The organism is Enterobacter cloacae complex sp., assembly GCF_900322725.1.
In the GTDB taxonomy this organism is placed as follows: domain Bacteria; phylum Pseudomonadota; class Gammaproteobacteria; order Enterobacterales; family Enterobacteriaceae; genus Enterobacter; species Enterobacter quasihormaechei.
Genome location: NZ_LT991957.1, coordinates 3,139,940 through 3,253,865 on the forward strand (window position 1 = coordinate 3,139,940; position 113,926 = coordinate 3,253,865).

Genomic DNA, 113,926 nt, shown 5'->3' on the forward strand with positions numbered 1-113,926 from the left:
CCCCAAAGACAATACCTACGCGCTGCTTTGCCATCTCACTCTCTTCCAGTCTGACGAAAAGCCAATAACATACCACGATGCCCGGCGGGTTTCGCGGCCTTCTGCCATAATGTTTTAAGGGATGTTGAAGGGGGGCGCGTGAGAGGAAAAGGTCTGCTTATTCTTATCGTTATTGCCGGGATCGCCGCGGTGGGCTACCGCTGGTTGCCGCCGCATTACAATCCTTTCGTGCCGCTTACGCTTGACGATCCGCCCGGAAAAATAACCCAGTTTAAACTTCGGCGCTTAACGCCGCAGGCGTGCGAAAATCTGTTAGCGCAGGCGAATCAACGCCAGCTTATCCGTACTCAGGCTGTTGCTGACAGCGCCGGGGAGTGCCCGCTGAGTAACGTGGTGCGCGTGCGCGATTTTGGACCCGTCAGCCTGAACGGCAGCTTTCTTGCCAGTTGCCCGCTGGCGCTAAGCTCGGCGCTGTTTGTCAGCCAGCAGGCCCGACCGCTCACCAAAACCTGGACGGGAAGCGAGCTTACGCGCATTGAACATCTGGGCAGCTTTGCCTGCCGCAATATCTATAGCCGCCCGGATGCGCGGCGCAGTGAACATGCCACGGCGGATGCGCTGGACATCAGCGCCTTCCGGCTGGCAAACGGACAGCGCGTTACCATTCTCAATGGCTGGAAAGCGGAAAAGACGCAGCCCTGGCTACAGGCGCTGCTGTCGGCAAGCTGCGGCTATTACGGTAACGGTCTGGGGCCGAACTATAATGCCGCCCATGCCAACCATTTCCATTTAGGGATGCGCGGATACGGATTATGTCGATGAAGCATAATCTTCCACCGAAAAGTGGATAAATTGTGACTTATTTCACAAATATGATGACTGGGAAGATAAAACACCAAAGTCTGCAAGGCCGCACCTCTGGCGCTATGCCATCGCGCGTAACTTGCTAATCTGTCGGCGAATTCGCCTAAAAATGAAGACTATTTCTGTTATGGAATCCTGGAAAGTTAACCTCATCTCAGTCTGGTTCTGCTGTTTTTTCACCGGACTGGCTATCAGCCAGATATTGCCCTTCCTGCCGCTGTACGTGTCGCAGTTGGGGGTCACTTCCCATGAAGCGCTCTCCATGTGGTCCGGCCTGACGTTCAGCGTGACGTTTCTGGTATCTGCCATAGTGTCACCGATGTGGGGAAGTCTGGCGGACCGTAAGGGGCGCAAGCTGATGTTGCTCCGCGCCTCGCTGGGGATGGCGATAGCCATTTTGCTCCAGGCCTTTGCCACCAACGTCTGGCAGCTGTTTATTCTGCGGGCGATTATGGGGCTGACTTCCGGGTACATTCCGAACGCCATGGCGCTGGTGGCCTCGCAGGTACCGCGCGAGCGGAGCGGCTGGGCGCTCAGCACGCTTTCCACGGCACAGATCAGCGGGGTGATTGGCGGCCCGCTGCTCGGCGGCTTCCTGGCTGACCATGTCGGGCTGCGTGCGGTCTTTATCATTACCGCCATCCTGCTGACAATCAGCTTTATGGTCACCCTTTTTCTGATCAAAGAGGGCGGGCGGCCTGCTGTAAGTAAATCCGAACGACTGAGCGGAAAGGCGGTTTTCGCCTCGCTGCCTTATCCTGGCCTGATGATCAGCCTCTTTGTCACCACGATGGTGATCCAGCTCTGCAACGGCTCGGTGGGGCCGATTCTGGCGCTGTTTATCAAGTCGATGGCGCCGGACAGCAGCAACATTGCTTTTCTGAGCGGGATGATTGCCGCTGTGCCGGGCGTGTCGGCGCTGATGTCCGCGCCGCGTCTGGGAAAACTGGGTGACAGGATCGGTACGGCGCGCATTCTGATGGCAACGCTCATCATCGCCGTGATCCTCTTCTTTGCCATGTCGTTCGTCACCACACCGCTTCAGCTCGGCGTGCTGCGCTTCCTGCTTGGTTTTGCGGATGGCGCCATGCTGCCTGCGGTTCAGACGCTGCTGGTGAAATATTCCAGTGACCAGGTAACAGGCCGCATTTTTGGCTACAACCAGTCGTTCATGTATTTAGGCAACGTAGCGGGCCCGCTGATTGGCGCATCGGTTTCGGCGATGGCGGGTTTCCGCTGGGTATTTGCCGCAACGGCGGTGGTGGTACTTATTAATATTATTCAACTGGCCTTTGCCTTACGCCGTCGCAGGCAAATCGCTGAGGCAAAGTCAGCCCGGTAAACACGATAATATATTATTTATTCTTATGAACGCCGCATTTTTATATAACGAAATGCGGCGCGTTTCTTTTAGAAAAACGTTTCGCTCCCGGTTCGGAATATCTTTTTTGGCAGCGATGTCACTTTTGCATAAGAGAAAATCAATCCATGCTTTGCATTATTCAATGAGGGTGTTAATTTCAGGGGGAATCACAAAAGGAAATAGCACCATGAAAAATCTCATTGCTGAGTTGTTGGTTAAGCTTGCCCAAAAGGAAGAAGAGTCGAAAGAGCTGGTAGCCCAGGTCGAGGCGCTGGAAATTGTCGTTACGGCACTGTTGCGACAGATGGCAAAACCGGAGCAGGAAGCGTTGATAGACAACGTTGAAGGCGCGCTGGAGAACGCTCGCCCTGATTCACAGGTGCCCGCAGAAGATGCGGAGCTGCTTCAACAATACGTAAAGAAGCTTTTAAGGCATCCTCGCAGCTAACCTGCCAGAGGTGAAAATGACGTGTCACATAATTGTCATGCAGGATGCCTGGCGTCGCGCTGTTTTTATTTTTACCCACTTGTCATGGGGTTATTAAATTGAAGCAGAGCACACTTTTCACCGCATTATTTACGTTATTAATGACTTTTGTCCTTCCGGCATAACCGGGTAATGATAATCGCACCGCGACGGAACTGAAATAACCGGTAAGCCCGGCGAAAATCATGGTTGCAGGGTGGTTTTTTTCCCGTAACGAACCAGACTTAACGTGGAACTTCACATAAAGGATGGTGCAATGAAAACAACAATACTGGTTACCCTGCTCTCTGGCCTGTGCCTGATGGCCTCAGCACACGCGGAAGAGAAAACGTTAACGCCCCAGCAGCAGCGCATGACGACCTGTAACCAACAGGCCACATCACAAAGTCTGAAAGGGGATGCCCGTAAAACGTATATGAGCGACTGCCTTAAGAAGGGTGCGACCAAACCGGGTGAAAAAAGCCTGACCCCGCAGCAGCAAAAAATGCGCGAGTGTAATGCTCAGGCGACGCAGCAGATGCTAAAAGGCGACGATCGCAGCAAGTTCATGAGCGCGTGCCTGAAGAAACAGGCGTAGTGCTAAGGGTGAGCCACGATAGTGGCTCACCCAAAATTTCATACTTTCGCTGTCATTCTCTCACTATAGCTGGGGAAATGGTTTCATAATTTTCCCAAGAAAGATGAGCGATGAATGTTATGAAATCACGAGCACATTCGGGAAGCGGGCACCAGCAGCTTTTACTGGATGACTCATACCGTTCCGGCGGCGTTACTCATCAGGACTTACTCAGCTTCTCTGATTTTTCCATGCATTTTTGCATCGCCTCGATCACGGCGGAGCGGAAGCCACGATCTTCCAGCACGCGCACGGCTTCAATGGTCGTGCCGCCCGGCGAGCACACCATATCTTTCAGTTCGCCCGGATGTTTACCCGTTTCCAGCACCATTTTGGCCGAGCCCATTACCGCCTGCGCCGCAAATTTGTAAGCCTGCGCGCGCGGCATGCCGCCCAGCACGGCGGCATCCGCCATGGCTTCGATAAACATAAAGACATACGCCGGCGCCGAGCCGCTCACGCCAACTACCGGGTGGATCATCGCTTCGGCAATCACTTCCGCTTCGCCGAAGCAGCGGAAAATATTCAGTACATCCGCCACGTCTTCAGACGTCACCAGGGCGTTCGGGGTCACGGAGGTCATGCCGGCATTCACCAGCGACGGGGTGTTTGGCATGGCGCGAACAATCTTACGGTCGTGGCCCAGCGCGCGGGCGAGCTGATCGAGGGTCACGCCTGCGGCAATCGACACCACCAGGGTATCTTTATTCAGGCTGGAGGTGATCTCGCTCAGGACTTTAATCATGATATTCGGCTTAACGGCGCCAAAGACAATGTCCGCTACCTGAGCCACTTCCTGCGCGCTTTCTGCGGCGTTGATACCATACTCATCACGCAGCGCCGCGACTTTATCCGGTGACGGGGTATAGACCCAAATCTGCCCCGGCAGCACCTGGCCGCTGGCAATCAGTCCACCGAGGATAGCTTTACCCATGTTCCCGCAGCCGATAAACCCGATTTTCTTATCCATCACGTCTCTCCGTTATTATGCGTTGTTATCTCTCACTGATAGCTTAACAACGAAATGCAGGCGACAATAGTCGCCAGAATCATATTGGGGAGAGACTATGGCGATTTGGGTTGATGCGGACGCGTGTCCGAACGTGATCAAAGAGATTTTATTTCGCGCTGCCGAGCGCGTGCAGATGCCGCTGACGCTGGTGGCGAACCAGAATATCCGCGTGCCGCCCTCCAGATACATTCGTTCTCTGCGCGTTCCGGCCGGGTTCGACGTGGCGGATAACGAGATAGTACGCCTGTGCAGCGCGGGGGATTTGGTGATCACCGCAGATATCCCGCTGGCGGCCGATGTTCTGGCGAAAGGGGCGGCGGCGCTGAACCCGCGTGGAGAACGTTATTCTCCGGCAACGATCCGCGAGAAACTTACCATGCGTGATTTTATGGATACGCTGCGTTCCAGCGGCGTGCAGACCGGTGGGCCAGATAGCCTGTCGCAGCGCGATCGCCAGCAGTTTGCCGCCGAGCTGGATAAATGGCTGCTGGAAGTGAAACGCCGCCCGGCGTAGACATCCTCCGGGCTGTTTTGTGGTACAGTGTGGCTTCCACAGGCTTGTCATTCCGTACCGCTTTGCAGTAAAGTTAGCGCAACATCTTCTGCAATCATTTCTTTACAGCCTTCAGTTATCCGGCATCAAGGGGAACACCTGGTTATGAACCCACCCATCTTTTTAGTTGGCCCTCGCGGCTGTGGGAAAACGACCGTTGGTCTGGAGCTGGCGCGTTTGTGCCAGAGTCAGTTCGTCGATACTGACCACTGGCTCCAGGAGAATGCCGGTCAGACCATCGCCGATATCGTGGAGAATGAGGGGTGGGAGAGCTTTCGCGCGCGCGAAACGGCTACGCTGGAAGCGGTGACCGCACCGTCAACCGTGATTGCAACTGGTGGGGGCATTATTCTGGCACCGTACAATCGTCAGTTTATGCGCGAAAAAGGTGTCGTGATCTACCTCTGTGCCCCGGTGTCGACGCTGGTGGGGCGGCTGGAAGCGTTTCCGGAAGAGGGGCAGCGCCCGGCGCTGACCGCGAAACCGCTGAGTGAAGAGGTCAGCGACGTGCTCGCCGAACGCGATGCGCTATACCGCGAGGCGGCACACCATGTTGTGGATGCCTCGGCGTCACCCGAAAAAGTTGCGATTCAGATTATTACCGCCCTGCGTTTGGCTTGCGCCAGCTAACAGCCGTCTATACTCATAGCTCAGACATAAAAAAAGGATGAGCTATGCCAACCAGACCTCCCTATCCACGTGAAGCCCGCATCGTTACCGTTGAAAAAGGTAATGGCGATGAGACCGTCACCTGGTATCAGCTGCGTGCCGATCACCCCAAACCGGATTCGCTGATCAGCGAACATGAAACCGAACAGGAAGCGCGGGATGCGAAACGGCGCTATGAGGATCCAGAGAAGTCCTGATAAAAGTCCGAATTCGTTACAACCGTGCCTGCATCACACTTTTAACTTATCGCCAATGTTAAGTAGCAGTTAATATTTAGTTATTACAGGTGGATTCGGAAAGGCCAGTCGATCTTTACACTACGGTGTAGAGATCCCCTGCTACGCTTGGTGCTGTTTTGTTGAATAAATGAACGGTGCAGCGTAGTGAGCCTGTACCTGTGTGGCAGTTGTGGTAGTAACGAAAGGCGATCAAAATGAAGGCGACGTTGGCGATCCTCACAATCGGTGTGGTCCCTGTAAGCGAAGTATTACCGCTCCTCACGGAGCATATCTCTGAACAACAGATTAAGCATCTTAGCCTGTTAGGGAAGATGAGTCGGGAAGAGGTCATGGAAGACTACGCTGTCGAGGCGGGGGATGAGCCCCTGGCAACGTTATTAAGCGACGGTAAACTGGCGCATGTGTCGCGCCAGAAAATTGAGCGCGCGCTACAGGGCGTGATCGAAGTGCTCGATAATCAAGACTATGACGTCATTTTGCTGATGAGCACGGCACCGATTAAAGGGCTTAGCGCGCGTAACGCCATTCTGCTCGAACCGATGCGGATCATTCCGCCACTGGTGGCGTCAATTGTGGATGGTCACCAGGTTGGGGTCATCGTTCCCGTTGAAGAACTGCTGGATAACCAGACGGTGAAGTGGGCCGCGCTTGAGCACACTCCGCTGTACGCGCTGGCAAATCCGTTCTGGGACAGCGAAGCGAAACTGATTGCGGCTGGACAGGAGTTGATCGACAGAGGGGCGGATGTCCTGATGCTGGACTGCCTGGGGTTCCATCAGCGGCATCGTGATTTACTGCAAAAGGCGCTGGATGTTCCGGTGTTGCTCTCTAACGTCCTGATGGCGCGCCTGGCGTCGGAATTACTGGTGTAATGAATTTTGCGTGACAGGTCATGAGCATGGCCCCTATAGTGGATTTTTCTCTATAAATATAAGGGCCAGTTCATGCTTCAAAGTAACGAATACTTTTCCGGTAAAGTGAAATCCATTGGTTTTACCAGCAGCAGCACTGGCCGCGCCAGTGTCGGCGTAATGGCAGAAGGGGAATACACCTTTGGCACCGCAGAAGCGGAAGAGATGACGGTGGTCAGCGGCGCGCTGAACGTCTTACTGCCGGGTGAAACGGAGTGGAAAGTCTTTAGCGCCGGGCAGGTATTCAACGTGCCGGGCCACAGCGAGTTCCATTTACAGGTTGCAGAGCCAACCTCTTATCTGTGCCGCTATCTGAAGTGATGTTTTTTCCCTCTCCCCGTTGGGGAGAGGGTGATGGAGAATTACCTCTGCGCTTCGCCGCCGAGGCCTTCCACCAGATTCTGGATCAGCGCCGCCAGCTCGCCGGTCATCAGGATAAAGTCTGCGTCAAAGCGCTGGGCATAATCTTCGCGGTCGATATCTTCGTTCTGATCGCGCAGTTCATCGCAGAATTTCAGACGCTTCACCGAGCCGTCATCACACATCACAAACTGAATGCGCTGCTGCCAGTCGAGCGCCAGTTTGGTCACCACTTTGCCCGCTTCAATGTGCACGGCGATTTCGTCGCTCACCAGATCCTGTTTCTTCGCGCGGATCACGCCGCCGTCTTCCAGCAGCGCTTTCAGCTCTGCTTCATCAAGGATCTGGAAGCCCTGAGCGGCCGTCCCGCTGCGCACCCACTCCGTCAGGGTCAGCTCAATCGGCGTTTCCAGCGCCAGCGGAACCACCGGCAATGAGCCAAGGCTCTTACGCAGCAGCGCCAGCGTATCTTCCGCTTTTTTGGCGCTGGCGCAGTCCACCATGATCAGCCCGTTAACGGTATCGATCCACATCATGGTCTGGCTAAAGCGGCTAAAGGCGCGCGGCAGCAGCGAGTGCAGCACTTCATCCTTCAGCGAATCTTTTTCGGTTTTTTTAAGCTTACGGCCCTGTTCAGCTTCCAGCTTGAAGATCTTCGCTTCGAGCGCCTGCTTAACCACGGGCGTTGGCAGGATCTTCTCTTCTTTACGGGCGCAAACGATGATTTGCCCCGTGCTGCTGGCGTGGGTCAGCGCATCGCTTTGAGAACCCATTGGCGGAACCCAGCCGGTTTTTGCCATATCCTGGCTACCGCAAGGGGTAAAGGAGTAAGCGGCTAACTGTTTTTCCATCTCTTCTGCACGCAGCGAAACGTCGCGGCTGAGACGGTAAACCATCAAATTTTTGAACCACAGCATGATAATTTCCACGGCCTTGTCGTTAAATCAGCGGGCATGATAACGAATTGTCGCATCGCTTGCATTGCTAATCGGGAAGCAGGCTTCTACTCTGTTGATAATCAAAATAATGAGGAGTGTCTTGTGCGTATTGGGATTGATTTGGGCGGCACCAAAACAGAAGTTATTGCGCTGAGCGAGCAGGGAGAGCAACTGTTTCGCCACCGTCTGCCTACGCCGCGCGATGATTATCACCAGACCCTCGAAACGATTGCCCGCCTGGTCGATATGGCAGAGCAGGCAACGGGCGAGACGGGGACGGTGGGGATTGGGATCCCCGGCTCCATATCGCCCTATACTGGCGTGGTGAAAAATGCCAACTCCACCTGGCTCAACGGTCAGCCGTTTGATAAAGACGTAAGTCAACGTCTGAACCGGGAAGTGCGTCTGGCAAATGACGCCAACTGCCTGGCGGTGTCCGAGGCCGTCGATGGCGCCGCGGCAGGCGCGCAGACCGTTTTTGCGGTCATCATCGGCACCGGCTGCGGGGCGGGCGTAGCTATCAGCGGACGCTCGCATATTGGCGGCAACGGCACCGCGGGCGAGTGGGGACACAACCCGCTGCCGTGGATGGACGAAGATGAACTCAAATACCGCGCCGAAGTACCGTGCTATTGCGGCAAGCAGGGCTGTATTGAGACCTTTATTTCCGGGACGGGGTTTGCCACCGATTATCATCGTCTGAGCGGCCAGCCGCTGAAAGGTAACGAGATTATGCGTCTGGTTGAGGAGCAGGATCCGGTGGCTGAACTGGCGCTCAGCCGCTACGAAATGCGGCTGGCAAAATCCCTGGCGCATGTGATCAATATTCTCGATCCCGACGTGATTGTGCTGGGCGGCGGCATGAGCAACGTCGACCGGCTGTACGCGACGGTGCCCACGCTGATAAAACAGTGGGTATTTGGCGGCGAGTGCGAAACGCCGATCCGCAAAGCCGTCCACGGTGATTCCAGCGGCGTGCGCGGCGCAGCGTGGTTGTGGCCGGAATAAACGCAAAACAGCAACGCAAGTTTTTGTACCCTCTCCCACGGGGAGAGGGCCAGGGTGAGGGCACCAGACCGCAGCGCCCTATCATTTAACCCACCGCAAACTCCCTGTCCAGCCTGCTGTATCCCAGTCCGTTGATCTTCTTCACTTTGATCTGCACCGGAATACGATCTTTCATTGCCTCGACGTGACTGATCACGCCGATGGTTTTCCCGGTGGCGTTCAGCGCGTCGAGCGCATCCAGCGCGGTATCCAGCGTTTCGCTGTCGAGCGTGCCGAACCCTTCATCCAGGAACAGCGAGTCAATCCGCGTTTTGTGACTGACCAGATCGGAAAGCGCTAAGGCCAGCGCCAGGCTGACCAGGAAACTCTCCCCGCCGGAAAGGGTGCGCGTATCGCGTACCGCATCGGCCTGCCAGGTGTCGACCACCTCCAGCTCCAGCGCGTCGCTCGCTTTACGCTGGAGCAGGTAGCGGCCGTGCAGACGGTTGAGCTGCTGGTTGGCAAGCCACACCAGGTTATCCAGCGTCAGCCCCTGGGCAAATTTACGGAATTTATCGCCGGTGCTGGAGCCTATCAGCGCATTGAGATAGCCCCAGTCGTCGGCCTGACGCGCCGCTTCCTCAATCTGCTGCATTAACGCCTGCTGGTGCAGACGGTTATCGCTGTCCTGTTTGAGCTGCTGGCGGATCTCCCCCTGATGCGTGGTGTTGTCCCGAAGCTGCTGCGCCAGCTGCTGTATCCGTGCCTGAAGGGTTGCGAGATCGGTTTCCAGCCCCTCCGGGCGTTGTGTCTGGTGCGCCTGAAGCTGCTGGCTTGCCTGTACCGAGAGCGCCATGGCCTGCTGAAGCTGGTTCTCGAGCGTCTGCTTTTGCTGTTCAAGCTGGCGGATCGACGCATCATCCAGCAGGGCGGCGAGAAATGCCTCGCGATCGGCGAAGCAGCTCGCGGTCAGCGCGGCGCTGAACTGAGCCTGCGATTGCTGAAGCCGTTCACGCTCCAGGGTCTCCTGCTGCTGTAGGGTGGCGAGCTGGCTTTGCAGCGACACGCATTCGTCGTGGATCGCACGCCAGTTTTCAGGGATCACCGCGTCGGCTTCTGCATTATCAGAAACCGGCAGCGTATCCAGAATGGGCATCAGGGCGTTAATACGCTCCTGAATCGTACCGTGCTGGGCCTGTTTTTCCTGCCACCGGGCGTATTCGTTTTCGCGCGCGCTGAGCCAGGCGTTTTCAGCACCCTCATCGGGCTCGCAAAGCGACAGCGACCGTAACGAGGCCGCCAGCGCCTGACGCGTCGCCGCCAGCTGCTGCTGGTGCTGGCGCGCCTGTCCTTCCTGTTCATTGAGCTGGTATTGCAGCGTCAGACGCTGGCTTAGCTGATAAAGCTGGCGTTCGTACTGCTCCTGTTCGCTCATCCAGGGGGCGATATCATCCTGAATATTCAGCGCTATGTTCAGGGAAGTGCAGACCTCCAGCCACTCTTTAGTGAGTGCTTGCTCTTCCTGAGAGAGGGACTGGGCTTCCGCTGTCTCGCGCTGGATCTGCTGGGTCAGCGCATTGACCTGCCCGAGCACCAGCAACCCTTCCTCTTTCAGCGCGGCAACCTCTTTTTCGAGGGCATCGCGGCGGCGCTGATTGTCTGTCAGTTCGAGTGCCTGATACTGCACCACGGCCGGATGTTCGCATGAGCCGCAGAGCGGGCAAGGCTTACCGGCTTCCAGCTGAGCACGATAATTCTCAAGATCTTTGATTGTCGCTTCACGCTCACAGAGCGCCTTAAGATCGACAAAGTGCTGATTTTTCTCTTTATACTGCTGACGGCGCAGGGTCAGGGTGTCGTTGAGCGTGACCTGCTCAGCCTGTGCTTTCTTCACGCTTTCCGCATTCTGGCGCAGCCGTTTTTGCAGCGGCTGATAGCGAGCGTGAAGCGCGGTCAGGCGCTGGCGAAGCGCCCGCGTGTGTGCCTGTTGCTCCATTGCGGTTGTGATGGCCTCAGCCGTCAGCGTCAGCGTACTTTCCGGCATCCCGGCCAGCTTCTGGCGGAGCTCAGCAATGCGCGCCGACTGGGCCGCGAGCTGATTTTTATCGCGACTCAGCTGCGTAAAATGCGCCCGCCAGCCGGCAATTTCCTGTCCCCACTGACGGAAACGATCGTGTTCGGTCAGCCACTGCGTCAGCGCCGTGTGCTCTGTCTGCAACTGTTCACGGTTGCGCAGCGCACCGTTGCGGATACGCGCGCGCTGTGCCGCTCTGTCGCGTAAGCGAGTATTTACTTCAGCAATTCGCTCTGTGGTCTGCGACAGGCGGGCGGTCTGCTCCTGCTGGTGCTCCCACAGGGGGCGCAGCTGGGCGGCGGGCTGGGCCAGCTGAAGCTTCGCCAGTTGGGGAGCGGCGTCCGTCAGAGCCTGTTGCGCCTGCTGCTGCGAAACGGCTGCGCGCTGCTGTTCACGTATTAGCTCGTCGTTACGCGTAAGCCACTGAAAATCTTTCTGTTGGCTCTGCTGCCGGGCCAGCAGGATCTTTTCTTCGTCAGTGAGTGCCTGCAAACTTTGCTGCAAGTGCTGCTGCTGTTCCTCGCTCAGCAGCACAACGCCTGCGGCCTGCGCTTCACACATCTCCAGCGCGCTGCGTGCCGCTTTATGTTTTTCGAAGACCATGGCGGAAATCTGGCCGTAAATTTCCGTGCCGGTCAGTTCTTCCAGCAGCTCAGCGCGATCGCTCGGTTTCGCATTCAGGAAAGCGGCAAACTGCCCCTGAGAGAGCAGCATCGAGCGGGTAAAGCGTCCATAGTCCAGCCCGGTCAGTGCGGCGGTTTGTTCCAGCTTATCCGTGACTTTGTCGGCCAGAATTTTGCCGTCTTCGCAGCGGGCCAGCTCCACACGCGGTGCCTGTAAGTTTCCGTCCGGCTGGTTGCGGGCACGGTTCTGGCTCCAGAAAGCGCGATAGGCGACGCCTTTAACCTCGAACTCCACCTCTGCCAGACATTCGGCGGTATCGCGCGTCATCAGGTCGTTTTGGGCCTGGGAGACCTTATTAAGGCGCGGCGTTTCGTGGTAGAGCGCCAGGCAGATAGCGTCCAGCAGCGTGGTTTTACCTGCGCCGGTGGCACCGGTGATGGCAAACAGCCCGTTGCTGGCGAACGGCTCCGCGGTGAAATCAATTTTCCACTCGCCTTTCAGTGAATTGAGATTTTTCAGACGCAGGCTCAGAATTTTCATGCGTTTTCTTCCTCGTCATTGAGGGTATGCAGGGTCTGGGCAAACAGCTCGTTAAGCCTCGTTTGCCTGGCCTCGTCCATCTCTTCATGCGCAAGCCGCCGCGCGAACACCTCTTCAACCCGGAGTTCGCTCAGCGTTTCACGTTGAGCGCTCAGCAGAATTTTCTCGCGCTGCTCGCGGCTGCGGCGTACCAGCAGCACCTCCACGGGAAGATCTTCCGTCAGCGTCTGAATTTTACGCTGCATATCGTACAGGTAGTCGTCGGTGGCGATTTCGATATCGAGCCAGACGGGCGGGCTAAGCGCTGCGCCGCGCCACTGTTCAAGCTGGGCGGTAATGGCGGCCAGATCGCCTTTCAGCACCGCCAGCGGCTGGGTGACCGGCACCTCAAGCGTCTCAACGGCGCTGAGTTTGCCGTCGGTGAAGCTCACCAGATGCACGGATTTGGCTTTGCCCGTTTCGTCAAAACTGAGCGAAATGGGCGAGCCGCTGTAGCGGATGTGCTCGCAGCCGCCGATGATTTGCGCCCGGTGAATGTGCCCGAGGGCAATGTAGTCAGCGGGCGGGAAGTTCTGCGCCGGAAACGCGTCCAGCGTACCGATATAAATTTCGCGCACCGCGTCACTCTTACTGGCCCCGACGGTGGTGAGGTGTCCGGTGGCAACGATCGGAATGGCCTGTTCACCGCGCAGGGCACAGGCTTCCGTATGTTGCTGGTGGTAATAGCGCGTGATGGCCTGCAACAGATGCTGCTGCTTTTCGCTGCCGGACAGGCCGGCCTGGCTTTGCACGATATCGCGCGGGCGTAAAAACGGGATAGGGCACAGCACCGCGCCCGGCGTGCCGTCGCGTTTTTTCAGGATCTGCGGCGCGTGGCCGGCGCTGGCTACCACGGTGGTATTGAGGTACGCCAGAATATCGCGGGATTCGTTCAGCATCGCCACGGAATCATGGTTTCCGGCGACAATCACCAGATGACAACCGGTTTGCTGGAGGTTGACCACAAAACGGTTGTACAGCTCACGCGCATAGCTCGGCGGCGATCCGGTATCAAAAATGTCGCCCGCCACAATGATTGCGTCCACCTCGTGAGCCTGAGCCGTCTCCAACAGCCAGTTCAGGAACGCTTCATGTTCCGCGGCGCGGCTTTTGCTGTAAAAATTTTGACCCAGGTGCCAGTCTGAGGTGTGAAGTATGCGCATAAGAGATCCGTGGCAATAATAAGAAAGCAGGATTATAAACTTTCGGGGAGCGGAAAATAACCGCTGTAATAAAACAACAGTTTGCCATTTACCGTGGTAATGTTTTTCATAAATCTGTCATAAATCTGACGCATAATGACGCCGCATTACAGACTTGTAACTTAAATACGATAAGACAGGGCAAAGTATGGCGAGACGTATTCTGGTCGTAGAAGATGAAGCTCCGATCCGTGAAATGGTGTGCTTCGTGCTTGAACAAAATGGCTTCCAGCCGGTTGAAGCGGAAGATTATGACAGCGCGGTGAACCAGCTGAATGAACCCTGGCCCGACCTGATCCTGCTGGACTGGATGCTGCCTGGCGGTTCCGGATTGCAGTTTATCAAGCATATTAAGCGCGAGGCGATGACCCGCGATATCCCGGTAGTGATGTTGACGGCGCGCGGTGAGGAAGAGGATCGCGTGCGCGGTCTGGAAACCGGCGCGGACGATTACATTACCAAACCGTTCTCCCCGAAAGAGCTGGTGGCTCGAATCAAAGCGGTGATGCGCCGTATTTCACCGATGGCGGTGGAAGAGGTGATTGAGATGCAGGGGCTGAGCCTCGATCCTACCTCACACCGGGTCATGACCGGTGAAAATCCCCTCGATATGGGGCCCACCGAATTTAAACTCCTTCACTTCTTTATGACACACCCGGAACGCGTTTACAGCCGCGAACAGTTGCTGAATAACGTCTGGGGAACTAACGTCTATGTCGAAGACCGAACGGTTGACGTCCATATTCGCCGCCTGCGTAAAGCACTGGAACTGAGCGGCCACGATCGCATGGTACAGACGGTCCGCGGCACGGGTTATCGTTTCTCGACCCGTTTCTGAACAATGACAGGAGTGTGACGCGTGCTGGAACGTCTGTCATGGAAAAGGCTCGTCTTTGAACTGATCTTATGCTGTATTCCGGCCCTCATTCTGGGGGCTGTTTTTGGCTATCTGCCGTGGTTTTTACTGGTGGCCGTGACGGGACTGCTCGTCTGGCATTTCTGGAATTTACTGCGCCTGTCATGGTGGCTATGGGTCGACAGGAGTATGACACCTCCGCCGGGAAGCGGGAGCTGGGAGCCGCTGCTCTACGGCCTGCACCAGATGCAGATGCGTAATAAAAAGCGTCGTCGTGAGCTGGGAAGCCTGATCAAACGCTTTCGCAGCGGCGCGGAGTCGCTGCCGGACGCGGTGATCCTGACGACGGAAGAAGGGACCATCTTCTGGTGTAATGGCCTCGCGCAACAGCTGCTGGGCCTGCGCTGGCCGGATGATAATGGCCAAAATATCCTTAACCTTCTGCGTTATCCCGAGTTCACGCTGTATCTGAAAAAGCGCGATTTTACCCGTCCGCATAACCTTAAGCTCAACAACGGTCGTCATCTGGAAATCCGCGTGATGCCCTACAGCGATCGGCAGTGGCTGATGGTGGCGCGTGACGTAACCCAGATGCACCAGCTTGAGGGCGCGCGCCGTAACTTCTTTGCTAACGTCAGTCACGAGCTGCGTACGCCGCTGACGGTGCTTCAGGGCTACCTGGAAATGATGCAGGAACAAACGCTGGAGGGGGCGCCGCGTGAGAAAGCGCTGCATACCATGCGGGAGCAGACGTTCCGCATGGAAGGGCTGGTCAAACAGCTGCTGACGCTTTCAAAGATTGAGGCAGCCCCGTCGCTGGCGCTAAACGACATCATTGACGTGCCGATGATGCTGCGGGTGGTAGAGCGCGAGGCCCAAACGCTGAGCCATAATCAGCACACGCTGGCTTTTGACGTTGATAACACGCTGAAAGTGCTTGGCAGTGAAGATGAGTTGCGCAGTGCTATCTCAAATCTGGTGTATAACGCCGTGAATCATACCCCGCAAGGGACGCATATTACGGTGCGCTGGCAGCATACCCCGGCGGGCGCTGAATTTAGCGTCGAGGACAACGGCCCGGGGATTGGGCCAGAACATCTCCCGCGTCTTACCGAACGGTTCTACCGGGTGGATAAAGCGCGCTCGCGGCAGACCGGGGGAAGCGGACTGGGGCTGGCAATCGTGAAGCATGCGGTGAGCCACCACGACAGCCGTCTTGATATCGAAAGTACCCTGGGCAAGGGCACGCGCTTCAGCTTCGTGCTTCCGGAACGATTAATTGCCAAAAAAAGCGCCTGATGGCAGGCGTGTCAGTTTACCTTTCCACGGGCCAGCGTTTGCTGGCTCGTTTGCTTTGCAGTCAAGCGAAACGCGGCTGAATATTATACGGCTGCTGCTTTTTTGTTCGCATGATTAGCCATGAGTTTTTCTTATACATGGCATATTATTTTGGTCTGCATTTTCATGCTGGCATATTGTTCTGGTTTTACGATCCCTCCTTGCCTTTAAACGTTATAAGCGTTTAAATTGCCCCCCATATACTGTCAGACCGACTGTATATGCGTGGTAAATCGAAAAACTATTCTTCTCCACGCCAGGACGGGAGCATATCCCGCTGAAATTGAGCAAATTTTCCGCTGCATTGTCCCGTCAGGGATGGCGAAAATCTCAACGTTTTCAACACCACATCCACAGGCAGTAAGGTTTTATGACCCATCACTTGAAATCGCGTGACATTATCGCGCTGGGCTTTATGACATTTGCGCTGTTCGTTGGCGCAGGCAACATCATTTTCCCGCCAATGGTTGGCTTACAGGCGGGTGAACACGTCTGGACGGCTGCGTTTGGCTTCCTGCTGACTGCCGTGGGTCTACCGGTACTGACCGTCATCGCGCTGGCGAAAGTGGGCGGCGGTGTGGACAGCCTCAGCACCCCGATTGGCAAAGTGGCCGGCGTTCTGCTGGCAACCGTCTGCTATCTGGCCGTTGGCCCGCTGTTCGCAACCCCGCGTACGGCGACCGTCTCCTTTGAAGTGGGTATCGCTCCGCTGACCGGTGACGGTGCGATGCCGCTGTTTATTTACAGCCTGATTTACTTCGCCATCGTGATTCTGGTTTCTCTCTATCCGGGCAAACTGCTGGATACCGTAGGGAACTTCCTGGCACCGCTGAAAATTGTGGCGCTGATCGTGCTGGCGGTTGCGGCTATCGTCTGGCCTGCGGGTCCTATCAGCTCCGCGATGGACGCGTATGAGAACGCGGCGTTCTCAAACGGTTTCGTGAATGGCTATCTGACGATGGATACGCTCGGCGCGATGGTGTTTGGTATTGTTATCGTTAACGCCGCGCGTTCTCGCGGTGTGACCGAAGCGCGTCTGCTGACCCGCTACACCATCTGGGCTGGCCTGATGGCCGGTGTCGGCCTGACGCTGCTGTATCTGGCGCTGTTCCGTCTGGGGTCAGATAGCGCAACGCTGGTCGATCAGAGCGCAAACGGCGCGGCGATCCTGCATGCTTACGTGCAGCACACCTTTGGTGGGGCAGGCAGCATGCTGCTGGCAGCGCTGATTTTCCTCGCGTGCCTGGTGACGGCGGTGGGCCTGACCTGCGCCTGTGCAGAGTTCTTCGCCCAGTATCTGCCGCTCTCTTACCGCACGCTGGTGTTTATCCTCGGCATCTTCTCCATGGCGGTGTCGAACCTCGGTCTGAGCCACCTGATTCAGGTATCCATTCCGGTGCTGACGGCGATCTATCCGCCATGTATCGTGCTGGTCGTGCTGAGCTTCACGCGTCCGTGGTGGCATAACTCTACGCGAATTATTGCGCCAACCATGTTTATCAGCCTGATTTTTGGTATCCTTGACGGGATCAAAGCATCAGCATTTGCAGAAATCCTGCCAGCCTGGACACAGCGTCTGCCGCTGTCCGAGCAGGGCCTGGCCTGGCTGATGCCTTCCGTTGTTGCGCTGGTTCTGGCGATTGTTTGGGACCGTGCTGCCGGGCGTCAGGTAACCTCCAACGCTCATTAATCAACGGCAACAAATTGTTTAACCACGGGGCTTAAGGCCCCGTGGTTTTTTGTTTTTTTCGTGTTGAATGGCAAGATTTTAATGGAAAGCACTAACAAACTTAAACGTGGATTGAGCACCCGCCACATCCGCTTTATGGCGCTGGGCTCGGCTATCGGCACCGGTCTTTTTTATGGCTCGGCAGATGCCATCAAAATGGCCGGTCCAAGCGTTCTGCTGGCCTACATCATCGGCGGCGCCGCGGCTTATATCATCATGCGTGCGCTGGGTGAGATGTCGGTTCATAACCCGTCTGCAAGCTCGTTTTCACGCTACGCGCAGGAAAACCTGGGCCCGCTGGCCGGTTTTATCACCGGCTGGACCTACTGCTTCGAAATCCTGATTGTCGCGATTGCTGACGTAACGGCGTTTGGTATCTATATGGGGGTCTGGTTCCCCGCCGTGCCGCACTGGATCTGGGTGCTGAGCGTGGTACTGATCATCTGCGCCGTTAACCTGATGAGCGTGAAGGTGTTTGGCGAGCTGGAGTTCTGGTTCTCCTTCTTCAAGGTTGCGACCATTATCATCATGATCCTCGCCGGTTTCGGCATCATTATCTGGGGTATCGGTAACGGCGGTCAGCCAACCGGCATTCATAACCTGTGGAGCAACGGAGGCTTCTTCAGCAACGGCTGGCTTGGGATGGTCATGTCGCTTCAGATGGTCATGTTCGCCTATGGCGGTATCGAGATTATCGGCATCACCGCCGGGGAAGCGAAAGACCCTGAGAAGTCCATTCCGCGCGCCATTAACTCGGTGCCGATGCGCATCCTGGTGTTCTATGTGGGCACGCTGTTTGTGATTATGTCCATCTACCCGTGGAACCAGGTGGGCACCAACGGCAGCCCGTTTGTTCTGACCTTCCAGCATATGGGCATTGCGTTTGCGGCCAGTATTCTCAACTTTGTGGTGCTGACCGCCTCGCTGTCGGCCATCAACAGTGACGTGTTCGGCGTGGGCCGCATGCTGCACGGCATGGCGGAGCAGGGCAGCGCGCCGAAGGTGTTTGCCAAAACGTCGCGTCGCGGCACTCCGTGGGTAACGGTGCTGGTGATGACCGTGGCGCTGCTGTTCTCGGTCTACCTGAACTACATCATGCCGGAGAACGTCTTCCTGGTAATCGCGTCGCTGGCGACCTTCGCTACCGTGTGGGTGTGGATCATGATCCTGTTGTCGCAGATTGCGTTCCGTCGCCGCCTGTCGCCAGAAGAGGCCAAAGCGCTCAAGTTCAAAGTGCCGGGGGGCGTGCCAACGACCATCGTCGGCCTTATCTTCCTGGTCTTCATCATTGGCCTGATTGGTTATCACCCGGATACCCGTATCTCCCTGTACGTGGGCTTTGCGTGGATCGTCCTGCTGCTGGTGGGCTGGATGTTTAAATGCCGCCGCGACCGTCAGCTGGCGGAAGCAGAGTAAGATAAAAATGCCGGGTGGCGCTGCGCTTACCCGGCCTACACGCCCTTTTGCCCCGGCAAAAAGTCTCATCCCCCGTCCTCCTCCCCCAATAAATTCCGTCATGGTGAGCTAACCTTAACAACCCTGTGGCAAGGTGACGTCAATTTCATCAAAGGGGATTCGTGATGTTAAACGCCTGGCACCTTCCGGTTGCCCCATTTGTTAAGCAAAACAAAGACAACCTTGTGATTACGCTCTGGCTGGCGGGGGAAAATCAGCCTGAACGCGTGACGCTGCGCGCCGAAGTGGATAATGAAGAAACGTCGCTGAAAATGCACAAAGTGCGCAGCCAGCCGCAGCCGGGCATCACGGCGTGGCGGGCAAATATCGATTTGCGCAGCGGGCAGCCGCGACGCCGTTACGGCTTTAAGCTGCTGTGGAATAACCGTCAGCTGTGGTTTACCCCGCAGGGATTTAGCCGTTTTCCGCCCGCGCGCCTGGAGCAGTTTGCGGTGGACTGTCCCGATAGCGGCCCGCAATGGGTTAACGATCAGGTCTTTTACCAGATTTTCCCGGACCGCTTTGCGCGTTCCGAAAAGCGCACCGCCGATCAGGACAAGGTCTACTACCATCATGCGGCCGGTCACGACATCATCCTGAAAAAATGGGATGAGCCGCTGACCGCCCAGGCGGGGGGATCAACCTTTTATGGCGGCGATCTCGACGGTATCAGCGAAAAACTGCCGTACCTGAAAACGCTCGGCGTGACGGCGCTCTACCTGAACCCGGTGTTTAAAGCGCCAAGCGTGCACAAATACGATACTCAGGATTATCGCCACGTTGACGAGCAGTTTGGCGGTGACGAGGCGCTGCTGCGGCTGCGTCATAACACGCAAAAAGAAGGTATGCGTCTGATCCTCGATGGTGTGTTCAACCACAGCGGGGATTCTCACGGCTGGTTTGATCGTCACAATCAGTCGATGGGGGGCGCTTGCCATAATCCTGACTCACCGCAGCGTGACTGGTACAGTTTTGACGAGGAGGGGCGCGCTCTGGACTGGCTGGGCTACCCGAGCCTGCCGAAGCTCGATTTCCAGTCGCCCTCGCTGGTGAACGAGATCTACGGCGGGGAAGACAGCATCGTGCGCCACTGGCTCAGGGCACCGTGGAATATGGACGGCTGGCGGCTTGACGTGGTGCATATGCTGGGGGAAGCGGGTGGGGCGCGAAATAATCTACAGCATGTCGCCGCCATTACCCGCTCGGCAAAAATGGCCCGCCCGGAGGCATTCGTTTTCGGGGAGCATTTTGGCGACGCGCGCCAGTGGTTGCAGGCAGATGCGGAAGACGCGGCGATGAACTATCGCGGCTTCACCTTCCCGCTGTGGGGGTTCCTCGCAAACACCGATATCTCTTACGATCCGCAGCATATTGACGCCGAAACCTGCATGGCGTGGATGGATAACTATCGCGCCAGCCTGTCGCATCAGCAGCAGCTGCGGATGTTCAACCAGCTCGACAGCCACGATACCGCGCGCTTTAAGTCGCTGCTGGGTAAAGATGTGGCGCGCCTGCCGCTGGCGGTGACCTGGCTCTTCACCTGGCCGGGCGTACCCTGCATCTACTATGGCGATGAAGTCGGGCTGGACGGCAACAACGATCCGTTCTGCCGTAAAACCTTCCCGTGGGAGCCTGAAAAGCAGGATCAGGATCTGTTCAGCCTGTACCAGCGCATGGCGACGCTGCGCAAGCAGAGCCAGGCCCTGCGCTACGGGGGCTGTCAGGTGATGTACGCCCACGATAACGTGGTGGTGTTTGTCCGCGTCTACAACCAGCAGCGCGTGCTGGTCGCAATCAACCGGGGCGAGGCGTGCGAAGTCGTGCTGGACAATTCCCCGCTGCTGGCCGGTAAAACGTGGAAGAGTAAAGAGGGCAAAGCGACGTTCCTGGAGAGCGTGCTCACGCTTCCCGCTATCTCTGCGGCGGTCTGGTTCGGCGGTTAACCGCAGGCAGACGGGTTTTCACCTTTTAAGATGGCGCAAATGCAACTATTTGTGTCAATCTTAACGGATCGTTTACGGTGAAGGTGGAAACATGGACGAGCTTTACATCCTTGGCTGTTTGTTCCTGGTTTTTGCGCTGGTAGTGGCACCCGTGCTGGCGGTTATCGGCTTTAACCGAAGCACGGCGGCGAAGCAGGAGATCGCCCGGCTTCGCCAGCGCATTGAGGCGCTTGAGCAGCGTGGTGTGGCTGAAAAAGTGCCGGAGCCGGTGCAGGCCGTCACGCCGGTGGAGGAACCAGCGGCAGAGGCCGTTACCGCACCTGTCGATCCCTGGCGTCCCGAACCGCCCGTCACCGAAGCAAAACCTGCACCTGTACGGGCGGCAAAACGGCCTTCTGCCTTCGGCGGCATTCTCTCCTCGCTGGCGCGCTGGTTCATGCAGGGCAATCCGCTGGCGAAGCTGGGGATTGTGCTGCTCTTCCTGGGTCTCTCTTTCCTGCTGCGCTATACCGTTGAACATTCACTGTTCCCGCTTGAGCTGCGCCTTGCTGCCACGGCGCTGTTTGCCATGGTTCTGCTGGTCATTGGCTGGCGGCTGCGGCACAGGCAGCGTATCTATGCCCTTATTCTACAGGGCGGGGCGACCGGCGTACTCTACCTGACCGTCTTTGGCGCATTCCGGCTGTGGCAGATGCTGCCGATGACCCTGGCGTTTGCGCTGCTGGTGGTGATTTGCGCGGCGAGCGTTGGGCTGGCCGTTCTGCAAAGGGCCCTGAGCCTTGCCATGCTGGCGAGCCTCGGCGGGTATCTCGCCCCGCTGCTTCTGTCGACGGGCGGGGGAAGCTTTGTGGCGCTGTTCTCCTTCTATCTTCTGCTGTCCATCGGCATTCTCGTCATCAGCATCTGGCAGCACTGGCGCGAGCTCAATCTGCTCGGGCTGCTCTTTACGTTCGGCGTTGGCGGCTTGTGGGGGCTGAGCTACTACCAGCCTGAAGACTACGTCATCTGCCAACTGTTTCTGATCGCCAATACGCTGATTTTCGGCGTGTTTAGCGTAGCGCTGTCGCTGCGGGCGCAGGAAAAGGGCAAGCAGATTATTGACGGCGTACTGCTGTTTGCCCCGCCGCTGGTGGGGTTTGGGATGCAGTACGGCATGACCTCGCACTGGACGTACGGCCCGGCGCTCAGCGCGCTGGGCTACGGTGCGTTTTACCTCTCGCTGGCGTTTCTCGCGCTGCGGCGTTACCCCTCCATCGGACGACCGCTGGTTATGGCGGCGCTGGCGATTGGCGGCGGGTTTGCCACGCTTGCCATCCCGCTGGCGCTGTCGGCACGCTGGACGGCGATGGCCTGGGCGCTGGAAGGGCTGGGCATCCTGTGGCTGGGCGTACAACAGCAGCAGAGGCGCATGAGTTATAGCGGGACGGCGCTGCTGGTTCTGGCGCTCGGCAGCGCCATGTGGGCGCAGATGAACGGCGTCACGTCGCTGAGCCTGCTGCTGATCTTCGCGGTGCTCAGCCTCTGCTGGCTGGCTGCGGCCTGGCTGTGGCGGAAAATCGCGCTGCCGGGCAGCTGGGCGCTGCTGTTCTGGCTGGTGGCGCTGATGGGCGCGTCGCAGTTGATCCTCAAGCCGGAATTAGCGGTTCTGGCGGGCGTGCTGGCGCTGACGGCGGCGTCGGCCTGGGGCTGGCGGCAAATTGCCGCGCGTCTGGCATGGCGGGAGCTGGATGCCAGTAAATGGCTGCTGTGGCCGATGATGCTGCTGATGGTGCTGTATCAGGTCTCGCACCAGCAGATCCTGGCGGCCGGCTGGGCAAATCTGGCCTGGTGTATTGCGCTTCCTGCTGCCCTTATGCTGCTGCGGCGCGACGAAGAAAAACGTCTTCCGCGCCTGTCGATGGGGCTGCACCTGTCGCTGTTGTGGATGATTTTGCTGCCGCTGGGCGCTGAGCTTTACTGGTTTGCCCGCTCCCTGCCGTGGGGGATGGCGGCCTGGGGAAGCGGAATCGCCATGGCTGTTGGCGGTGGGGTAATTATGGCGCTCTCCGCGGCCGTTCGGCATCGCGCGTGGCCGTTCCGGGTCTGGCCTGCACTCTATGCCTGTCTTAGCATGATACCGGTGGTTGTGGTGCTCCTGGTATTGCTGGTGGTCACCAACTTCCAGGACGGCGTGGTCTATCGTCAGACCTGGCTGCCGCTGGTGAACCCGCTTGAGGAAGGGGCTGCGTTCGCCCTGCTGGGGCTGGTGGTCTTCTATCGGGCCGTGGCGCGCTACTATCCGGCATCGCTTGCGCAGTCCCGACCGTGGCCCGCCGTTGCGCTAATGGCGCTTGGCTTCTGGTGGCTTAACGGCGCGCTGCTGCGCGCCCTGGCGTGGTACGGCGAGGTGGCCTGGAACATGGAATCGCTGTGGCATTCGCGGCTTATTCAGACCACCTTTGCCCTGTTCTGGATGTTCTGCGCGCTGGTGGTGATGATCCGCGCCACCCGTCGGGCCTCCCGCCAGCAGTGGCTTGGCGGTGCGACGCTGCTGGGCGTGGTCATGCTCAAGCTGATGCTGGTGGACAGCGCGGGCGGAGGCGGCCTGGCGCGCGCCGTCGCGTTTATTGGCGTGGCGATCCTGGTCCTGATTGTGGGCTATTTCTCGCCGCTACCGCCTAAAGCAGGAGAAGAAAAATGAAATGGATGAAAGCGGTTGTTTGTGCGGCACTGCTGGCCCAGTCCGGTCCGGCGATAAGCGAGAGCGCACCGGCGGAATCTCCCCGGGATTATGCCTTCGGCCTGTCCCTTGATACCTCAACAGCGTCGCCGTGGTATCGGGTCACGCTGCCGTTGTCCGTCTACCAGCAGAGCACATCGCCCGATCTGCGCGACGTTCGCGTGTTTAACCAGGCGGGTGAGGCGGTACCGTTCAGCCTGGTTACCACAACGCGTCCGCAGCCGGCACCGACCACAACGCCTCTGCGCCTTTTTGCGCTTAACGCCTCGCCGGGCGGGGAAGAAAACAACGGCGAGAAAATTATGCTGCGGGCCAGAAATGGCGTGGAAATTGTGCTGGAAGGGCAGACAGCGGCGGCGGCCGGACAGCACTATCTGCTGACTCTGCCGGAAAACGCGGCTGAGGTTCCGCTCTCTCAGCTCCAGCTGATCTGGGACGCGCCGCAGGGCTCGTGGCAGGGGACCGCATCGGTCTATTACGGTGAGGATCTGAAAAACTGGTCTACCCTGCGCGAAGAGATGCCGCTGCTGGACGTGATGAGCGGGCAGGATCGCCTTAAGCTCGACCGCATCAATACCGATCTGGTGTTATCCCCTGAGGCGAATCGTTATCTGCTTCTGGTGCTGAACACGGGGCATTCTGCCCTGACGCTAACCGGCGTCAACGCCATTAACGCCCCTGCACAGGCGGAATCTGAACACATTAGCCTGGCGGGAGAGGGAGAGCGTGTATCCGAAAGCGAAGCCGTGTGGCGCTGGACGCATCCGCAACCCCTCAGTGCGATTGGCTTCATGCTGAATGGCGACGGCGTTCTCCCGGTAGAAATAACCTGGCGGAGTTCGGACAAAGATCGGTGGCATACGCTGAAAAAAGAGGTGATCTACCAGCTTGGCGGTAAAACGTCTGAACCCGTTTCGCTTCCGGGCGGGCTGATCGAGGCGGTGAAAATTAACGCCCTGAACGCGCGCCTGCCGCAGAACCTGCCGGGCGTGACCGGGCAACGCGTGCGCTACGATCTGGTGTTCAACGCGCAGGGAAAAGGGCCGTACCTGCTCGCGTGGGGGAACGGGGCCGCTAAACCGGCAAGCGTGGAAATGGATATGCTGATCCCGTCCGGGCTGCGTAAGACCTACGATCTGGCAGCCCTGCCGATGGCCGATACGCTGGAGGCTGTCCCGCTGGGTGGCGAGGCGCGTTTAACCGCGACGTCTGCGGCAGAGCAGGAAAGCCGGATGAAAACGCTGATGGTCTGGGGCGTACTGATCGCCGGGGTATTGCTGCTTGCGGGGATGGCATGGCGAGTCTGGCGCGAGGTAAAAAAAGACGGCGCCGCATAAGGCATAAAAAAACCCGCGTATTCGCGGGTTTTTCGTAAACCGTGCCGATTACAGGCTGGATACGTTCTCAGACAGGTATTTAGCTACGCCGTCTGGGGAAGCGGCCATACCTTCTTTACCTTTTTCCCACTGAGCCGGGCACACTTCACCGTGCTCTTCGTGGAACTGGAGCGCGTCAACCATGCGCAGCATTTCGTCGATGTTACGACCCAGCGGCAGATCGTTCACAACCTGATGACGAACGATGCCGTTTGCGTCGATCAGGAAAGAACCACGCAGTGCAACGCCAGCGTCCGGATGTTCGATACCGTAAGCCTGCTGGATTTCGCGTTTGATGTCCGCAACCATCGCGTATTTCACCGCACCGATGCCGCCGTTTTCGACAGGGGTGTTACGCCATGCGTTGTGTACAAATTCAGAGTCGAAGGAGACGCCAACCACTTCCACGCCACGCTTCTGGAATTCTTCGTAACGTTTGTCGAACGCGATCAGCTCAGACGGGCAAACGAAAGTGAAGTCCATTGGCCAGAAGAACAGAACGGTTGCTTTACCGTTGGTGTGCTGTTTGAAGTTGAAGTTTTCAACGATTTCACCGTTACCCAGAACTGCGGCAGCTGTAAAATCCGGGGCCGGACGAGTTACCAGAACCATATGATTCTCCTGTAGATACTAAGGTTATTTGGAACGCAACGCGGGCCAGTATAGAGACTGCGCGGGAATAAGACAAAGAGGTGGTAACAATCGTTCCACCAGTTTTTACCTATCAATCAAACCGGCATCACAGTTCTTTATTTTTTGCCTGCATCATCATACGCGGGTAGAACTGCCAGAAGCGGGTTTCCAGCGCGTCGTAATGTTCATCCAGGTCATGCCATGAGTCGCGCAGCGCGTCCAGACGCGGGCGGCGGCTCGCCATGCCGTTCAGGACGTTCTGAATAAAATCCATCTCGCGGTATCGCTCCAGCCAGCGTTCAGACCACAGATAGTTATTCAGATTCACAAAGCGCGGCGGGGAGTCCGGCAAAATGATCGAGACCTGCGCGTGGGCGTAGCGCACAAACTCTGGCAGCGTCATGTCAGTCGACAGCTGTGACCAGTGGCGCGACAGGAAATGATCCCACATTACGTCGAGCGTGATTGGCGCCACGCGTCGCGTTTCGGGGCGGAACCAGGCTTTGGCTTCCGTTACTTCCGGCAGGTTATCGGTCAAAACATCGATGCGGCGGTGCATAAAAATCCCGTCGACAACCTCGGGGGAATAGTCTTCCGCGGGGTTGCCGCGCACGAAATCGGCCAGCAAATTGCCGGAGAGGGAGCTGTCCGCGAGGTGAGCCAGATGCAGGTGAGCGAGAAAATTCATGCGTTTTATTTGTCCGGTGGCGGCTAGTTGTTGCAGCAAAAGGGCTCGAGCACTAGACTATGCCGCCTGTTTTTAAGTCACGAGTATACGTCATGCGCGTCGCCGATTTCTCCTTTGAACTACCTGAATCCCTGATTGCTCACTACCCCATGCCTGAGCGTAGCAGCTGTCGCTTGCTGTCACTGGACGGGCCAACGGGCGCGCTGACGCACGGTACTTTCACCGATCTGCTCGACAAGCTCAACCCTGGCGATCTGCTGGTCTTTAACAATACCCGCGTGATCCCGGCGCGCCTGTTTGGCCGTAAGGCCAGCGGCGGCAAGATTGAAGTGCTGGTCGAACGTATGCTCGATGATAAACGTATTCTGGCACATATTCGCGCCTCCAAGGCGCCGAAGCCGGGTGCTGAGCTGCTGCTGGGCGATGACGAGAGTATCAAAGCGACCATGACCGCGCGCCACGACGCGCTGTTCGAGGTGGCGTTCGACGACGAGCGCACGGTGCTTGATATCCTCAACACCATCGGCCACATGCCGCTGCCGCCGTACATTGAGCGCCCGGATGAAGAGGCCGACCGCGAACTGTATCAGACCGTCTACAGCCAGAAGCCTGGCGCGGTGGCGGCCCCGACCGCGGGCCTGCACTTTGATGAACCGCTGCTGGAAAAGCTGCGCGCCAAAGGCATTGAGATGGCCTTCGTGACGCTGCACGTCGGCGCGGGTACGTTCCAGCCGGTGCGCGTGGACAGCATCGAAGACCACATCATGCACTCTGAGTACGCCGAAGTGCCGCAGGAGGTTGTGGATGCGGTGCTGGCGGCGAAAGCGCGCGGCAGCCGCGTCGTGGCTGTCGGTACGACATCCGTGCGTTCCCTTGAGAGCGCCGCGCAGGCTGCGAAAAGCGAGTTGATTGAGCCGTTCTTTGGCGATACGCAGATCTTTATCTACCCGGGCTATCAATACAAAGTCATTGATGCGCTGGTGACCAACTTCCATCTGCCTGAATCTACATTGATTATGCTGGTGTCCGCGTTTGCGGGGTATCAGCATACGATGAATGCCTACAAGTCTGCGGTAGAACAAAAATATCGCTTTTTTAGCTACGGTGACGCGATGTTTATCACGTACAATCCGCAGGCTTTGAATGAGCGTGTCGGGGAATAAGTCCGCGGCACCGTATGACAACGTTGGACTGTTTTTCTGACGTCGGAGAAAAAATGAAATTTGAACTCGATACCACCGACGGTCGCGCGCGTCGCGGTCGCCTGGTGTTTGATCGCGGCGTGGTGGAAACCCCCGCGTTTATGCCTGTTGGCACCTACGGCACCGTAAAAGGGATGACGCCGGAAGAAGTTGAAGCCACGGGCGCACAGATTATCCTCGGCAACACCTTCCACCTGTGGCTGCGTCCGGGCCAGGAGATCATGAAGCTCCACGGCGATCTGCACGATTTCATGCAGTGGAAAGGCCCGATCCTGACCGACTCCGGCGGTTTCCAGGTCTTCAGCCTGGGCGATATCCGCAAGATCACCGAGCAGGGCGTACACTTCCGTAACCCGATCAACGGCGATCCAATCTTCCTCGATCCGGAAAAATCGATGGAGATTCAGTACGATCTCGGCTCCGATATCGTGATGATCTTCGACGAATGTACGCCATACCCGGCGGACTGGGACTATGCGAAACGCTCCATGGAGATGTCCCTGCGCTGGGCGAAGCGTAGCCGTGACCGTTTCGATTCCCTGCAAAACAAAAATGCGCTGTTCGGCATTATTCAGGGCAGCGTTTACGAAGATTTACGCGATATCTCCGTTAAAGGTCTGGTAGAGATAGGCTTTGATGGCTACGCTGTCGGCGGTTTGGCTGTGGGTGAGCCGAAGGAAGATATGCACCGCATTCTGGAGCATGTCTGCCCGCAAATCCCGGCGGATAAACCACGATACCTGATGGGGGTGGGTAAGCCAGAAGATCTGGTGGAAGGCGTACGTCGCGGCATTGATATGTTCGACTGCGTGATGCCTACCCGAAACGCACGTAACGGTCATCTGTTCGTTACCGATGGCGTGGTGAAAATCCGTAACGCGAAGCATAAGAGTGACACCAGCCCGCTCGATTCCGAGTGCGATTGCTATACCTGTCGCAATTATTCTCGCGCGTATCTGCATCATCTCGATCGTTGCAACGAGATTTTGGGCGCGCGTCTCAATACCATTCATAATCTTCGTTATTATCAGCGCTTAATGGCTGGTTTACGTAAGGCTATCGAAGAGGGTAAATTAGAGAGCTTCGTGACCGATTTCTACCAACGTCAGGGGCGGGATGTTCCACCGTTGAACGTTGATTAATTTTAATAATGAGGGAATTTGAATGAGCTTTTTTATTTCTGATGCGGTAGCAGCAACGGGCGCACCAGCGCAGGGCAGCCCGATGTCTCTGATTCTGATGCTGGTTGTGTTCGGTCTGATCTTCTACTTCATGATCCTGCGTCCACAGCAGAAGCGTACTAAAGAGCACAAAAACCTGATGAACTCCATCGCGAAAGGCGATGAAGTCCTGACCAATGGTGGCCTGGTAGGTCGCGTTACCAAAGTAGCGGAAAACGGCTACATTGCTATCGCCCTCAACGACACCACTGAAGTGGTTATCAAACGTGACTTCGTAGCTGCCGTTCTGCCGAAAGGCACCATGAAGGCGCTGTAATCCCAACTTTTCCCAAAGGGAACTGCCGTGTTAAACCGTTATCCTTTGTGGAAGTACATCATGCTGGTCGTCGTGATTATCGTCGGCCTGCTGTACGCGCTTCCCAACCTGTATGGTGAGGATCCGGCCGTTCAAATCACTGGCGCGCGCGGTGTCGCCGCCAGTGAGCAAACGCTGATCCAGGTCCAGAAAACGTTACAAGAAGAAAAAATTACCGCTAAGTCTGTGGCACTGGAAGAGGGCGCAATTCTTGCTCGCTTCGACACCACCGACACGCAGCTCCGCGCACGTGAAGCGCTGATGGGCGTGCTGGGTGATAAATACGTCGTGGCGCTTAACCTTGCTCCTGCAACCCCGCGCTGGCTGGCTGCGCTGAACGCAGAGCCAATGAAACTGGGTCTTGACCTGCGTGGTGGTGTTCACTTCCTGATGGAAGTGGATATGGATACCGCGCTCGGCAAGCTACAGGAACAGAATATCGACAGCCTGCGCAGCGATCTGCGCGATAAGGGCATTCCGTACACCACCGTACGCAAAGAAGATAACTACGGTATGAGCATCACGTTCCGCGACAGCGCGGCACGCGATCAGGCTGTGACTTATCTGTCTCAGCGTCACCGCGATCTGGTGATCACCTCTCAGGGCAGCAACCAGCTGCGTGCGGTCATGACCGACGCGCGTCTGAGTGAAGCCCGTGAATACGCCGTTCAGCAGAACATCAACATTCTGCGTAACCGTGTAAACCAGCTGGGCGTGGCTGAGCCACTGGTACAGCGTCAGGGTGCTGACCGTATCGTGGTTGAGCTGCCGGGTATCCAGGATACCGCACGTGCGAAAGAGATTCTGGGTGCGACAGCGACCCTGGAGTTCCGTCTGGTGAATTCCAACGTCGATCAGGCTGCTGCGGCCTCAGGCCGTGTCCCGGGCGATTCCGAAGTGAAACAGACCCGCGAAGGCCAGCCGGTTGTGCTGTACAAACGCGTGATCCTGACCGGTGACCATATCACCGACTCCACTTCAAGCCAGGATGAGTACAACCAGCCGCAGGTGAATATCTCGCTTGATAGCGCAGGTGGCAACATCATGTCTAACTTCACCAAGGACAACATCGGCAAGCCGATGGCGACCCTGTTCGTGGAGTACAAAGACAGCGGTAAGAAAGACGCCAACGGCCGTGCGGTGCTGGTGAAAGAGGAAGAGGTGATTAACATCGCCAACATCCAGTCTCGTCTGGGTAACAGCTTCCGTATCACCGGTATCAGCAACCCGAACGAAGCGCGTCAGCTCTCTCTGCTGCTGCGTGCCGGTGCGCTGATTGCGCCAATTCAGATTGTTGAAGAACGTACCATCGGTCCAACCCTGGGTATGCAGAACATCAAACAGGGTCTGGAAGCGTGTCTGGCCGGCCTGGCGGTGTCCATCATCTTCATGATCTTCTTCTACAAGAAGTTCGGCCTGATTGCGACGTCTGCGCTGATTGCTAACCTGGTGCTGATCATCGGCATCATGTCCCTGCTGCCGGGGGCGACGCTAACCATGCCGGGTATCGCGGGTATCGTCCTGACCCTTGCGGTGGCGGTCGACGCCAACGTACTGATAAACGAACGTATCAAAGAAGAGCTGAGCAACGGTCGTTCTGTACAGCAGGCGATTGAAGAAGGCTACAAAGGGGCGTTCAGCTCCATCTTCGATGCGAACGTAACAACACTGATTAAGGTTCTTATCCTGTATGCAGTGGGTACTGGCGCGATCAAAGGCTTTGCGATTACTACCGGTATCGGTGTCGCAACGTCGATGTTTACCGCTATTGTCGGCACCCGTGCCATCGTGAACCTGCTGTACGGCGGCAAGCGCGTCAAAAAGCTGTCTATCTGAGGAGTGCGTTGTGGCACAGGAATATACTGTTGAACAATTGAACCACGGCCGTAAAGTCTGGGACTTTATGCGCTGGGACTACTGGGCCTTCGGCATTTCAGGTTTTCTGCTGATTTTGTCCATCGTCATTATGGGCGTGAAAGGCTTTAACTGGGGTCTGGACTTCACCGGTGGTACGGTGATCGAAATTACCCTGGAAAAACCGGTCGATATGGACCAGATGCGTGAGTCTCTGCAAAAGGCGGGCTTTGAAGAGCCGCTGCTACAGAACTTTGGCAGCAGCCGCGACATCATGGTGCGTATGCCTCCGGTACACGATGCCAACGGCAGCCAGGAGCTGGGCAGCAAGGTCGTTCAGGTTATTAACGAAACGACCAGCCAGGACGCGACGGTTAAGCGTATTGAGTTCGTCGGCCCGAGCGTCGGTGCAGACCTGGCGCAGACCGGTGCGATGGCGCTGCTGGTGGCGCTGATCTCAATCCTGATTTACGTCGGTTTCCGCTTTGAGTGGCGACTGGCGGCAGGCGTGGTTATCGCCCTGGCGCACGACGTGGTGATCACCATGGGCATACTGTCTCTGTTCCACATTGAGATTGACCTGACAATTGTGGCATCCCTGATGTCCGTTATCGGTTACTCACTGAACGACAGTATCGTGGTATCTGACCGTATTCGTGAAAACTTCCGTAAGATCCGTCGCGGTACGCCGTACGAAATCTTTAACGTGTCGTTGACCCAGACGCTGCACCGTACGTTGATCACCTCCGGTACCACCCTGATGGTGATCCTGATGCTGTTCCTGTTCGGTGGCCCGGTGCTGGAAGGCTTCTCGCTGACCATGCTGATCGGTGTGTCTATCGGTACGGCCTCGTCTATCTACGTGGCGTCCGCGCTGGCGCTGAAGCTGGGCATGAAGCGCGAGCATCTGATCCAGCAGAAAGTCGAGAAAGAAGGGGCGGATCAGCCGTCTATTCTGCCGTAAGCGAACGTCTTACGCGGCATCGAAATCCCGGCCTGTTGGCCGGGATTTTTTTTGTCTGCATCTCACAAACACTCCTGACAGTATGCTGTCAGGAGCCCTGTCGTAGACTCCTTCTCAACCCTAACAACAGGCAGGAGGACGTATGAAAAGTGTTATTAACTGGTTTGAAATTCCGGTCGCCAATATGGATCGCGCCATCAAATTTTATGAGTCGGTGATGCAGGTCGCGCTGCGGCGCGAGAAGATGGACGTGGCTGATCTGGCGATTTTCCCGCACGAGGATCCGGCCACCGGCGGCGCGCTGGCGAAATTTGACGGCGTTACACCGTCTTCGCAGGGCGCTATTATTTACCTGCATACTGCCAATCTGGCGGCCACGCTCGATCGTATTGCTTCTGCGGGCGGTGAGTGCGTGTTTGGCCCGCTGGAACTGCCGCAAGGCATTGGCACTATAGCCCTGTTTGCCGACAGCGAAGGTAATCGCGTCGGCCTCCATCAACCGGTATGAGAGTAAACCGATGACCCGACGCGCTGACCGTTTGTTCCAGATTGTGCAGATCCTTCGGGGCAGACGTCTGACAACGGCAGCGCATCTGGCGGAAAGGCTTGGCGTGTCCGAGCGCACGGTGTACCGCGATATCCGCGACCTGTCGCTTTCCGGCGTGCCGGTGGAAGGCGAGGCGGGAAGCGGATATCGGCTGATGTCGGGTTTTGATTTACTCCCGCTGATGCTGACCAACAAAGAGTCCGAGGCGCTGATGGTGGCGATTCGCCTGCTCAAAACCTGGGGCGGGGAATCGCTGTCGCGCGAGCTGGAGTCGGCCCAGGAAAAAGTGCTGGCGATCCTGTCAGAAGAGAGCCGCCGCAAAGCTGAGCAGACGCGGATTTACGCGCCGGATATTGCCCTTCAGCCACATTCCCGTAGTGGTTTCGACGTGATCCATCAGGCGATTTCCGCACAGCGCGTGCTGGCACTGCATTATCGTGATGAGGCTGGGCAGCTCTCAAAGCGCGAGGTTCAGCCGCTGGGCTTGTTCTTCTGGGGAGAGCGCTGGCTGCTGGCGGCGTGGTGTGAACGGCGCGATGACTATCGCTGTTTCCGGCTCGACCGATGCCTCAATATTGTTCAGACGGAGAGGCGGTTTAGCGAAAGTGCGGGCAGGTCATTGGCAGATTTTTTACGCAAGGTGAGGCAGTAAAAAGCCGGGTGGCGGCTACGCCTTACCCGGCCTATATTCGGATCGTAGGCCCGGTAAGCGTAGCGCCACCGGGCGGAATCCGCACTGATTAGAAGTTGTAACCCACCACCAGGTAACCACCCCAACCGGTAGAACGCACGCTGAAGTCGCCGTTGCCGAAGTTCAGGCTGGCGTCGTCGTTCCACTGACCACCGTTGTGCCAGTAACGCGCAACAACAGAGTAGTGCCAGTGATCGTAGTTCAGCGCCAGGATGTGGCTGGAGGCGATGGAGTCATTGGTGCGCGCCTTCTTGCCGTTCAGATCACGGAAGTCGTTGTCGCCCAGGTCTGAACCCCAGTCAAAGTTGGTGAAGCCGATGTAGCTCAGGTTACCGCCCCACAGCTGGGTGATTGGCACAAAGTATTTCACTTTGAAACGGTAGCCGTCCCATTCGTTTTCGTTCGCGGCACCGTAGTTCTGCCACTGGTATTTTGCATACACGTTCATGGACAGGCTCATTGGCAGGCCAGTCTCAATGTCGGTGCCCAGACCCATATACCAGGTGCTCTGACGACCGGACTTGTTGCGGCCCATGTCGTAGATGTAGTTGTTTGCGAAATACCACTCTTTGAACGGACCAAACGCCAGGCTGGTGCCGGTCAGCTTGTCGATGGAGAAGCGCGGCTCGATCTCCATGAACAGAGGGGAACCATGGTTCCAGATACCTTTCGCGTCGGTGTTACCACCGAAGAAGACCGGTGCATCCATGTAGCCGTAGAAATCAAACCAGTCTTTTTTAGCGAACGCTTCGTACTCAAGGTAGGTATCGTTACGGATCTGCGGTCCGAAACGGGTGTGGTAACTGCCCACAACGTTAACGCTCTGATGCCACCAGTCAGAAACATATTCTGGCTTGGTATTCTCCGCAGCGTTAGCCGTGAAAGAGGAGGAGAGTGCCAGAACTGCACCGGCTGCGAGTAATGTTTTTTTCATAATCATGCCACTGATTGAAATTCCCTTCCGGGAGTGAAAAATGCGCGAATTGCGTTTCTAAATATTTCGTGTTTCTGCGGAGCCTATTATAGGAATCCTTGCTCACAAAAATATGTGGTGTTTCACATATCTCTCACATACGTAATCGATTGCGTTCACGTTTGCGTACTTTAGACGGGCAGGATTGTAGCGGCAATCATTTATGTTGCCAATCCATACGAAATGTAAATGTTAGCGGAGTGACATTTCACTCCGCTAGAAGGGGAGGTTATTGCGCGGCGGGTTGAATGTCGTGAATGCGGATAAAGCCTAACTGTTCCGGCGTCAGGCCGCTCAGCTGAACCGGGATGTCCACGTCGCTTGGTGCCAGCGTGCTGGCGGGGGCGGTGAAAAGCTGGTTCTTCACGTTCACTTCCTGATAGTTCTCGGTAGTGCCCTGGATCTGTCCCCACTCGACGGTGCCGGTAAAGGCCGGAAGCGGATCGTTGGACTCACCCTGGATACGCAATGTTGCGCGCGTACCATCCGCATTGGCAGCAACATTCACCAGAGACATTTTTAACATGCCAATCTGGCTGTTGAGTCGGGCAGGCGTATTAGCCCCTGGCAACAGATAAACGCCATTGCTGGATTTGGCATTCAGCGCGTTCTGCTGGGTGATCTTCACGGTTTCCTGGTTAAGTTTGTTCATCGCCACGTTGAGCGTATTCACGCTTTGTTTCATCTCGCGGACTTCACTTTGCTGTGCGCAGGCGCTGAGCGTGAACAGGCTCCCCACCAGCACGATTTTCAGGTAACGTCTTGTCATTGCGTTTAATTCCTTGAAATCACAGAGTGCTGCAATGGTAGACAGGATAGTGCCGCCAGGCATAGATCCTTTGTCTCAAAAAGCTCTTCCTTTGTTGTCGGGCCAGTTCAGGGTAAAATAGAAATCAGTTAACCAGATAACAGGGACATCGTATGCATTGCCCATTTTGCTCCGCCGTGGATACCAAAGTCATCGACTCACGTCTTGTAGGCGAAGGGTCTTCCGTGCGCCGTCGCCGGCAGTGTCTGGTGTGCAACGAGCGTTTTACCACCTTCGAGGTGGCAGAGCTGGTCATGCCGCGCGTGGTAAAAAGTAACGATGTGCGCGAACCGTTCAATGAAGAAAAACTGCGCAGCGGGATGCTAAAGGCGCTGGAAAAACGGCCCGTCAGCTCCGATGACGTCGAAATGGCGTTAAACCACATTAAATCTTATCTGCGCGGGTTAGGCGAGCGCGAAGTGCCGAGCAAAATGATTGGTAATCTGGTGATGGAACAGCTGAAAAAGCTCGATAAAGTCGCCTACATTCGCTTCGCCTCCGTTTACCGCAGCTTTGAAGACATCAAAGAGTTTGGCGAAGAGATCGCCCGCTTACAGGATTAAGCCCATGCACGACGAGATGTACATGGCGCGAGCCATGAAGCTGGCGCAGCGCGGTCGGTTTACCACTCACCCTAACCCCAACGTCGGGTGCGTCATTGTTAAAGATGGCGAGATTGTGGGGGAAGGTTTTCACTACCGCGCAGGCGAGCCACATGCTGAAGTGCATGCCTTGCGTATGGCGGGGGAGAAAGCGCGAGGCGCGACGGCCTACGTGACGCTGGAGCCATGCAGCCACCACGGGCGCACGCCGCCGTGCTGTGAAGCGCTGATTGCGGCAGGGGTTTCGCGCGTGGTCGCCGCTATGCAGGATCCTAACCCGCAGGTGGCGGGCCGCGGCCTTTATCGTCTGCAACAGGAAGGGATCGACGTCAGCCACGGCCTGATGATGCAGGATGCGGAAGCCATCAACAAAGGCTTCCTGAAACGCATGCGCACCGGCTTCCCGTTTATTCAGCTTAAGCTGGGTGCCTCACTGGATGGCCGCACGGCGATGGCCAACGGCGAGAGCCAGTGGATCACGTCCCCGCAGGCAAGGCGCGATGTGCAACGTCTGCGCGCGCAAAGCCATGCTATTCTCACCAGCAGTGAAACGGTGCTGGCTGACGATCCGGCGATGACCGTGCGCTGGGATGAGCTGAATGCGGATACCCAGGCGCTCTACCCGCAGGAGAACCTGCGCCAGCCGCTGCGCATTATTATTGATAGCCAGAACCGCGTGACGCCGGAGCACCGCATCGTGCAGCAGCCGGGTGAAACCTGGATTGCGCGCACGAAGGAAGATACGCGCGAGTGGCCGGAAGGCGTGCGCAGCATTATGGTGCCGGAGCATAACGGACATCTGGATCTCGTGGTGCTGATGATGTTGCTCGGCAAACAGCAGGTCAACAGCATCTGGGTCGAAGCCGGGCCGACGCTCGCCGGCGCGCTGCTCCAGGCGGGGCTGGTGGATGAGCTTCTCGTTTATGTTGCGCCTAAACTGTTAGGTAACGACGCCCGCGGCCTGTTTGTGCTGCCCGGCCTTGAAAAACTGGCCGATGCGCCGCAACTCACATTCAGCGAGATTCGTCCGGTGGGTCCGGATGTCTGCCTCCATTTAACGACAGCGTAATTGCTCCCGAAATAGGGAAGCAGTGCGCAAAGTATTATGATAAAATCCGCCCCCCTGCGGGGCCAAATGAACCCGTAAAGGAAGAGTATGAACATTATTGAAGCTGCTGTAGCTACCCCGGACGCTCGCGTCGCCATCACCATTGCGCGTTTCAACAACTTCATCAACGATAGCCTGCTGGAAGGTGCGGTTGACGCCCTGAAACGTATCGGCCAGGTTAAAGATGACAACATTACCGTTGTTTGGGTTCCAGGCGCTTATGAACTGCCACTGGCGGCGGGCGCGCTGGCGAAAACCGGTAAATACGACGCGGTGATTGCGCTGGGTACCGTTATTCGTGGCGGCACTGCGCACTTCGAATACGTTGCGGGCGGTGCAAGCAACGGTCTGGCGCACGTTGCGCAGGATGCTGAAATTCCTGTCGCGTTCGGCGTATTGACCACCGAAAGTATTGAACAAGCCATCGAACGTGCTGGCACCAAAGCCGGTAATAAAGGTGCAGAAGCTGCACTGACCGCGCTTGAAATGATCAATGTATTGAAAGCCATTAAGGCCTGATTTTTTTGTAAGGGGAATTCCGTGAAACCTGCTGCTCGTCGCCGCGCCCGTGAATGTGCCGTCCAGGCACTTTACTCCTGGCAGTTGTCCCAGAACGACATCGCTGATGTTGAATACCAGTTCCTGTCAGAACAGGACGTGAAAGACGTTGACGTTCTGTACTTCCGTGAACTGCTGTCGGGAGTGGCGACTAATAGCGCGTATCTCGATGGCCTGATGAAGCCATACCTGTCCCGTCTGCTCGAAGAGCTGGGCCAGGTGGAAAAAGCAGTGTTGCGTATCGCGCTGTTTGAGCTGTCTAAACGTGACGATGTGCCGTACAAAGTGGCCATCAACGAAGCGATCGAACTGGCGAAAACCTTCGGTGCTGAAGACAGCCACAAGTTTGTAAACGGCGTACTTGATAAAGCCGCACCTGCGATCCGTCCCCACAAAAAGTGATCCGCAAACCGGAGTCCTGCATTGCCGAAACGGCAGTGCGGCTCCGGTTTTTTATTTTATTTGCTGAGGCATAACGTATGGCATGCGGCGAATTCTCCCTGATTGCCCGTTATTTCGACCGTGTCAGAACCTCTCGTCTTGATGTTGAAACCGGCATTGGCGATGACTGTGCACTTCTCAATGTTCCCGAAAAACAGACGCTGGCAATCAGCACCGACACCTTAGTATGTGGGCGTCACTTCCTGCCCGATATCGATCCTGCTGACCTGGCGTATAAGGCGCTGGCGGTCAACGTCAGCGATCTGGCGGCAATGGGCGCCGACCCGGCCTGGCTGACGCTGGCCCTGACCCTGCCGGAGGTGGATGAAGCCTGGCTTGAAGCGTTCAGCGATGCGCTGTTTGAACAGCTGAACTATTACGATATGCAGCTGATTGGCGGTGACACCACTGCGGGTCCGCTATCGATGACCCTGGCCATTCACGGTTATGTGCCTGCCGGGCGCGCGCTCAAGCGCTCGGGCGCAAAACCGGGAGACTGGATCTACGTGACCGGTACGCCGGGAGATAGCGCGGCAGGTCTGGCGATCCTTCAGAACCGTTTAGCGGTTGAAGATGCGGACGATGCGGCGTACCTGGTGAAGCGTCACCTGCGGCCAACGCCGCGTATTCTGCACGGTCAGGCGCTGCGCGAGCGGGCCAGTTCGGCTATCGACCTGTCTGACGGGCTGATCTCCGATCTTGGTCATATCCTGAAAGCCAGCGGCGTGGGCGCCCGTATCGATCTTGATCTGTTCCCGCTGTCAGAGCCGCTGCGTCGCCATGCCGAGCCTGAACAGGCGCTGCGCTGGGCGTTATCCGGTGGGGAAGATTATGAGCTGTGCTTTACCGTTCCCGAACTGAACCGCGGGACGCTGGACGTGGCGTTAGCGCATCTGGGAGCGAAATTTACCTGCATTGGGCAGGTGATGCCGGAGAGCGAAGGACTACTGTTTGTCCGTGATGGTGCCCCGGTTACGCTTGACTGGAAAGGGTACGATCATTTTGGGTGAGTGTTTTGCCGGGTGGCGGCTTCGCCTTACCCGGCCTACGATCGCACTCTATTTGTAGGCCGGGTAGGCGCAGCGCCACCCGGCAAGTGTTTACTTAAACCCCACCACCGGATGCTGCTGATACGGCGTCTCCAGCTCGGCAACCTGCTCCGGCGTCAGCGATAAATCCACCGCGCTTAACAACTCGTCCAGCTGTTCTTCCCGCGATGTACCAATAATCGGTGCGGCGACACCCCGCTTGCCCAGCAGCCACGCCAGCGCCACTTGTGCGCGCGTTGCGCCGATATCGTCGGCGATCCCGGCTAAACGTTCGGCAATCAGCGCATCGCTGGCTTCCGTGCTGTCGTACAGATTTTTACCCACTTCATCCGATACCAGCCGCGCCGTGGTTTCTCCCCACGGACGGGTTAAGCGTCCGCGCGCCAGCGGGCTCCACGGGATCACCGCCACGCCTTCCTGGTCGCAGAGCGGCAGCATCTCGCGTTCTTCTTCCCGGTAAATCAGGTTGTAGTGATCCTGCATAGTGACAAAGCGCGCCCAGCCGTGCTGCGCCTGGAGATCGAGCGCCTGAGCAAACTGCGACGCGTGCATGGACGACGCGCCGATATAGCGCGCTTTACCCGCTTTTACGACATCGTTCAGCGCTTCAAGCGTCTCTTCAATCGGCGTGTTGTAATCCCAGCGGTGGATTTGCAGCAGGTCGACGTAATCCATGTTCAGGCGTCTGAGGCTGTCATCGATGGAACGGAGGATCTGCGCGCGAGAAAGGCCTTCAGTCAGATCGCCTGACGGGTAGTAAACCTTGGTGGCGACCACAATCTCATCCCGACGGGCAAAATCACGCAGGGCGCGGCCCACAATCTCTTCGCTGCTGCCGTCAGAGTAGCTGTTGGCGGTATCGAAGAAGTTGATGCCGCCGTCTATGGCGCGCTTGATGATGGGGCGGCTGCTCTCTTCCGGCAGCGTCCAGGCGTGATTTCCCCGGTCAGGCTCGCCAAAGGTCATGCAGCCCAGGCAAAGCCGGGACACCCTGAGGTCCGTTTTTCCTAATGTCGTGTATTGCATGGTTCCGCTCCTGCTGTTTAAACAATACGTTTAAGCATAGCAGGAGCAGAAAAGGGGAGGGATCAGGTCAGCCAGCTGCGGATTCTGGCTTCGATACCGGTGGCGTCCAGGCCGATGTCGGCACGCGCCTCGTCCTGAGTACCTTGCGGGATAAAGTGGTCCGGCAGGCCGAGATTCAGCACCGGAACCCATTTACGGTTCGCCATCAGCACTTCGTTAACGCCGCTACCCGCGCCACCCATGATGGCGTTCTCTTCCAGCGTTACCAGCACGTCATGGCTTTCCGCCATGCTCAGAATCAGAGATTCATCGAGCGGCTTCACAAAGCGCATATCCACCAGCGTCGCGTTCAGGGTTTCAGCGACTTTTGCCGCTTCCGGCATCAGCGTACCAAAGTTCAGTATCGCCACTTTTTCGCCGCGACGTTTCACCAGACCTTTACCGATGTCCAGCTTTTCCAGCGGCTGAAGTTCAACGCCAAGGGCATTGCCGCGCGGATAACGTACCGCGCAGGGGCCGTCCTGATAGTGGTAGCCGGTATACAGCATCTGACGACACTCGTTTTCGTCGCTTGGCGTCATGATGACCATGTCCGGGATGCAGCGCAGGAAGGAGAGATCAAACGCCCCCTGGTGCGTCTGGCCGTCGGCCCCCACGATGCCCGCGCGGTCGATAGCAAACAGCACCGGCAGCTTCTGGATGGCAACGTCATGGATCACCTGATCGTAGGCGCGTTGCAGGAAGGTGGAGTAAATCGCCACCACCGGCTTGTAGCCGCCAATCGCCAGCCCTGCCGCGAAGGTAACCGCGTGCTGCTCGGCGATGGCGACGTCGAAATACTGGTCCGGATATTTTTTGGAGAACTCGACCATACCGGAGCCTTCACGCATGGCAGGCGTGACCGCCATCAGCTTGTTATCTTTTGCCGCCGTTTCGCACAGCCAGTCGCCAAAGATTTTTGAGTAGCTCGGCATTCCGCCGCTGCTTTTCGGCAGGCAGCCGCTGGTATGGTCAAATTTAGGCACCGCGTGGAAGGTGATCGGATCTTTTTCCGCCGGTTCGTAGCCACGCCCTTTTTTGGTCATGATGTGCAGGAACTGTGGGCCTTTCAGATCGCGCATGTTTTTCAGCGTGGTCACCAGACCCAGCACATCGTGCCCGTCCACCGGGCCGATATAGTTAAAGCCCAGCTCTTCGAACAGCGTGCCCGGCACGACCATGCCTTTGATGTGTTCTTCGGTACGCTTGAGCAGCTCTTTGATCGGCGGCACGCCGGAGAAGACTTTTTTCCCGCCTTCCCGCAGGGAGGAGTAAAGCTTGCCGGAAAGCAGCTGCGCCAGATGGTTATTCAGCGCGCCGACGTTTTCGGAGATCGACATTTCGTTATCGTTGAGGATAACCAGCATGTCCGGCTTGATATCGCCCGCGTGGTTCATGGCTTCAAAAGCCATCCCAGCGGTGATCGCCCCGTCGCCAATGACGCAGACGGTACGGCGTTGTTTATTCTCTTTTTCGGCGGCAACGGCAATCCCGATGCCCGCGGAAATGGATGTCGATGAGTGGCCGACGCTTAACACGTCAAACTCGCTCTCGCCGCGCCACGGGAACGGATGCAGGCCACCTTTCTGGCGAATGGTGCCAATTTGATCGCGACGTCCGGTCAGAATTTTGTGCGGATAGGCCTGGTGGCCCACATCCCAGATCAGCTGATCGAACGGCGTGTTATAGACGTAATGCAACGCCACGGTCAGCTCAACCGTGCCAAGCCCGGAGGCGAAGTGGCCGCTGGAGCGGCTAACGCTGTCGAGCAGGTAGCGACGCAGCTCGTCACACAGCTTCGGCAGACTCTCTTTCGGCAACAGACGTAACTCCTGAGTGGAGTCAACTAACGCCAGTGTCGGGTATTTGGCAATATCAAAACTCATCAAAGGCTCATCGAGATATATAGTTTATTTATCACGCTGGATTATGTAGTCCGCTAGCGCTTCCAGTGCCGAGGTATCCAGCGATTGCGCGGCCAGCTCATTCAGCGACCGGCGGGCATCGTCTATCAGATCCCGGGCTTTACGTTGGGCATGCTCAAGGCCCAGCAGGGCGGGGTAGGTACTTTTGCCAAGCTGCTGATCCGCACCCTGACGTTTTCCCAATGTTGCAGTATCGCCCACCACATCCAGAATGTCATCCTGAACCTGGAATGCCAGACCGATACTTTCTGCGTATCTGTCCAGAATCGGCAGGGCTTTGCGCCCGCGTTCACCCGCGCTCAGCGCGCCCAGGCGAACGGCTGCCCGAATCAGTGCGCCCGTTTTGTGACGGTGGATGCGCTCCAGCTGTTCCAGCGTCACCTGACGACCTTCAGCTTCTAAATCCAGCGCCTGGCCGCCGCACATGCCGGCGACGCCGCTGGCCATCGCCAGCTCGGACACCATCGCCAGACGATCGCGATCGCTTACCTCAACCATCGGCGCATCGCTCAGAATTGAGAACGCCAGGGTTTGCAGAGCATCGCCCGCCAGAATGGCATTCGCTTCGCCGAACTTAATGTGGCAGGTCGGCTGACCGCGACGCAGATCGTCATCGTCCATCGCCGGGAGATCGTCGTGGATCAGCGAATAGGCGTGAATGCACTCCACGGCGGCTGCCGGGGCGTCCAGCGTGTTATCGCTGATGCCAAACATGTTGCCCGTGGCATACACGAGGAACGGACGCAGGCGTTTACCTCCTAAGAGTGCGCCATAGTGCATGGCTTCAACCAGTGGAGTGTTCTGAAAAGGCTGCGGCTCAATAAAACGGCGCAGGGCGTCGTTGGCGCGAACGACGCGCGCCAGAAGCGCGTTGGAAAAATCCATTTACTCGGCGTCCGGTGTGAATGGCGTGGTTTTAGCGTCTTCGCTGTCGGAAAGCAGGATCTGCACACGCTGCTCGGCCTGCTGGAGCTTTACCTGCCCCTGGCGCGCAAGCTGCACACCGCGTTCAAATTCGTTGAGGGCATCTTCCAGCGGTAAATCGCCGCTCTCGAGGCGGGTAACAATCTGCTCAAGCTCACTCAGCGCAGTTTCAAAACTGGCCGGTGCGTCGTTCTTCTTCGGCATAGTGAATTAACTCTTATATTCTTCGCCCCAACATGGTAACGGACTCGGGGCAATTATCAAATAACGCGAGTGGCGCGATGGTGGTATACTTGCGCGCCTGGATGCAGCCACGGGTGTGGGCTGCTGTATCATTTTCCACTACAAGCCTTTATAAGCTTGCCTAAGAAACATTGCCGCCATGAAGTTTATCATTAAATTGTTCCCTGAAATCACCATCAAAAGCCAATCTGTGCGTTTGCGCTTTATTAAAATTCTCACCGGGAACATTCGTAACGTTTTAAAACACTACGACGAAACGCTCGCCGTGGTGCGTCACTGGGACCACGTTGAAGTCCGCGCGAAAGACGAAAGCAAACGTCTTGATATTCGCGACGCGCTGACCCGTATTCCAGGTATTCATCATATTCTGGAAGTGGAAGACGTTCCGTTCAGCGATATGCACGATATCTTCGAAAAGGCGCTGGTACAGTACCGCGACCTGATCGAAGGCAAAACCTTCTGCGTACGCGTGAAGCGTCGCGGTAAGCACGAGTTTAGCTCGATTGAAGTTGAGCGCTACGTCGGCGGCGGTCTGAACCAGCACGTTGAGACGGCGCGCGTGCGCCTGACTAACCCGGACGTCACCGTTAACCTTGAGATCGAGAACGATCGTCTGCTGCTGGTTAAGGGCCGTTATGAAGGTATTGGCGGTTTCCCGATCGGCACGCAGGAAGATGTGCTGTCGCTGATCTCCGGCGGCTTCGACTCCGGCGTCTCCAGCTATATGCTGATGCGTCGCGGCTGCCGCGTACACTACTGCTTCTTCAACCTGGGCGGCGCGGCGCATGAAATTGGCGTCCGTCAGGTGGCGCATTACCTGTGGAACCGTTTCGGCAGCTCCCACCGTGTGCGTTTTGTGGCGATCAACTTTGAGCCGGTAGTGGGCGAAATCCTTGAAAAAGTGGATGACGGCCAGATGGGCGTGATCCTCAAACGTATGATGGTACGCGCGGCGTCCAAAGTGGCCGAGCGCTACGGCGTGCAGGCGCTGGTCACCGGCGAAGCGCTGGGCCAGGTCTCCAGCCAGACGCTGACCAACCTGCGTCTTATCGACAACGTATCAGATACGCTGATCCTGCGTCCGCTGATCTCGCACGATAAAGAGCACATCATCGATCTGGCGCGCAAAATCGGTACTGAAGATTTTGCCCGTACCATGCCGGAATATTGCGGTGTGATCTCAAAAAGCCCAACCATCAAGGCGGTGAAGGCGAAGATCGAAGCGGAAGAAGAGAACTTCGATTTCAGCATTCTGGAAAAAGTGGTGGCGGAAGCGTCCAACATTGATATCCGCGAGATTGCCCAGCAGACCGAGCAGGACGTGGTTGAGGTGGAAACCGTCAGCGGCTTCGGCGCTAACGATGCCATTCTGGATATCCGCTCGATTGACGAGCAGGATGACAAGCCGTTGCAGGTGGAAGGCGTGGACGTGGTTTCTCTGCCGTTCTACAAGCTGAGCACCCAATTTGGCGATCTCGACCAGAGCAAAACGTATCTGCTGTGGTGTGAGCGCGGGGTGATGAGCCGTTTGCAGGCGCTGTACCTGCGTGAGCAGGGCTTCGCGAACGTGAAGGTGTATCGCCCGTAGCCTATTGCCCGGTGGCGCTTCGCTTACCGGGCCTACGGTACCGTGCACTTGTAGGCCGGGTAAGGCGTAGCCGCCACCCGGCTTTTTTACTCGTAGTAATTATAAATCCCCGCCGCCATCACCAGCGATGACGCCACTTCGTACGCTTTCTCGCGCCCGACCAGCAGGTCAATAATCTTTAAGCCAAAATCAATGGCGGTGCCCGGCCCCTGGCTGGTGAGCAGGTTAACCCGCGGATCCCAGACCACGCGCTTATCCACCCACTGCTCTTGCGGAATGGTGTCCTTAAGGCCGGGGAAGCCGGTCATATTGCCGATGGGGAAGATGTCGTGTGGAACCAGCACCGTGCCTGCGGCAGCACAGATTGCCGCGACGATACGCCCGGAAAGATGAAACTGACGAACGGTTTCAACCAGCAGCGGGCTGTCGCGGAAACACTCCGCGCCTTTTAAGCCGCCCGGCAGGACAATAATGTCGTAATCGCCGTCCGCCACCTGTACGAGCGGTGCATCCGCCAGGATCTTCACCCCACGGGAACAGACGATCGTCAGATCGCCGTCGCTAGCGACGCTGGCGGTGGTGACTTTGATACCGCCGCGCACCATTAAATCAATGGCGGTGACCGCTTCTGTCTCTTCGCTACCAGGGGCGAGGCATACCAGTGCCGATGCGCTCATACTCACTCTCCTTTCGTTTTACTGACTCAAACAGACGGCTGTTTTCGGCAACGGTAATGCCGTGTGCCCGGGCGCGTTTTAACAGATAACCGGTAATGTAATCAATTTCGGTATGCCGCATCGCCCGGACATCCTGCAACATTGAAGAGATATTTTCTGCCGTACTCTCAATGACCTGGTCGACATAATAACGTAAATCGGTCTCTGAGGTGTGGTAGCCTTCGCGCTCAATCACGTCGGCAACTTCCCGGCAAATCAGCGCCACCTGATCCGAATGCTGACGCAGTTCACCGTTAGGGCAGTCCAGCAGGGCGGTCAGGGGGTTGATCGCGCAGTTGACCGCCAGCTTGCGCCACAGTTCCGCACGAATGTTATTGTGCCAGGCGACGTCAGGCAGCGTGCATTGCAACGTATCGGCAAGATAGCTGTAATCGCCGGGCTGCTCACGCGCAGGACCGATATGGGTGATACCGCTGGCTACGTGAATAATGACGCTACCGTCGCGACGTGCCGCGTGGGTGGTTGTCCCCATTAGCAGCGGTTGCCGGACAGTTTTTAGCTCTTCAATGGTACCCATGCCGTTGTGGATCAGCAGGATTGGCGTGCTTTCAGGTAACTGGGCGGCCAGGCTTTTCACCGCATCGGAGACCTGCCAGGCCTTCAGCGTGACCAGCAGCAGATCGCTGGTGGCGAGAAATTCCGGATCGTTTGCCGTCAAAGACTTGTTAAAAATTGAACCGTCGGTACCCATCACATTCACACTGCAATAGGGCTGAGGAATGCGCAGCCAGCCCTGTACGTCGTGTCCCTGTTTGCATAGCGCTGTAAGCCAGAGTTGGCCAAGGGCTCCGCATCCAAGCACTGTTACTTTCATTGTTCCTCCTCACCTGCAACGGTGCCAGGTGCTGTGACGCTAAGTATAGCGGCATCAGCTAAGCTTCTCGTTATGCCTCGTTGCGGGTATTATGCAACGCAACAAAAATGAAGGGAGAAGAAAAGATGCCATCTTTCGATATTGTTTCTGAAGTTGATTTGCAGGAAGCGCGTAACGGCGTAGATAACGCGATCCGTGAGGTTGAGTCACGTTTCGATTTTCGCGGCGTTGAGGCGACGATTGAACTGAACGACGCTAACAAGACGATCAAAGTCCTGAGCGAGTCTGATTTCCAGGTCAATCAGCTGCTGGATATCCTGCGCGCCAAGCTGCTCAAGCGCGGCATCGAAGGGACCTCACTGGATGTGCCGGAAGATTTCGTTCATAGCGGTAAAACCTGGTTTGTGGAAGCGAAGCTGAAGCAGGGCATTGAAAGTGCCGTGCAGAAGAAAATCGTGAAGCTGATTAAAGACAGTAAGCTGAAGGTGCAGGCGCAGATCCAGGGCGAAGAAATTCGCGTAACCGGAAAATCTCGCGACGATCTCCAGTCCGTCATGGCGCTGGTGCGCGGCGGCGATTTGGGGCAACCGTTCCAGTTTAAAAACTTCCGCGATTAAGACAATAATGCCCGGCTAAACCGGGCATTTTTTCAGGCCTTCAGCGCCTGCTCCACCTCAAAGCGGTTCGTCACTTTGCTGTCAATTTTGACGTACGCACTGCGCTCTTCCGGGACAATCAGCACTTCGCTCACGCCCTCTGTCGCTTCCAGACGCTGTTTTAACGCATCACCGATTGTCACCTCATCGGGAATTTCTACCCGCAGGCTACTCACATAGCGCGGCTCTTTCATGGTGCTGGCCACAAACAGCCAGAGCATCGCCAGCAGCGCACCGGCGAGGAAAACGGTCTGGGAATCAAAAAGACCGTCCACCCAGCCTCCAAGCGAGCCGCCGATCGCCACCCCGAGGAACTGGCTGGTAGAGTAAATGCCCATCGCGGTGCCTTTGTATCCTGCCGGAGACTCTTTGCTGATCAGCGAGGGCAGCAGGGCTTCCATCAGATTAAACGCCAGGAAGAACAGCTGTACGCCTGCGATAAGCTCCCAGAAGTGCGGGCCGGCGCCCCACAGCACAATCTCGGCAATCAGCAGTAATGCCACGCAGCCCACGAAGACGCGTTTCATTTTGCGCTTCACTTCGGCGTAAATAATGAAGGGCACAACGGAGACAAACGAGATTAGCATTGTGACCAGATAAATTTTCCAGTGCTCGGCCGCCGGGAAACCTGCTGCGGCAAGCTGGCCGGGCAGGGCGACGAAGGTGGACATCAGCAGAATGTGCAGACACATAATGCCGAAGTTAAGCTTAAGCAGACGCGGCTCGGCGATGACTTTGCTAAAGCAGCCTTTAACCATCCCGGATTCACGGTTGAGGACGTGATTTTTACTGTCTGGCACAACCCACAGCGTGAGCGCGATCCCGATGGTCGCCAGCACCGCAATCATCCAGAACAGAGCGTGCAGGCCGAGCGCATGCGTGATAATCGGCCCCAGCACCATGGCAATGGCAAAAGTGACGCCGAAGCTGACGCCAATAAACGCCATGGCTTTGGTGCGGTTTTGCTCGCGGGTTAAATCTGACAGCAGCGCCATCACGGCAGCAGCAATGGCACCGGACCCTTGCAGGGCGCGGCCAAGAATAATGCCCCAGATGGAGTGGGAGAGGGCGGCAATGACGCTGCCCAGGATAAATACCAGCAGCCCGCCGACAATCAGCGGTTTGCGACCCACGCGGTCGGAGAGCAGGCCAAAGGGGATCTGGAAAATTGCCTGCGCCAGGCCGTAGATACCGATCGCCAGACCAATCAGCGCTTCGCTGGCACCCTGTAACGCCATGCCGTACGTGGTCAGAACGGGCAGGACCATAAACATGCCAAGCATCCGCAGCGAGAAAACAGTCCCTAAACCCCAGGTCGCACGCAGCTCGCCTGGCGTCATTTTATAATCGTTCATTACCACCTCAGTTCAAAAGCAGGCCATAGTGTAGTGCGGGGAAGGGGCGGGGTAAATAAAGGCTTATTTAACAAATATTACATGCGTGATTAATGGATTTGGTGAATAAAAAAGGGTGCCGAAGCACCCTTTTCATCATCACATAAACTTACCAGACGTAAGTCAGCAGGTTTTGCGAGTCCGGCACCATAAAGTCTACGGACATCATCACGGACAGGGAGGTGATGGCGACAATCGAGAACACAAACAGCTTGCGTGCCCAGACTTTGTCGTCTTCCACCTTGTAGCCGCGCAGGGCCATGCCGAGCCACCAGACGCTCACCGCGGCCGCTACCACCAGATATTTATATCCGGCGTAACCGCCCAGAGAGAGCATCAGCGTTGCCACGGCAAAGGCGATGATGTACAGCGTGATGTGGTTCTTGGCAACCGAGATACCTTTCACGACCGGCAGAACCGGAATGTTCGCCGCCTGATAATCCTTGAAGCGGAAAATCGCGATGGCGTAGGAGTGCGGCATCTGCCACAGGCTAAAGATAGCCAGCAGGATGAGCGCACCGCTGTCGAACTCGTTCGTGACGGCGCAGTAGCCAATCACCGGCGGCGCAGCGCCGGAGAGAGAACCAATCAGCGTGCCGTAGACGGAGTGACGTTTCATATACAGGCTGTAGACGCCCACATACACCACGAACCCCATCACCCCCAGCCAGCAGGCCAGCGGGTTAGCACCAAACCACAGCAGCATAAAGCCAGCAATACCCAGCAAGGTGGCGTACACCAGCGAGACGGAAGGGGCAATCAGGCCTTTAACCAGCACCCGATTTTTGGTCCTTTCCATCTTCTTGTCGATATCCATGTCGATGTAGTTGTTAAATACACAACCGGACGCAACCACCAGTGACACACCGACCAGCGTGTAAATAAAGAGGGTGTAATCAATGCTGCCTTTAGAGGCCAGCAGGAACCCTCCGATTACGGAGATCAGGTTGCCAAAGATGATGCCTGGTTTCGTGACTTGCAGGTATTGCTTAAACATACTCGCCGCTCTTAGTGAACCATCATGTTGTAGTTAAGGTTCCACATAATCCAGATGGAACCGACTACCAGGATAGCGATGATAATCACGGTAAAGATAAAGGCCGTCATGTTCCAGCCTTCATCGGACTTGGTGTTCATGTGCAGGAAGCAAACCAGATGCACCAGAATCTGAATCACTGCGGTCACCAGGATTGCTCCCAGGATAACCGGCTTGGATGCAGAACCGTTCATCACCATCCAGAACGGGATCACCGTCAGGATGATCGACAGGATGAAACCTGTCATGTAGGTTTTTACGCTGCCGTGGGAAGCGCCATGATCGTTAGAATGACTCATTACATCGCCCCCATCAGATAGACAACAGAGAACACACAGATCCATACCACGTCAAGGAAGTGCCAGAACAGGCTCAGGCACATAATACGGGTACGGTTAGTACTGGTCAGGCCGCGACGGGAGATCTGGAACATCAGAACCGCCATCCAGATCAGGCCCGAGGTCACGTGCAGACCGTGGGTGCCGACCAGCGCGAAGAACGCCGACAGGAAGCCGCTGCGATCCGGACCGAAACCTTCCGCAATCAGGTGATGGAATTCATAGATTTCCATCCCGATAAAGCCAGCACCAAACAGCCAGGTCAACGCCAGCCAGGAGACAACCTGGCTCTTGTTGTTTTTATACATGGCGATAGCCGCCATGCCGTAGGTGATGGAGCTGAATAACAGCAGTGCGGTTTCAACCAGAACGAACGGCAGCTCAAAGATGTCCTTACCGGTCGGGCCGCCCGCTGTGCCGTTCACCAGAACGGCATAGGTTGCGAACAGACAGCAGAACAGGATGCAGTCGCTCATCAGGTAGATCCAGAAACCGAAAACTTTATTCGGTCCTGCATCATGGTGCGCATGCTCATGCGCGTGGGCAGTTGAGTGCGCCAGAGTATCAGTTGCCATTTTTCAGCCCCGCTTTAGAAATCTCGTCAAAATGCTGATTTTCCAGCTTTTCAACTTCACGGACTGGTACGTAGTAGTCCACGTCCTCGTCAAAGCTCTTCACAATCCAGCTGATTACGATGCCAGCGAAGCCAACAATCGCCATCCACCAGATGTGCCAGATCATTGCGAAACCAAATACCGTCGCGAAAGCGGCAATCACAATGCCCGCAGCGCTGTTTTTCGGCATGTGGATCTCTTCGTAATGCTCAGGCTGCTTGTACGCTTCACCTTTTTCTTTCATTTCCCAGAATGCGTCGCGTTCATGGATCTGCGGCACAACGGCGAAGTTATAGAAAGGAGGTGGAGAAGAGGTTGCCCACTCCAGCGTACGGCCACCCCACGGGTCACCAGTCAGGTCACGGTTCTGGTCGCGGTCGCGAATAGAAACGTAGAACTGAATCAGCTGAGACGCGATACCGCAGGCAATCAGAACCGCACCGCCCGCTGCAACCATCAGCATTGGGTGGAACTGCGGGTCAATCTGCTGGCTCAGGCGACGGGTCATACCCATGAAGCCCAGCACGTACAGCGGCATAAACGCCACGAAGAAGCCAATGATCCAGAACCAGAACGCGCGTTTACCCCAGGTTTCGTTCAGCGTGAAGCCAAACGCTTTAGGCCACCAGTAGGTCACACCTGCGAAGCAGCCGAAGACGACGCCGCCGATGATAACGTTATGGAAGTGCGCAATCAGGAACAGACTGTTGTGCAGAACGAAGTCAGCGCCTGGTACCGCCAGCAGTACGCCGGTCATCCCGCCTACGGAGAAGGTCACGATGAAGCCGATAGTCCACAGCATGGCTGAGTGGAACTGGATACGGCCCTGGTACATAGTGAACAGCCAGTTGAAGATCTTAACCCCGGTTGGGATCGCGATAATCATGGTGGTAATACCGAAGAAGGCGTTTACGTTCGCGCCCGCACCCATGGTGAAGAAGTGGTGCAGCCAGACGATGAACGACAGAACGGTAATACACACGGTTGCCCACACCAGCGAGGTGTAGCCAAACAGACGTTTACGCGAGAAGGTTGCCGCGATTTCGGAGAACACACCGAACACAGGCAGAACCAGAATGTACACTTCCGGGTGACCCCAGGCCCAAATCAGGTTGATGTACATCATCATGTTGCCACCCATATCATTCGTGAAGAAATGGGTGCCCAGATAGCGATCCAGGGTCAGCAGCGCGATGGTGACGGTCAGAATTGGGAATGACGCGATAATCAGTACGTTGGCGCACAGAGATGCCCAGGTAAATACTGGCATCTTGAACATCGTCATACCTGGTGCACGCATCTTCAGGATGGTCACGAAGAAGTTAATACCGGTCAGGGTGGTACCGACACCGGAGAGCTGAAGCGCCCAAATCCAGTAGTCAACGCCGACGCCCGGACTGTACTCAATTCCCGAAAGCGGCGGGTAAGCCAGCCAGCCGGTCTGAGCAAACTCGCCCACGCCCAGTGACAGGTTAACCAGGATAACGCCGACAACGGTGAACCAGAAGCTCAGGTTGTTCAGGAACGGGAACGCAACGTCACGCGCGCCGATTTGCAGCGGAACGACAACGTTCATCAGACCGATAACCAGCGGCATCGCCACGAAGAAGATCATGATAACGCCGTGAGCGGTAAAGATCTGATCGTAGTGGTGCGGCGGCAGGAAGCCTGCTTCACCCGCAGAAGCGAGCGCCTGCTGGCTACGCATCATGATCGCATCCGCAAAGCCACGAATTAACATGACGATACCGACGATGCAGTACATGATGCCGAGTTTTTTGTGGTCGACCGAAGTCAGCCACTCGTTCCACAGGTAGCTCCACTTACCGAAGTAAGTGATAAGGCCCAGTACGGCCGCGCCACCAATGATAATTGCAGCAATCGTAACCATGATAATGGGTTCATGGTACGGCACCGCATCCAATGTCAATTTTCCGAACATTTTCTTCCTCGGCCCCTTAGTGAGCGGTTTCCGCGTGGCTCATGTCCATGCCTTCCATACCCTGGTGCGTGTTGTGCTCGCCTTCAGGCTGGGTCATGTCCATGCTCATACCGTGATCCATAAATTTGCCAATAACATCTTTGAACAGATTCGGTTTCACGTTAGAGAAGTACTCCACCTTGTTATATTCGCTAGGTGCAGCCACTTTTTCGAACGCCGCCATGTCAGACATGGTGTTGGTAGACTGCTTCGCTTTTGCAACCCACTGGTCGAAAGTCGCGCGGTCTGGCGTAGCGATAGCTTTGAACTTCATACCCGAGAAGCCCGGGCCACTATAGCTGGCGGAGATACCGTCGTAGGTGCCTGCTTCATTCGCGATCAGGTGCAGGTTAGTCTGCATACCGGCCATCGCGTAAATCTGGCTGCCCAGACGTGGGATGAAGAAGGAGTTCATTACGGAGTTGGAGGTCACTTTGAACTGAACCGGAGTGTTCGCCGGGAAGGCGATTTCATTCACGGTAGCAATGCCCTGCTCTGGATAGATGAAGAACCATTTCCAGTCCATGGAGACCACTTCAATGGTAATGGGTTTTTCATCGTGAACCAGCGGCTTGCTTGGCTCAAGTGCGTGAGTGGTTTTCCAGGTCAGCACGGCAAGGAACAGGATGATCAGAATAGGCACCGTCCAGACCACAGCTTCCACTTTATTGGAGTGTGACCAGTTAGGGCTATACTTCGCATCTTTATTGCTCGCACGATACTTCCAGGCGAAACCAACAGCCATCAAGATGGCAGGAATAACCACAATCAACATCAGGCCAAAAGCCGTCAGTATCAATGAACGTTGTTCCAGTCCAATCTGTCCTTTGGGGTCTAGTAGTGCAGAATCGCAGCCACTGAGTAATACAGTGCCTGCGAATAATGACAACCATCCCAAACTTTTATTGTATTTCCTGAGTCTCATTTAACGACCTCAATTCCACGGGAGTCTGGTGGCGTTTAAAGTGTGGGGGCATTTTACGGGAAGGTTACATTACTGTAAACATCATTAGCCCTGTGTCAGGAAGGTGTTACCGGGTTCTGCCGCACATGTCACAAGTGTTGCAAATTATGTCGCGTTTCAGGAGGGAAGCCGCACGGTATGGGCGTTATAACGAAAGGGTGCCCCAGCATACCTTAAAAGGGACAATTGGTATAACCATTGTTGAAAATACACAAATAATTAACAATTAATTATCAATAAAAAGACAACTAAAAAACGAAAATTCAATCTTTCAAAAGCTGAATCGTTTAATGGAAAATAGCGTAGCGAAATAAGCTTCAATAATTTCCGAATGCTATCCCGCACAAAACAACAAATATTTTTTTTACCGAGGGCGGTTATTTCACCGTTATAATTTCGGGTCGTTATTACAACGGGAAATAACCTTTCGCTTTTTTCTTCAGGTCATCCGGGTTTTACGCAGCGACATGAAATCCAGCGTGCCGCCCGTCAGGATGCCCGCAAGGGCCAGTAGCGCGCCAATATCCAGCAGCAGCGCTTCAAAAGGCAGCGATAGACCGGTCGTTGCATTAATAATGAGCACCACCAGCCACAGTACCAGCGCAAGGCAGCCTACCATCATCAGACGCAGCGCAAACCGATAGGCGGCCTGATATTCCGTGCGCGGCATGAAATGTTCCGTCCGCTGGGTATATTCCAGCGTCTGACGACAAATCAGCAGCAATAAAATTCCCGGCACGGCCGCGACCACCGAGAAAAGATAAAACGTCGGCCAGCCGTGAGCTTCAACAAACCAGCCTGCGACAGGGCCAACGTAGACGCGCCCGACGGCGGAAAGCGCTGAGAGCAGCGCAAACTGGGTAGCGGAAAATGACTTATTGCACAGCGTCATCAGCAGGGCAACAAAGGCCGCGGTGCCCATACCGCCGCACAGGTTTTCAAAGAATACGGCCGTCGCCATGCTGATCATATTCTTGTCGGTTACCGACAGCAGCCAATAGCCGGCATTCGATGCGCCCTGAAGGATGCCGAAGATCAGCAGAGCCCGGAACAGCGTCAGGCGCTGCATCAATACGCCGCCGTACAGCGCGCCGACGATGGTGGCAAACAGCCCCAGGGTTTTGTTCACCACGCCGACCTCGCCCGCATCAAACCCGACGCCGCGGATCAGGAAGGTGGTGGTCAGGCTCATGGCGAAAGCATCGCCGAGCTTATAAAGGACAATCAGCAGCAGGATCAGCCAGGCATTATTGCGACCGAAGAAGTCGCGGAGCGGTGCTGCGACGGCCTGCTCCAGCGAGCGGGGAACCGGAATAACATCGCTCGGTTCAGGCGCAAATAGCGTGGCGATAATGCAGGGGATCAGCAGAGCGGCCATCAGCCAGTACATTCCCTGCCAGCCGAGATAGCGGTCGGCAAGCCAGAGTGCCAGGCCGCCGGAAACCAGCATACCCAGGCGGTAGCCCAGCACGCTGATTGCCGCACCGGCACCACGCTCTTCCGCGGGCAAGACGTCCGTTTTCCAGGCGTCAAAAACAATGTCCTGGGACGCGGAGCAGAAGGCGATGACCACCGCAAGCGCGGCCATCCAGCGCAGCTGCGTTGACGGCTCAAGGAAACCCATTGCGGCGATCGCGATCAGCAGGAAAACCTGCGTTATTACGAGCCAGCCGCGACGGCGACCGAGGAACGGCGGGGTATAGCGGTCCATCACCGGCGACCACAGGAACTTGAAGACGTAGGCCTGACCGACGAGCGAGAAGAAACCAATGGTTTTAAGATCGATGTTCTCGACCGTCATCCACGCCTGTAACGTGCCGGAGGTGAGCGCAAGCGGTAAACCGGAGGCGAAACCAAGGATCAGCAGAATAGCTGATTTGGGTTGCTGGAAAATGCGTAAGTAGTGACTGGACATATTCTTATGAGCTGACCCGGTGAAGCACCGGGTCAGTCAGCAGGATTAACGGGCGTTCTGCTTGATGAAGTCGTGAATGCTGGTGTCCTGTGCCATGTCGGCAATGGTATCAGTCAGCACGCTGTTTACCGCGTCAGCGATATTTTTGTTAGACGCCTGGAATGCGCCTTCAACAGAATAGCTTGCACGGTAGTTTTTATTCATTTTGTTGCCGTTCTTCGCGGTAGCGATGATGGCGATATCGGCTTTCGTCGCGATGTTGTAGCGAACGTTGCCCTGGGAAACGTCAGCGTACAGGTTGTTCACGATGATTTGCAGATCAACCGCGCCGCTCGGGCCAATCATGTAGCCACGGGAGGTCATCTGTTTCTCCAGCACTTCCTGCAACAGGAAGCGCAGATCGCGGGAGGCGGTCAGGGTGACCTGCTGGTTGTCGCGGGTCACTTTCGCCAGCGCCTGATCCTGACGCTGATCGGCACCATTAATGCTGACCGTGACGCCCATCAGGCTTGGGTCCTGCTGAGGCAGGGTAATTTTTGGTGAAACGTCGATCGTCGTCGGTGGGGTCGCGCAGCCGGCGAGCATAAAGAGTGCTACCAACGGAAAGAAGATTTTTTTTAACATTTTTGGGTTCTCAACGAATCGTAAGCAAATAGAGAAAAATTGCCGCCATCATAACATCGCCAACGGCCAGTGGAAGTGGTCAACGCATGTAAATTCATCGCCTTGTCCGAAAACTGACCAGCTTTCCGCTTTTCTCTGCCTGTGAGTGACAAAACGTATGAACTTCATAGTGAACTTCATTCGTTTGACTGAGAAAATCAGACGAAAGCTAAATATTTGTTGTCAAGGTGTAATGGAAACGGTAAAAGCGGCTAATATTTAAAGGGATGGGTGACATCTTAGCGTTGTCGGAGGAGTGATTTCATGATGATACGTGAACAGATAGAAGAAAAATTAAGGGCAGCGTTCAACCCTGTGTTTCTCGAAGTTGTCGACGAAAGCTATCGTCATAACGTGCCGGCAGGTTCTGAAAGCCACTTCAAAGTGGTTCTGGTCAGCGATCGCTTCACGGGAGAACGTTTCCTGAACCGACACCGCCTGATCTACAGCACCTTGACGGAAGAACTCTCCACAACCGTACATGCCCTGGCGCTGCACACTTACACCATTAAGGAGTGGGAAGGGCTACAGGATACGGTATTCGCATCTCCGCCTTGTCGCGGTGCAGGCACCATCGCCTGATAAATCGGATTTGCAACCGCCGGAGTTTTTCCAGTATGTTGCATACAGATTTCGTCAAAACGGCCTTCGGGCCGTTTTGTTTTGTCTGAGTTTTGAGCGGATGGTGCGTTTTTGAGGCTAAAAATAGCCTTAAAGTGTGAAAAAAGCCGCAGCTACATACGCCAACCGTTCTCGACTCACCTAAGTGATGCCGCTATAATGCCGCGTCTTAATGAATGTCTTCGGGATGATTCTGGCGACAGGGAATGTGAATCTGCACATAAGAGAGCATCCCGGTATAACAGACAGATTCAGAGTTGACCGAGCACTGTGATTTTTTTGAGGTAACAAGATGCAAGTTTCAGTTGAAACCACTCAAGGCCTTGGCCGCCGTGTAACGATTACTATCGCTGCTGACAGCATCGAAACTGCTGTGAAAAGCGAGCTGGTCAACGTAGCAAAAAAAGTACGTATTGACGGCTTCCGCAAGGGCAAAGTACCAATGAATGTTGTTGCTCAGCGTTATGGCGCTTCCGTGCGTCAGGATGTGCTGGGTGAACTGATGAGCCGTAACTTTATCGACGCGATCATCAAAGAAAAAATCAATCCAGCCGGCGCGCCGAACTACGTTCCAGGCGAATACAAGCAGGGCGAAGACTTCACCTACTCCGTAGAGTTCGAAGTGTACCCTGAAGTTGAGCTGAAAGGTCTGGAATCTATCGAAGTTGAAAAACCGATCGTTTCCGTGACCGATGAAGACGTTGACGGCATGCTGGACACCCTGCGTAAGCAGCAGGCGAACTGGAAAGAAAAAGAAGGCGCTGTTGACGCGGAAGACCGCGTAACCATCGACTTCACCGGTTCTGTAGACGGCGAAGAGTTCGAAGGCGGTAAAGCGTCTGATTTCGTACTGGCGATGGGCCAGGGTCGTATGATCCCAGGCTTCGAAGACGGTATCAAAGGCCACAAAGCGGGCGAAGAGTTCACCATCGACGTGACCTTCCCTGAAGAGTACCACGCTGAAAACCTGAAAGGTAAAGCAGCGAAGTTCGTCATCAACCTGAAGAAAGTGGAAGAGCGCGAACTGCCAGAACTGACTGAAGAATTCATCAAGCGTTTCGGCGTTGAAGATGGTTCTGTTGCGGGCCTGCGTACCGAAGTGCGTAAGAACATGGAGCGCGAGCTGAACGGCGCTGTACGTAACCGTGTGAAATCTCAGGCGATTGAAGGTCTGGTAAAAGCGAACGAGATCGACGTTCCTGCTGCCCTGATCGACAGCGAAATCGACGTTCTGCGCCGTCAAGCTGCACAGCGTTTCGGTGGCAACCAGCAGCAAGCGATGGAACTGCCGCGCGAGCTGTTTGAAGAGCAAGCGAAACGCCGCGTTGTTGTTGGCCTGCTGCTGGGTGAAGTGATCCGTACCCACGAGCTGAAAGCTGACGAAGAGCGTGTGAAAGGCCTGATCGAAGAGATGGCGTCTGCATACGAAGATCCATCAGAAGTGATCGAGTTCTACGGTAAGAACAAAGAGCTGATGGACAACATGCGCAACGTCGCACTGGAAGAGCAGGCTGTTGAAGCGGTACTGGCGAAAGCTAAAGTGACCGAAAAAGAGACCTCTTTCACCGAACTGATGAACCAGCAGGCGTAATTTCGCCCCAACGGTTTAAAGTTTGAACAAAAAACCCGTTGCCCTCCGGCGACGGGTTTTTTTTATCGCAGCTTGAGTCCTGGAAGGGTGCTAAAACGCCCTTTCAGTGTTAGCGTTACAACAAAACGTTGTTATGCTTGAAATAGGGCGTGGCGACCCCCATTAGTATGTAATCACGATGATTGAGACTGGCTGATAATCCGTCCATAAGGTTACAATCAGTACAGCAGGTGTTTTCAATTTTGAACCAGGAGACGGAAATGTCATACAGTGGCGAACGAGATAACTTTGCACCCCATATGGCGCTGGTGCCAATGGTTATTGAACAGACCTCACGCGGTGAGCGTTCTTTCGATATCTATTCCCGTCTGCTCAAGGAACGCGTTATCTTTCTGACCGGCCAGGTGGAAGACCATATGGCTAACCTGATCGTGGCGCAGATGCTGTTCCTGGAAGCGGAAAACCCGGAAAAAGACATTTACCTGTACATCAACTCGCCAGGCGGTGTGATTACGGCGGGCATGTCCATTTATGACACCATGCAATTCATCAAGCCGGACGTCAGCACCATCTGTATGGGGCAAGCGGCGTCCATGGGTGCCTTCCTGTTAACCGCAGGGGCGAAAGGTAAGCGTTTCTGCCTGCCAAATTCCCGCGTGATGATTCACCAGCCGCTGGGTGGTTACCAGGGTCAGGCGACGGATATTGAAATCCACGCCCGAGAAATTCTGAAAGTAAAATCGCGCATGAATGAACTTATGGCGCAGCATACAGGTCAACCTCTTGAGCAGATCGAGCGCGATACCGAGCGCGATCGCTTCCTCTCTGCACCAGAGGCAGTTGAGTACGGCTTAGTCGACTCCATTTTGACCCATCGTAATTGATGCCCGCGACGCGAGTGTGCCGCTATACTAAGGTAGGGCGGCACGTTGCCAGTAAGCAGCTTGCGTCTGAGAATGGCATTTGCGTCGTCATGTGCGGCACATAGAACTTAAAAAGAGGTTTGGACTCATGACAGATAAACGCAAAGATGGTTCGGGCAAACTGCTGTACTGCTCTTTTTGCGGCAAAAGCCAGCATGAAGTGCGTAAACTGATTGCCGGGCCGTCCGTGTATATCTGCGACGAATGCGTCGATTTATGTAACGACATCATTCGCGAAGAGATTAAAGAAGTCGCGCCGCACCGTGAGCGCAGCGCGTTGCCAACGCCACACGAAATTCGCCACCACCTCGACGACTATGTCATCGGTCAGGAGCAGGCGAAAAAAGTGCTGGCGGTGGCGGTATACAACCACTACAAACGTCTGCGTAACGGCGATACCAGCAATGGCGTGGAACTGGGTAAAAGTAACATTCTGCTGATCGGGCCGACCGGCTCCGGTAAAACGCTGCTGGCGGAAACCCTGGCGCGCCTGCTGGATGTTCCGTTTACCATGGCGGATGCCACCACCCTGACCGAAGCCGGTTATGTGGGTGAAGACGTTGAAAATATCATCCAGAAGCTGCTACAGAAGTGCGATTACGACGTGCAGAAAGCCCAGCGCGGGATCGTCTATATTGATGAGATCGACAAAATCTCTCGTAAGTCAGACAACCCGTCCATCACCCGTGACGTATCGGGCGAAGGCGTGCAGCAGGCGCTCCTGAAGCTGATTGAAGGTACGGTTGCGGCTGTTCCACCACAGGGTGGGCGTAAGCATCCGCAGCAGGAGTTCTTGCAGGTTGATACCTCCAAGATCCTGTTTATCTGCGGTGGTGCGTTTGCAGGCCTGGATAAAGTGATTTCTCACCGTGTTGAAACCGGCTCCGGCATTGGTTTTGGCGCAACGGTGAAAGCCACGTCTGAAAAACCAAACGAAGGTCAGCTGCTGGCGCAGGTGGAACCGGAAGACCTGATCAAATTCGGTTTGATCCCAGAGTTTATCGGCCGTCTGCCGGTGGTGGCGACCCTGAATGAACTGAGCGAAGACGCGCTGATTCAGATCCTGAAAGAGCCGAAAAACGCGCTGACTAAGCAGTATCAGGCGTTGTTTAATCTGGAAGGCGTTGAGCTGGAATTCCGTGACGAAGCGCTGGACGCGATTGCCAAGAAAGCGATGGCGCGTAAAACCGGCGCGCGTGGTCTGCGTTCTATCGTAGAAGCAGCGTTGCTCGACACGATGTACGATCTGCCTTCTATGGAAGACGTCGAAAAAGTCGTGATCGACGAGTCCGTCATTGGTGGCCAGACCAAGCCGTTGCTGATTTACGGCAAACCGGAAGCGCAGCAGGCATCTGGCGAATAATTCACCAACTCATACAATCAGTTAATCAAAAAGGGGGGATTTTATCTCCCCTTTACTTTTTCCGTATTCATGGCGTTGAATGTATGGGAAACATCCCCATATACTGGATTACATGTTAATGGTTGTGTGAAGCACAGTGACATGACCAGCTTACCTGGCGGACACTAAACTAAGAGAGAGCTCTATGAATCCTGAGCGTTCTGAACGCATTGAAATCCCCGTATTGCCGTTGCGCGATGTGGTGGTTTATCCGCACATGGTCATACCCTTATTTGTAGGGCGGGAAAAATCTATCCGTTGCCTCGAAGCCGCCATGGATCATGATAAAAAAATCATGCTGGTGGCGCAGAAGGAAGCATCAACGGATGAGCCGGGTGTAAACGATCTTTTCACCGTCGGGACCGTGGCCTCTATTTTGCAAATGCTGAAGCTGCCGGACGGCACCGTGAAGGTGCTGGTAGAAGGCTTACAGCGTGCGCGTATTACCACTCTGTCAGATGATGGCGAGCACTTCTCTGCGAAGGCGGAGTACCTTGATTCACCGGAACTGGATGAGCGCGAGCAGGAAGTGCTGGTACGCACCGCGATCAGCCAGTTTGAAGGCTATATCAAGCTGAACAAGAAAATCCCACCTGAAGTGCTGACGTCGCTGAACAGCATCGACGATCCTGCACGTCTGGCGGATACCATCGCTGCACACATGCCGCTGAAGCTGGCTGACAAACAGTCCGTGCTGGAAATGTCCGACGTTAACGAACGTCTGGAATACCTGATGGCGATGATGGAGTCTGAAATCGATCTGCTCCAGGTTGAGAAGCGCATTCGCAACCGCGTCAAAAAGCAGATGGAAAAATCGCAGCGTGAGTACTATCTGAACGAGCAAATGAAAGCCATTCAGAAAGAGCTCGGCGAGATGGACGACGCGCCGGACGAAAACGAAGCGCTGAAGCGTAAGATCGACGCGGCGAAAATGCCGAAAGAGGCAAAAGAGAAAGCCGAAGCCGAGTTGCAGAAGCTGAAAATGATGTCTCCGATGTCGGCAGAAGCGACCGTTGTTCGCGGCTACATTGAGTGGATGGTACAGGTTCCGTGGAATGCCCGCAGCAAGGTCAAAAAAGACCTGCGTCAGGCCCAGGAGATCCTGGATACCGACCACTACGGCCTGGAACGCGTGAAAGACCGCATTCTTGAGTACCTCGCGGTACAGAGCCGTGTGAATAAAATCAAAGGCCCGATCCTGTGCCTGGTCGGACCGCCAGGGGTGGGTAAAACCTCTCTGGGTCAGTCCATCGCCAAAGCGACAGGGCGTAAGTACATCCGTATGGCGCTGGGCGGCGTGCGTGATGAAGCGGAAATCCGCGGCCACCGTCGTACCTATATTGGTTCGATGCCGGGCAAGCTGATTCAGAAGATGGCGAAAGTGGGCGTCAAAAACCCGCTGTTCCTGCTCGATGAGATCGACAAAATGTCTTCGGACATGCGTGGCGATCCGGCGTCGGCGCTGCTGGAAGTGCTTGATCCAGAGCAGAACGTCGCGTTCAGCGATCACTATCTGGAAGTCGACTACGACCTGAGCGATGTGATGTTCGTGGCGACCTCCAACTCCATGAACATTCCGGCACCGCTGCTGGACCGTATGGAAGTGATCCGTCTGTCCGGCTATACGGAAGACGAGAAGCTGAACATTGCTAAGCGGCACCTGCTGCCGAAGCAGATTGAGCGTAACGCGCTGAAAGCTAACGAGCTGACCGTTGAGGACAGCGCCATTGTGGGCATCATTCGTTACTACACCCGTGAAGCGGGCGTGCGTAGCCTTGAGCGTGAGATCTCCAAGCTGTGCCGTAAGGCAGTGAAACAGCTGCTGCTGGATAAGAGCCTGAAACACATCGTGATTAACGGTGACAATCTGCATGCTTACCTCGGCGTTCAGCGCTTCGACTATGGTCGCGCGGACAACGAAAACCGCGTGGGTCAGGTGACCGGTCTGGCATGGACGGAAGTGGGCGGCGATCTGCTGACCATCGAAACCGCCTGCGTGCCGGGCAAAGGCAAGCTGACCTACACCGGCTCGCTCGGTGAAGTGATGCAGGAGTCCATCCAGGCGGCGCTGACCGTGGTGCGCGCACGCGCGGAGAAATTGGGCATCAACGCTGATTTCTACGAAAAACGCGACATTCACGTTCACGTTCCGGAAGGGGCGACGCCGAAAGATGGTCCAAGCGCGGGTATTGCCATGTGTACGGCGCTGGTTTCCTGCCTGACGGGTAACCCGGTTCGTGCCGATGTGGCCATGACCGGTGAAATCACCCTGCGTGGCCAGGTTCTGCCGATCGGCGGGTTAAAAGAAAAACTGCTGGCGGCACACCGCGGTGGGATCAAAACCGTATTGATCCCTTACGAGAATAAACGCGATCTGGAAGAGATTCCGGACAACGTTATTGCTGATTTGCAGATCCATCCGGTGAAACGCATTGAGGAAGTTCTGACTCTCGCACTGCAAAATGAACCGTCCGGAATGCAGGTTGTAACCGCAAAATAGTGACCTCGCGCAAAGAGCGTCAATAAAAACAAGGCTGGTAAGTCATTTCGTACTTGCCAGCCTTTTTTTGTATAGCTAATTTAGATTGCTGATTGGGTAAGCCATCAACAACGGGTGTTGTAAGGTCATAGCAGGACTGATATAACTGCTGCGCGGTCGCGCTGTGAAGGATTCAGGTGCGATATAAATTATAAAGAGAGGAAGAGAACAGTGAATAAATCTCAACTGATTGACAAAATTGCTGCGGGTGCTGATATTTCTAAAGCTGCAGCTGGACGTGCTTTAGATGCTTTAATTGTTTCTGTTACTGAATCTCTGCAAGCTGGGGACGACGTTGCACTGGTAGGCTTCGGTACTTTTGCGGTTAAAGAGCGCGCTGCCCGTACTGGCCGCAACCCTCAGACCGGTAAAGAGATCACCATTGCTGCCGCTAAAGTGCCGGGTTTCCGTGCAGGTAAAGCGCTGAAAGACGCAGTAAACTGATTGCTTTCCCGCTTCAGGGAAGCTGAAAAGTACAAGGGCGCATCGTTTGATGTGCCTTTTTTGTTTGTCCAGGCCTGATTTGTGCGAGTTTATGCGAGTTGTGGGCTGACAATTGCCCTGTTTTCTTGTCACAATACGCCTTTACGCGCGACGGTCAGGATTTTCCGTCAGCGTCAGGTAACCAGTCACCTACAGCGGAGTGTTGTTACACCATGATGGACAGCTTACGCACGGCTGCTAACAGTCTCGTGCTCAAGATTATTTTCGGTATCATTATCGTGTCGTTCATATTGACCGGTGTGAGTAGTTACCTCATCGGCGGTGGCGCGAACTACGCCGCAAAAGTGAACGGCCAGGAAATTAGCCGTGGGCAGTTCGAGAACGCTTTTGCTGGTGAACGTAACCGCATGCAGCAGCAGCTGGGCGACCAATACTCTGAACTCGCAGCCAACGAAGGCTATATGAAAAACCTGCGTCAGCAGACGCTGAACCGCCTTATCGACGAAGCGCTGCTGGACCAGTACGCGAAAAGCCTGGGTCTGGGCATCAGCGATGAGCAGGTCAAAAAAGCCATCTTCTCGACGCAGGCTTTCCAGTCTAACGGGAAGTTCGACAACGCGCGCTATAACAGCATTGTTAACCAGATGGGTATGACGGCTGACCAGTACGCGCAGGCGCTGCGTAACCAGCTGACCACGCAACAGCTGATCAACGCTGTGGTGGGTACCGATTTCATGCTGAAAGGCGAAACGGAAGAGCTGGCGGCGCTGGTGGCGCAGCAACGCGCGGTGCGCGAAGCGACGATTGACGTCAACGCGCTGGCGGCGAAACAGCAGGTCAGCGACGCTGAAGTTAATGCTTACTACGAGCAAAACAAGAACAACTTCATCTCTCCTGAACAGTTCCGCGTAAGCTATATCAAGCTGGACGCGGCGGCGATGCAGGAAAACGCGACTGACGCGGAGATCCAGTCTTATTACGATCAGCATCAGGATCAGTTCACCCAGCCGCAGCGTAACCGCTACAGCGTGATCCAGACCAAAACGGAAGCAGAAGCTAAAGCCGTTCTGGACGAGCTGAACAAAGGCGCAGATTTCGCGACCGTGGCGAAAGCAAAATCCACCGACATTATTTCTGCCAAAAACGGCGGGGATATGGGCTGGCTGGAAGACGCAACCACCCCGGATGAGCTGAAAAACGCCGGCCTGAAAGAGAAAGGCCAGCTGTCTGGCGTGATCAAATCCTCCGTTGGTTTCCTGGTGGCGCGCCTTGACGATATCACTGCGGCAAAAACCAAGCCGCTGGCTGAGGTGCGGGACGATATCGCTGCGAAAGTGAAGCAGGAGAAAGCGCTTGACGCCTTCTACGCGCTGCAACAGAAAGTGAGCGATGCCGCAAGCAACGACAACGAATCACTGGCGGGCGCGGAGCAGGCTGCCGGCGTTAAAGCGGTTGAGACGGGCTGGTTCAGCCACGAAAACCTGCCGGAAGAACTGAACTTCAAACCGGTTTCTGATGCCATCTTCAATGGGGGTCTGGTGGGCGAGAACGGTACGCCGGGCAGCAACTCAGACATCATTACCGTCGACGGTGACCGTGCGTTTGTTCTGCGCGTCAGCGAGCACAAAGCCGAGGCGGTGAAACCGCTGGCGGAAGTGAAAGATCAGGTGGTGGCGCTGGTGAAACATAATAAAGCGGCACAGCAGGCAAAACTGGATGCAGAGAAAATTCTGGCCGATCTGAAAGCCGGTAAGAGTGATGCGATGAAGGCGGCTGGCCTGAGCTTTGGCGAAGCCAAAACGCTGAGCCGTACCGGTCAGGATCCTGTCAGCCAGGCGGCGTTTGGTCTGAGCCTGCCGGCGAAGGACAAACCTGTCTTTGGTACCACGACCGATATGCAGGGTAATGTGGTTCTTCTGGCGCTGGATGAAGTGAAAGCCGGCACGCTGCCGGACGCGCAGAAGAAGGCTATGGTTCAGGGTATTACCCAGAACAATGCGCAGATTGCTTTCGAAGCGATGATGAGCAACCTGCGTAAAGAAGCCAAAATCAAGCTGGGTGATGTGGTTACCCAGGAGCAATAATTTCGTACCTGCTCGCAGATTTTCGTAACGCTCTGCAAAAACTAAAGGCCGCTTTCGCGGCCTTTTCCATTTCTGCAATCTGCTGTTTGTGCCTGTTTCCCCGTGCGGCTATCGTGGCCTGGCTGTCAACAAACAAGGAGAAAGCAGCATGAAATCTGGAATCAAAGCACTGTTAATTACCCTGGCGATTGCCACTTCCGGGATGAGTGCGGGAGCGCTGGCTGCAACCCCCGCCGCTAAAGCGCAGGCTGTACAAAACCAGGCGGATGCGACGTCGCAAGGTCATGTTAAAGCCAACGCGACGGCCAGCACCAAAGCGGCCGAGGACGAGGGTTCGCGGGTCAGTATCAATACTGCCTCTGCGGAGGATCTGGCCCGGGCGATGAATGGCGTGGGGCTCAAAAAAGCGCAGGCCATCGTCAGCTATCGCGAAGAGTATGGCCCCTTTAAAACCATTGACGATCTCAAGCAGGTCCCGGGGATGGGCAGCGCGCTGGTTGAGCGCAATCTCGCACACCTGACGTTGTAATCGCGTAATCACTTGCACTGCGGCAAAAATTTGCCAGGATAAAGAGGTCATACCAGTTATGACCTCTGATCCTATAACAACGAAAGGCTATTGCGCTATGCAAACACAAATCAAAGTCCGTGGTTATCATCTCGATGTTTACCAGCACGTCAATAACGCCCGCTACCTGGAGTTTCTTGAAGAGGCGCGCTGGGGCGGCCTGGAAAACAGCGAAAGTTTCCAGTGGCTGACTGCAAACAACATCGCGTTTGTGGTCGCTAACATCAACATTAACTACCGTCGTCCGGCCGTGCTGGGGGATGTGCTTACCGTGACCAGTCAGGTACAGCAGCTGAATGGCAAAAGCGGCGTGCTGAGCCAGGTCGTCACGCTGGAGCCTGAAGGACAGGTGGTGGCAGACGCGCTGATCACCTTTGTCTGCATTGATCTCAAAACCCAGAAAGCGTTGCCGCTTGAAGGAGAATTGCGCGAAAAGCTGGAGCTGATGATCGCGTAGACTTTTGTCTTTTATAAAAGACAAAAAGGATTTTCAGGGATAAAATAATGAACAGGGACTACGTTGTTGAACGCTACCGGACCCGTGACGGGAAGATACCGTTTGAGGATTGGGTAACAAAAATGAGGCGAAAGGATCCGGAGCTGGCGTTTCGGATCCTTCTGCGAATCGACCGCGCGGAGAAGGGGAACTTCGGTGATTACCGTTATCTCAGAGAGGGCGTCTGGGAACTGAAGATTGATTGTGGTCCCGGTTATCGAGTCTATTTTGCAGTACAACATCGGGAAATCTTATTGTTGCTGATCGGCGGTGACAAAAAGAGCCAGAAAGCGGATGTAAAGCTGGCAATAGACTACTGGAAGGATCATCTAAAGGATAAACCCAATGAACAAAAGCGAGCGAAAATTCTCGAGTACCGTCAGCCATGATGAAGCCGTAGTGAAGATGCTGCGCGAAAATCCTTCTTACGCACAGCTGTATCTGCAAATTGCACTGGATGAAATTTACGAAGATCAGGGGATCCCGGCCTATTTGATTGCTCTCAGACGTGTCATCGAAGCGCGTGGCGGTATCGGGGAAATTTCAGCCAAAGCGGGACTCTCACGTCAGCAGCTATATCGAACCCTGTCCGAAGAAGGCAACCCAACGCTGTCTACTCTGATGAAAATTACCCGTGCTGCCGGCGTAAAACTGTTCGACAGCACGGTCAGGTAGCCCTATTTCAGCCCGGTCTTTTTCTGCATTGCGGCCATCACGCCCGCTTTATCCGCAAGATAATGATTCAGCCCGTTTGCGCGCAGGTTACAGGCGGCACACTGGCCGCAGCCGTCTCCTTTAATGCCGTTGTAGCAGGTCAGGGTCTCGTTGCGAACCACATCCAGCTTGCCCCAGTAGTCGGCCAGCGCCCAGGTTTCGGCCTTATCCAGCCACATCAGCGGCGTTTCGAAGCGGGTCTCTTTTGCCATTCCCAGATCCACGGCGTGATTGAGTGCTTTCACGAACTCATCCCGGCAGTCCGGGTAACCGGAGAAGTCGGTCTCACACACGCCGGTAATTACCGCTTCGGCTTTTACCTGGTAGGCATAGATTGCCGTCAGGGTCAGGAACAGAATGTTGCGGCCCGGTACGAAGGTATTCGGAATGCCGCTGGCATCCGGCTCGTAATCAGGGACCGGAATACTGTCACGGGTGAGGCTGCTGACGGCCAGTTCATTTAACAGCGTCACGTCCAGCACTTTATGCGCGCGGGCGCCCAGTTTCAGGGCCAGTTCACGAGCGACATCAATTTCAGCGCGATGACGCTGTCCATAATCAAAAGTGACGCAGTGAACTTCATCATACTGGTGAAGCGCCTGAATCAGGCAGGTTGTGGAATCTTGTCCTCCGCTGAACACGACGACGGCACGTTTCATAGATCATCTCGACAGTTACGGTAAAAGCGTCATGTTAACGCCTGGCTACAGCGGCGACCAGCTTCTTCACGCGTTTGGGGGAGGGAGCCAGGCTTCGGTGAAGTCAAACCAGCCGCGGGTGTTAAGGCGTATCCCGTTGACGCCCGGAGGGGCGCTGATTTGATACTGATAGTTAAAGAGCGGCGTCAGGACGGCAGTTTCCATTAACCGGCTGAATATGGCCTGAAGCCCTGCGTGTCGATCACGATCGTCGGCCTGCATCTGCACTGCATCCAGCGTGGCCTGTAAATGGGCGTATGCCGGTGCGCTCAGCAGATGCGGCCAGAGTGCATCGCAGCGGAGCCACTGCTCAAGCGTGTACGCCGGCGCTTCGCCAATCAGTCTGTCTCCCATCATCATGTCTGCCTCGCCAAGCGGCTGGCACCCGTCCCACGTCTTGGCGTCGTGAAAGATGACGGTCAACTCGCAACCCTGCCGCGCAAGGTATGCCTTTAACTGGCTGGCCATGGTGTGAAGCTCCACCGGCAGGTGGTAGACCAGCGTCAATGCCTCTGGCAGCGCAACATCGGTTAAATCAGGCCACTGGGGGATCGCCCAGCCGGGAAGCAGTTCCCCGGTAGGCGTGATAAGCCCTTCGTTCAGCGGAAGCGTGTGCAGAAGCGTTGAGAGATGAATGATATTAATCAGCCGCTTTGCCTGAAGCTCGCTCAGGCGCGCGCTCTGCTTCAGCGTGAGGTAACAGAAGCCCAGGCTGGTGCTGTTACTCACCAGCCGCAGACTGGCCAGCTCGTCGGCCTGACCAATGGCGATTTGCACCGGGTGGCGGCAGCTGGTACCCAGGCTGTAGTCAAAAAGCTGTGGTGTGATCCAGTACTCTATAGCCTTAAGCAACGGATGGCTGAGGTGATACTGCTCGTGGCTTTCCAGACGCACCAGCTCGGGCTCAAAAACGCTCAGACGGAAGGGGCCGCTGCCAACCCCGGGGAGGCGGGGATGCGCCAGACGGCTACAGTAGGTTGCCAGCCTGTGCGCCAGCCAGTAGTCAGGTTGATGCAGAATAAACGTCAGGCACTGTGGATGCGTGGTTTCGATGCGAAGGACGCTCCGGAAAAGCGTGCCCATGCCGGGTTGCGATAACAGCGCCGTCAGGCTTTGCTGGAGTTGCGACGTCTCAATTTTATCGCCGTTATGCCAGTGCAGGGTGGAGCGAATATAGAAATGCCAGCGCAGACCGTCAGCAGAAACGTCCCAGTGATGCGCCAGATCGCCCGTAGGTTCGCTGCTGTTACCGTTGAAACGCGTCAAGCCAGAGAACACCTGTCCCGCAAGATGCTGCTCCGCCCGGCCAGGTAAAAACCCCGGCTGAAGCGGCTCCAGCGAGCGATAATAGGGGATACGCAGCGTTGGCGTATCGTTCTGCCACTGCCCGCCCAGAAACGGATGCAACAGCGATCGCAAATCTTCAGGCGCGAGCTGGGCCAGCTCCAGGGCGTTATGCTGCTGCCCGCTTTTCAGCGCCTCTTCCATCATCGTATTACGCAACGAATCCGGGGTGACGTGAAAGAGTAACTCCCCTCGCTTTCCTCGTCCGGACCGGGCGTGCCAGCTTAGCCAGCCCGCCTCCTGCGCCTGACGCAGCAGGGTGCGAATGTGGCGCTCGCTGCAAAAGCAGCGGCTGGCAAGTTCACTGATGGTCACCTGCTGCGGCGCGCCGGCGGAGGGTTGCCAAAGACGTTGATACTGGTTAAGACGGTTAAGCTGGCGCATGGAAAACCCGGAACAATAATTATCATCTATTCACTATTACTTCCGTATATCTCACGTAATACTGATGCACAAGTTAACCGCATCACATTTCGGGAGTAATCATGGCTCGGCTCGCTGCATTTGATATGGACGGCACGCTGTTAATGCCGGATCACCGTTTAGGGGAGAAAACCCTCAACGCCCTTAAGCGCCTGCACGAGCGTGAAGTCACCCTGACGTTTGCCACCGGTCGTCATGTCCTTGAAATGCGCCATCTGCTGGGAACATTTTCCCTCGATGCGTTCCTGATCACCGGCAACGGGACGCGCATTCACTCCGTCGACGGCGAGGTGCTGCACCGTCAGGATCTGAACCCGGAAGTGGCCGATATTGTCCTGCACAGCGCCTGGGATACCCAGGCCAGCGTGCACGTTTTTAACGATGAAGGCTGGTTTACCGGGCGCGAGATCCCGGACTTGCTGCACGCGCACGTCTACAGCGGCTTTAAGTATCAGCTTATCGATTTGCGCCGTATTCCGGCGCACAAGGTGACCAAGATCTGCTTCTGCGGCGATCACGACGACCTCTGCCGCCTGCGCATTCAGCTTAACGAGGCGCTGGGCGACCGGGCACATTTGACCTTCTCAGCGGTGGACTGTCTTGAAGTGTTGCCGGTGGGCTGTAACAAAGGTTCTGCGCTGGCGGTGCTGAGCGACCATCTTGGGCTGACGATGCAGGACTGCATGGCCTTTGGCGATGCCATGAACGACCACGAGATGCTGGGCAGCGTTGGCCGTGGGCTGATTATGGGGAACGCGATGCCGCAACTTATCGCCGCGCTCCCTCATTTACCGGTTATCGGACACTGTCGTAACGAAGCGGTGTCCCATTTTTTGACACATTGGCTGGACAAAAATAACCTCCCATATTCCCCCGAATAGCGAGATCCTTCCAGCAAGCCAGGCTTAAGTCTGGCTTTTTTTTATTTCACCAGCTGAGAAATCTGCGCTTGCCACGGTTCAACATCGCCGATATTGGCCTGTACCCATTGCGCGTTGTAATAGGTCTCCAGGTAGCGCTCACCGCTGTCGCACAGCAGCGTGACGACAGAGCCGGTACGGCCTTCTTCACGCATCCTCGCCGCCAGCTGAAGCGTGCCCCACATATTGGTGCCGGTTGAGGCCCCGACCTTACGGCCAAGCTGTGTCTCCAGCCAGTGCGCCGTCGCGACGCTGGCAGCGTCCGGCACGCGAAGCATCTCATCAACGACGTCCGGAATGAACGAGGGTTCAACGCGCGGGCGACCAATCCCTTCGATTTTGCTACCCACGGGGCTACGCAGGCCGGCATCGCGGGATTGCCAGTAATCAAGGAACACCGAGTTCTGCGGATCGACCACCATCAACTGGGTATCGTAGCCCTGACAGCGAATGTAGCGTCCGATGGTGGCGGAGGTTCCGCCCGTACCGGCGCTCATCACAATGTACGACGGAACCGGATGCGGTTCGTGGGTCATCTGGCGGAAAATACTGTCCGCAATGTTGTTATTGCCGCGCCAGTCTGTGGCGCGCTCGGCGAAGGTGAACTGGTCCATATAGTGACCATTCAGCTCGCGGGCCAGCATTTCGGAGGCCGCGTAGATTTCGCAGGCGCTTTCCACAAAGTGGCAGCGTCCGCCGTAAAATTCGATCTGTTCGACTTTGCGTTTCGCCGTGCAGGAAGGCATCACGGCGATAAACGGCAGGCCCAGCAGGCGGGCAAAGTAGGCCTCGGAAACGGCAGTAGAGCCGGATGAGGATTCAATAATCGTGGTGCCTTCTTTAATCCAGCCGTTACATAAACCGTATAAAAAGAGTGAACGCGCCAGGCGATGCTTCAGGCTGCCGGTAGGATGGGTACTTTCATCCTTTAGATAGAGCTGAATACCGGGAAATCCCGGCAGAGGCAGGCGGATTAAGTGGGTGTCTGCCGAGCGCTGATAGTCGGCATTTATTTCGCTGATGGCATGTTTAACCCAGGTGCTATTCATCGTAGTTATCCGTTTGTCATTTTGTGCACAGCATAGCGAAAAGCACAGAAAAAATTGTTGCTATCTGGCCTTTAAAATAGAATGTATGGAGAATAATTTTCTCTGCGAGGTGGGTATGCTAGATAAAATTGACCGCAAGCTGCTTTCTTTGCTGCAAAGCGACTGCACCCTCTCTTTGCAGGCGCTGGCAGATGCCGTTAATCTGACCACCACGCCGTGCTGGAAGCGCCTCAAGAAGCTGGAAGATGATGGCATTCTGCTGGGACGCGTGGCGCTGCTGGATCCCGAAAAACTGGGGCTTGGACTGACCGCCTTCGTCCTGATAAAAACGCAGCATCACAGCAGCGAATGGTACAGCCGCTTCGTCACGCAGGTTTCCGATATGCCCGAGGTGCTCGGCTTCTGGCGCATGGCGGGGGAATACGACTATCTGATGCGCGTTCAGGTGGCGGACATGAAGCGCTACGATGATTTTTACAAGCGGCTGGTCAACAGCGTACCGGGCTTGTCCGATGTCACCTCCAGTTTTGCCATGGAACAGATTAAATACACCACAGCATTACCCATTGAATAACATCATAAAATACCTTCAGGAAAATACCGCGTGCGATTATTTGCCCAATTAAGCTGGTACTTTCGTCGGGAGTGGCAACGCTACCTCGGCGCGGTGGCCCTGCTTATCATCATTGCCATCCTGCAACTGCTCCCGCCCAAAGTGGTGGGATACGTCGTGGATGGCGTTACCGAACAACATTACACCGCCGCACGGGTGATGATGTGGGTCGGCACGCTGGTGCTGACGGCCGTGGTGGTTTACCTGCTGCGCTATGTCTGGCGCGTGCTGCTGTTTGGCGCGTCCTACCAGCTTGCCGTGGAGCTGCGCGAAGATTTTTACCGCCAGCTGAGCCGCCAGCACCCTGAGTTTTATCTGCGTCACCGTACCGGGGATCTCATCGCCCGCGCCACTAACGACGTGGATCGCGTGGTGTTTGCCGCCGGCGAAGGGGTATTAACGCTGGTGGATTCCCTGGTGATGGGCTGTGCGGTACTGATTGTGATGTCTACGCAAATTAGCTGGGAGCTCACTCTGCTGGCGCTGCTGCCGATGCCGCTGATGGCGCTGGCGATTAACCGCTACGGCGAGCAGCTCCATGAACGCTTCAAGCTGGCGCAGGCGGCGTTCTCATCGCTGAACGATCGCACCCAGGAGAGCATGACCAGCATCCGCATGATCAAAGCGTTTGGTCTGGAAGACAGGCAGTCCGCGCTGTTTGCCGCAGACGCCGCCGACACCGGCGCGAAAAACATGCGCGTGGCGCGGATTGACGCCCGTTTCGATCCGACAATTTATATTGCGATTGGCATGGCGAACCTGCTGGCGGTTGGCGGCGGCAGCTGGATGGTGGTGCAGGGCACGATGACCCTCGGTCAGCTAACCAGCTTTGCGATGTACCTCGGGCTGATGATCTGGCCGATGCTGGCGCTGGCCTGGATGTTTAATATCGTTGAGCGCGGGAGCGCCGCCTACAGCCGTATCCGCGCCATGCTGGCGGAAGTGCCGGTGGTGAACGATGGCAGCGAGCCGGTACCGGAAGGTCCGGGTATCCTGAAGGCTGACGTTCGCGCCTTTATCTACCCGCAAACGGAACACCCGGTGCTTGAAAACGTCAGCTTCACGCTGCGGCCTGGTCAGATGCTGGGCATCTGCGGCCCGACGGGGTCCGGAAAAAGTACCCTCCTGGCACTCATTCAGCGCCATTTTGACGTGAGCGAAGGCGATATCCGTTTCCACGATGTCCCCCTGCCGCGCCTGCTGCTGGATGACTGGCGCAGCCGCCTGGCGGTCGTTAGCCAGACGCCGTTTTTGTTTTCAGACACCATTGCCAACAATATCGCGCTCGGGTGCCCGACGGCGACGCAGGACGAGATCGAGCACGTAGCGCGCCTGGCCAGCGTCCACGAGGATATTTTGCGCCTGCCGCAGGGCTACGATACGGAAGTGGGGGAGCGGGGCGTGATGCTCTCCGGTGGACAAAAGCAGCGTATCTCCATCGCCCGCGCGCTGCTGCTGAACGCTGAGATCCTGATTCTGGATGATGCGCTGTCGGCGGTTGATGGGCGTACCGAGCATCAAATTCTGCATAACCTTCGCCAGTGGGGGGAGGGGCGCACGGTCATCATCAGCGCGCACCGTCTGTCGGCGCTTACCGAAGCCAGTGAAATTCTGGTGCTTCAGCACGGACATATTGCCCAGCGTGGTCAGCATGAGCAGCTCGCCGGGCAGACCGGCTGGTATCGGGATATGTACCGCTATCAACAGCTTGAAGCCGCGCTGGATGAGGAGGTCGCCGATGCGTAAGTTTGGACAGATGTGGCCGACGTTAAAACGGCTGCTCGCCTATGGCTCACCGTGGCGCAAACCGCTTTCCATCGCCGTGCTGTTGCTGTGGATCGCCGCGATTGCAGAGGTGACCGGCCCGCTGCTAATCAGCTATTTCATCGATAACATGGTGGCGAAGCGCTATCTGCCGCTGGGGCTGGTGGCGGGGCTGGGCGTGGCGTATGTCGGGCTACAGCTGACGGCGGCGGGGCTACACTATGCGCAGTCGCTGCTGTTTAACCGGGCCGCAGTGGGCGTGGTTCAGCAGCTACGCACGGATGTGATGGATGCCGCGCTGCGCCAGCCGCTGAGCGAGTTTGATACCCAGCCGGTCGGACAGGTTATTTCGCGTGTCACTAACGACACCGAAGTGATCCGCGACCTGTACGTCACCGTTGTCGCAACGGTTCTGCGCAGTGCCGCGCTGATCGGTGCGATGCTGGTGGCGATGTTCAGCCTTGACTGGCGAATGGCGCTGGTGGCGATCGCTATTTTCCCGGCAGTGCTGATTGTGATGGTGATTTACCAGCGCTACAGCACGCCGATTGTTCGTCGCGTGCGCGCTTACCTTGCGGATATCAATGATGGCTTCAACGAAGTGATCAACGGCATGAGCGTTATCCAGCAGTTTCGCCAGCAGGCGCGTTTTGGCGAGCGAATGGGGGAAGCCAGCCGCTCGCACTATATGGCGCGGATGCAGACGTTACGTCTGGACGGTTTCCTGTTACGCCCGCTGCTGAGCCTCTTCTCTGCGCTGGTGCTGTGCGGGCTGTTGATGCTGTTTGGCCTGACGACGCGCGGAACCATTGAGGTGGGGGTGCTGTACGCGTTTATCAGCTACCTCGGACGCCTCAACGAGCCGCTGATTGAACTCACCACGCAGCAGTCGATGCTGCAACAGGCGGTGGTCGCGGGCGAGCGTGTGTTCGAGCTGATGGACAGGCCGCGTCAAACCTATGGCGATGACGACCGCCCGCTGGAAAGTGGATCTATCGCGTTCGATCATGTCTCGTTTGCCTATCGCGACGACCAGCTTGTCTTGCAGGATATCAACCTGGATGTGCCGTCGCGCGGTTTTGTCGCCCTGGTTGGGCATACCGGCAGCGGCAAAAGCACGCTCGCCAGTTTGCTGATGGGCTACTATCCGTTGACGCAGGGGGAGATCCGTCTGGACGGACGGCCTCTTGCCGCGCTTAGCCACAACGCGTTGCGCAAGGGCGTTGCGATGGTGCAGCAGGATCCGGTGGTGCTGGCCGATACCTTTTATGCCAACGTGACGCTGGGACGACCGTTCACACCTGAGCAGGTCTGGGAGGTGCTGGAGACGGTACAGCTGGCGGATCTGGCGCGCGGTTTAAGCGAGGGGATCTATACCCGGCTGGGCGAGCAGGGCAACAACCTCTCCGTCGGGCAAAAGCAACTCCTGGCGCTGGCGCGCGTGCTGATTGAGACGCCGCAGGTGCTGATTCTGGATGAAGCGACCGCCAGCATCGACTCCGGTACCGAACAGGCGATCCAGCAGGCGCTGGCTGCCGTGCGGGATCGCACCACGCTTGTGGTGATCGCCCACCGCCTCTCAACCATCGTCGATGCCGATACCATTCTGGTGCTGCACCGTGGTCAGGCCGTTGAACGGGGAACGCACAGGGAGCTGCTTGAGGCAAAAGGGCGCTACTGGCAGATGTATCAGTTGCAGCTGGCAGGCGACGAGCTGGCCGCCAGCGTGCGCGAGGATGAGTCACTCAGCGCCTGATGCACCATTCCAAGGCAATGTGCTAACAGACATACCTGTTGGTGCAAAACGGAAACGCACCCTGCACCGTCATGGTGCGTTTTTTTTCACCCGTTCTCTGAGCATGCGCGCCGCGCCGCTTTCCTTCTCACATTTCACTTCTGGCACACCCTTTGCAATGTCCCTTTCGTGTTAGCTGCGGCCATTACCGAATTCTGACTGGAGGGGATTTATGAAGCTGGTTACGGTGGTAATCAAACCATTCAAACTCGAAGACGTGCGCGAAGCGCTGTCTTCCATGGGTATTCAGGGGCTGACCGTCACCGAAGTGAAAGGCTTTGGGCGTCAGAAAGGTCATGCCGAGCTTTATCGTGGGGCGGAATACAGCGTTAACTTCCTGCCAAAAGTGAAGATTGACGTGGCGATTGCCGACGATCAGCTTGATGAGGTGATTGATGTGGTCAGCAAAGCGGCCTACACCGGCAAAATTGGCGACGGCAAAATTTTCGTTGCTGAACTACAGCGCGTCATTCGCATCCGTACCGGCGAATCTGACGAAGCGGCGTTGTAAGTAACTCCTGGCACACAGTGAAAGGGATCGAGAAAATGAAGAGAACAACAATGAAAACAGCTCTGGGGTCGCTGGCGCTGCTGCCGGGCCTGGCAATGGCTGCACCTGCCGTGGCAGACAAAGCCGATAACGCGTTTATGATGATTTGCACCGCGCTGGTGCTGTTCATGACGATTCCGGGCATCGCGCTGTTTTACGGCGGCCTGATCCGCGGCAAGAACGTGCTCTCCATGCTGACGCAGGTTGCCGTCACGTTCGCGCTGGTGTGCGTGCTGTGGGTGGTTTACGGTTACTCGCTGGCCTTTGGCGAGGGTAACGCCTTCTTCGGCAACGTTAACTGGGCGATGCTGAAAAATATCGAGCTGACCGCGGTGATGGGCAGCTTCTATCAGTATATTCACGTCGCGTTCCAGGGCTCGTTCGCCTGCATCACCGTGGGGCTGATTGTGGGCGCGCTGGCCGAGCGTATCCGCTTCTCTGCGGTACTGATTTTTGTGGTGGTCTGGCTGACGCTCTCCTATATCCCGATTGCACATATGGTCTGGGGCGGCGGTCTGCTGGCTTCCCATGGCGCGCTGGACTTTGCGGGCGGTACCGTTGTGCACATCAACGCCGCGGTAGCAGGCCTGGTCGGCGCATACCTGATTGGCAAACGCGTGGGCTTCGGGAAAGAAGCGTTCAAACCGCACAACCTGCCGATGGTCTTTACCGGCACAGCCATCCTCTACTTTGGCTGGTTCGGCTTCAACGCCGGTTCAGCCAGTGCCGCTAACGAAATCGCCGCGCTGGCCTTCGTGAATACCGTAGTGGCAACCGCCGGCGCTATCCTCTCTTGGGTATTTGGCGAGTGGGCCGTTCGCGGCAAGCCATCGCTGCTGGGTGCCTGTTCCGGGGCGATTGCCGGCCTGGTGGGCATCACGCCAGCGTGCGGTTACGTGGGCGTGGGCGGCGCGCTGTTGATCGGCATCGTCGCCGGTCTGGCGGGGCTGTGGGGCGTTACCGCGCTGAAACGTATTCTGCGCGTTGACGATCCGTGCGACGTGTTCGGCGTGCACGGCGTGTGCGGCATCATCGGCTGCGTAATGACGGGCATCTTCGCGGCGCAGTCTCTCGGCGGCGTGGGTTACGCGGAAGGCGTGACCATGATGCATCAGGTGCTGGTCCAGCTGGAAAGCATTGCCATTACCGTTGTCTGGTCGGGCGTGGTGGCCTTTATCGGCTACAAGCTGGCCGATATGACCGTCGGGCTGCGCGTGCCGGAAGAGCAGGAGCGCGAAGGTCTGGACGTCAACAGCCACGGCGAGAATGCTTATAACGCATGATTTGCGTGCTTTGCCGGGTGGCGGCTTCGTCTACCCGGCCTGCAAAAACAGGATCCTCAGGCCCGGTAAGCGTAGCGTTACCGGGCTTTTTTACATCATCCTCTGTTACGCATGACCCCTTCCTGGACCGTCGAGGCCACCAGCACGCCATCCTGGGTATAAAACTCCCCGCGTACAAAGCCGCGCGCGCTGGACGCAGAGGTACTCTCCACGCTGTAAAGCAGCCATTGATTCATATCGAACGGACGGTGGAACCACATAGAGTGGTCAATCGTGGCAACCTGCATCCCTTTTTCCAGGAATCCCACGCCGTGCGGCTGTAGCGCAACCGGCAGGAAGTTGAAATCCGACGCATATCCGAGCAGATACTGGTGCACGCGCAAATCTGCCGGAACGCTGCCGTTGGCGCGGATCCACACCTGACGGGTGGGCTCGGAAGCGTGACCCTTCATGGGGTTATGAAATTCTACCGGGCGGATCTCCAGTGGCTTATCGCACAGAAACTTCTCTTTTACCTGCGGCGGCAACAGATGCGCGAGCGCGCGCGCGATGTCGGTTTCCGATTTCAGATCGTCCGGCGACGGGGCAGGGGGCATCGTTTTTTGATGCTCATACCCCGGCTCTGGCGCCTGGAACGAGGCGGTCATGTAAAAGATGGGTTTTCCATGCTGGATGGCCGCCACGCGGCGGGCGCTGAAGCTTTGGCCGTCACGCAGAACTTCCACGTCGTACACAATCGGTTTAGCGCTGTCGCCAGGGCGTAAAAAGTAGCTGTGGAACGAGTGCACCAGACGGTCTGCCGGGACGGTCTCCTTTGCGGCATACAGCGCTTGCCCCACGACCTGGCCGCCAAAAACCTGGCGTAAGCCTAAATCTTCGCTCTGTCCGCGAAATAGCCCTTCTTCTATTTTTTCCAGGTTTAGCAATGTCAGCAGATTGTTCAGTGCCTGACTCATAGTGGTCCTCAATAAACGCCGTGGCGAAAGATACGCAGAGTATAACGCAGAAACGAGAGTGGTCCGATGGGTGGAATTATCTTAATACCAGGCCAAAATTAGGCATTAATCCGTGATTTGTGCCACACTTGTTTACGTTATGTGAATAAAACGACATCGGATGGGATCGATCCCGCCGGTGCATTGATGATAAGGAGACTTCAATGAAACTCGTGCCTATGTTAAGCGGTGTTGCAATGGCGGTAGCGCTGTCCGCCTGTGCGGATAAGAGTGCCGATGTCCCGGTGCCAACGGCAACCCCAAACGGGATTAACACCCTTTCACAGCAAGCCATTCGACAGCCTAACGTATCCGGTACTATCTGGATCAAGCAGAAAGTTGCTCTGCCGCCGGACGCGGTACTCACGGTTACGCTGTCCGATGCCTCTCTGGCGGATGCACCGTCGAAAGTGCTGGCCCAGCGCGCGGTTCGTACAGAAGGTAAACAGGCGCCGTTCAGCTTCGTGCTGCCGTATAACCCGTCTGACGTGCAGCCTAACGCGCGTATCCTCCTGAGCGCGGCGGTAACGATCAACGATAAGCTGGTCTTTATCACCGATACCGTGCAGGAAGCGGTTAATAAAGGCGGCACCAAAATCGACCTGACCCTGGTTCCTGTCCAGCAAACGGCAGTGCCCGTTGCGCCTCAGACCAACCAGCCGGCTCTGCCAACAGCGCCGACTCAGCTGTAATTTTCTTTCGCCCTCTTCAGGCCTCCTGAAGAGGGCGTCAGTACTCCCACCGATACTTCTGCATATCAATCTGTCCTGACCCGGACACCTGAACCCCTTCTGAGAGTAATGCCTGACGCTGGCGCTGCAAGTCTGGTCCGGTGAGAGAGATCGCGCCATGGCGGTTGACGACCCGATGCCACGGTAACGTGCTCCCCTCCGGTAGTCTTCTTAGCACACCGCCAACCTGACGCGCCGCGCGTGGAGAACCTGCGAGTCGGGCAACTTCACCATAGGTAGTGACATAACCTTCCGGAATTGAGGCCACAATTTGCCACACTCGTTGTGGGAAAGTGTCATGTTCGTCCATTGTTTCTCCTGCGGAAAATCAGCGAAGGGGTAGGGTAAACGAAGATAAAGCAGATTGCAGGGGCAGTTTGCGCAATAATCCAGCATCCGGTTGCCAGCGGCTTGCAATTGTAGTGCTCCACAGGGATAATGCGCCAGCGCGTTGGTTATCAACGCTCTCAATGGGGGCTCTGTTGGTTCTCCCGCAACGCTACTCTGTTCACCAGGTCAGGTCCGGAAGGAAGCAGCCAGGGCAGACGACGTGGGTGCCGGGATGTAGCTGGCAGGGCCCCCACCCATTTGTGTTCCTCACCAATCCTCCCGCTTATTAAACCCTGAAAACAGTACGCCTTTATGCTGTGTCGTAATATGTTTTTCATTTAACTGAAATAATATTGTCATAAACCTGTAATAATAGACTGTCATTTTATTATCGGGCGTCTTTTTGTTGTCATAAGCAAAAAAATATATATCTGGATAACATACATATCTTCGTGTATTAAATTAAACACGTGTTCCGAAAGGATGTGACAATCATGGTTACTGCGGTTTTAAACGTTAAAATTGATGAAGCGCTAAAAGAAAGACTTCGCCACTATGCGGAAGATAATAATGAGAATTTAAGCGTGACCACAGAGAAACTGCTGCTGCTGGCATTTGAAGCGGTAGAAGAGGCGGGAGTATCGGAAGAGGATATTGATAATCAGCATACGGAAGAAGAGAGCGTAACTCCATTTACTCCTAAAGAAATCAAAGCACTACGTAAACTTCTGAAGAAGAGAAAATGAAACAACAACTATCGACGGCCAGCGACTACAACGAGGCCTGTAATCTGTTACGTTCCGGCTACGTGAAACATGTTCGTCTTGGCTGGAATGTAGGAAGTGACGAGTTCTTTCGAATTGCATCTGACTGGTGTGATACCGGTGCAAAAATAAAGAAAGAAGGGGATAATTTCATTATTTCACTGAAAGGCTTCCCGATTCCTCCTCAACATTAAGTTGTTCTTCATGAAAACTGCTGACTGCATGCGTTACAGTCAGCAGTTTTTATTGTTTCTGGTGAAAAATTTATACCAGGCTCCGTTTTACTGGCGGTGTACTTCTGTTTAAGGCAAGCCACAACGGTTTAATCCGCAATAATGCCTCTTCAAGCTCTGGCGGATTGAGGGAGAAGGGCATGCGCAGGTAGCGGTCAAACGCACCTGAAAGCCCAAAGCGCGTGCCGGTGCCCATAATGATGCCCGTCGTCTCGGCGCGTGCCGCCAGCTGCGTCGCCAGCATGCCGGGTAACTCTATCCAGTATGAAAGTCCTCCCTCCGCTTCCTGGAACCGCCATTCGGGAAAATGTTCCCGCAGCATCTGGCCGCAGCGGTCGCGCCGTTCTGCCAGCATTTTCCGGCGAGCGGGCAGAAAAGTTTCACTGTTTTCGATAAGCCACAGCGTGGCCAGCTGTTCCAGCACCGGTGAGCCCAGATCCAGCGTGTCGCGCGTCTGCGCGAGCGTGGCGATAGTGCGTGACGAGGCGCGGATCCAGCCGAGACGAAGCCCACCCCAGAAGCTTTTTCCAGCGGAACCCAGCGTTATTACGGCGGCCTCCGGGTTAAAGGCGGCCAGCGGCGGCGGTGGGGGAGCATCGAACCAGAGATCGACCATGGTTTCATCCACGACCAGCGTGGTGCGGGTTTGCGCGGCAATGTGGGTTATGGTCTGGCGCGTTGCGGCATCCATACAGCGCCCCGTCGGATTATGAAAATCCGGCATCAGATAGGCCAGACGCGGGGCGGTCTGGGCAAGCGTTGCGGCAAAACCATCGGTATCCCAGCCCGTTTCAGGCAGCGAGACGCCCATGGGCCGGCAGAGCGCCCCCTGAATGGCGGCGATCGCCAGCGGGTAGGTAGGATGATCCACCACCACGCGATCCCCGGGACCGGTCATCATTCTTAAGATCAGGGCGAAGCCGCTGACGGCGCCGTTCACCACCATCACTTCGTCTGCCCGGGTCGGCAAACCCCGTGCGGTGTAGCGGGCGGCAATGGCTTCACGCAGCGCCGGGAGCCCGAGCTGATCGTACCCGGTTAGCGCCAGGTTCGGCGTGAGGGCCGTCAGCGCGTGGGCGTAGGCCTGGTGGATCTCGGGCCCCGCGTTGAGCGCGGCGGTAGAGAGATCAAGCGCCGCGCTGGCAGTGGAAAGGGTGGGCACCGCGCGGCTGTCGGGCAGGATCGCGCGCGAACCGCTGCCCTGACGGCTCTCCAGATACCCCTCTTCCCGCAGATGTGCCAGCGCGCTGCTGATGGTGGTGCGGCTGACGTCCAGTGCGGCGGCCAGCTCCCGCTCACCGGGCAGGCGAGTGTTTAGCGCCAGCCTGCCATCCAGAATCAACAGGCGTAGCGCGTCAGCCAGCTGGCGCCACAGCGGGGTGCGGGAAGAGGCTTGCTGCCAGTGCCCTAACAGGCGAACCAGAGACTGGCTACCAAAACGACGTGATGACATGAGCAGTCCACTATTTGAAAACTGGACATTAATCATAGTGCCATTTTCACCGAAGATGGAACCGGGTTCTTCGGAGAAGAGAAAATGGTACGTCGTCTGGTACAACTTTATGTCGGTTTAGGCCTGTACGGGCTTTCAACCGCGATGTTTATTCGTTCGGATCTGGGGGTAGACCCCTGGAATGTCTTCCACCTTGGCGTCGCCATCCAGACCGGGATGAGTATCGGCACGGTGATTATTTTAACCGGAGCAGCGGTGCTGCTGCTGTGGATCCCGCTGCGCCAGCTTCCGGGGCTGGGTACGGTCAGTAACGTGATTTGTATCGGCCTGGCGGCTGATGCGTCATTGGCTCTGATCCCGGAACTCACTTCGCTGCCCGTGCGCATTATCCTGCTGGTTTCAGGCATTGTGGTTAACGCCCTTGCCACCGGGATGTATATCGGGGCGGGTTTTGGTGCTGGCCCGCGTGACGGCCTGATGACCGGTATACATGCCCGGCTGGGCTGGTCGATTCGCAGCGTGCGTACCGCGATCGAGGTGAGCGTGTTAATCATCGGCTACCTCCTCGGGGGAGCGTTTGGCGTTGGAACCGTGCTGTATGCGTTAACCATCGGCCCGCTGATCCAGCTCTGTTTGCCGTGGTTTCGCCATAGGCCGCGCGTTCAGGAAGCACCGCAGCCGGAGCGGATTGTCTAATTTTGCGAAGCGCTCACAGGCTATAATGGCGTAACTGTGTCAGAATAGTGGTTACACTTTTTGCGACGCCAGAATGTATGAAAGCGATCACTCTCTATGACGTTGCCCGCGAGGCGGGCGTTTCTTATCAGACCGTTTCCCGGGTGATTAACGACGCGGAACACGTTTCTGCCCGCACGCGGGAAAAGGTCCGCCAGGCCATGGCGGCGCTACACTATGTGCCTAACCGTGGCGCGCAGCAGCTGGCCGGGAAACGCACCCGCACGCTCGGGTTGATAACGACCGATCTGGCGCTGCATGCGCCGTCGCAAATCGTCTCAGCCGTAAAATCCCGGGCAGTGGAGCAGGGGGCAAGCGTGCTCATCTCTATGGTGGAACAGCCCGCGCAGTGTCAGGCTGCTTTGCAGGCGTTACTGGCGCAGCGCGTGGAGGCGCTGCTGGTGAACGTTCCGCTGGAAGATGCACAGGCAGAAATGCTTCAGGAAATGGCTTCGCCGATCCCGGTTCTTTTTCTCGATGTTTCCCCCTCAGCCAGGGTGAACAGCCTCGTGTTCAATGCCGAACAGGGCGCTGGCCTGGGGGCGGAGCATCTGCTTTCGCTGGGGCATCGGCGAATTGCGCTGCTCGCCGGTCCGGAAAGTTCCGTCTCTGCCCGGGCGCGTCTGGCGGGATGGAAAACCGCGCTCGCTCAGGCCTCCGTGGAGGCGTTTGCAGTGGCGCAGGGCGACTGGAGCGCGGCCTCCGGCTACGAGAAAGGGCATCAGCTTTTATCGGGCCCGGCGCTGCCCGACGCGATCCTCGTTGCGAACGATCAGATGGCGCTCGGCGTTATACGCGCCTGTGCGGAAAAAGGGATTGCGGTACCGGGTCAGATCTCGGTGGTCGGATTTGATGATACGGCCGACAGCGCATGGTTTTCCCCCCCGCTGACCACCATTCGGCAGGCGTTCCGCGAGGCCGGTGAGCGCAGCGTGGAGTGGCTCCTGGCGCCCACTCCCCACGACGAACGCTGGCAAAAACAGCTTCCCGTTACGCTGATCGTTCGTCACTCCACCGCGCCGCACGCGACGCAGCAGGCCGATCGTGAAGATCTGGCGCAGCAGCTAAGAACGCTGGCGCTGCTGGCGGAGAAACTGGCGCGCAGCTAGCGCTTTTGTGATCGGGCTCGCCTGGTGACGATCAAAGCCTTTACCGCCACCGTTTACCAGGGCATGTTGACTAAAATTGTGAGCGCTTCGTAAAGAGGTTGATATGTCTTCTACATTACCGCTGACCCTCAGCACACTTCTGGCTCGTCGTGACTGGGAAAACCCCGGCGTGACGCAATGGAACCGTCTGGCCGCACACGCGCCTTTTCATAGCTGGCGCGATGAAATACACGCCCGGGTGGATAAGCCTTCGCTGAGCAAGCGCTCGCTTAACGGCGTCTGGCAATTCAGCTTTTTCGCCGCGCCAGAGCAGGTTCCCGAGGCCTGGGTAACGGACGATCTTGCTGACGCCGTTGAGATGCCCGTGCCGTCGAACTGGCAGATGGAGGGATTTGATACCCCCATTTATACCAACGTCACCTATCCGATAAATGTGAACCCACCGTATGTTCCGGCTGAAAACCCTACCGGCTGTTACTCGCTCACATTTGAAGTGGATGACGCCTGGCCGCGCAGCGGACAGACCCGCATTATTTTTGACGGGGTCAATTCCGCTTTTCATCTGTGGTGTAACGGCCAATGGATAGGCTATTCGCAGGACAGTCGTCTGCCCGCGGAGTTTGACCTTAGCGCGGTGCTGCGACCGGGGCAAAACCGCCTGGCGGTGATGGTGTTACGCTGGTGCGACGGAAGCTACCTGGAAGATCAGGATATGTGGCGGATGAGCGGCATTTTCCGTGACGTTTCGCTGCTGCATAAGCCGGAAACGCGGATTGCCGATTATCAGGTCGTGACCGATCTGAATGCCGAATGCGATCGGGCGATACTCCGGGTTGACGTGGCGCTGGAAGGTTCACGCTACGCCGAATGTGAGGTGGCGTTTACCCTGTGGCGTAACGGCGAAGCCTGCGCGCAAACCTCGCAGCAGCCAGGATCGGCCATCGTCGATGAACGGGGCAGCTGGGCGGAGCGGCTCACGGTTGCGATGCCCGTGAACGATCCCGCGCTGTGGAGCGCCGAAACACCAGAACTCTATCGTCTGACAATGTCGCTTCGTGATGCGCAGGGCAGTGTGCTGGAGACCGAAGCCTGCGATGTCGGCTTCAGGCGCGTCGAAATCAGCAATGGTCTGCTGAAGCTCAACGGCAAGCCGCTGCTGATCCGCGGCGTGAACCGTCACGAACATCATCCTGAGAAGGGGCAGGTGATGGATGAGGCGACCATGCGCCGCGACATTGAACTGATGAAGCAGCATAACTTCAACGCCGTGCGCTGCTCGCATTATCCGAACCATCCTCTGTGGTACACGCTTTGCGATCGCTATGGCCTGTACGTGGTTGATGAGGCGAATATCGAGACCCATGGCATGGTGCCGATGAGCCGCCTGGCGGACGATCCGCGCTGGCTGCCCGCCATGAGCGAGCGCGTAACGCGTATGGTGCAGCGGGACCGGAATCATCCGTCAGTCATCATCTGGTCTTTAGGAAACGAATCTGGTCATGGAGCGAACCACGATGCGCTGTACCGCTGGCTGAAAACCACCGATCCCACACGTCCAGTGCAGTACGAAGGCGGCGGCGCCTGTACGGCGGCAACCGATATTATTTGCCCGATGTATGCCCGCGTCGATCAGGATCAGCCGTTCCCGGCGGTGCCAAAGTGGTCGATTAAAAAGTGGATCGGCATGCCGGACGAAACCCGTCCGCTGATCCTGTGCGAGTATGCCCACGCGATGGGCAACAGCTTTGGCGGCTTTGCCAGCTACTGGCAGGCATTCCGCAGCCATCCCCGGTTGCAGGGGGGCTTTGTCTGGGACTGGGTCGATCAGGCATTAACCAAAAAAGAGGAAAATGGCGCGGCATTCTGGGCCTACGGCGGCGATTTTGGCGATAAGCCCAACGATCGTCAGTTCTGCCTCAACGGGCTGGTGTTCCCCGATCGCACCCCGCATCCCGCCCTTTTCGAGGCGCAGCGTGCCCAGCAGTTCTTTACCTTTACGCTGGTGAGCACCTCTCCGCTGGTCGTCGAGGTACAGAGCGATTATCTGTTCCGTCATACCGACAACGAACGTCTGCAATGGTCGGTGGCGCGTGACGGTGCGGTAGTGGCTTGTGGCGGCTTGACGCTTTCTGTCGCGCCCCAGGAGGCGCAACGCATCGAGATCCCGCTGCCTGAACTTGCTGCTGAGCCGGGTGAGGTCTGGCTCAATGTGGAAGTCGTCCAGCCGCAGGAGACGCCGTGGTCGCCGTCCGGCCACCGTTGTGCCTGGGATCAATGGCCGCTCCCGGCCCCGCTATACGTTGCGCCCGCGAATGTGGAAGGTACGGCCCCGCAGCTAACCACGTGCGGCGAGGCGCTGGAGATTGTCCATCAGCAGCAGCGCTGGCAGTTTAGCCGCCTTACCGGAAACCTGACCCAGTGGTGGAACGTGGGGGCTGAAACGCTCCGTTCTCCGCTAACGGATAATTTTACCCGCGCGCCGCTGGACAATGATATCGGCGTCAGCGAGGCGACCCGCATCGATCCGAACGCGTGGGTGGAGCGCTGGAAGGCGGCGGGGATGTATGAGATGTCGCCGCGCCTTCTCCAGTGTGAAGCGGAGCAGCACGCCCGTGAGGTGGTGGTGACCACGCAGCACGTCTGGGAATCCCGGGGGAAAGCGCTGTTTGTCAGCCGTAAGATCTGGCGGATTGACGATCGCGGCGCGCTGCACGGTGACGTGCAGGTGACGGTAGCGTCTGATATTCCCGAGCCTGCTCGCGTGGGCCTGAGCGTTATGCTGGTGGATGTCCCGGAAACCGTGCGCTGGCTGGGGCTGGGGCCGCTGGAAAATTATCCGGACAGAAAGCTGGCGGCGCAGCAGGGGCGCTGGACGCTTCCGCTGGAAGCCATGCACACGCCGTATATCTTCCCGACGGAGAACGGCCTGCGCTGCGACACCCGCGAGCTGGCGTTTGGCGCGCATCGGTTGCAGGGGCGGTTCCATTTCTCCGTGAGCCGCTACAGCCAGCAGCAGCTGCATGAGACAACGCATCAGCATCTGCTACGGGAAGAGCCGGGCTGCTGGCTGAACCTGGACGCCTTCCACATGGGCGTAGGGGGAGATGATTCCTGGAGCCCGAGCGTGGCGCCGGACTTCCTTCTGCAAAACCGGCAGCTGCGCTACACCTTCTGCTGGCAGCAGAACGGCTGAATAAAAGCACCGGCTCCGCTCAGGCGGAGCCGCTGTTGAGATTACGCTCGGCCCAGAGAATGAATTCCGCCTCAGGCAGCGCCTTGCTGTAGTACCAGCCCTGTCCGTACTGCACGCCGTGGCGATGCAGCCAGGCAATCTGTCCTTCCGTTTCGATGCCTTCTGCCACCATCGCCAGCTCAAGCGATTTTGCCATTTCGATAATGTGCGGGGTGACATTTTTATACTCCAGCGCGTGCACGAAAGATTTATCGATCTTCAGGGTATCGACATCCAGATCCTGGAGATAGCTCAGGCTGGAGTAGCCTGTACCAAAATCGTCAATGTAGACGGCGTGTCCGGCACGGCGAAACGCCGCGATGGCCGGGGCGCTGACGGCGGGATCGGCGAAGCCGCGCTCGGTTAACTCCAGCGCTATCTGCTGCGGGTGGACTTTCCATTTGTTCAGCAGCTGGCTCAGCAGGCGCGGCAGCTCCACGGACGTTAAATCGGCTGGGGCCAGGTTAACAGAAATGTGCAGCTCCGGATGATGATGCAGCCAGTCGCCCAGCTCGTCGAAGATCTTATCGATTGCCAGCAGCGTTAACTGGGAAATCAGCCCCGTTTGCTCAGCCAGAGGGACAAATATGTCTGGCGACAGGTTGCTGCCATCCGGCTGCGGCCAGCGCATCAGCGCTTCGGCTCCTACCAGTTTGCCGCTGCACAACGCCACGATGGGCTGATAGTGAACCTGGATCTCCCGGTTGTTTATCGCGTCCATCAGGCGGTTACGCGGAGACTGTAGCCGGCGGAGGATCCGCAGAACAATCAGGGCCGCCGCCAGGCTAATCAGCACGCCAGCCGGCAGCCAGATGAGCAGCTGCTGATGCCAGGCTTCCGCCAGCGGCTTCAGCGAGGCCCAGGCAATGACGGTAAACCCCAGCTCGGGCACGGGCTTCAGAATGTACATCGAGCCGTTGTACTGAACGCTCGTCATCTCCTGCCGATCCTTAACAATCGAGAGGATATGCGGATCGAGGACATGACTTCTGGCAAATATGCGCTGTGTCGTGTTGCCCACCAGGGCGGCATCCATCGAGATTTCGCCGAACGGAACGACATCTACAAGCGATGCCGGATCGACCATCACCAGATAATGCCCTTTTCCGATCACCACCATATAGCGGTGAATGCCGAGGTCGTTTTGCGAGGTGAGCCACGTGCTGTAACCGTCCTCGGTGATGCGCACCGGAGGCGGCAGAGCCTCCGTATTACTCGACTGTTCCAGGGAAGAGCAGAGCGGCTTCAGGTTATCGACATACATCACTTCCTGAACATAGCGCCAGGAGAACGCGACCCGGCGCATTTCACGTAAATGCAAGGGAGTGCAAGGCGGGGCGTTGAACGACTGTAGGTGCGTGAGCGCCTGTTTAGCCTGCACGACGACTCTGTCGGTACGGATCAGAACGCGCGAGGCATAGCCGTCCAGCGCCTCCACAAACTTTTCCTCTGCCTGACGATGCGCCAGCCAGATACTGAGGCAAACGGGGACCAGCACAGAAATGATCAGTACGCCCGTGACCAGGCTCACCAGATGTCGGGTTCGCATGCCGTTTTTCCTTCCCATTTGCCCATGAAGGGCAGTGAGTTTGCGCGCCAGAGGAGAAAGATTTTAGTGCTAAATGATATAGTTATAGCATGCGAAAGTCGCAGGCAGGTATCTGAATCCACCTTTGGATAAAAGACAAAAGTGCGCTGGATCGTCCTGGGGGTTGTTTTTACAGCAAGGCTCGGCTAGTATTTTGTTATGTTATAACAATACATGAGAGTCAGATATGAAACCGAATATCCATCCAGCCTATCGCACCGTTGTGTTCCACGACACCACGGCTAATGAATACTTCCGCGTTGGCTCAACGATTAAGACGGACCGGGAAATCGAGCTCGACGGCGAAACGTATCCTTACGTCACCCTTGATGTCTCATCAAAATCGCATCCGTTTTATACCGGGAAGCAGAAGACCTTCTCCACGGACGGCAGCGCGGCGCGCTTCCGCAAGCGTTTTGGCGGCTTTCTTGATGCGAAGCGAGGCTAACCATGCAGGTACTTAACTCACTGCGTAGCGCAAAGCAACGGCATCCGGATTGCCAGATCGTCAGGCGCAAAGGGCGTCTTTACGTTATTTGCAAATCCAATCCGCGCTTTAAGGCCGTACAGGGACGTAAAAAAAGGCGCTAAGCGGATGCTTAGCGCCTCTTCTCCGGCAACAGCCCTGCTAGCCGTTAGCAGGGCGAGAGAGCGTGAAAACGTCATAAAACGAAAGCTCTCCCTTCCTCGCCACCATTTTTTGCAGCTTCTCTTTAAGCCCGGCCTCGACTGAAGGTGAGCGCATGATGCTGTCAATAAGCTCGGGCGGCACGTAGCGCATGTTGTACCACTCGCCGTTGTAGCACACGCGGAAATCTAGCACGTCGATATCTTCATACCGGTAGCGCGGGTTAACGTCGAAAAAGAAGAACGCGTTAAACACCACGAACAGCACAACCAGCAGCCAGACGGAATCGACCAGCGTTTCGGACCGCAGCATGACGATAAGCGTTGCCAGCCAGGCGGCGTACATCGCAACGAACAGTCCGGGGTGTTTACGGATAAAGCTGATGCTAAAGCGCGGGCGATTGTCGCGCTTTTCGCGGGCATTGAGATCGTCGATGGTGGCGGTAAGCAGGCGCTGTATCTCTGTCATTTTTTGCCTTTATACATATTGAAAATACAGGTGATCTGCCTATTTTATGAGAGGGGGTCAGGCGTGGAAAGTAACAGTTATGCCGGGAAAAAGCATAACAGTTACTCAGGGTGGCCTTAGAGCATTTTAATGATTTTCGCGGGATTTCCGCCCATGACCGCATTGGCCGGCACGTCTTTGGTCACAACCGCACCGGACGCGATAACCGCATTATCGCCAATGGTCACGCCCGGGTTAATGACCGCCCGTCCGCCAATCCAGACGTTGTGGCCTATGGTGACCGGTTTGCCATACTCAAGCCCGCTGTTACGCGCGGTCGCGTCCAGGGGATGCGTGGCCGTATAGATGTGCACTCCCGGCGCGAGCATACAGTTATCGCCAATGCGGATAGGGCAGACGTCCAGCATAACGCAGTCGAAGTTAGCGTAAAAATTGTTGCCCAGGTAGATGTTATAGCCGTAGTCGCAGCGGAAGCTCGGCTCTATATAGGCGCCTTCGCTTTGAGCCAGCAGGTCAGCTAACAAGGCGCGTCGTTCGGCTTTCTCATCGGGGGCGGTATGGTTATAGCGGTGAATAAGATGACGCGCGCGTAAACGGTCAGCCCTTAACGTGTCGTCGCTAGGGCGGTAATATTCACCTGCAATCATCTTCTGTTTTTCTTCACTCATGGGAACCTCACTGGAATCGTTTTACGTAGCGTAAAGAGGATTAGCCAGAAAGGGAACGTTCCCTAAAAATGGCTGTGACGGTAGTCACAACATTCTTGAGCATAGATACGTTTTACACGGGAACCTGGCGTTTGCACTTGAAGCGTAGTTCGAAGGTAAATTTAGCTTAACAACGGGCGTAGTGCCTTTACAGTCTCTCTTCAACGATTAACGAACAAATTTCCATACCGAAGTGGGGATCTTGTCATACAGTTTATTCATGGTCAGTTCAGCAAGACGATGGTCGGCAGCTGAATAAAATACCGCCAGTTCATTATCGGACAGCTCGTATTTATTTTTCTCAATAACCCGCTCGAGTGTGTCAATTGACTGGCAGCGTCGCAGGCGCATCAAATAATCGACTTTAGTTAATGGTTTATCAGACATAAATTCACCTTAGTAATTGTAATAATTTTAACAGGAAAGACTAACCGGATTAGCTCTGCTGACATTCGTGAAGCAGCGAAATAGACGGTTTCCTGATTTACGCCATTTCTGCAAATCCTGTGCGTTAATGCCGTAGCTGCTGAACAACATAAAGGTGTCGTCCAGGTATTCATCAATTTGCTCTATCAACTTATTATCTTCATTGTACTTAATTTTATAATTAAGTGCGAAGGTAGCGATATGCTCAATCAGCTCGTTTAGCTGTAAATTGATAGCAGACGTTGGATCGTTCACCCAGCCATGGTTACTTTCTTCAAGATTGGCGAGGCAGTCATGGTACAAGGATTCGCAGAGAAATTTCAACTGCGCGATATCATGCCTTTTTGGCGAGTACTCGTCCATAGCGCATCCCCTTCTGAGTGATTTTTTACTCACCGAACATCATGTCGGGATGGATACAACTTGCTTAGCTACACGGGAGCTGTGTTCCTGATAACTCTAACTATAAGCCACTCTGATCAAGATTTCATCGCGCTATTACGAAAAATTACAATTAAAACGTTACTGTGCGAGCCTTTACGCAAATGTTCCTTTAGCAGGGAACGCTTTAATCAGTAAAAAACGCAGTTTTTTATCGGTTCCTTAAAATTCATTGAGTTAGCGCAAAGTTTGATGTGAAGTCCGGAACCAGATATCTCAGATATTTTCTTTAAGTTAGGAATAGTCCGAATAATTTACGCCGCGAAATGATAATAAAAGAATGCTGAGTTCTTCGTATTGATTTTCGGCCTATTATGCCAGGCCTTATAAAAATGAAGAAAATAAATAGAACGACAATAGGTCTATTTTATGATCTTTTCTGAAAATGAAAAAGGCCGCAAATGCGGCCTTTTTATCATGTGAAACCGGTATCAGTGATGTTCTACCGAATGATTGTGCTCAACATCTTCATTCTTACGGCTGAAGCGGCGACGAACCACCACAAAGAACACCGGCACGAAGAAGATCGCAAGCACCGTCGCGGTGACCATACCGCCCATAACGCCTGTACCTACCGCATTCTGCGCGCCGGAGCCTGCACCTGAACTGATAACCAGCGGCATAACGCCCAGGATAAACGCCAGGGACGTCATCAGGATTGGACGCAGACGCATACGAACCGCTTCCAGCGTAGCTTCAATCAGGCCTTTACCTTCTTTCTCCATCAGATCTTTGGCGAATTCGACGATAAGTATCGCGTTCTTCGCCGACAAGCCAATGGTTGTCAGCAGGCCCACCTGGAAGTATACGTCGTTGGTCAGCCCACGGAACGTTGCAGCAAGCAGCGCACCGATAACCCCCAGCGGAACCACCAGCATAACGGAGAACGGAATCGACCAGCTCTCGTACAGTGCCGCCAGACACAGGAACACCACAATCAGTGAAATGGCGTACAAGGCAGGGGCCTGGTTACCGGACAGACGTTCCTGATAGGACATGCCGGTCCAGTCGTAGCCGATACCCGCAGGCAGTTTGCTGGCCAGCTCTTCCATCAGGTTCATGGCTTCACCGGTGCTTCGGCCCGGCGCTGCCTGACCGAGGATTTCCATCGACGGCAGACCGTTATAACGCTCCAGACGCGGCGAACCGTATTCCCAGTGTGACGTTGAGAAGGATGAGAACGGCACCATCTGGCCATCGCTACCGCGAACGTACCAGTTGTTGATATCGTTCGGCAGCATGCGGTACTGCGCTTCGGACATGACGTACACTTTCTTCACGCGACCGCGGTCGATGAAGTCGTTGACGTAGCTACCGCCCCAGGCAGCACCCAGCGTGGTGTTGATGTCGCTGATGGACACACCCAGCGCCTGCGCTTTTTCCTGGTCGATATCGATCTTGTACTGCGGCGTATCTTCCAGACCGTTAGGACGCACGCCCACCAGCAGGTCAGGGTGTTTTGCCACCTCGCCAAACAGCTGGTTACGCGCCTGAGTCAGTTTTTCGTGGCCCAGACCGCCCTGGTCAATCAGCTGGAAGTCGAAGCCGGTCGCCGTACCCAGTTCCACGATCGCGGGCAGGTTAAAGGCGAAGACCATCGCGTCTTTAATCTGCGAGAAGGTAGCCATTGCACGGCCGGTAATCGCTTCAACTTTGTTCTCGTCGCCCGGACGTTCAGACCAGTCTTTCAGAGAAACGAAGGCAATACCGGTGTTCTGACCACGACCCGCGAAGCCAAAGCCGTTAACCGCAAACACGGATTCGACGTTGTCTTTCTCTTTAGTCAGGAAATAGTCGGTCATCTCATCCAGCACTTTCTGCGTACGCTCTTGCGTCGCACCGGCCGGAAGCTGAGCCATACTCAGGAACACGCCCTGGTCTTCATCTGGCAGGAACGAGCTTGGCAGACGAACGAACAGGAAGGCCATCCCTACCACGATGATGATGTAGAGCAGCAGGTAACGACCGGTGCTGCGCAGAATGTTCCCCACGCTGTCGGTGTAGTGGTGCGTGCTCTTATCAAACATGCGGTTAAACCAGCCGAAGAACCCTTTGTGCTCGCCGTGACCGCCTTTCTGAATCGGCTTCAGCATCGTCGCACACAGGGCTGGCGTCAGGATCAGCGCAACCAGCACGGACAGCGCCATCGCTGACACGATGGTGATGGAGAACTGACGGTAAATCGCACCCGTTGAGCCACCGAAGAAGGCCATCGGGATAAATACCGCAGACAGTACCATCGCGATACCGACCAGCGCGCCCTGGATCTGACCCATCGATTTACGGGTCGCTTCCTTCGGCGGCAGGCCTTCTTCCGCCATCACACGCTCGACGTTTTCGACCACCACGATGGCGTCATCCACCAGCAGGCCGATGGCGAGCACCATCCCGAACATCGTCAGGGTGTTTATCGAGTAGCCAAATATCGCCAGAACCGCGAAGGTCCCGAGCAATACAACCGGTACGGCGATGGTTGGGATCAGCGTCGCGCGGAAGTTTTGCAGGAACAGGTACATAACCAGGAAGACGAGGATGATCGCCTCAACCAGGGTTTTTACCACTTCGTGAATCGAAATTTTTACGAACGGCGTCGTGTCATACGGGTAAACGATTTTCAGACCTGACGGGAAGAACGGTTCCATCTTCTTCAGCTCTGCACGGATAGCCGTCGCGGTGTCCAGGGCGTTCGCGCCGGTCGCCAGTTTGATACCCAGACCAGATGCCGGCTTGCCGTTGAACTTCGCGATAACGTCGTAGTTCTCGCCGCCCAGCTCCACTTTCGCCACGTCACGCAGGCGAACCTGAGAACCGTCCTGATTCACCTTCAGCAGAATTTTGCTGAACTCATCCGCAGAGGTCAGACGCGTTTGCGCGATGATAGACGCGTTAAGCTGCTGGCCTTTCACCGGCGGCGTACCGCCTAACTGACCGGCGGCAACCTGGGCGTTCTGCGCTTTGATGGCGTTGATCACGTCAACCGGCGTCAGCTGGAAGTTGTTCAGCTTATTCGGATCCATCCAGATACGCATCGCGTACTGAGAACCGAACAGCTGAACGTCACCCACACCGGACGTACGGCTGATGGCATCCTTCATGTTGGCGCCCACGTAGTCGGAAATATCCTCCTGCGTCATGGTGCCGTTGGTGTTGATCACGCCGACAACCATCAGGAAGCTACTGGACGATTTCTCGACGCTCACGCCCTGCTGTTGCACTTCCTGCGGGAGCAGGGGCATCGCCAGCTGCAATTTGTTCTGCACCTGAACCTGTGCAATGTCCGCATCCGTACCGGATTCAAAGGTCAGGGTGATCTGAACCGTACCGGTTGAGTCACTGTTTGAGGACATGTACATCAGGTTATCGATACCGTTCATGTTCTGTTCGATAACCTGCGTAACGGTATCCTGCACCGTTTTCGCATCAGCGCCCGGGTAGGTTGCGGAGATCGTTACTGCCGGTGGCGCAATCGTTGGATATTGCGCAACAGGCAGCTTCAGGATCGCAAGTCCCCCGGCCAGCATGATGATAATGGCGATCACCCACGCAAATATGGGGCGATCGATAAAGAAATTAGGCATGTCTTAACGGCTCCTGTTTAAGTTAAGACTTGGTTTGTTCTGACTGGCCAGCGGCAGACGCTTGTTGTTTGTCGTCAGATTTCACTTCCTGAGCTTTGACCTGCGCGCCAGGACGAACTTTTTGCAAACCGGTTACAATCACGCGATCGCCATCTTTCAGACCTTTCGTTACCAGCCACTTGTCGCCAATCGCCTGCGTTGCGGTGATATTGCGCGTTTCGACTTTGTTATCGGCACCCACAACCAGCGCGCTCGCATCGCCGCGTGGCGTACGGGTCACACCCTGCTGAGGAACCAGAATGGCGGTTGGGTTCGTCCCTTCTTCCAGACGCGCGCGTACGAACATACCCGGCAGCAGCGTTTTATCCGGATTCGGGAAAATGGCCCGGATGGTGATTGAGCCGGTGGTCTGATCGACGGTCACATCAGAAAATTCCAGTGTACCGGTCTGCGAGAACTCGATACCGTCGTTGGTAACCAGTTCAACCTTGGCTTTACCGTTTTCCTGTTTCAGTTGACCGCTGGCCAGCTCCTGTTTGAGACGCAGGAAATCGTTGCTGGACTGGGTAACGTCAACGTAGATCGGGTCAAGCTGCTGCACGGTGGCCAGCGCGTTGGTCTGACCGTTCTGCACCAGTGCACCTTCGGTGACGGCAGATTTACCAATGCGACCGCTGATAGGGGAGGTCACTTTGGTGTAGGCCAGGTTGATACGCGCGGTTTCTACCGCCGCTTTCGCCGCCACAACGGCCGCGTTGGCTTGCTGCGCATCGGCCAGGGCAGAATCATAATCCTGTTGGCTGATGTACTGCGTGCCGAGCAGTTTCTTGTAACGATTCAACGTCAGCTGCGAAATTTTGGCTGCCGCTTCTGCTTTCGCCAGATCGCCTTTAGCGCTTTCATAAGACGCCTGGTAGGTTGCTGGATCAATCTGATACAGAGACTCACCTGCTTTGACATCACCGCCTTCGGTGAAGTTACGTTTCAGGATGATACCGCTCACCTGCGGACGCACTTCCGCAATGCGGTAGGCGCTGGTGCGGCCCGGTAGTTCTGTTGTCATCTGGAGAGGTTCGGATTTGAGCGTCACCACGCCAACTTCTGGCACCTGCTGAGCTCCTTGTTGAGCCTCTTTGTCGTCACATCCTGTAAGCGCTAAGCTGCCTGAGAGCATCAGAACGACCGCCAGAGGCGTTAACCCTCTGTTTTTGTTCATATGTAAACCTCGAGTGTCCGATTTCAAATTGATCAAGGGTCCTGAGTCTAAAAACCCATTGCTGCGTTTATATTATCGTCATGCTATGGTACATACATTCATAAATGTATGTAAATCTGACTCCTGTAAATTCATCAACGTATGGCACGAAAAACCAAACAACAAGCGCTGGAAACCCGACAACACATTCTGGATGTGGCAATGCGTTTGTTCTCACAGCAGGGTGTTTCGGCAACCTCGCTGGCGCAGATTGCTCAGGCCGCGGGCGTCACGCGGGGAGCGATTTACTGGCATTTTAAAGACAAGTCAGATCTGTTTGGTGAAATCTGGGAGCTTTCAGAGTCCAGCATTAGCGATCTTGAGACTGAGTATCGGGCAAAATTCCCTCACGATCCACTCTCAGTATTAAGAGAAATATTAGTATATATCCTTGAAGCGACCGTTGTGGAAGAACGCCGACGTCTGATGATGGAAATCATTTTCCATAAATGTGAATTTGTTGGCGAAATGGCGGTGGTTCAGCAGGCACAGCGCGACCTGTGTCTGGAAAGCTATGACCGCATCGAGAAGGTTCTTAAGGAATGTATGCAGGCCGACATGCTTCCCGCCACGCTGTTAACGCGCCGGGCGGCGATCCTGATGCGCAGCTATATTTCCGGCCTGATGGAAAACTGGCTTTTTGCTCCGCAGTCGTTTGATTTGAAAGCAGAGGCACGCAGCTACGTCGCGATCTTCCTTGAGATGTGCCAGCTTTGTCCGACTCTCCGCAGCGAGGAACCGCCGCTGACTGCCTGAACCTGTCCAGGAAATGTCTTAGAGGATAACCTTCCCGCTATTCTGCTTCAGGCGGGCGTGATATTCTTCACGCCCGACTATTTTCGGTCATTTCTCAGATCACATTCACGACTATGCTGCACACCTATCGCTCGACACATTCTGTTCTGGCCGTTTTTTTGATCCTGCTGTTTTTCTTTGCAGCCGCACCGCATTCCTGGGCCCGTGCAGACAACGGCAGTGACGTTCCGACGCGTGCCGAGGTTCAGTCGCAACTCGACACCCTGAATAAACAGAAAGATCTCTCCGCTCAGGAAAAGCTCGTTCAGCAGGACCTGACGGAAACCCTGGAAACGCTGGATAAGATCGATCGCATCAAAGCCGAAACGGCCCAGCTACGGCAGAAGGTTGCTCAGGCACCGGAGAACATGCGTAAAGCAACGGAGGCGCTGAACGCGCTCAGCGACGTTGATAACGATGATGAAACCCGGAAAACGCTCGCCACCCTGTCGTTGCGCCAGCTTGAGTCGCGCGTGGCGCAACTGCTGGACGATCTTCAAACGGCGCAGTCCGATCTCTCGACCTACAACAGCCAGCTGGTTTCACTGCAAACCCAGCCTGAGCGCGTGCAGAACGCCATGTATTCCGCATCGCAACAGCTCCAGCAGATACGTAACCGTCTGAATGGCATCACCGTGGGGGAAGGGGCGCTTCGTCCGAGCCAGCAAACGCTGCTGAACATTCAGCAGACACTGCTGAACGCGGAGATTGAACAGCAGCGTAAGAGTCTGGAAGGCAACACGGTGTTGCAGGACGCGCTGCAAAAACAGCGTGACTACGTGAACGCGAATATCAACCGGCTCGAGCATCAGCTTCAGCTGTTGCAGGAAGCGGTGAACAGCAAGCGCCTGACGCTGACCGAAAAAACGGCGCAGGAAGCGGTTTCGCCAGACGAAACGGCGCGCATCCAGGCCAATCCGCTGGTGAAGCAGGAGCTGGAGATTAACCATCAGCTGAGCGAACGCCTGATTCAGGCAACTGAAAGCGGCAGCGCGCTGGTGCAGCAGAATATTAAAGTCAAAAACTGGCTGGATCGCGCTTTGCAGGCCGAGCGCAATATCAAAGAGCAGATTGCCGTCCTGAAGGGCAGCCTGCTGCTGTCGCGCATTCTCTACCAGCAGCAGCAGACGCTGCCGTCCGCCGACGAGCTGGAGGACATGACCAACCGCATTGCGGATTTGCGTCTTGAACAGTTTGACGTTAACCAGCAGCGCGATGCCCTGTTCCAGAGCGACACGTTTGTTGCCAAAGTGGAAGAGGGCCATTCAAGTGAAGTGAACGGTGAAGTTCACGACGCGCTGTTGCAGGTGGTGGATATGCGCCGCGAACTGCTCGATCAGCTTAATAAGCAGCTGGGCAACCAGCTGATGATGGCGATTAACCTGCAAATCAACCAGCAGCAGCTGATGAGCGTATCTAAAAGCCTACAGGAGATCCTGACCCAGCAGATTTTCTGGGTGAACAGCAACAAACCCATGGACTGGGACTGGTTTAAATCTTTCCCTGAAACGCTGAAATCCCAGATCAAAAGCATGAAAATTACCGTGAACTGGGAGAAAGCCTGGCCTGCGGTGATGATTGCCTTCCTGGCGGGCCTGCCTTTGCTGCTTATCGCCGGCGTGATCCGCTGGCGTTTGAAATGGCTGAAACAGTATCAGGCGAAGCTGGCCTCGGAAGTGGGGCAACTGCGTAACGACAGCCAGCTGCACACGCCGAAAGCGATCCTGATCGATCTGATCCGCGCGCTGCCGGTTTGCCTGCTGATCCTCGCCGTCGGCCTGATCCTGCTGACCATGCAGCTCAATATCAGCGACCTGCTGTGGGCGTTCAGTAAAAAGCTGGCGCTGTTCTGGCTGGTGTTTGGCCTGTGCTGGAAAGTGCTGGAAAAAGATGGCGTCGCCGTCCGCCACTTCAACATGCCGGAGAAACTTACCAGCCACTGGCGTCGCCAGATTGTGCGTATCAGCCTCGCGCTGCTGCCGCTGCACTTCTGGTCCGTTGTGGCCGAGCTTTCTCCGCTGCATCTGATGGATGACGTGCTCGGACAGCTGGTGATTATGCTGAACCTGCTGCTGATAGCCGTCCTGATGTGGCCGATGTGCCGCGATAGCTGGCGTGATAAAGAGTCCCACAATCTTCGCCTGGTTACCGTAACGGTGCTGGCGTTCATTCCGCTGGCGCTGATGGTGCTGACGGCAACGGGTTACTTCTATACCACGCTTCGTCTGTCAGGTCGCTGGATTGAAACGGTTTATCTGGTGATTGTGTGGAACCTGCTGTTCCAGACCGTGCTGCGCGGTTTGAGCGTGGCGGCGCGCCGCATCGCTTATCGTCGTGCTGTTGCCCGTCGACAGCATCAGGTTAAAGAGGGGGCTGAAGGGGCTGAGCCGCAGGAAGAGCCGACTATTGCGCTGGAGCAGGTCAACCAGCAAACGATGCGTATTACCATGCTGGTGATGATCGCGCTGTTTGCGGTGATGTTCTGGGCCATCTGGTCTGATCTCATTACCGTCTTCGCCTACCTCGACAGTATCACCCTCTGGCAATACAACGGCACCGAAGCGGGCGCTGCGGTAATGAAAAGCGTCACCATGGGCAGCCTGCTCTTTGCGCTGGTGTCGTCAGTGGTTGCCTGGGCGTTGATTCGCAACCTGCCTGGCCTGCTGGAAGTGCTGGTGCTCTCAAGGCTGAACCTGCGTCAGGGGGCGTCGTATGCCATTACCACCATCCTGAACTACGTCATTATTATTGTCGGGGCGATGACGGTATTCGGCTCGCTGGGCGTCTCGTGGGATAAGCTTCAGTGGCTGGCGGCGGCGCTGTCGGTGGGTCTGGGCTTCGGCTTGCAGGAGATCTTCGGTAACTTTGTCTCCGGCCTGATTATCCTGTTCGAACGTCCGGTGCGTATCGGCGATACCGTCACCATCGGCACCTTCTCCGGGACCGTCAGCAAGATCCGTATCCGTGCGACCACCATCACTGACTTCGATCGTAAAGAGGTGATCATCCCGAACAAAGCCTTCGTGACCGAGCGACTGATCAACTGGTCCCTCTCCGACACGACCACCCGCGTAGTGATCCGCCTCGGGGTGGCCTACGGCTCAGATCTGGATAAGGTCAAAGAGGTGCTGCTGAAAGCGGCTAACTCGCACCCGAAAGTGATGCACGATCCTGCCCCTGACGTATTTTTCACCACGTTTGGGCCGAGCACGCTGGATCATGAGCTGCGCTTATACGTGCGTGAACTGCGCGATCGCAGCTACACCGTCGACGAGCTGAACCGCACCATCGATCGCCTGTGCCGTGAAAACAACATCAATATCGCCTTTAACCAGCTTGAGGTGCACCTGCGCAACGAGAAAGGTGACGAGCATACGGAAGTGAAGCGCGAGATTAAGGGTGACGATCCGACTCCCGCCTAAACTATTTTCCCTCTCCCTCAAGGGAGAGGGCCAGGGTGAGGGCAACCGGCCTTCACCTTTCCTTCAAAATCTCGCCGCACAATCTCCAGCGCCTTCAGCACCGTCTCCGGCGGGATCTCATGATTCTCCAGCAGCATAATTAAATCGACGGCCAGCTTGACCTCGTCGGGGGCATTTTCCAGTGACATCAGTGTGGCTCCTGTTAACGGGTCAGGCGTTCAATGACGCGCTCAATGTCGTCCAGCGCCTGACGGCAGCGGACGATACGGCCTTGCAGCGCGCTGATTTCACGCATTAAGAGCTGCTGCTCTTCCAGCGTTTCGCTGTTGTTCAGGCGGGCTTCGCGCTCGCGCTTCATCTCAAACAGACGCCGCTCAAACTCCTGGGTCTCCAGCCGCTTGCGCTGCCATTTTCCCAGACCAGGCGAGGCGCTGTCCCACGCCCGTAGCGGCCAGGCGGCGAGTTCGCGGTGCAGGGCGGTGATCTGCTCGGTAAGATGCGCTGCAAGCCACGCCACCTGTTCCTGCTGTTCATGCTCAACCGCGTGGCGAAGCTCATCGAGGTTGGTCTGCATCTCAGCAAGGTAATCCTGAATGAGAGTGCTGTGGGTGCGGAAAAGCTGCCGGTCAAAGCGCGGTTTCAGCGTGGCGTGTCCCATCAGCGGCGTGGCCTGCGCCCGCAGAGCGATCAGCTGATTTTGCAGCTTCTCAAGAAGCAGTGCTGTTTTCAATGCGCTCTCCAGTGGTAAAGTAGCCGTTCAGTTTGATAACGATTCGCATTATGCAGCGTACTATTTTAATCATCATTGGCTGGCTCGCGGTAGTGCTGGGTACGCTAGGTGTGGTTTTGCCCTTGCTGCCGACCACGCCGTTCATCCTGTTGGCCGCCTGGTGCTTCGCCCGCTCGTCGCCGCGTTTTCACCACTGGCTCCTGTACCGCTCGTGGTTTGGCGGCTACCTGCGCTACTGGCAAAAACACCGGGCCATGCCGCCTGGGGCTAAGCCGCGCGCCATTGCCTTTATCCTGATCACCTTCGCCGTTTCGTTATGGCTGGTGAAAATGATGTGGGTGCGTATTCTGCTGCTGGCGATCCTGGCCTGCCTGCTGATCTTCATGTGGCGGATCCCCGTGGTTGATGAAAAGCAACAAAAGCACTGAAGCCTCATCATGGCGGTTGCAATTATGGCGCGCAGCCAGTAAATTCGACCGTTTTCGAGCACAGGTGCGCCTGGTCAAAGGTTAAACAACTGTTACTTTGACCGACTCGTCGCGCGCCGTGAGTAACACTGTTTCATTTAGGCACAAACCGATGACCGCAACTGCACAGCAGCTTGAATATCTGAAAAATAGCATCAAAAGTATCCAGGACTATCCAAAGCCTGGCATTCTTTTCCGTGATGTCACCAGCTTGCTGGAAGACCCGAAAGCGTACGCGCTCAGCATTGAACTGCTGGTCGAGCGTTATAAAAACGCCGGGATCACCAAAGTAGTAGGTACCGAAGCCCGCGGCTTCCTGTTTGGCGCACCGGTTGCGCTGGCGATGGGCGTGGGTTTTGTGCCGGTGCGTAAGCCGCGCAAACTGCCGCGTGAAACCATCGCCGAGAGCTATGAGCTGGAATACGGCACCGATCAGCTGGAAATTCACGTTGATGCCATCAAGCCCGGCGACAAAGTGCTGGTGGTGGACGATCTGCTGGCCACCGGCGGCACCATTGAAGCGACCGTCAAGCTGATCCGTCGTCTGGGTGGTGAAGTGACCGACGCGGCATTCATCATCAACCTGTTCGATCTCGGCGGCGAGCAGCGCCTGGAAAAACAGGGTATTACCAGCTACAGCCTGGTGCCTTTCCCGGGTCATTAATCCCGTATCTCACAACCTCGCTCAATGGGTGAGGTTGTGATAGCATTCCCCTCCATTAATTCACCTTCCAGCGTTGCAGAGCCTGCCCATGAGTTATCAGGTGTTAGCCCGTAAATGGCGACCACAAACCTTTGCTGACGTTGTCGGTCAGGAACATGTGCTGACGGCCCTGGCGAACGGCTTGTCGCTAGGTCGCATCCATCACGCCTATCTTTTTTCCGGCACCCGCGGCGTCGGTAAAACCTCTATTGCCCGTCTGCTGGCAAAAGGTCTGAACTGCGAAACCGGGATCACCGCCACCCCGTGCGGCGTGTGTGACAACTGCCGCGAGATCGAGCAGGGGCGTTTTGTCGATCTGATCGAGATCGACGCCGCCTCGCGCACCAAGGTGGAAGACACCCGCGATCTGCTCGACAACGTGCAGTACGCCCCGGCGCGCGGCCGCTTCAAGGTCTATCTGATCGATGAAGTGCACATGCTGTCGCGCCACAGCTTCAACGCCCTGCTGAAAACGCTGGAAGAGCCGCCTGCGCACGTTAAATTCCTGCTGGCAACCACCGATCCGCAAAAGCTGCCGGTCACGATCCTGTCGCGCTGCCTGCAATTCCATCTGAAGGCGCTGGACGTTGAGCAGATCCGCGCTCAGCTTGAGCATATTCTCGATGAAGAGAACATTGTTCATGAACCGCGCGCGCTGCAACTGCTGGCCCGTGCGGCGGACGGCAGCCTGCGCGATGCGCTAAGCCTGACCGATCAGGCGATTGCCAGCGGTGACGGTAAGCTCTCCACCGAGGCGGTCAGCACCATGCTCGGCACGCTGGATGACGATCAGGCGCTGTCGCTTATCGAAGCGATGATCGCCGCCAACGGTGAGCGGGTGATGACGCTCGTCAACGATGCCGCCGCCCGTGGTATTGAGTGGGAAGCGCTGCTGGTCGAGATGCTCAGCCTGCTGCACCGCGTGGCGATGCTGCAACTGTCCCCGTCGGCCATTGGCGCGGACATGGCGACCATTGAGCAGCGGATGCGTGAACTTGCGCGCACCGTGCCGCCGGCTGACGTGCAGCTTTATTATCAAACCCTGCTGATTGGCCGCAAAGAGCTGCCGTTTGCGCCGGATCGCCGGATGGGCGTTGAGATGACGCTGCTGCGCGCGCTGGCTTTCCATCCGCGTATGCCCTTGCCGGAGCCGGAAACGCCCCGACAGTCCTTTGCGCCGGTTGCGCCGACCGCGGTAATGTCACCGCAGCAGGTGCCACCGCAGCCGGCATCGCCGCCGCCGCAAAACGTGCCGCTGTCGGATGCCACCAGTTCGGTGCTTGCCGCACGAAGCCAGTTGCAGCGTGCGCAGGGAGCAACCAAACCAAAAAAGAGTGAACCGGCAGCGCCAGGAAGAGCGCGGCCGGTGAACAACGCCGCGCTTGAACGACTGGCTTCGGTAACGGAGCGCGTACAGTCGCGCCCGGCACCGTCCGCGCTCGAGCAGAAAGCCCCGGCTAAAGAAGAGGCTTACCGCTGGAAGGCGACCACCGTTGTTGAGACGGTCAAGGAAGTGGTCGCCACGCCGAAAGCGCTGAAAAAGGCGCTGGAGCATGAAAAAACGCCGGAGCTTTCCGCCAGGCTTGCCGAAGAGTCCATCGCGCGCGACGCCTGGGCCGCTGAGGTCAGCAAACTGCAACTGCCGAAACTGGTGGAGCAGGTCGCGCTGAACGCCTGGAAAGAGCAGGAAGGCAATCAGGTGCGTCTGCACCTGCGTCCCGGCCAGCGGCACCTCAACTCCCCCGGCGCGCAAAAGGCGCTGGCCGAGGCGCTCGCCGCTTTACAGGGCATGCCGGTTGAATTGACTATCATTGAAGATGATAATCCGGCGGTGAAAACACCGCTCGAGTGGCGACAGGCGATTTATGAAGAGAAGCTCGCGCAGGCGCGCGAGTCGATTATCGCGGATAACAACATCCAGACCCTGCGCCGGTTCTTCGACGCCGATCTGGATGAAGAGAGTATTCGCCCCCTTTGATCGTGAGTCTGACTTACGGTTGTAATCCTTAACGTGAAAGAAGAGAGAAGCCTATGTTTGGTGGAAAAGGCGGTCTGGGTGGCCTGATGAAGCAGGCTCAGCAGATGCAGGAAAAAATGCAGAAGATGCAGGAAGAGATCGCTCAGCTGGAAGTCACGGGTGAATCCGGTGCCGGTCTGGTCAAGGTGACCATCAACGGTGCGCATAACTGCCGTCGCGTTGAAATCGACCCGAGCCTGCTCGAAGACGACAAAGAGATGCTGGAAGATCTGGTTGCAGCCGCGTTTAACGATGCCGCTCGCCGTATCGACGAAACCCAGAAAGAGAAAATGGCCTCTGTTTCCAGCGGTATGCAGCTGCCGCCGGGCTTTAAGATGCCGTTCTGATGCAAACCAGTCCGCTGCTCACGCAGTTAATGGAAGCACTGCGCTGCCTGCCGGGCGTTGGCCCGAAGTCGGCGCAGCGTATGGCGTTTACGCTATTGCAGCGCGACCGCAGCGGCGGGATGCGCCTGGCGCAGGCTTTGACCCGCGCCATGTCAGAAATTGGTCACTGTGCGGATTGCCGGACCTTTACCGAGCAGGACGTCTGTAACATCTGCACGAACCCGCGTCGTCAGGAAAACGGCCAGATTTGCGTGGTGGAGAGTCCGGCGGACATCTACGCCATCGAACAAACCGGGCAGTTCTCCGGCCGCTATTTCGTGCTGATGGGGCACCTCTCCCCGCTGGACGGCATTGGCCCGGACGATATTGGTCTCGATCGCCTTGAACAGCGTCTTGAGTCCGAGACGATCAAAGAGGTGATCCTCGCCACCAACCCCACGGTGGAAGGGGAGGCAACCGCCAACTATATCGCCGAGCTGTGCGCGCAGTACGGCGTTGACGCCAGCCGCATCGCCCACGGTGTGCCGGTTGGCGGCGAGCTGGAGATGGTCGACGGCACCACGCTGTCGCACTCTCTGGCCGGACGTCACAAGATTATTTTCTGACCAAACGGAGGCTGCGTGCGCGGCCTCCGCTTGAAAATTTCCCCCCTTATCCCCATCTCTCACTCAACGTTTTACAACCCCATTAAATGGCATTGTTGAGGTCGACTTAGATGAAAGGACAAGAAACCCGTGGTTTCCAGTCAGAAGTGAAACAGCTTCTGCACCTGATGATCCATTCCCTGTATTCCAACAAAGAAATTTTCCTGCGTGAGCTGATTTCCAACGCCTCCGATGCGGCGGACAAGCTGCGCTTCCGTGCGCTGTCCAACCCGGATCTGTATGAAGGCGACGGCGAGCTGCGCGTGCGCGTCTCTTTCAATAAAGAGAACCGCACCCTGACGATTGCCGATAACGGCATCGGGATGAATCGCGACGAGGTGATCGACCACCTTGGCACCATCGCTAAATCCGGCACCAAAGCGTTCCTCGAGTCCATGGGCTCTGACCAGGCGAAAGACAGCCAGCTGATCGGTCAGTTCGGCGTGGGCTTCTACTCGGCGTTCATCGTGGCGGACAAAGTCACCGTGCGCACCCGCGCGGCAGGCGACAGCGCCGAGAACGGCGTGCTGTGGGAATCCAAAGGGGAAGGCGAATACACCGTTGATGACATCACCAAAGCGGATCGCGGCACCGAAATCACCCTCCACCTGCGCGAAGGGGAAGATGATTTCCTGAACGACTGGCGCGTACGCTCCATCATCAGCAAATATTCCGACCACATCGCGCTGCCGGTAGAGATTGAAAAACAGGAAGAGAAAGACGGTGAAACCGTGGTTTCCTGGGAGAAAATCAACAAGGCGCAGGCGCTGTGGACGCGTAACAAGGCTGAAATCAAAGACGACGAGTACAACGAGTTTTATAAGCACATCGCTCACGACTTTACCGACCCGCTGACCTGGAGCCACAACCGCGTGGAAGGGAAGCAGGAGTACACCAGCCTGCTGTACATTCCGGCGCAGGCACCGTGGGACATGTGGAACCGCGATCACAAGCACGGCCTGAAGCTGTACGTGCAGCGCGTCTTCATTATGGACGACGCCGAGCAGTTCATGCCGAACTATCTGCGCTTTGTTCGTGGCCTGATAGACTCCAACGATCTGCCGCTGAACGTCTCTCGTGAAATCCTCCAGGACAGCACCGTCACCCGTAATCTGCGTAACGCCTTGACCAAACGTGCGTTGCAGATGCTGGAAAAACTGGCGAAAGACGACGCGGAAAAATACCAGACCTTCTGGAAACAGTTCGGCCTGGTGCTGAAAGAAGGTCCGGCGGAAGACACCGCGAACGTGGAAGCTATCGCTAAGCTGCTGCGCTTCGCCTCTACGCACACCGACTCTTCCGCACAAACCGTGTCGCTGGAAGAGTACGTCTCCCGCATGAAGGAAGGACAGGAGAAGATCTACTACATCACCGCCGACAGCTATGCGGCAGCGAAGAGCAGCCCGCACCTGGAGCTGCTGCGTAAGAAAGGCATCGAAGTGCTGCTGCTGTCTGACCGCATCGACGAGTGGATGATGAACTACCTGACCGAGTTCGACGGTAAGGCGTTCCAGTCCGTTGCCAAAGCTGACGAGTCCATCGACAAGCTGGCGGATGAAGTGGACGAAAGCGCGAAAGAAGCCGAGAAGGCGCTGGAGCCGTTCGTTGAGCGCGTGAAAACCCTGCTGGGCGACCGCGTGAAAGAGGTGCGCTTCACGCACCGTCTGACCGATACTCCGGCGATTGTCACCACCGATGCGGACGAAATGAGCACCCAGATGGCGAAACTGTTCGCTGCGGCGGGCCAGGCCGTGCCGGAAGTGAAATATATCTTTGAGCTTAATCCGGATCACCCGCTGGTGAAACGCGCGGCGGATACTCAGGACGAAGCCCGCTTCGCCGAGTGGGTTGAGCTGCTGCTGGATCAGTCCCTGCTGGCCGAGCGCGGCACCCTGGAAGATCCTAACCTGTTCATTAAACGTGTGAATGCGCTGCTGCTGGCGTAACTGACCACGTCTCCCCTGGTCTTCTCCCTCTCCCCGTGGGAGAGGGCCGGGGTGAGGGCACCAGACCGCACTCTCCCAAATTATCTCCCCTCATTAACCGTTTCAGCCTCCCCGCCTTCCTTGAGCGATACCCGTTCTGGTGGTATTGTTTAGCGCTTTTGAAAAATTGAATCGACATTTGAGGGGATTTTCGCAATGCGTATTATTCTGCTTGGCGCTCCGGGCGCGGGTAAGGGAACTCAGGCTCAGTTCATCATGGAGAAATACGGTATTCCGCAAATCTCTACCGGTGACATGCTGCGTGCCGCTGTTAAATCTGGCTCCGAGCTGGGCAAACAAGCTAAAGACATCATGGATGCAGGCAAGCTGGTGACCGACGAGCTGGTTATCGCGCTGGTCAAAGAGCGCATTGCTCAGGAAGACTGCCGCAACGGTTTCCTGCTGGACGGCTTCCCGCGCACCATTCCTCAGGCTGACGCCATGAAAGAAGCGGGCATCAACGTGGACTACGTGCTGGAGTTCGACGTGCCGGACGAGCTGATCGTTGACCGTATCGTTGGCCGTCGCGTGCACGCTGCTTCTGGCCGCGTTTACCACATCAAATTCAACCCGCCTAAGGTTGAAGGTAAAGACGACGTGACCGGCGAAGAGCTGACCACCCGTAAAGACGATCAGGAAGAGACCGTGCGTAAGCGCCTGGTGGAATACCATCAGATGACCGCGCCGCTGATCGGCTACTACACCAAAGAAGCGCAGGCGGGTAACACCAAATACGCAAAAGTTGACGGCACCAAAGCCGTGGCTGACGTACGTGCAGAGCTGGAAAAAATCCTCGGCTAACCGCACCTCTCTCACCCGGAATTCCGGGTGAGAAAAATTCTCATCTTACCTATTACAGCAATGGGTTTCGTTTAAACGCATTTCCGCTACAATTGACAACCTATCAAATGGTTAAGAGGCGTGAATGAGTCAGGCGAAAACCGGCATCCTGCTTGCCAATCTGGGCACCCCAGAAGCACCTACTCCAGCGGCGGTAAAACGCTACCTGCGACAATTTTTAAGCGACACGCGCGTCGTGGATACCCCAAGACTGCTGTGGTGGCCACTGCTGCGTGGCGTTATTCTGCCGATTCGTTCTCCGCGTGTGGCAAAGCTCTATCAGTCCGTGTGGATGGAAGAGGGCTCGCCGCTGATGGTTTACAGCCGTCGTCAGGAAAAAGCGCTGGCCGCCCGCCTGCCGGACATGCCCGTTGCGCTCGGCATGAGCTACGGTAAGCCTTCGCTGGCCAGCGCCGTCGATTCTCTGCTGGCGCAGGGCGTTGAGCACATCGTGGTGCTCGCCCTTTACCCGCAGTATTCGTGCTCCACGGTGGCTGCCGTCTGGGATGAACTGGCGCGCATTCTGGCGACCCGCCGCCGTATTCCCGGTATTACCTTTATCCGCGACTACGCCGATAACGAGCTGTATATTCAGGCGCTCGCCAGCAGCGTGCGCGCGTCGTTTGAAAAACATGGCGAGCCGGATCTGCTGCTGCTTTCCTATCACGGTATTCCGCAGCGTTTCGCTAACGAAGGGGATGATTACCCTCAGCGCTGCCGCGATACGACCCGCGAGCTGGTCTCTGCGCTCGGCCTGCCGCCGGAGAAAGTGATGATGACCTTCCAGTCGCGCTTTGGCCGCGAGCCGTGGCTCACGCCGTATACCGATGAAACGCTTAAAATGCTGGGCGAGAAGGGCGTGAAGCATATTCAGGTGATGTCGCCGGGCTTCTCGGCGGACTGTCTGGAAACGCTGGAAGAGATTGCCGTCCAGAACAAAGAGTTCTTCATGGAGGCGGGCGGAACGAAATACGAATACATTCCGGCGCTTAACGACTCCCCTGAACACATCGACATGATGGTGTCGCTGGTCACCACTCGCCGCTGATCGCGTTACGGGCCGGGTTTGTGCTACCATTCCCGGCCCGTATTCTTTACACAGTTCAGACCATGAAATTTCCCGGTAAACGTAAGTCCAAACACTATTTCCCCGTCGATGCCCGCGATCCGCTGCTACAGCAAATCCAGCCGGAAAGCGAAACCAGCGCAGCCTGGGTGGTGGGTATCGATCAGACGCTGGTGGACATTGAAGCCAAAGTGGATGACGCGTTTGTCGCTCGTTATGGTCTGAGCGCCGGGCACTCGCTGGTGATTGAGGATGACGTTGCTGAAGCGCTGTATCAGGAGCTGAAGCGCGACAATCTCATCACCCACCAGTTTGCCGGCGGCACCATCGGTAACACCATGCACAACTACTCCGTGCTGGCAGATGACCGCTCGGTCCTGCTTGGCGTGATGTGCAGCAATATCGAAATCGGTGGCTATGCCTACCGCTACCTGTGCAATACCTCCAGCCGCACCGATCTGAACTATTTGCAGGGCGTTGACGGGCCGATTGGCCGCTGTTTTACGCTGATTAGCGATTCCGGCGAACGGACCTTCGCCATCAGCCCAGGCCATATGAACAAGCTGCGCGCCGAAAGTATCCCGGAAGAGGTGATCGCGGGCGCGTCTGCGCTGGTGCTGACCTCCTACCTGGTGCGCTGCAAGCCGGGCGAGCCGATGCCTGAAGCGACCATGAAGGCGATTGAGTACGCGAAGAAATACAACGTGCCGGTGGTCCTGACGCTGGGCACCAAATTCGTGATTGCCGACAACCCGGCGTGGTGGCAGGCCTTCCTGAAGGAGCACGTCTCCATTCTGGCGATGAACGAAGAAGAGGCCGAAGCGCTGACCGGCGAAAGCGATCCGCTGCTGGCGTCCGATAAAGCGCTGGACTGGGTGGATCTGGTGCTCTGCACCGCCGGTCCGGTTGGGCTGTACATGGCGGGATTCACGGAAGAAGAGAGCAAGCGCAAAACCCAGCACCCGCTGCTGCCGGGGGCGATTGCCGAATTTAACCAGTACGAATTCAGCCGCGCCATGCGTCATAAAGACTGCGTAAACCCGCTGCGCATCTTCTCCCACATCGCACCGTATATGGGCGGTCCCGAGAAGATCATGAACACCAACGGCGCGGGCGACGGCGCGCTGGCCGCGCTGCTGCACGACATCACCGCTAACGCCTACCATAAAACCAACGTGCCGAACTCCAGCAAACACAAGTTCACCTGGCTGACCTACTCCTCGCTGGCGCAGGTGTGCAAGTACGCGAACCGCGTGAGCTATCAGGTGCTGAACCAGCATTCGCCGCGCTTAACGCGAGGGCTGCCGGAACGGGAAGACAGCCTCGAAGAGGCGTACTGGGATCGTTGATTGTTAAAAGAAAACCCCGGTGGCGCTACGCTTACCGGGGCTGCTTGTAGGCCTGCTAAGCGTAGCGCCAGCAGGCTTTTTTTACCCCGTCACCGCCTCTTCAACCGGCGGCTTCGTCAGCAGCGTCAGCATGGTGTTTGCAATCTCACGCTCGCCCATCACCACCTGATTCGCGCCGCGCTCGGTGATGTAGTCCACCTCGTCGTCATAGTGCGCTCGGGCGATGATCTCAATACCCGGGCACTTCTCGCGCGCGGACGCCACGATCTCACCGGCCTCGTACCCGTTCGGGATCGTCAGCAGCAGCCAGCGGGCGCAGTCCAGATGCGCAAGCTCCATAATCTCTTCGTTAGCCGCGTTGCCCAGCACCGCACGAATGCCGCGCTCGCGAAGCTCATCCACGCGCGTGCGTGACGTCTCAATCACCACCAGCGGAATGCCCTGCGCCATCAGCTTCTCGCCGAGCAGACTGCCGACGCGGCCAAAGCCGACCAGCAGCGCGTGGTTGCAGATATCCACCGGGATCTGCTTCTCATCTTCCGTTGCCTCTTCCAGCGTCTGCTCTTCGAGGGTTTCGGTCTTCTCGAGGTATTTTTCCAGCAGGGCAAACAATACCGGATTCAGCATGATGGAGAGGATCGCCCCCGCCAGCACCAGATTTTGCCCCGCCTGCGGCAGCAGGTTCAGGGCCATGCCCAGACCGGCCAGAATAAAGGCAAACTCACCAATCTGCGCCAGGCTGGCGGCGATGGTCAGCGCCGTGCGCGGCGAGTGGCCGAACATCCGCACCAGGAAGAAGGCCGCCAGCGACTTACCGAAGATGATGATTGCCAGCGTGCCCAGCACGGCCAGCGGCTGATGAATCAGGACCATCGGGTCGAACAGCATCCCGACGGAGACAAAGAACAGCACCGCGAACGCATCGCGCAGCGGCAGGGTATCGTGCGCGGCACGGTGGCTCAGTTCGGACTCATTCAGCACCATCCCGGCGAAGAACGCACCCAGCGCAAAGGAGACGTCGAACAGCTCGACGGCGCCAAAGGCAATGCCCAGCGCCAGCGCAAGGACCGAAAGCGTAAACAGTTCACGCGAGCCGGTAGCGGCGCTGCGGGACATGATCCACGGCACCAGACGACGGCCCACCAGCATCATGATGGCGATAAACGCTACCACCTTACCGATGGTAATGCCCATATCCAGCGCCAGTGAGGCGAAGCCGATATTCTCTTTTTCCATCATCCCGGCGACGGCGGGCAGCAGCACCAGCGTCAACACCATCACCAGATCTTCTACAATCAGCCAGCCGATCGCGATTTGCCCGCGCTGGCTGTCTATCAGCTGTCTCTCTTCAAGCGCGCGCAGCAGCACCACGGTACTGGCGGTTGAAAGACACAGCCCAAATACGATGCCGGTCATGATTGACCAGCCCAGCACCGCCGAAAGCGCCATGCCCAGCAGCGTCGCCACCCCTATCTGGGCGATCGCTCCCGGTATGGCGATCGACTTTACCGCCATCAGATCCTTCAGCGAAAAATGCAGACCGACGCCAAACATCAGCAGGATAACGCCCAGTTCCGCCAGCTCCGGTGCAAGTTTGGTATCTGCGACAAAACCAGGCGTAAACGGTCCTGCCAGCACGCCTGCTAACAAATAGCCTACCAGGGGCGAAATACGCAGTTTGTTGGCAATCATGCCGAGGATAAAAGCGAGCACAAGTCCACCAACAATGGTGGTGATAAGCGGTGTGGCGTGGTGCATTCCGTCTCCTTTCGCGATGGGTGATCCATTTTTGGTGCAAATACCAAAAAGCCGATTAATAGTTTATGACAATTTTTACCCTTATGTTTATGAATAATTGTTGAAACAGGAATAAAAAGGCAATAAGCGTGAAAAAGGGCAGGTTTTACTAAGTTTGCGGGGAGGAGTCAGAGGAAAGCCTTATGGCATCAGGTTATCCGGCTGCCAAAGTTTAACTTTGGCAGCCGTGAAATTACGCTTTATGGCGGTTGTCAGGCAGGAATATGGTCAACATCCCCAGAAGTGGCAGGAAAGCGCAGATTTTATAAACCAGGAAGATGCTGGTGTGGTCTGCAACCATCCCTAACACGGCTGCGCCAAGGCCGCCCATGCCAAAGGCAAAACCGAAAAAGAGGCCGGAAACCATACCGATACGTCCCGGCAGCAGCTCCTGCGCATAGACCAGGATGGCTGAGAATGCCGATGCGAGAATAAAACCAATAATTACCGTCAAAATCCCGGTCCACTCCAGACTTGCGTACGGTAAAAGAAGGGTAAACGGCGCGACGCCGAGGATAGAGCCCCAAATCACATATTTACGCCCAATTTTATCGCCAACAGGCCCGCCAATCACCGTGCCTGCCGCCACCGCAAACAGGAAGGCGAAGAGGTGAAGCTGGGCGTTTTGTACCGATAATCCGAATTTTTGCATCAGATAGAAGGTGTAATAGCTGCTGATGCTCGCCATATAGAAATATTTCGAGAAAATCAGCACCAGCAGCACGCTGACGGCCAGGATCACCTTGTTGCGCGGAAGCGGGTTGATAACCTTCGCTACAGGCTTACCCTTATTTACGCGATGCTGCGCGGCATACCAGCGGCTGATTTGCGCCAGCACGACAATCGCCAGCAGCGCGGCCAGCACAAACCACGCCACGTTGCCTTTACCATAGGGCGCGATAATTACCGCCGCCAGCAGAGGACCGAGGGAGCTACCAAAGTTGCCCCCCACCTGGAACAGAGACTGCGCCAGCCCGTGACGTCCGCCGGAGGCCATACGCGCCACGCGGGACGATTCCGGATGGAATACCGATGAACCGGTACCCACCAGCGCCGCGGCAACCAAAACTGCCTCAAAGCTGCCCGCCATGGCCAGCAGCACCAGCCCGCTTAGGGTGAAGCACATACCAATGGGCAGCGACCATGGCATCGGGTATTTGTCCGTCCAGTAGCCCACCACCGGCTGTAGCAGTGAAGAGGCCAGCTGGAAGGTCAGGGTAATCATCCCGATCTGCACGAAGGTTAATGAGAACTCGGACTGCAACAGCGGATAGATCGCCAGAATCAGCGACTGGATCATGTCGTTGAGCAGGTGAGAAAGACTGATTGCGCCTAATACTTTAAAGGAAGTGCGCGATTTCGGCGGCGACGCCGGAGCGCCCTGAACAGGCTGGGTTGATTCACTGATTGCCATAAATACCACGTCAATTTGTTATTAGAGATGCAGGGAGTAATTATTATCCGACTAACATACCCGTCCGTGACATTTGAAGAAAGTCGCAAATCTGAAAACTTATTTGTCTATTCTTGTGAGTCACTGTAATTTTTGCGTTTGTCTATGGGTCAGGGAGAGAGAAGATGAAGTTAATAAAGCGTGGCGTCGCGCTGGCGCTCATCGCCGCATGGGGGCTGACAAGCCTGCCCGCGCAGGCGTATGAAAAAGATAAAACCTATAAAATTACCATTCTCCATACTAACGATCATCACGGCCATTTCTGGCGCAGCGAATACGGTGAATATGGCCTGGCGGCGCAAAAAACGTTGGTGGACGGCATTCGCAAAGAGGTCGCGGCCCAGGGCGGCAGCGTGCTGCTGCTGTCGGGCGGGGATATTAATACCGGCGTACCGGAGTCGGATTTACAGGA

The 113,926-nt window shown here is 56.3% G+C and carries 106 protein-coding genes, 1 other RNA gene, 3 pseudogenes and 1 other annotated feature (2 of these 111 cut by a window edge); of the genes and pseudogenes, 69 read left to right on the top strand and 41 right to left on the bottom strand.

What is annotated here, in order from left to right:
* Positions 1-34, bottom strand: the start of a protein-coding gene (gene ddlA / locus DBR02_RS15520; RefSeq protein ID WP_063869112.1) for a D-alanine--D-alanine ligase. It extends 1,064 nt beyond the left edge of the window; only the first 34 of its 1,098 coding nucleotides appear in the window; the start codon lies at positions 32-34; the stop codon falls past the left edge of the window.
* Positions 35-138: 104 nt separating this feature from the next.
* Here ddlA and DBR02_RS15525 point away from each other — a divergent pair, with 104 nt between their 5' ends.
* From DBR02_RS15525 to psiF, 4 genes are all read left to right on the top strand, one after another.
* Positions 139-822: an extensin-like domain-containing protein gene (locus tag DBR02_RS15525; RefSeq protein ID WP_063869110.1), complete on the top strand. Its 684-nt coding sequence runs from the start codon at positions 139-141 to the stop codon at positions 820-822.
* Positions 823-991: 169 nt separating this feature from the next.
* On the top strand, positions 992-2,206 hold the full coding sequence (locus DBR02_RS15530; protein ID WP_107534781.1) for a multidrug efflux MFS transporter: 1,215 nt from the start codon (positions 992-994) through the stop codon (positions 2,204-2,206).
* Positions 2,207-2,414: 208 nt separating this feature from the next.
* Entirely contained in the window at positions 2,415-2,675 is a 261-nt protein-coding gene (iraP, locus tag DBR02_RS15535; protein WP_063869106.1) for an anti-adapter protein IraP, read from the top strand.
* A gap of 295 nt (positions 2,676-2,970) precedes the next feature.
* Complete coding sequence (gene psiF / locus DBR02_RS15540; protein WP_063869104.1) at positions 2,971-3,291, top strand: phosphate starvation-inducible protein PsiF; 321 nt, start codon at positions 2,971-2,973, stop codon at positions 3,289-3,291.
* Between the two features lie 199 nt (positions 3,292-3,490).
* Here the strand turns inward: psiF and proC are convergent, their stop codons facing one another.
* Positions 3,491-4,300 (bottom strand): pyrroline-5-carboxylate reductase, encoded by an 810-nt coding sequence (proC, locus tag DBR02_RS15545; protein ID WP_063451722.1) that lies wholly within the window; start codon positions 4,298-4,300, stop codon positions 3,491-3,493.
* Positions 4,301-4,397: 97 nt separating this feature from the next.
* Between proC and DBR02_RS15550 the strand changes: the two genes are divergently transcribed.
* The 5 genes from DBR02_RS15550 (at position 4,398) to ppnP (ending at position 7,035) form a co-directional block, all read left to right on the top strand.
* Positions 4,398-4,856 carry a YaiI/YqxD family protein gene (locus DBR02_RS15550; protein WP_063451721.1) on the top strand — a complete coding sequence of 153 codons (459 nt, stop codon included), beginning with the start codon at positions 4,398-4,400 and terminating at the stop codon, positions 4,854-4,856.
* 144 nt (positions 4,857-5,000) lie between these two features.
* A complete protein-coding gene (aroL, locus tag DBR02_RS15555) occupies positions 5,001-5,525 on the top strand; it encodes a shikimate kinase AroL (protein ID WP_063869102.1) in 525 nt (174 codons plus the stop codon).
* Between the two features lie 44 nt (positions 5,526-5,569).
* Entirely contained in the window at positions 5,570-5,761 is a 192-nt protein-coding gene (gene yaiA / locus DBR02_RS15560) for a protein YaiA (RefSeq protein WP_063451719.1), read from the top strand.
* Between the two features lie 236 nt (positions 5,762-5,997).
* A complete protein-coding gene (locus DBR02_RS15565) occupies positions 5,998-6,675 on the top strand; it encodes an AroM family protein (RefSeq protein WP_107534782.1) in 678 nt (225 codons plus the stop codon).
* Between the two features lie 72 nt (positions 6,676-6,747).
* Positions 6,748-7,035 carry a pyrimidine/purine nucleoside phosphorylase gene (ppnP, locus tag DBR02_RS15570; RefSeq protein WP_107534783.1) on the top strand — a complete coding sequence of 96 codons (288 nt, stop codon included), beginning with the start codon at positions 6,748-6,750 and terminating at the stop codon, positions 7,033-7,035.
* A gap of 41 nt (positions 7,036-7,076) precedes the next feature.
* Here the strand turns inward: ppnP and rdgC are convergent, their stop codons facing one another.
* On the bottom strand, positions 7,077-7,991 hold the full coding sequence (gene rdgC, locus DBR02_RS15575; RefSeq protein WP_006809928.1) for a recombination-associated protein RdgC: 915 nt from the start codon (positions 7,989-7,991) through the stop codon (positions 7,077-7,079).
* Positions 7,992-8,114: 123 nt separating this feature from the next.
* Between rdgC and mak the strand changes: the two genes are divergently transcribed.
* The gene (mak, locus tag DBR02_RS15580) at positions 8,115-9,020 is read left to right on the top strand and encodes a fructokinase (RefSeq protein WP_107534784.1); all 906 of its coding nucleotides are present in this window, start codon (positions 8,115-8,117) and stop codon (positions 9,018-9,020) included.
* An 85-nt stretch (positions 9,021-9,105) separates the two neighbouring features.
* Here the strand turns inward: mak and sbcC are convergent, their stop codons facing one another.
* A complete protein-coding gene (gene sbcC, locus DBR02_RS15585) occupies positions 9,106-12,237 on the bottom strand; it encodes an exonuclease subunit SbcC (RefSeq protein WP_107534785.1) in 3,132 nt (1,043 codons plus the stop codon).
* Positions 12,234-13,439 (bottom strand): exonuclease subunit SbcD, encoded by a 1,206-nt coding sequence (sbcD, locus tag DBR02_RS15590; protein ID WP_107534786.1) that lies wholly within the window; start codon positions 13,437-13,439, stop codon positions 12,234-12,236. Before sbcD ends, sbcC begins: the two co-directional genes overlap by 4 nt.
* A gap of 187 nt (positions 13,440-13,626) precedes the next feature.
* Here sbcD and phoB point away from each other — a divergent pair, with 187 nt between their 5' ends.
* From phoB to DBR02_RS15625, 7 genes are all read left to right on the top strand, one after another.
* Complete coding sequence (phoB, locus tag DBR02_RS15595) at positions 13,627-14,316, top strand: phosphate response regulator transcription factor PhoB (protein WP_003859122.1); 690 nt, start codon at positions 13,627-13,629, stop codon at positions 14,314-14,316.
* 21 nt (positions 14,317-14,337) lie between these two features.
* On the top strand, positions 14,338-15,633 hold the full coding sequence (gene phoR, locus DBR02_RS15600) for a phosphate regulon sensor histidine kinase PhoR (protein WP_063869094.1): 1,296 nt from the start codon (positions 14,338-14,340) through the stop codon (positions 15,631-15,633).
* Between the two features lie 409 nt (positions 15,634-16,042).
* Positions 16,043-17,362: a branched-chain amino acid transporter carrier protein BrnQ gene (gene brnQ / locus DBR02_RS15605; protein WP_063451713.1), complete on the top strand. Its 1,320-nt coding sequence runs from the start codon at positions 16,043-16,045 to the stop codon at positions 17,360-17,362.
* 81 nt (positions 17,363-17,443) lie between these two features.
* Positions 17,444-18,817, top strand: a complete 1,374-nt coding sequence (gene proY, locus DBR02_RS15610; protein ID WP_063451712.1) for a proline-specific permease ProY — start codon at positions 17,444-17,446, stop codon at positions 18,815-18,817.
* Between the two features lie 164 nt (positions 18,818-18,981).
* Complete coding sequence (gene malZ, locus DBR02_RS15615) at positions 18,982-20,799, top strand: maltodextrin glucosidase (RefSeq protein ID WP_107534787.1); 1,818 nt, start codon at positions 18,982-18,984, stop codon at positions 20,797-20,799.
* A gap of 91 nt (positions 20,800-20,890) precedes the next feature.
* Positions 20,891-23,479: a DUF2339 domain-containing protein gene (locus DBR02_RS15620; RefSeq protein ID WP_107534788.1), complete on the top strand. Its 2,589-nt coding sequence runs from the start codon at positions 20,891-20,893 to the stop codon at positions 23,477-23,479.
* Positions 23,476-24,855 (top strand): DUF3999 domain-containing protein, encoded by a 1,380-nt coding sequence (locus DBR02_RS15625; RefSeq protein WP_107534789.1) that lies wholly within the window; start codon positions 23,476-23,478, stop codon positions 24,853-24,855. Before DBR02_RS15620 ends, DBR02_RS15625 begins: the two co-directional genes overlap by 4 nt.
* 48 nt (positions 24,856-24,903) lie before the next feature.
* Here the strand turns inward: DBR02_RS15625 and DBR02_RS15630 are convergent, their stop codons facing one another.
* Entirely contained in the window at positions 24,904-25,506 is a 603-nt protein-coding gene (locus DBR02_RS15630; RefSeq protein WP_003859113.1) for a peroxiredoxin C, read from the bottom strand.
* A gap of 127 nt (positions 25,507-25,633) precedes the next feature.
* The gene (gene acpH / locus DBR02_RS15635; RefSeq protein WP_063869087.1) at positions 25,634-26,215 is read right to left on the bottom strand and encodes an ACP phosphodiesterase; all 582 of its coding nucleotides are present in this window, start codon (positions 26,213-26,215) and stop codon (positions 25,634-25,636) included.
* 92 nt (positions 26,216-26,307) lie between these two features.
* On the opposite strand from acpH, the gene queA reads away from it, so the two are divergent.
* The 7 genes from queA to DBR02_RS15670 all read left to right on the top strand — a co-directional run bounded on the left by queA (position 26,308) and on the right by DBR02_RS15670 (position 32,970).
* A complete protein-coding gene (queA, locus tag DBR02_RS15640) occupies positions 26,308-27,378 on the top strand; it encodes a tRNA preQ1(34) S-adenosylmethionine ribosyltransferase-isomerase QueA (protein WP_063451708.1) in 1,071 nt (356 codons plus the stop codon).
* Between the two features lie 53 nt (positions 27,379-27,431).
* The gene (gene tgt, locus DBR02_RS15645) at positions 27,432-28,559 is read left to right on the top strand and encodes a tRNA guanosine(34) transglycosylase Tgt (protein ID WP_003859110.1); all 1,128 of its coding nucleotides are present in this window, start codon (positions 27,432-27,434) and stop codon (positions 28,557-28,559) included.
* Positions 28,560-28,581: 22 nt separating this feature from the next.
* Positions 28,582-28,914, top strand: coding sequence for a preprotein translocase subunit YajC (gene yajC / locus DBR02_RS15650; RefSeq protein WP_003859109.1), 333 nt, complete (start codon positions 28,582-28,584; stop codon positions 28,912-28,914).
* A 27-nt stretch (positions 28,915-28,941) separates the two neighbouring features.
* On the top strand, positions 28,942-30,789 hold the full coding sequence (secD, locus tag DBR02_RS15655) for a protein translocase subunit SecD (RefSeq protein ID WP_003859106.1): 1,848 nt from the start codon (positions 28,942-28,944) through the stop codon (positions 30,787-30,789).
* Between the two features lie 10 nt (positions 30,790-30,799).
* The gene (gene secF, locus DBR02_RS15660) at positions 30,800-31,771 is read left to right on the top strand and encodes a protein translocase subunit SecF (protein WP_003859105.1); all 972 of its coding nucleotides are present in this window, start codon (positions 30,800-30,802) and stop codon (positions 31,769-31,771) included.
* A 142-nt stretch (positions 31,772-31,913) separates the two neighbouring features.
* Positions 31,914-32,279, top strand: coding sequence for a VOC family protein (locus tag DBR02_RS15665; protein WP_107534790.1), 366 nt, complete (start codon positions 31,914-31,916; stop codon positions 32,277-32,279).
* 10 nt (positions 32,280-32,289) lie between these two features.
* Positions 32,290-32,970, top strand: coding sequence for a helix-turn-helix transcriptional regulator (locus DBR02_RS15670; RefSeq protein ID WP_107534791.1), 681 nt, complete (start codon positions 32,290-32,292; stop codon positions 32,968-32,970).
* Between the two features lie 88 nt (positions 32,971-33,058).
* Here the strand turns inward: DBR02_RS15670 and DBR02_RS15675 are convergent, their stop codons facing one another.
* Together DBR02_RS15675 and DBR02_RS15680 are read right to left on the bottom strand one after the other, a co-directional pair.
* Positions 33,059-33,943, bottom strand: a complete 885-nt coding sequence (locus tag DBR02_RS15675; RefSeq protein ID WP_063451799.1) for a nucleoside-specific channel-forming protein Tsx — start codon at positions 33,941-33,943, stop codon at positions 33,059-33,061.
* 268 nt (positions 33,944-34,211) lie between these two features.
* Positions 34,212-34,751, bottom strand: coding sequence for a DUF3251 domain-containing protein (locus DBR02_RS15680; RefSeq protein ID WP_077221137.1), 540 nt, complete (start codon positions 34,749-34,751; stop codon positions 34,212-34,214).
* A 152-nt stretch (positions 34,752-34,903) separates the two neighbouring features.
* Between DBR02_RS15680 and nrdR the strand changes: the two genes are divergently transcribed.
* The 5 genes from nrdR to thiL all read left to right on the top strand — a co-directional run bounded on the left by nrdR (position 34,904) and on the right by thiL (position 38,509).
* Positions 34,904-35,353: a transcriptional regulator NrdR gene (gene nrdR, locus DBR02_RS15685; protein WP_003859099.1), complete on the top strand. Its 450-nt coding sequence runs from the start codon at positions 34,904-34,906 to the stop codon at positions 35,351-35,353.
* A 4-nt stretch (positions 35,354-35,357) separates the two neighbouring features.
* Positions 35,358-36,461 carry a bifunctional diaminohydroxyphosphoribosylaminopyrimidine deaminase/5-amino-6-(5-phosphoribosylamino)uracil reductase RibD gene (gene ribD / locus DBR02_RS15690; RefSeq protein WP_107534792.1) on the top strand — a complete coding sequence of 368 codons (1,104 nt, stop codon included), beginning with the start codon at positions 35,358-35,360 and terminating at the stop codon, positions 36,459-36,461.
* An 87-nt stretch (positions 36,462-36,548) separates the two neighbouring features.
* Complete coding sequence (ribH, locus tag DBR02_RS15695; protein WP_003859098.1) at positions 36,549-37,019, top strand: 6,7-dimethyl-8-ribityllumazine synthase; 471 nt, start codon at positions 36,549-36,551, stop codon at positions 37,017-37,019.
* Positions 37,020-37,040: 21 nt separating this feature from the next.
* Positions 37,041-37,460, top strand: a complete 420-nt coding sequence (gene nusB / locus DBR02_RS15700) for a transcription antitermination factor NusB (protein ID WP_006809908.1) — start codon at positions 37,041-37,043, stop codon at positions 37,458-37,460.
* Between the two features lie 77 nt (positions 37,461-37,537).
* Positions 37,538-38,509 (top strand): thiamine-phosphate kinase, encoded by a 972-nt coding sequence (thiL, locus tag DBR02_RS15705; protein WP_107534793.1) that lies wholly within the window; start codon positions 37,538-37,540, stop codon positions 38,507-38,509.
* 90 nt (positions 38,510-38,599) lie between these two features.
* Here thiL and DBR02_RS15710 read toward each other — a convergent pair whose 3' ends face one another.
* From DBR02_RS15710 to xseB, 4 genes are all read right to left on the bottom strand, one after another.
* Positions 38,600-39,574 (bottom strand): aldo/keto reductase, encoded by a 975-nt coding sequence (locus DBR02_RS15710; RefSeq protein ID WP_063869079.1) that lies wholly within the window; start codon positions 39,572-39,574, stop codon positions 38,600-38,602.
* A gap of 62 nt (positions 39,575-39,636) precedes the next feature.
* Complete coding sequence (gene dxs / locus DBR02_RS15715; RefSeq protein ID WP_107534794.1) at positions 39,637-41,499, bottom strand: 1-deoxy-D-xylulose-5-phosphate synthase; 1,863 nt, start codon at positions 41,497-41,499, stop codon at positions 39,637-39,639.
* 24 nt (positions 41,500-41,523) lie between these two features.
* Entirely contained in the window at positions 41,524-42,423 is a 900-nt protein-coding gene (ispA, locus tag DBR02_RS15720) for a (2E,6E)-farnesyl diphosphate synthase (RefSeq protein ID WP_107534795.1), read from the bottom strand.
* Positions 42,424-42,666 (bottom strand): exodeoxyribonuclease VII small subunit, encoded by a 243-nt coding sequence (gene xseB, locus DBR02_RS15725; RefSeq protein ID WP_003859094.1) that lies wholly within the window; start codon positions 42,664-42,666, stop codon positions 42,424-42,426.
* Positions 42,667-42,844: 178 nt separating this feature from the next.
* On the opposite strand from xseB, the gene thiI reads away from it, so the two are divergent.
* Positions 42,845-44,293, top strand: coding sequence for a tRNA uracil 4-sulfurtransferase ThiI (thiI, locus tag DBR02_RS15730; RefSeq protein ID WP_063869073.1), 1,449 nt, complete (start codon positions 42,845-42,847; stop codon positions 44,291-44,293).
* Positions 44,294-44,379: 86 nt separating this feature from the next.
* Here thiI and yajL read toward each other — a convergent pair whose 3' ends face one another.
* Positions 44,380-44,970: a protein deglycase YajL gene (yajL, locus tag DBR02_RS15735; protein ID WP_064910902.1), complete on the bottom strand. Its 591-nt coding sequence runs from the start codon at positions 44,968-44,970 to the stop codon at positions 44,380-44,382.
* The gene (gene panE, locus DBR02_RS15740) at positions 44,933-45,844 is read right to left on the bottom strand and encodes a 2-dehydropantoate 2-reductase (protein ID WP_107534796.1); all 912 of its coding nucleotides are present in this window, start codon (positions 45,842-45,844) and stop codon (positions 44,933-44,935) included. Before panE ends, yajL begins: the two co-directional genes overlap by 38 nt.
* 125 nt (positions 45,845-45,969) lie before the next feature.
* Here panE and DBR02_RS15745 point away from each other — a divergent pair, with 125 nt between their 5' ends.
* On the top strand, positions 45,970-46,461 hold the full coding sequence (locus tag DBR02_RS15745) for a YajQ family cyclic di-GMP-binding protein (protein WP_022647233.1): 492 nt from the start codon (positions 45,970-45,972) through the stop codon (positions 46,459-46,461).
* 32 nt (positions 46,462-46,493) lie between these two features.
* Here DBR02_RS15745 and DBR02_RS15750 read toward each other — a convergent pair whose 3' ends face one another.
* The 8 genes from DBR02_RS15750 to DBR02_RS15785 form a co-directional block, all read right to left on the bottom strand.
* Positions 46,494-47,855, bottom strand: a complete 1,362-nt coding sequence (locus tag DBR02_RS15750) for an MFS transporter (protein WP_107534797.1) — start codon at positions 47,853-47,855, stop codon at positions 46,494-46,496.
* 148 nt (positions 47,856-48,003) lie between these two features.
* A complete protein-coding gene (gene cyoE, locus DBR02_RS15755) occupies positions 48,004-48,891 on the bottom strand; it encodes a heme o synthase (protein WP_003859062.1) in 888 nt (295 codons plus the stop codon).
* Positions 48,892-48,902: 11 nt separating this feature from the next.
* Complete coding sequence (locus DBR02_RS15760; protein ID WP_006809888.1) at positions 48,903-49,229, bottom strand: cytochrome o ubiquinol oxidase subunit IV; 327 nt, start codon at positions 49,227-49,229, stop codon at positions 48,903-48,905.
* Positions 49,229-49,843: a cytochrome o ubiquinol oxidase subunit III gene (locus DBR02_RS15765; protein WP_063451697.1), complete on the bottom strand. Its 615-nt coding sequence runs from the start codon at positions 49,841-49,843 to the stop codon at positions 49,229-49,231. Before DBR02_RS15765 ends, DBR02_RS15760 begins: the two co-directional genes overlap by 1 nt.
* Positions 49,833-51,824, bottom strand: a complete 1,992-nt coding sequence (gene cyoB, locus DBR02_RS15770) for a cytochrome o ubiquinol oxidase subunit I (RefSeq protein ID WP_107534798.1) — start codon at positions 51,822-51,824, stop codon at positions 49,833-49,835. The genes DBR02_RS15765 and cyoB overlap by 11 nt, the downstream gene beginning before the upstream one ends.
* Before the next feature lie 16 nt (positions 51,825-51,840).
* Entirely contained in the window at positions 51,841-52,788 is a 948-nt protein-coding gene (gene cyoA, locus DBR02_RS15775; RefSeq protein ID WP_003859054.1) for a cytochrome o ubiquinol oxidase subunit II, read from the bottom strand.
* Between the two features lie 478 nt (positions 52,789-53,266).
* On the bottom strand, positions 53,267-54,742 hold the full coding sequence (ampG, locus tag DBR02_RS15780; RefSeq protein WP_107534799.1) for a muropeptide MFS transporter AmpG: 1,476 nt from the start codon (positions 54,740-54,742) through the stop codon (positions 53,267-53,269).
* A gap of 45 nt (positions 54,743-54,787) precedes the next feature.
* Positions 54,788-55,366, bottom strand: coding sequence for a lipoprotein (locus DBR02_RS15785; protein ID WP_006809883.1), 579 nt, complete (start codon positions 55,364-55,366; stop codon positions 54,788-54,790).
* Positions 55,367-55,669: 303 nt separating this feature from the next.
* Here DBR02_RS15785 and bolA point away from each other — a divergent pair, with 303 nt between their 5' ends.
* From bolA to ppiD, 7 genes and pseudogenes are all read left to right on the top strand, one after another.
* A complete protein-coding gene (gene bolA / locus DBR02_RS15790; protein ID WP_003859051.1) occupies positions 55,670-55,987 on the top strand; it encodes a transcriptional regulator BolA in 318 nt (105 codons plus the stop codon).
* A gap of 331 nt (positions 55,988-56,318) precedes the next feature.
* A complete protein-coding gene (gene tig, locus DBR02_RS15795; protein ID WP_063869062.1) occupies positions 56,319-57,617 on the top strand; it encodes a trigger factor in 1,299 nt (432 codons plus the stop codon).
* 260 nt (positions 57,618-57,877) lie between these two features.
* Positions 57,878-58,501, top strand: a complete 624-nt coding sequence (gene clpP / locus DBR02_RS15800) for an ATP-dependent Clp endopeptidase proteolytic subunit ClpP (RefSeq protein WP_063451693.1) — start codon at positions 57,878-57,880, stop codon at positions 58,499-58,501.
* Between the two features lie 127 nt (positions 58,502-58,628).
* Positions 58,629-59,903: an ATP-dependent protease ATP-binding subunit ClpX gene (clpX, locus tag DBR02_RS15805; protein WP_006809879.1), complete on the top strand. Its 1,275-nt coding sequence runs from the start codon at positions 58,629-58,631 to the stop codon at positions 59,901-59,903.
* 184 nt (positions 59,904-60,087) lie between these two features.
* Complete coding sequence (lon, locus tag DBR02_RS15810) at positions 60,088-62,442, top strand: endopeptidase La (RefSeq protein ID WP_063451692.1); 2,355 nt, start codon at positions 60,088-60,090, stop codon at positions 62,440-62,442.
* A 210-nt stretch (positions 62,443-62,652) separates the two neighbouring features.
* The gene (gene hupB / locus DBR02_RS15815; RefSeq protein WP_107534800.1) at positions 62,653-62,925 is read left to right on the top strand and encodes a nucleoid-associated protein HU-beta; all 273 of its coding nucleotides are present in this window, start codon (positions 62,653-62,655) and stop codon (positions 62,923-62,925) included.
* A gap of 215 nt (positions 62,926-63,140) precedes the next feature.
* Positions 63,141-64,940: pseudogene (gene ppiD / locus DBR02_RS15820) on the top strand (peptidylprolyl isomerase); the annotation flags it as partial.
* Here the strand turns inward: ppiD and DBR02_RS27170 are convergent.
* A pseudogene (locus DBR02_RS27170) lies at positions 64,896-65,087 on the bottom strand (hypothetical protein); the annotation flags it as partial. The pseudogenes ppiD and DBR02_RS27170 sit on opposite strands and share 45 nt — an antisense overlap.
* Before the next feature lie 70 nt (positions 65,088-65,157).
* Between DBR02_RS27170 and DBR02_RS15825 the strand changes: the two are divergent.
* The 4 genes from DBR02_RS15825 to DBR02_RS15840 all read left to right on the top strand — a co-directional run bounded on the left by DBR02_RS15825 (position 65,158) and on the right by DBR02_RS15840 (position 66,748).
* The gene (locus tag DBR02_RS15825; RefSeq protein ID WP_107534802.1) at positions 65,158-65,538 is read left to right on the top strand and encodes a helix-hairpin-helix domain-containing protein; all 381 of its coding nucleotides are present in this window, start codon (positions 65,158-65,160) and stop codon (positions 65,536-65,538) included.
* Positions 65,539-65,635: 97 nt separating this feature from the next.
* Positions 65,636-66,034, top strand: a complete 399-nt coding sequence (locus DBR02_RS15830; RefSeq protein WP_107534803.1) for a YbgC/FadM family acyl-CoA thioesterase — start codon at positions 65,636-65,638, stop codon at positions 66,032-66,034.
* A gap of 47 nt (positions 66,035-66,081) precedes the next feature.
* Entirely contained in the window at positions 66,082-66,462 is a 381-nt protein-coding gene (locus DBR02_RS15835) for a type II toxin-antitoxin system RelE/ParE family toxin (RefSeq protein ID WP_107534804.1), read from the top strand.
* Positions 66,419-66,748 (top strand): helix-turn-helix domain-containing transcriptional regulator, encoded by a 330-nt coding sequence (locus tag DBR02_RS15840; protein WP_107534805.1) that lies wholly within the window; start codon positions 66,419-66,421, stop codon positions 66,746-66,748. The genes DBR02_RS15835 and DBR02_RS15840 overlap by 44 nt, the downstream gene beginning before the upstream one ends.
* A gap of 2 nt (positions 66,749-66,750) precedes the next feature.
* Here DBR02_RS15840 and queC read toward each other — a convergent pair whose 3' ends face one another.
* Both queC and DBR02_RS15850 read right to left on the bottom strand, forming a co-directional pair.
* On the bottom strand, positions 66,751-67,446 hold the full coding sequence (gene queC, locus DBR02_RS15845) for a 7-cyano-7-deazaguanine synthase QueC (protein WP_045142053.1): 696 nt from the start codon (positions 67,444-67,446) through the stop codon (positions 66,751-66,753).
* Between the two features lie 66 nt (positions 67,447-67,512).
* On the bottom strand, positions 67,513-69,213 hold the full coding sequence (locus DBR02_RS15850; RefSeq protein WP_107534806.1) for an SgrR family transcriptional regulator: 1,701 nt from the start codon (positions 69,211-69,213) through the stop codon (positions 67,513-67,515).
* 101 nt (positions 69,214-69,314) lie between these two features.
* On the opposite strand from DBR02_RS15850, the gene cof reads away from it, so the two are divergent.
* Positions 69,315-70,133 carry an HMP-PP phosphatase gene (cof, locus tag DBR02_RS15855; protein WP_063451685.1) on the top strand — a complete coding sequence of 273 codons (819 nt, stop codon included), beginning with the start codon at positions 69,315-69,317 and terminating at the stop codon, positions 70,131-70,133.
* Between the two features lie 41 nt (positions 70,134-70,174).
* Here cof and DBR02_RS15860 read toward each other — a convergent pair whose 3' ends face one another.
* Positions 70,175-71,221, bottom strand: a complete 1,047-nt coding sequence (locus tag DBR02_RS15860) for a PLP-dependent cysteine synthase family protein (protein ID WP_107534807.1) — start codon at positions 71,219-71,221, stop codon at positions 70,175-70,177.
* Between the two features lie 115 nt (positions 71,222-71,336).
* Between DBR02_RS15860 and DBR02_RS15865 the strand changes: the two genes are divergently transcribed.
* The 5 genes from DBR02_RS15865 to amtB all read left to right on the top strand — a co-directional run bounded on the left by DBR02_RS15865 (position 71,337) and on the right by amtB (position 77,226).
* The gene (locus DBR02_RS15865) at positions 71,337-71,795 is read left to right on the top strand and encodes an Lrp/AsnC family transcriptional regulator (RefSeq protein ID WP_022647254.1); all 459 of its coding nucleotides are present in this window, start codon (positions 71,337-71,339) and stop codon (positions 71,793-71,795) included.
* 30 nt (positions 71,796-71,825) lie between these two features.
* Positions 71,826-73,580 (top strand): SmdA family multidrug ABC transporter permease/ATP-binding protein, encoded by a 1,755-nt coding sequence (locus DBR02_RS15870; protein WP_107534808.1) that lies wholly within the window; start codon positions 71,826-71,828, stop codon positions 73,578-73,580.
* Positions 73,573-75,354 (top strand): SmdB family multidrug efflux ABC transporter permease/ATP-binding protein, encoded by a 1,782-nt coding sequence (locus DBR02_RS15875; RefSeq protein WP_063869044.1) that lies wholly within the window; start codon positions 73,573-73,575, stop codon positions 75,352-75,354. The genes DBR02_RS15870 and DBR02_RS15875 overlap by 8 nt, the downstream gene beginning before the upstream one ends.
* Before the next feature lie 211 nt (positions 75,355-75,565).
* The gene (gene glnK, locus DBR02_RS15880; RefSeq protein ID WP_006809867.1) at positions 75,566-75,904 is read left to right on the top strand and encodes a P-II family nitrogen regulator; all 339 of its coding nucleotides are present in this window, start codon (positions 75,566-75,568) and stop codon (positions 75,902-75,904) included.
* A gap of 35 nt (positions 75,905-75,939) precedes the next feature.
* Positions 75,940-77,226, top strand: coding sequence for an ammonium transporter AmtB (gene amtB, locus DBR02_RS15885; protein ID WP_063869042.1), 1,287 nt, complete (start codon positions 75,940-75,942; stop codon positions 77,224-77,226).
* A gap of 95 nt (positions 77,227-77,321) precedes the next feature.
* Here amtB and tesB read toward each other — a convergent pair whose 3' ends face one another.
* Positions 77,322-78,182, bottom strand: coding sequence for an acyl-CoA thioesterase II (tesB, locus tag DBR02_RS15890; protein WP_063451680.1), 861 nt, complete (start codon positions 78,180-78,182; stop codon positions 77,322-77,324).
* A 203-nt stretch (positions 78,183-78,385) separates the two neighbouring features.
* Here tesB and DBR02_RS15895 point away from each other — a divergent pair, with 203 nt between their 5' ends.
* A complete protein-coding gene (locus DBR02_RS15895; protein WP_107534809.1) occupies positions 78,386-78,913 on the top strand; it encodes a YbaY family lipoprotein in 528 nt (175 codons plus the stop codon).
* A 37-nt stretch (positions 78,914-78,950) separates the two neighbouring features.
* Here the strand turns inward: DBR02_RS15895 and DBR02_RS15900 are convergent, their stop codons facing one another.
* Positions 78,951-79,262: an MGMT family protein gene (locus DBR02_RS15900; protein WP_063869039.1), complete on the bottom strand. Its 312-nt coding sequence runs from the start codon at positions 79,260-79,262 to the stop codon at positions 78,951-78,953.
* 170 nt (positions 79,263-79,432) lie between these two features.
* On the opposite strand from DBR02_RS15900, the gene ffs reads away from it, so the two are divergent.
* The 3 genes from ffs to DBR02_RS15915 all read left to right on the top strand — a co-directional run bounded on the left by ffs (position 79,433) and on the right by DBR02_RS15915 (position 80,240).
* Positions 79,433-79,529, top strand: an RNA gene (gene ffs / locus DBR02_RS15905) — signal recognition particle sRNA small type.
* A gap of 247 nt (positions 79,530-79,776) precedes the next feature.
* A complete protein-coding gene (locus DBR02_RS15910; RefSeq protein ID WP_063451676.1) occupies positions 79,777-80,028 on the top strand; it encodes a hypothetical protein in 252 nt (83 codons plus the stop codon).
* A complete protein-coding gene (locus DBR02_RS15915; RefSeq protein ID WP_015571263.1) occupies positions 80,025-80,240 on the top strand; it encodes a hypothetical protein in 216 nt (71 codons plus the stop codon). The genes DBR02_RS15910 and DBR02_RS15915 overlap by 4 nt, the downstream gene beginning before the upstream one ends.
* Before the next feature lie 70 nt (positions 80,241-80,310).
* Here the strand turns inward: DBR02_RS15915 and yczR are convergent, their stop codons facing one another.
* The gene (yczR, locus tag DBR02_RS15920; RefSeq protein WP_107534810.1) at positions 80,311-81,732 is read right to left on the bottom strand and encodes a MocR-like transcription factor YczR; all 1,422 of its coding nucleotides are present in this window, start codon (positions 81,730-81,732) and stop codon (positions 80,311-80,313) included.
* An 84-nt stretch (positions 81,733-81,816) separates the two neighbouring features.
* Between yczR and yczE the strand changes: the two genes are divergently transcribed.
* The 3 genes from yczE to DBR02_RS15935 all read left to right on the top strand — a co-directional run bounded on the left by yczE (position 81,817) and on the right by DBR02_RS15935 (position 86,769).
* The gene (gene yczE, locus DBR02_RS15925) at positions 81,817-82,428 is read left to right on the top strand and encodes a membrane protein YczE (protein ID WP_107534811.1); all 612 of its coding nucleotides are present in this window, start codon (positions 81,817-81,819) and stop codon (positions 82,426-82,428) included.
* Positions 82,429-82,505: 77 nt separating this feature from the next.
* On the top strand, positions 82,506-83,576 hold the full coding sequence (locus DBR02_RS15930) for a LacI family DNA-binding transcriptional regulator (protein ID WP_107534812.1): 1,071 nt from the start codon (positions 82,506-82,508) through the stop codon (positions 83,574-83,576).
* A gap of 103 nt (positions 83,577-83,679) precedes the next feature.
* On the top strand, positions 83,680-86,769 hold the full coding sequence (locus tag DBR02_RS15935; protein ID WP_107534813.1) for a beta-galactosidase: 3,090 nt from the start codon (positions 83,680-83,682) through the stop codon (positions 86,767-86,769).
* Between the two features lie 19 nt (positions 86,770-86,788).
* On the opposite strand, the gene DBR02_RS15940 is transcribed toward DBR02_RS15935, so the two are convergent.
* Positions 86,789-88,357: an EAL domain-containing protein gene (locus DBR02_RS15940; RefSeq protein ID WP_107534814.1), complete on the bottom strand. Its 1,569-nt coding sequence runs from the start codon at positions 88,355-88,357 to the stop codon at positions 86,789-86,791.
* A 226-nt stretch (positions 88,358-88,583) separates the two neighbouring features.
* Here DBR02_RS15940 and DBR02_RS15945 point away from each other — a divergent pair, with 226 nt between their 5' ends.
* Both DBR02_RS15945 and ykgO read left to right on the top strand, forming a co-directional pair.
* The gene (locus tag DBR02_RS15945) at positions 88,584-88,844 is read left to right on the top strand and encodes a type B 50S ribosomal protein L31 (protein ID WP_063451670.1); all 261 of its coding nucleotides are present in this window, start codon (positions 88,584-88,586) and stop codon (positions 88,842-88,844) included.
* A gap of 2 nt (positions 88,845-88,846) precedes the next feature.
* Entirely contained in the window at positions 88,847-88,987 is a 141-nt protein-coding gene (gene ykgO, locus DBR02_RS15950) for a type B 50S ribosomal protein L36 (RefSeq protein WP_063451669.1), read from the top strand.
* A gap of 37 nt (positions 88,988-89,024) precedes the next feature.
* Here the strand turns inward: ykgO and DBR02_RS15955 are convergent, their stop codons facing one another.
* From DBR02_RS15955 to acrA, 6 genes are all read right to left on the bottom strand, one after another.
* Positions 89,025-89,492, bottom strand: coding sequence for a YlaC family protein (locus DBR02_RS15955; protein ID WP_107534815.1), 468 nt, complete (start codon positions 89,490-89,492; stop codon positions 89,025-89,027).
* Positions 89,493-89,608: 116 nt separating this feature from the next.
* Complete coding sequence (gene maa / locus DBR02_RS15960) at positions 89,609-90,160, bottom strand: maltose O-acetyltransferase (protein WP_107534816.1); 552 nt, start codon at positions 90,158-90,160, stop codon at positions 89,609-89,611.
* A gap of 207 nt (positions 90,161-90,367) precedes the next feature.
* Complete coding sequence (locus DBR02_RS15965; protein WP_010428174.1) at positions 90,368-90,586, bottom strand: HHA domain-containing protein; 219 nt, start codon at positions 90,584-90,586, stop codon at positions 90,368-90,370.
* A 27-nt stretch (positions 90,587-90,613) separates the two neighbouring features.
* Positions 90,614-90,988, bottom strand: a complete 375-nt coding sequence (gene tomB / locus DBR02_RS15970; RefSeq protein WP_006809850.1) for an Hha toxicity modulator TomB — start codon at positions 90,986-90,988, stop codon at positions 90,614-90,616.
* Between the two features lie 509 nt (positions 90,989-91,497).
* Entirely contained in the window at positions 91,498-94,644 is a 3,147-nt protein-coding gene (acrB, locus tag DBR02_RS15975) for a multidrug efflux RND transporter permease subunit AcrB (protein ID WP_063451666.1), read from the bottom strand.
* Positions 94,645-94,666: 22 nt separating this feature from the next.
* Positions 94,667-95,860, bottom strand: coding sequence for a multidrug efflux RND transporter periplasmic adaptor subunit AcrA (acrA, locus tag DBR02_RS15980; RefSeq protein WP_063451665.1), 1,194 nt, complete (start codon positions 95,858-95,860; stop codon positions 94,667-94,669).
* Between the two features lie 141 nt (positions 95,861-96,001).
* Between acrA and acrR the strand changes: the two genes are divergently transcribed.
* Both acrR and mscK read left to right on the top strand, forming a co-directional pair.
* Entirely contained in the window at positions 96,002-96,655 is a 654-nt protein-coding gene (acrR, locus tag DBR02_RS15985; protein WP_107534817.1) for a multidrug efflux transporter transcriptional repressor AcrR, read from the top strand.
* Positions 96,656-96,768: 113 nt separating this feature from the next.
* Positions 96,769-100,116 carry a mechanosensitive channel MscK gene (gene mscK, locus DBR02_RS15990; protein ID WP_063869022.1) on the top strand — a complete coding sequence of 1,116 codons (3,348 nt, stop codon included), beginning with the start codon at positions 96,769-96,771 and terminating at the stop codon, positions 100,114-100,116.
* Position 100,117: 1 nt separating this feature from the next.
* Here mscK and rsmS read toward each other — a convergent pair.
* Positions 100,118-100,304: pseudogene (gene rsmS / locus DBR02_RS15995) on the bottom strand (pleiotropic regulatory protein RsmS).
* Between the two features lie 14 nt (positions 100,305-100,318).
* Positions 100,319-100,846 carry a primosomal replication protein N'' gene (gene priC / locus DBR02_RS16000; protein ID WP_107534819.1) on the bottom strand — a complete coding sequence of 176 codons (528 nt, stop codon included), beginning with the start codon at positions 100,844-100,846 and terminating at the stop codon, positions 100,319-100,321.
* Between the two features lie 50 nt (positions 100,847-100,896).
* Between priC and DBR02_RS16005 the strand changes: the two genes are divergently transcribed.
* From DBR02_RS16005 to DBR02_RS16050, 9 genes are all read left to right on the top strand, one after another.
* Positions 100,897-101,274: a DUF454 family protein gene (locus tag DBR02_RS16005; protein WP_063451660.1), complete on the top strand. Its 378-nt coding sequence runs from the start codon at positions 100,897-100,899 to the stop codon at positions 101,272-101,274.
* 151 nt (positions 101,275-101,425) lie between these two features.
* The gene (gene apt, locus DBR02_RS16015) at positions 101,426-101,977 is read left to right on the top strand and encodes an adenine phosphoribosyltransferase (protein WP_000127359.1); all 552 of its coding nucleotides are present in this window, start codon (positions 101,426-101,428) and stop codon (positions 101,975-101,977) included.
* Positions 101,978-102,065: 88 nt separating this feature from the next.
* Positions 102,066-103,994 carry a DNA polymerase III subunit gamma/tau gene (dnaX, locus tag DBR02_RS16020; protein ID WP_107534820.1) on the top strand — a complete coding sequence of 643 codons (1,929 nt, stop codon included), beginning with the start codon at positions 102,066-102,068 and terminating at the stop codon, positions 103,992-103,994.
* Positions 103,324-103,388, top strand: a sequence feature (DnaX frameshifting element). (Overlaps the previous gene by 65 nt.)
* A gap of 53 nt (positions 103,995-104,047) precedes the next feature.
* Positions 104,048-104,380, top strand: a complete 333-nt coding sequence (locus tag DBR02_RS16025; RefSeq protein WP_003858972.1) for a YbaB/EbfC family nucleoid-associated protein — start codon at positions 104,048-104,050, stop codon at positions 104,378-104,380.
* Entirely contained in the window at positions 104,380-104,985 is a 606-nt protein-coding gene (recR, locus tag DBR02_RS16030) for a recombination mediator RecR (protein ID WP_006809843.1), read from the top strand. Before DBR02_RS16025 ends, recR begins: the two co-directional genes overlap by 1 nt.
* Positions 104,986-105,095: 110 nt before the next feature.
* Positions 105,096-106,970 carry a molecular chaperone HtpG gene (htpG, locus tag DBR02_RS16035; protein ID WP_063869013.1) on the top strand — a complete coding sequence of 625 codons (1,875 nt, stop codon included), beginning with the start codon at positions 105,096-105,098 and terminating at the stop codon, positions 106,968-106,970.
* Positions 106,971-107,165: 195 nt separating this feature from the next.
* Entirely contained in the window at positions 107,166-107,810 is a 645-nt protein-coding gene (gene adk / locus DBR02_RS16040; RefSeq protein ID WP_006809841.1) for an adenylate kinase, read from the top strand.
* A gap of 124 nt (positions 107,811-107,934) precedes the next feature.
* Positions 107,935-108,897, top strand: a complete 963-nt coding sequence (gene hemH, locus DBR02_RS16045) for a ferrochelatase (RefSeq protein WP_063451657.1) — start codon at positions 107,935-107,937, stop codon at positions 108,895-108,897.
* 62 nt (positions 108,898-108,959) lie between these two features.
* Positions 108,960-110,264 carry an inosine/guanosine kinase gene (locus tag DBR02_RS16050; RefSeq protein WP_107534821.1) on the top strand — a complete coding sequence of 435 codons (1,305 nt, stop codon included), beginning with the start codon at positions 108,960-108,962 and terminating at the stop codon, positions 110,262-110,264.
* An 81-nt stretch (positions 110,265-110,345) separates the two neighbouring features.
* Here DBR02_RS16050 and ybaL read toward each other — a convergent pair whose 3' ends face one another.
* Together ybaL and DBR02_RS16060 are read right to left on the bottom strand one after the other, a co-directional pair.
* The gene (ybaL, locus tag DBR02_RS16055) at positions 110,346-112,022 is read right to left on the bottom strand and encodes a YbaL family putative K(+) efflux transporter (protein WP_107534822.1); all 1,677 of its coding nucleotides are present in this window, start codon (positions 112,020-112,022) and stop codon (positions 110,346-110,348) included.
* Positions 112,023-112,254: 232 nt separating this feature from the next.
* Positions 112,255-113,475, bottom strand: a complete 1,221-nt coding sequence (locus DBR02_RS16060) for an MFS transporter (RefSeq protein WP_107534823.1) — start codon at positions 113,473-113,475, stop codon at positions 112,255-112,257.
* A 164-nt stretch (positions 113,476-113,639) separates the two neighbouring features.
* On the opposite strand from DBR02_RS16060, the gene ushA reads away from it, so the two are divergent.
* Positions 113,640-113,926, top strand: the 5' end (the start) of a protein-coding gene (ushA, locus tag DBR02_RS16065; RefSeq protein ID WP_107534824.1) for a bifunctional UDP-sugar hydrolase/5'-nucleotidase UshA. 1,366 nt of this gene lie beyond the right edge of the window; 287 of the gene's 1,653 nt are visible here — the first part of the coding sequence; its start codon is at positions 113,640-113,642; the stop codon falls past the right edge of the window.

Excerpts from the sequence above, each read along its gene's own strand:
- amtB (WP_063869042.1), top strand. The coding sequence starts at position 75,940 with ATGAAGAGAACAACAATGAAAACAGCTCTGGGGTCGCTGGCGCTGCTG.
- dxs (WP_107534794.1), bottom strand. The coding sequence starts at position 41,499 with ATGAGTTTTGATATTGCCAAATACCCGACACTGGCGTTAGTTGACTCC.
- hemH (WP_063451657.1), top strand. The coding sequence starts at position 107,935 with ATGAGTCAGGCGAAAACCGGCATCCTGCTTGCCAATCTGGGCACCCCA.
- DBR02_RS16050 (WP_107534821.1), top strand. The coding sequence starts at position 108,960 with ATGAAATTTCCCGGTAAACGTAAGTCCAAACACTATTTCCCCGTCGAT.
- glnK (WP_006809867.1), top strand. The coding sequence starts at position 75,566 with ATGAAGCTGGTTACGGTGGTAATCAAACCATTCAAACTCGAAGACGTG.
- sbcD (WP_107534786.1), bottom strand. The coding sequence starts at position 13,439 with ATGCGCATACTTCACACCTCAGACTGGCACCTGGGTCAAAATTTTTAC.
- DBR02_RS16025 (WP_003858972.1), top strand. The coding sequence starts at position 104,048 with ATGTTTGGTGGAAAAGGCGGTCTGGGTGGCCTGATGAAGCAGGCTCAG.
- DBR02_RS15930 (WP_107534812.1), top strand. The coding sequence starts at position 82,506 with ATGAAAGCGATCACTCTCTATGACGTTGCCCGCGAGGCGGGCGTTTCT.
- phoB (WP_003859122.1), top strand. The coding sequence starts at position 13,627 with ATGGCGAGACGTATTCTGGTCGTAGAAGATGAAGCTCCGATCCGTGAA.
- acrR (WP_107534817.1), top strand. The coding sequence starts at position 96,002 with ATGGCACGAAAAACCAAACAACAAGCGCTGGAAACCCGACAACACATT.
- maa (WP_107534816.1), bottom strand. The coding sequence starts at position 90,160 with ATGAGTGAAGAAAAACAGAAGATGATTGCAGGTGAATATTACCGCCCT.
- DBR02_RS15955 (WP_107534815.1), bottom strand. The coding sequence starts at position 89,492 with ATGACAGAGATACAGCGCCTGCTTACCGCCACCATCGACGATCTCAAT.
- ribD (WP_107534792.1), top strand. The coding sequence starts at position 35,358 with ATGCACGACGAGATGTACATGGCGCGAGCCATGAAGCTGGCGCAGCGC.
- DBR02_RS15675 (WP_063451799.1), bottom strand. The coding sequence starts at position 33,943 with ATGAAAAAAACATTACTCGCAGCCGGTGCAGTTCTGGCACTCTCCTCC.
- yczE (WP_107534811.1), top strand. The coding sequence starts at position 81,817 with ATGGTACGTCGTCTGGTACAACTTTATGTCGGTTTAGGCCTGTACGGG.
- cyoB (WP_107534798.1), bottom strand. The coding sequence starts at position 51,824 with ATGTTCGGAAAATTGACATTGGATGCGGTGCCGTACCATGAACCCATT.
- DBR02_RS15785 (WP_006809883.1), bottom strand. The coding sequence starts at position 55,366 with ATGTTAAAAAAAATCTTCTTTCCGTTGGTAGCACTCTTTATGCTCGCC.
- psiF (WP_063869104.1), top strand. The coding sequence starts at position 2,971 with ATGAAAACAACAATACTGGTTACCCTGCTCTCTGGCCTGTGCCTGATG.
- ispA (WP_107534795.1), bottom strand. The coding sequence starts at position 42,423 with ATGGATTTTTCCAACGCGCTTCTGGCGCGCGTCGTTCGCGCCAACGAC.
- htpG (WP_063869013.1), top strand. The coding sequence starts at position 105,096 with ATGAAAGGACAAGAAACCCGTGGTTTCCAGTCAGAAGTGAAACAGCTT.
- recR (WP_006809843.1), top strand. The coding sequence starts at position 104,380 with ATGCAAACCAGTCCGCTGCTCACGCAGTTAATGGAAGCACTGCGCTGC.
- DBR02_RS15865 (WP_022647254.1), top strand. The coding sequence starts at position 71,337 with ATGCTAGATAAAATTGACCGCAAGCTGCTTTCTTTGCTGCAAAGCGAC.
- DBR02_RS15895 (WP_107534809.1), top strand. The coding sequence starts at position 78,386 with ATGAAACTCGTGCCTATGTTAAGCGGTGTTGCAATGGCGGTAGCGCTG.
- DBR02_RS15835 (WP_107534804.1), top strand. The coding sequence starts at position 66,082 with ATGAACAGGGACTACGTTGTTGAACGCTACCGGACCCGTGACGGGAAG.
- DBR02_RS15750 (WP_107534797.1), bottom strand. The coding sequence starts at position 47,855 with ATGAACGATTATAAAATGACGCCAGGCGAGCTGCGTGCGACCTGGGGT.
- ampG (WP_107534799.1), bottom strand. The coding sequence starts at position 54,742 with ATGTCCAGTCACTACTTACGCATTTTCCAGCAACCCAAATCAGCTATT.
- yaiA (WP_063451719.1), top strand. The coding sequence starts at position 5,570 with ATGCCAACCAGACCTCCCTATCCACGTGAAGCCCGCATCGTTACCGTT.
- iraP (WP_063869106.1), top strand. The coding sequence starts at position 2,415 with ATGAAAAATCTCATTGCTGAGTTGTTGGTTAAGCTTGCCCAAAAGGAA.
- DBR02_RS15565 (WP_107534782.1), top strand. The coding sequence starts at position 5,998 with ATGAAGGCGACGTTGGCGATCCTCACAATCGGTGTGGTCCCTGTAAGC.
- panE (WP_107534796.1), bottom strand. The coding sequence starts at position 45,844 with ATGAAAGTAACAGTGCTTGGATGCGGAGCCCTTGGCCAACTCTGGCTT.
- mscK (WP_063869022.1), top strand. The coding sequence starts at position 96,769 with ATGCTGCACACCTATCGCTCGACACATTCTGTTCTGGCCGTTTTTTTG.
- dnaX (WP_107534820.1), top strand. The coding sequence starts at position 102,066 with ATGAGTTATCAGGTGTTAGCCCGTAAATGGCGACCACAAACCTTTGCT.
- aroL (WP_063869102.1), top strand. The coding sequence starts at position 5,001 with ATGAACCCACCCATCTTTTTAGTTGGCCCTCGCGGCTGTGGGAAAACG.
- tomB (WP_006809850.1), bottom strand. The coding sequence starts at position 90,988 with ATGGACGAGTACTCGCCAAAAAGGCATGATATCGCGCAGTTGAAATTT.
- tig (WP_063869062.1), top strand. The coding sequence starts at position 56,319 with ATGCAAGTTTCAGTTGAAACCACTCAAGGCCTTGGCCGCCGTGTAACG.
- DBR02_RS15915 (WP_015571263.1), top strand. The coding sequence starts at position 80,025 with ATGAAACAACAACTATCGACGGCCAGCGACTACAACGAGGCCTGTAAT.
- DBR02_RS15625 (WP_107534789.1), top strand. The coding sequence starts at position 23,476 with ATGAAATGGATGAAAGCGGTTGTTTGTGCGGCACTGCTGGCCCAGTCC.
- DBR02_RS15765 (WP_063451697.1), bottom strand. The coding sequence starts at position 49,843 with ATGGCAACTGATACTCTGGCGCACTCAACTGCCCACGCGCATGAGCAT.
- DBR02_RS15935 (WP_107534813.1), top strand. The coding sequence starts at position 83,680 with ATGTCTTCTACATTACCGCTGACCCTCAGCACACTTCTGGCTCGTCGT.
- DBR02_RS15760 (WP_006809888.1), bottom strand. The coding sequence starts at position 49,229 with ATGAGTCATTCTAACGATCATGGCGCTTCCCACGGCAGCGTAAAAACC.
- DBR02_RS15860 (WP_107534807.1), bottom strand. The coding sequence starts at position 71,221 with ATGAATAGCACCTGGGTTAAACATGCCATCAGCGAAATAAATGCCGAC.
- DBR02_RS15910 (WP_063451676.1), top strand. The coding sequence starts at position 79,777 with ATGGTTACTGCGGTTTTAAACGTTAAAATTGATGAAGCGCTAAAAGAA.
- xseB (WP_003859094.1), bottom strand. The coding sequence starts at position 42,666 with ATGCCGAAGAAGAACGACGCACCGGCCAGTTTTGAAACTGCGCTGAGT.
- DBR02_RS15550 (WP_063451721.1), top strand. The coding sequence starts at position 4,398 with ATGGCGATTTGGGTTGATGCGGACGCGTGTCCGAACGTGATCAAAGAG.
- DBR02_RS16060 (WP_107534823.1), bottom strand. The coding sequence starts at position 113,475 with ATGGCAATCAGTGAATCAACCCAGCCTGTTCAGGGCGCTCCGGCGTCG.
- nrdR (WP_003859099.1), top strand. The coding sequence starts at position 34,904 with ATGCATTGCCCATTTTGCTCCGCCGTGGATACCAAAGTCATCGACTCA.
- proC (WP_063451722.1), bottom strand. The coding sequence starts at position 4,300 with ATGGATAAGAAAATCGGGTTTATCGGCTGCGGGAACATGGGTAAAGCT.
- DBR02_RS15900 (WP_063869039.1), bottom strand. The coding sequence starts at position 79,262 with ATGGACGAACATGACACTTTCCCACAACGAGTGTGGCAAATTGTGGCC.
- malZ (WP_107534787.1), top strand. The coding sequence starts at position 18,982 with ATGTTAAACGCCTGGCACCTTCCGGTTGCCCCATTTGTTAAGCAAAAC.
- cyoA (WP_003859054.1), bottom strand. The coding sequence starts at position 52,788 with ATGAGACTCAGGAAATACAATAAAAGTTTGGGATGGTTGTCATTATTC.
- ribH (WP_003859098.1), top strand. The coding sequence starts at position 36,549 with ATGAACATTATTGAAGCTGCTGTAGCTACCCCGGACGCTCGCGTCGCC.
- DBR02_RS15710 (WP_063869079.1), bottom strand. The coding sequence starts at position 39,574 with ATGCAATACACGACATTAGGAAAAACGGACCTCAGGGTGTCCCGGCTT.
- queC (WP_045142053.1), bottom strand. The coding sequence starts at position 67,446 with ATGAAACGTGCCGTCGTCGTGTTCAGCGGAGGACAAGATTCCACAACC.
- DBR02_RS15840 (WP_107534805.1), top strand. The coding sequence starts at position 66,419 with ATGAACAAAAGCGAGCGAAAATTCTCGAGTACCGTCAGCCATGATGAA.
- adk (WP_006809841.1), top strand. The coding sequence starts at position 107,166 with ATGCGTATTATTCTGCTTGGCGCTCCGGGCGCGGGTAAGGGAACTCAG.
- acrA (WP_063451665.1), bottom strand. The coding sequence starts at position 95,860 with ATGAACAAAAACAGAGGGTTAACGCCTCTGGCGGTCGTTCTGATGCTC.
- brnQ (WP_063451713.1), top strand. The coding sequence starts at position 16,043 with ATGACCCATCACTTGAAATCGCGTGACATTATCGCGCTGGGCTTTATG.
- cof (WP_063451685.1), top strand. The coding sequence starts at position 69,315 with ATGGCTCGGCTCGCTGCATTTGATATGGACGGCACGCTGTTAATGCCG.
- acrB (WP_063451666.1), bottom strand. The coding sequence starts at position 94,644 with ATGCCTAATTTCTTTATCGATCGCCCCATATTTGCGTGGGTGATCGCC.
- DBR02_RS15945 (WP_063451670.1), top strand. The coding sequence starts at position 88,584 with ATGAAACCGAATATCCATCCAGCCTATCGCACCGTTGTGTTCCACGAC.
- DBR02_RS15680 (WP_077221137.1), bottom strand. The coding sequence starts at position 34,751 with ATGACAAGACGTTACCTGAAAATCGTGCTGGTGGGGAGCCTGTTCACG.
- ykgO (WP_063451669.1), top strand. The coding sequence starts at position 88,847 with ATGCAGGTACTTAACTCACTGCGTAGCGCAAAGCAACGGCATCCGGAT.
- sbcC (WP_107534785.1), bottom strand. The coding sequence starts at position 12,237 with ATGAAAATTCTGAGCCTGCGTCTGAAAAATCTCAATTCACTGAAAGGC.
- acpH (WP_063869087.1), bottom strand. The coding sequence starts at position 26,215 with ATGAATTTTCTCGCTCACCTGCATCTGGCTCACCTCGCGGACAGCTCC.
- thiI (WP_063869073.1), top strand. The coding sequence starts at position 42,845 with ATGAAGTTTATCATTAAATTGTTCCCTGAAATCACCATCAAAAGCCAA.
- DBR02_RS15665 (WP_107534790.1), top strand. The coding sequence starts at position 31,914 with ATGAAAAGTGTTATTAACTGGTTTGAAATTCCGGTCGCCAATATGGAT.
- DBR02_RS15940 (WP_107534814.1), bottom strand. The coding sequence starts at position 88,357 with ATGCGAACCCGACATCTGGTGAGCCTGGTCACGGGCGTACTGATCATT.
- yczR (WP_107534810.1), bottom strand. The coding sequence starts at position 81,732 with ATGTCATCACGTCGTTTTGGTAGCCAGTCTCTGGTTCGCCTGTTAGGG.
- tgt (WP_003859110.1), top strand. The coding sequence starts at position 27,432 with ATGAAATTTGAACTCGATACCACCGACGGTCGCGCGCGTCGCGGTCGC.
- tesB (WP_063451680.1), bottom strand. The coding sequence starts at position 78,182 with ATGAGTCAGGCACTGAACAATCTGCTGACATTGCTAAACCTGGAAAAA.
- bolA (WP_003859051.1), top strand. The coding sequence starts at position 55,670 with ATGATGATACGTGAACAGATAGAAGAAAAATTAAGGGCAGCGTTCAAC.
- DBR02_RS15825 (WP_107534802.1), top strand. The coding sequence starts at position 65,158 with ATGAAATCTGGAATCAAAGCACTGTTAATTACCCTGGCGATTGCCACT.
- yajC (WP_003859109.1), top strand. The coding sequence starts at position 28,582 with ATGAGCTTTTTTATTTCTGATGCGGTAGCAGCAACGGGCGCACCAGCG.
- cyoE (WP_003859062.1), bottom strand. The coding sequence starts at position 48,891 with ATGTTTAAGCAATACCTGCAAGTCACGAAACCAGGCATCATCTTTGGC.
- yajL (WP_064910902.1), bottom strand. The coding sequence starts at position 44,970 with ATGAGCGCATCGGCACTGGTATGCCTCGCCCCTGGTAGCGAAGAGACA.
- lon (WP_063451692.1), top strand. The coding sequence starts at position 60,088 with ATGAATCCTGAGCGTTCTGAACGCATTGAAATCCCCGTATTGCCGTTG.
- ybaL (WP_107534822.1), bottom strand. The coding sequence starts at position 112,022 with ATGCACCACGCCACACCGCTTATCACCACCATTGTTGGTGGACTTGTG.
- DBR02_RS15670 (WP_107534791.1), top strand. The coding sequence starts at position 32,290 with ATGACCCGACGCGCTGACCGTTTGTTCCAGATTGTGCAGATCCTTCGG.
- DBR02_RS15830 (WP_107534803.1), top strand. The coding sequence starts at position 65,636 with ATGCAAACACAAATCAAAGTCCGTGGTTATCATCTCGATGTTTACCAG.
- DBR02_RS15875 (WP_063869044.1), top strand. The coding sequence starts at position 73,573 with ATGCGTAAGTTTGGACAGATGTGGCCGACGTTAAAACGGCTGCTCGCC.
- DBR02_RS15620 (WP_107534788.1), top strand. The coding sequence starts at position 20,891 with ATGGACGAGCTTTACATCCTTGGCTGTTTGTTCCTGGTTTTTGCGCTG.
- DBR02_RS15965 (WP_010428174.1), bottom strand. The coding sequence starts at position 90,586 with ATGTCTGATAAACCATTAACTAAAGTCGATTATTTGATGCGCCTGCGA.
- DBR02_RS15745 (WP_022647233.1), top strand. The coding sequence starts at position 45,970 with ATGCCATCTTTCGATATTGTTTCTGAAGTTGATTTGCAGGAAGCGCGT.
- DBR02_RS15630 (WP_003859113.1), bottom strand. The coding sequence starts at position 25,506 with ATGGTTCTGGTAACTCGTCCGGCCCCGGATTTTACAGCTGCCGCAGTT.
- apt (WP_000127359.1), top strand. The coding sequence starts at position 101,426 with ATGACCGCAACTGCACAGCAGCTTGAATATCTGAAAAATAGCATCAAA.
- rdgC (WP_006809928.1), bottom strand. The coding sequence starts at position 7,991 with ATGCTGTGGTTCAAAAATTTGATGGTTTACCGTCTCAGCCGCGACGTT.
- proY (WP_063451712.1), top strand. The coding sequence starts at position 17,444 with ATGGAAAGCACTAACAAACTTAAACGTGGATTGAGCACCCGCCACATC.
- clpP (WP_063451693.1), top strand. The coding sequence starts at position 57,878 with ATGTCATACAGTGGCGAACGAGATAACTTTGCACCCCATATGGCGCTG.
- DBR02_RS15530 (WP_107534781.1), top strand. The coding sequence starts at position 992 with ATGGAATCCTGGAAAGTTAACCTCATCTCAGTCTGGTTCTGCTGTTTT.
- thiL (WP_107534793.1), top strand. The coding sequence starts at position 37,538 with ATGGCATGCGGCGAATTCTCCCTGATTGCCCGTTATTTCGACCGTGTC.
- queA (WP_063451708.1), top strand. The coding sequence starts at position 26,308 with ATGCGCGTCGCCGATTTCTCCTTTGAACTACCTGAATCCCTGATTGCT.
- DBR02_RS15850 (WP_107534806.1), bottom strand. The coding sequence starts at position 69,213 with ATGCGCCAGCTTAACCGTCTTAACCAGTATCAACGTCTTTGGCAACCC.
- clpX (WP_006809879.1), top strand. The coding sequence starts at position 58,629 with ATGACAGATAAACGCAAAGATGGTTCGGGCAAACTGCTGTACTGCTCT.
- ppnP (WP_107534783.1), top strand. The coding sequence starts at position 6,748 with ATGCTTCAAAGTAACGAATACTTTTCCGGTAAAGTGAAATCCATTGGT.
- DBR02_RS16005 (WP_063451660.1), top strand. The coding sequence starts at position 100,897 with ATGCAGCGTACTATTTTAATCATCATTGGCTGGCTCGCGGTAGTGCTG.